Raw genomic sequence first — 115343 nt, 5'->3', positions numbered from 1 at the left:
TAATGTTTCCTTCAACATTATCTAACGCGGCTTTGAGGTTACCTGCTTCATGAATGTGCGATTTTAATATATCAGGGTCATTACAACTTGGAGATAATGGTGAAACAATCCCTTTATAGGTTGATACGGCTCTTCTAGATTTAATAGCGTCTATCGCTATTACAAAATAATCTTGAACCTCTTTGAAGTGACCATATGACGCTTTAAATGGAATAAGAAAGATGTTCCATATCCTTTTAACACTATTCCCTTCTTTCTTAAACCACCTAACCATTTTTTTACCTAATTTTCAGTTTCAATTTAGCTAGGATAAATCTTCTTATAACATTAACAAAGCACATAGTATTACAGGCTTAGGAGTAAATCTCACTTAAGACTCGACTAACTTTTATCATTATTACTTTACAAATAAATAACTTTTATAGATTTAAAAATTTCCTAACTAGTTTTATGTTTACGAATATCTCTAACCCACGTGACTGAACCATGTGTACGCTTCATTTCAAACAAATCTATGGCTGCAAACAAATCACTTAATTTCTTAAACCCGTAGTTTCTCTGATCAAACGACGCATGGTTAGAGATATGTTTACCAATAGGACCAAGCTGTGCCCAACCGTCATCTTCTTCAGATGCCTCAACAGCCTGGCGCAACATATTCATCAATCGAGTGTCGCTTTTAATACTTGGTTTACGTTTTTGAACAGGCTGCTCAGTTTGTTCTATATCATCAAGATATAAAAACTTGGAACAACTATTGACGAATGCACTTGGTGCTTTTCTTTCACCAAAGCCTATTACAAACTTGCCATCGGCAAGCGCACGCGTAACTAATGGTGTGAAATCACAATCAGAGGAAACTAAGCAAATAGTATCTACATCTTTAGTATAGAGAACATCCATAGCATCAATTACCAAAGCTATGTCTGTTGCATTCTTTCCTTTGGTTAAGTCAAATTGCTGGATTGGTTGAATAGCATACTCGTGAAGCACATCTTCCCACGGTTTAATACATGGGCTTTTCCAGTTTCCATATGCTTTACGGATGTTTACTACGCCATATCGTGCAAGTTCAGACAAGATTACGTCAATTTTTATAGCGGGAGCGTTATCTGCATCAATAAACAATGCAATTTTTTCCTTGTCTTTCAACTCTACGTCCTTTTATCAAATTATCCACTATATATTTATGCCACAAGCAACATTCAATTAAAACTATTTATAATAAAATCAATTGTTTTCATGTTACTGAAGTAGAGTTGAGCAATTCATAACAACACATAAAAAAGTCGATTAAATCCATACCTTCATTAAACTTTCCACACTGTACTTACCGATTTAGCTGCAAATAAATTGCATTGGTATCCCGTTGCAATTTTCAGAATGCTACGATTCTGACGCAATCGTTGAGATAAGATTTGAGGTATTGTAGAGAGTAAAAAAACTCAATGAAACAAGACGTTTTCTTTAAATCTAGAATGGCGGAGAGGGAGGGATAAACTTAAATACATTCCTGTATTTACCCGCTTCGCGGTTCAAATTATTCCCGATAATTTGTCGAACCCAAATCGAGGGCCTCACCCTCCAGACATAATTCGGGCATAAAAAAACGCCTGAGCATAAACTCAAGCGTTTTCTTTAAATCTAGAATGGCGGAGAGGGAGGGATTCGAACCCTCGATAGGGGTTAACCTATACACGAGTTCCAGTCGTGCGCCTTCAGCCACTCAGCCACCTCTCCGCATTACACTGCCTTGCAATGTGTGGCGTATCTTATGCAAAGCCTTGATTGTAAGCAAGTACTTTTTAGAACACTGATTATGAGCGGCTAAAATTACAACACATTAAGTATTGTTTGTTGTTGCCAACTTTAACGATGCAGAAAAATCTAGCATACGATTAAGCGAACGTAGCGCGCCTTCACGAAGCTCCATATCCACAAACACTTCTTTACCGCTTGCATCAAGCAATGCTTCTTCAATCGCTTTTAGGCCATTCATCGCCATCCAAGGACAGTGCGCACAGCTACGACATGTTGCACCTTCACCTTGAGTTGGTGCTTCAAAAAATTCTTTTTCAGGGCACAATTGCTGCATTTTATAAAAAATGCCGCGATCTGTTGCCACGATGAACTTTTGATTGTCCATCTCTTGTGCTGCTTTGATTAACTGGCTCGTTGACCCTACCGCATCAGCTAAATCAACAATTTCAGCAGGTGACTCTGGGTGCACTAATACCGCTGCATCAGGGTGCAGGGCTTTCATATCTTTTAGCGCTTTTGTCTTGAATTCATCGTGAACGATACATGCGCCATTCCACATGATCATATCTGCGCCAGTTTGCTTTTGAATATACGAGCCTAAGTGTTTATCAGGGCCCCAAATAATCTTGTCGCCTTGCTCGTCAAGGTGTTCAACAATTTCAAGTGCACAGCTTGAGGTAACAATCCAATCTGCGCGAGCTTTAACTGCCGTTGAAGTATTTGCATACACCACCACTTTGCGATCTGGGTGCTGATCGCAAAACGCTGAGAACTCATCAATTGGACAACCAACATCCAGTGAACACGTTGCTTCTAGCGTTGGCATCACAACTGTTTTTTCTGGCGTTAAGATTTTGGCTGTCTCGCCCATAAAGCGCACACCTGCAACCACAATAGTTTTTGCTGGGTGTTTACTACCAAAACGCGCCATTTCTAACGAGTCTGCAACACAACCACCGGTTTCTTCAGCCAGGGCTTGAATTTCAGGATCGGTATAATAGTGTGCCACTAATACCGCATCTTTCTCTTTTAGAAGTGATTTAATACGTTCTTTATACGCCTGCTTTTCATCGTTTGATAAAGGGGCTGGCTTGGGAGGAAAAATATAATCCTCAGGCATAATTTGTTCAGCTAAGCTCATATTCTCGACCGTGAACTGCTACAGGAAATTGGCGCGCATTATACTGAAAATGGCAACTGAATGACAGTTTTGTGATTGATAAAATAACGCGATGAATATAATTAAGAAATATAAATAAGATATGAATGGTGGGTCATGATGGACTCGAACCATCGACCAATGGATTAAAAGTCCACTGCTCTACCAACTGAGCTAATGACCCGCTCATAGAATGCGCATTGCATATAGAAAGGTCTTTGAATGGTGGGTCATGATGGACTCGAACCATCGACCAATGGATTAAAAGTCCACTGCTCTACCAACTGAGCTAATGACCCGCTCAAAGAGAAGGCTTAGAAAATGGTGGGTCATGATGGACTCGAACCATCGACCAATGGATTAAAAGTCCACTGCTCTACCAACTGAGCTAATGACCCGCTCTAAGCAAGTGCATTTCGAATGGTGGGTCATGATGGACTCGAACCATCGACCAATGGATTAAAAGTCCACTGCTCTACCAACTGAGCTAATGACCCGCTCAATTCCCATAAGGGAAATACTCGAAGTGCAAAAATCTGAATGGTGGGTCATGATGGACTCGAACCATCGACCAATGGATTAAAAGTCCACTGCTCTACCAACTGAGCTAATGACCCAATCAGATTTTTTGCGCAGCGTTTTTGTCTTTCGTAACAAGCGGCTGCGGGCGCTTATAATACTTATTTAAAAAATGAGTGCAACCTAAAATTACGGTTTTTTTAAGTTTTATGACTCAGTTGGCTAATTTTATACCAACAAATTAAGATTAGCCTAAAAAGTGATAATGTTTTCACTTTTCGTTTACAAACAAGTGGTGTTGCGAGTCTTAATTAAGACTCGCTAATTTTTCAACAGCCAACTTCGCAGGGGTTGAATCAGGGTATTGTGCCACTAAATCATTTAAGATTTTTTTCGCACGTACTGTTTCACCTTCTTTTAAATAGGTGTTTGCAAGTTTAAGCATGGCATCTGAACGCTTATTTGAGTCAGGGAAACCATTCACTAAACTTTCAAAGTGCGTAAGTGCACCTTTGCTGTCATTTTTAATTGTCAGTAACTGACCTAACCAATAATGTGCATTAGGCACATAAACTGAATCAGGATAGTTTGTTAAAAATGCTTTGAACTCAGGGATCGCATCATCATAGCGTTTATCTTGCATAATGAGTTGTACAGCGCGATCGTAAGCATCATTCTCAGACAAGTTACTGCTCATTGTGCCAGAGCTAACATCTGAAGGTGTGTCTGCTACTTGTGTCGGTGCGCTATAACTCGATACGCGCGTTTCAATTTCTTGATACAGCTCACGCTGACGTTGCAGCACTTTTTCCAATTGGTAGCCTTGCTCTTCGGTAACACCGCGTAGCTGGCTTACTTCATCTTGTAGTGATTCCAATTGCTGCTGCAATTGAAGAAATTGTACGTTTCGATTTGCAACCATGCGCTCTAAAGTTTGTAAACGCGTTTCAAGTGCTGTCGATGACATGCTTGAACTTGCGCCTACCTCAGAAACAGGAGCGGGAGCAGCCAGTAACTGACTGCTCCCGCTAAGAAACATGGTTGCCAAAATAACTTTCGGCTTAATCATATTATCTTCTATATTAGTATACTAAAACTGCGCGACGGTTTTTCGCGAAAGCATCTTCAGTACGTGTTTTAACCATTGGCTTTTCTTCACCGTAGCTAACTACTGAGATTTGGCTTTCCGCAACACCTAGGCTTTGTAGGTATTTAGATACAGCTTCACCACGACGCTCACCTAGTGCAATGTTGTACTCAGGAGTACCGCGCTCATCAGCGTGACCTTCTACAAGTACTTTAACACTTGGGTTCTTAACTAAGAAATCAGCGTGTGCTTGAAGTAACTCAACGTAATCACTACGAACTGTTGATTTATCAAAACCAAAGTAGATGATTTGCTCTTGACGAAGCGCTTCATATTTTTCTGCAAGAATTTCTTCTGGCGTCTTTTCTTTAGCAACAGTTTCAACTTGTACTGTTTCTTCTTGACCTTGGTTGCTTTGATTCGCAGATGTATCTTCTTCAACAGTTGAAGATGAGCTACAAGCAGCTAACGTCATTACAGGCACTGCAATGAGTAGGCTTTTTAGTAGTTTGTTAAGTTGCATTGAGTTGATTCCTTTTTTAAAAGTCTAACCTGTAATCTTTACAAAAATGGCGACCACGCGGGTGCCTTAACTTCACCTTCCGCTACCGGTAGGCGAGCTTTAAACCGTCCATCCATTGATACCAATGCAAGGACCTGTTTATTATTATGTAACGTACTATAGATAATCATTGAGCCATTTGGCGCAATGCTTGGTGATTCATCTAAGCGAGTACGTGTTAACACACTGAAGTCACCTGATTTTAATTCTTTTTTAGCAATATGGTATCGACCTAAGGTACGATTTACCATCACCAAGCTATTACCATCAGGCGTGATTGAACCCGCTAAATTCATATCACCGTCAAAAGTAAGTCTTCTTTTCTTACCAGTTGCTAAATTTACGCTATAAATCTGAGCATTACCAGCCCTTTCCGACGTAAAAATGATTTCTTTACCGTTTGGATGCCAGCTTGGCTCAGTGTCGATACTTCTGTGTCTTGTAATGCGGCGTGCTTTCTTACTTTTCAAGTCCATTACGTAGATTTCAGTCGCACCGTTTTTGTCTTTAGACAGCACCATTGCTAGCTTATTACCGTCAGGCGAAAATCGTGGTGCACCATTGATGCCCTTGAAGGTTGTTAAGCGCTCGCGTTTACCGGTGTAAATATCTTGAATATAAATCTGGCTCTGGCGATTTTCGAATGTTACGTACGCCAGCTTTGTGCCATCTGGTGACCACGTTGGCGACATTAGCGGCTCTTTCGAACGTAATAGCGTTTGCTCGTTGTAACCGTCGTAATCTGCAATCACTAATTGATATGGACGATCTTCGTTTTCACGTACAATTACATACGCAATTTTAGTTAAAAACGCACCGCGTTCACCAGTAAGTGCTTCGTACACCACGTCGCTAATTCGGTGACCGTAACGGCGGAAACTATCGCTGCCAATTACGGTTTGACGCGCATCTAAAATATGATCTTCCGAATTAACTAAACGACCTTTACTTAAAATCTTTGTATCGCCACCCGTAATTTGGCCGCGAATAACATCAATTAGTTGATAGCTCACTAAGTAACGGTCGCCCATTTGTTCGGTAATGCTACCAACTAAAATGGCTTCAACACCTTCAGAAACCCACGCGCTGTAATCTACTTCTAAATCCGTTGTTGGCTGCTGCGGCATATTAGCCGGCGCCACTGGATTAAAACGACCACTGCGACGTAAGTCGGCAGCAATCACGTCTGTAATATTGCTTGGCGCGATACCATTTCCGCTATATTTAAATGGCACGATACCAATCGGGCGTGCTGAATCGACACCTTCGGTAATTACAATTTCAAGAGCGGCGTTCGCTGCTGTACTCACTAATAGCACAACCAACAAAGCCCATTTTTGTAATGCGCTAATCATGTTATCCCTTAAATATCTGGTTTAATGGTTAAGTTAATATTTTTAAGTTTTTCGAAAACCGCTTTGTCTTTTGACACTGGTAATGTATCAGCTCTGCGTACCGCACGAATACTGGCTTCACACACTTGTTTATCGCCACTTAGTGCTTCAACCTGTGTTACTAAACCGTTAAACGCAAGGCGCAAGTTAAGACGACATTGCTTGCCTTTCATGCTGTCTTCCAACAATAAGTTTTGCTGGATTTTAGCGATAATAAGCGCGGTGTATTTTTCTACTTCAGAAAGTACTTGTGCTTGCTTAGCACGACTGCGCGCTGCAGCTTCCGCGGCAAGTTGCTCTTGCATCATTTTTTCAGCGAGTGCTTTTTGACGCGCAGCTTCGGCATCGGCCTTACGTTTAGCCTCCGCTTTTTTCAGTCTTTCCTCTTCTGCTTTGCGTTTTTTCGCAAGCGCTTCGGCTTTCTTCTTCGCTTCTGCCGCTTTTTTCTGTTCAGCTTGCTGCTTTTTCTTCGCTTCTCGCGCTGCGGCTTCCGCTTTTTTCTTTTCTCTTTCTTTACGCACGCGCTCTTTTTCAAGCTTGGCGATACGTCTTGCCTCTTCTTCACGCTTCTTTTTAGCGTTTGCAGCACGACGTTCTATGTCACGAATGCGTTTTGCCTCAGCGGCCTTTTTATCTGCTTCTTGCTTTTTGAGCTCGTTAATGCGCTTTTCTACAGCTTTATTATCAACCGACACGGCCTCAACGGCTTTTTGCTCTGGCTTAACGGGAGCGTTTAAGGTGACTTCCATTACTTGTGGTGTTGATGGCTGTAACCAGTTGCCAATAACAAGCGCGACAATAATGCCAATATGCAAAGCTGATGATTTTACCAGAGCAGATTTAAAGTCGTTTTTCATAATTACTGCTCAAAAGACTCCGTCATTAATCCCACCGACGGTACGCCTGCTTTTTTTAGAAAATCCATTAGCAGTAACACTTCTTGGTAAGTTACCTTGCCATCGCCTTTTAACATTACTGGGGTTTTGGGGTCTTTATCCAACGCCAATTTAACTTGAGCAGCAATATCAACTGCTTCCATTGGCGCTTCAGGATCAATACCAATACTGGCATAGTAATTACCATCAGCATCGATTGATACCACAATTGGCGGTGTTTCCGTTGCTTCAACAAGCTCCGATTGTTCCATCTGTGGTAAATCAACCTTAACACCGTGGGTGATTACGGCCGCTGTCGCCATAAAAATAATAAGCAAAACCAACATAACGTCTATATAAGGTACTACGTTGATTTCGGCGACCGGACGACGTTTTTTACGTTGGTACATTAGTTTGCTTCCACTTTTGCCACAGCTTGGCGATGAAGAATATTAGAAAACTCTTCCATAAAGTTGCCGTAAGACGATTCAACTTTTTCTACTGTGTGTGAAAAACGGTTAAACGCGATAACAGCAGGAATTGCAGCAAATAAACCCATTGCAGTTGCAATCAACGCTTCTGCGATACCAGGCGCTACCATTTGTAAAGTTGCCTGTTTTACTGAGCCAAGTGCGATAAATGCGGTCATAATCCCCCAAACCGTTCCAAACAGACCAATGTATGGGCTAATTGAACCAACCGTTGCAAGGAATGATAGGCTTGATTCTAATTTTTCCACTTCACGAGACAGCGTTACGCGCATTGCGCGGTGCGTGCCATCTAAAATAGAACCTGGTGATGCATGATTGTTTTTTGCAAGGCGTGCGTATTCTTTAAAACCAGAAGTGAACATTGCCTCTAGGCCATCAAGTTCATTACGGGCAGACAGTTCCGCATACAATTTACTTAAATCGACACCCGACCAAAATTTGTCTTCAAACTTTTTAGCATTCGTTTTTGCCGCTGTTAGCGCTTTTCGACGTTGAATGATCATAGCCCAAGAAAAAATAGACATTAATACCAAAGTCAACATCACAAGTTGCACCAAAAAGCTCGCTTTAAATATTAAGTCAATAATTGAAATTTCGGTGGCCACTGCTCACTCCTGAAATGATTGATAGTCAAGGGTTAGTTCGTTTAGTGCTTGGAAAGTTCCCTTGTTAGTATGAGATTTAGTTTAACCATACTAATACCTGCATACAATGGCTAGACACTAAGAATCGCATCAACTGAACAAAAAAAACACACAAATTAACTTTATGATACTAAATGATGATTTTATAACGCACTAAACATTCAAAAACATAACGTTTATTCACTAAATATGAATAAATACTCAAAACTTTAAATATAAGAATCACCAAAACAATAAAACTTATAGAACAAATTTTACGCTTTAATAATTTTTCCTTTAAATACAATGGTGTAATTATTAACAATTAATTAACTGATGGTTATATGCACAACCAAAAACATCATCGCATTAGTTTTTTTTATATCAAAAAATAATTTTTCTAGTTTGATGAAAACCACACTAATCCGTAATATAGCACCTGTAAACACGAGGACATGCACACACACTGTGCTAACCCTAGTTTCATATACACAGTGATTACTGATTTGTCATTGTGTAGCATTTTTTTAAATGCGTTCCCTGGATTACTTCCTTCAACTTGTTGTTTGCCCGCTCCCTAGCGGGCTTTTTTTTTGCCTAAAATTTAGAACAACTCCACTATAAATACGCTCAGATATAGATAACAAATCGACTTCTAACCCACATTTTTGCTAACTGCTATCGTTAATTGATTGGCAATAGACCGCGTTTACATAAAAGACTCTTTTACAAGTGTTACCTGTTGCAAAGCAAAAGTTACATAACAAAAAAGGCCGCTAAGCGACCTTTTTCAATAACTAATCCAAACTAACGTTACTTGTATTACGCGTCTTTTATTGGAAAGCCAAAATGTTTATAGGCAAACTCTTGGGCAATACGCCCTCTTGGCGTACGCTGAATAAATCCTTGCTGTATCAAATATGGCTCAATCACATCTTCGATTGTTTCGCGCTCTTCTCCTATTGCCGCAGCAATATTATCAAGGCCAACAGGGCCGCCCATAAACTTCTCAATAAGGCAGAGTAAATATTTGCGGTCCATATAATCAAAGCCGCTTTTATCAACATCTACCATATCAAGTGCGCTGCCAGCAACTTCAGCTGTAACCACACCATCGGCTTTAACTTCTGCATAATCCCGAACACGGCGTAATAATCGGTTGGCAATACGTGGGGTACCACGGGCACGACGCGCCACTTCAACCGCGCCTTCGTCTTCCATTTCAAGGGATAAGAAATCCGCAGAGCGACTAACGATGTGTGATAAATCTTCAACTGAATAAAACTCTAAACGCTGAACAATACCAAAACGATCTCTAAGTGGCGAAGTAAGGGAACCTGCACGGGTTGTTGCACCCACTAATGTAAACGGCGGCAAATCTAATTTAATAGAACGTGCAGCCGGTCCTTCACCTATCATAATATCAAGCTGGTAATCTTCCATTGCTGGGTAAAGAATTTCTTCAACATGTGGGCTTAAACGGTGAATTTCATCAATGAAAAGCACATCGTTTTCTTCTAAGTTGGTTAGCATAGCCGCAAGATCGCCGGCTTTTTCAAGTACCGGGCCTGATGTTGTTTTAATATTCACATTCAGCTCGTTAGCAACAATATTCGCTAACGTAGTTTTACCTAAACCCGGCGGGCCAAAAATAAGCAAGTGGTCAAGTGCTTCTTCACGAGAGCGCGCCGCTTCAATAAAAATTTCCATCTGCTCTTTTACATGGGGTTGACCACGGTAATCAGACAACAGCTTTGGACGTATCGCTCTATCGATAACGTCCTCATTTCCTTTTTTCTCGGGCTCTATTAATCTATCTGCTTCAATCATCTTACATCATTGCCTTTAACGCTTCTTTAATTAGCGCTTCGCTTGATAAGCCACTGCCTTTAATTGCTTTAACGGCTTTTTCTGCTTGATTTGCTTTATAACCGAGTGCCATTAACGCTGCTATTGCATCATCTTGTGCACACCCTTTAACGGTTGGATCTTCCTGCATTTCCAATATTGCACCATCGGTATAAGGAGTAAAGAGATCCATCCCCCAATCTTTCAGCCTGTCTTTCATTTCAAGCACTAAACGCTCAGCTGTCTTTTTACCTACACCAGGCAATTTAACAAGACTAGTTGCATCTTCATTATGTACACAGGCAACAAATTGCTCGGCAGACATACCGGATAAAATTGCCAAACCTAACTTAGGCCCTACACCATTGGCTTTTAATAATTCACGAAATAGTGCGCGTTCCGTTTTATTGTTAAAACCAAACAATAATTGTGCATCTTCTCTTACCACAAAATGGGTGTAAACAACCGCTTCTTCACCTTCTTTCGGCAAGTTGTAAAAACAGGTCATTGGCATATTCACTTCATAGCCAACACCACTCACTTCAATTAAGATTTCCGGTGGCTGTTTTTCTACTAATGTTCCGCGTAATCGCCCTATCATCGTCTTAATCGTCCTCTTACTGTTTTACTCGCTTGCCCTGAAAGCTTGATTAAATGTTGTTGTGAATGGCCATGACAAATGGCGATCGCCAACGCATCGGCGGCATCTGCTTGTGGTGTGCCTGGCAGTTTTAAAAAACTCTTTACCATATGTTGTACTTGCGATTTATCAGCACCACCTGTGCCAACAACGGCCTGCTTAACTTGCCTTGCAGAATATTCAAACACCTCAAGTGACTGAAGCGAAGCCGCTACCATGGCAGCGCCACGGGCTTGGCCAAGTTTTAAAGCAGAATCGGGATTTCGCGCCATAAATACTTGTTCTATCGCAAAGCTATCTGGCTGATATTGTTCAATTAGCTGCGTCACACCTTGAAAAATTATTTTAAGGCGCTCGGCCATTGGCTTTTCGCCCATTTTAATACAGCCGCTACCTAAGTATTCAAACTTCATACCTTGCTGTTTAATTAAACCATAGCCCGTAAAGCGAGAGCCAGGGTCGATGCCAAGTATTATTGCCAATGCGCACCTTTTGCGATGTTTTCTTGTGATAACTAATAATGACTAATAACTGTATGGATTACCAGTAATAGTTTTTAAACTGCGCACAGTTGCACAAAATTTAACTTATTTTGCGCTATATGCTTTGCGCCAAAGCCACTCTATTGGACCTGACTTGAAAAGTTTTAAATAGAAAAACGCAAATACCAGCTGAAAAACTGAGAACATTAAACACAAGTAGATATAGTCTAAACGCGTTGCACTATGCACAAATTCAGGTGAAAAGTAGCGAAAGAAGAGCGCAAAGACAATTGATTGCAAAATATAAAGCGTAAATGCCATACGTCCCGCAGGCGCAAAAATACTGTTTAATACGGTAAGCTTTTCATTTAGCTTAATAAAAACATGGCAATACATTAACGCACACACTAGTCCTGAAAATGTGGCAATGGACATAGTGAGCTCTACCAAGTGAACATAATTAACTCGCAATAGCGCATCGATGCTCGATATGGTTATCACCACCAATAAAGATGCAAGCAATTGCTTTGTTGATAAACCCGTATTGAAAAAATCGGCGCGATATAGATAAACACCAAACAGGACTATGCCTGCAGTAATCCAAATAAAACACACCCAGCTAAATACAAACATAATAATGGTAAACACAATTTGTTGAATTAATTGCTCGCCATAGCCTGATTGCCAGGTGTTAATAATTTCGAAGTATTCATCGCTATCGCGGTAGATGGGTTCGTTTGGGATTAACGCAAACAGTAATATTAATGAAAAGCCAATAGCAAAATAAGTTTTTGCTTTTTTTAAGAGCACTTCTTGGCTACTGCCTATTTCGCGATAAACAATCAACCCTGCTAGTGCGTAGTTAACCAAAATATCGCCAGAAAAAATAAACACGCTATGGATAAAGCCAAAAATAAGAAGCCAATTTAAACGCGACTTTAACAACGAAAAGGCATCGTCTTGACCATGCTTATCATACAAAATAGCTAAGCCTACACCGAACAATAAACAAAATAAGGCCCTAAAACGGCCATCAATAAAAAAGGCATTTATCACCTCAATCACATTATCGCTAAGCGGTGTAACTTGAAGCGGCACGTAACCTAATTCAAAAACGCTATGATAGTAAATATTCATAAACAGAATACCCAACACAGCAAAACCTCTCAGTACATCAAGCGTTTTAATACGTGGCATACATACAACCTACATTCGAGAAAACTAAAAACGCAGCCATAGTGAGCGTCAAGTAACTGTTGGTAAAGTTTTAAATGATAAACGGCGAGATTAAAGGATAACAATCACACACTCATAGCAATTCGTATTAAAACAATAATACGTAGTGATGTGCGAACTTCTCATATTTCCAATGGCGCGATGGAAACACCCTATGTTACCTGAACGCGGGTTAACAAACTTATTCGCCATTTGAAATCTATTAGCTTTAATAAAGGTGATTTATTCGCTCGGTTCAATTATTAGAGCAAGATAAAAAGCCGCTAATATGACATTTTTGTGGCAAGAATTAAAAACTGATCCTAGCATTATTGATAGTTAAATATCGTACTAAATTACGAGCAATTCTACTGATGAATAAGGAGTGTTCATGTCTATCAAACGATCATTTTTGTCACTATCGGCGTTAATTATTTTAGCGATGGCAGTAATGGCGAGTCTTATTTGGTATTCAACAAATCAAATGGCAGAACTCGGAAGCGAACTAGCGCTAAGTAAAGAGTTGAGCAACAACATGTTGATGTTGCGACGTCATGAAAAAGACTTTTTACTGCGTAAAAACGAAAAGTATGTTGATAAGTTTAATCAGCGCATTGTGTTAATTAAGCAAAATATCCATGCATTACACAACGCACTCGATACCATTCCATCGTTAAAGCTACAACTTAGCGATACTCACGATTTAATCGAGCAATACGAAACTCAGTTTCTTACCTTAGTGGCACTCGACAAGCGCATTGGTTTAACAAAAGATCAAGGATTGCGACAGGCATTCAATTTAGCCGAAACGCAATTAAAAGAAGCGGTGCTAACAACGGGCGACACCAATGCAATAAGCTCAATGGTACGGCTCGTACTACTTGAAAATGACTTTCAATCATCGTTAGATATTGCAGCCAAAAATCAAGCGCAAGAAAAACTAAGCACGGTCAAAACCTATCTCACTACTTATGACACCGTAAGCGCCACAGCCACCCTTGCAAACTTTGAAAATGCCGCAGCAAACCTTGCGGATGCGTTAAAACAGCGAGGTTTATCAGAAGAAGAAGGATTACGCGGTGCATTACGAGGCAGCATTCACCAAGTAGAATCAACGCTCAACCAATTAACAACGGGCATTAACGCTGAAATTTCCGACACATTGCAAGTCAGTAAAAAACAAGGCGCAATGGTGTCTGGACTTATCACAGTGGTTATTTCAATTATTTTATTGTGGCAAACCTATCGCATTATTCATCGCCTACACAGTGCCAATGAAAAAATGGCAGATATTAGCCACGGCAATGGCGATTTGACCCAACACATTGAGCTAGACGGTGAAGATGAATTGTCAGAGTTTACCGATAGCATTAACGAGTTTATTGATACCACAGCAGAAATAGTACGTGAAATTAAACATAAAGGTGAAGCCGTAGAAAAAGGCGCACACCACTCTGCCGAGTTAAGTTTACGTTCGCAAACCGCAATTGAAGATCAAAAAAATAATACGCTCGCAGTCAAACAAGCGGTGTCAGAACTGGTTAAAGCCGTTGAGCTCATTGCCCAAAGCAGTGTTGACGTAGAGGCAAGTGTAGAGCAAGCGGAACAAGATATGCGTGAAGGCACTGATGTAATGAGCCAAACACACACCAATATGGGATTGTTAAAGTCACAAGTAGAGTCCACCAGCGAGATTATGAGTGAATTAACCCTATCAAGTCGTGAAATAGAAGGGGTAACGAGCGTGATAAGTGATATCACTGAGCAAACCAACTTGCTCGCACTTAATGCCGCAATTGAAGCTGCACGTGCCGGCGAAACAGGCCGAGGATTTGCCGTTGTTGCCGATGAAGTGAGAACGCTTGCCAAACGCACACAGCAATCAACAGTAGAAATCGGAAAAATGATTAAAACATTGCAAGATCTAGTGGTTCGTTCTGAACAGGCAATGGAACAAAGTTTAAGTCTCACCAGTGAAATGAACGACTCTCTTGATACTGCGAGAGAAAGTATGGATCGCAATAAACAATCGCTCGATGCCATTCGGGATCGCGTTATTCAAATTGCAGGTGCCACACAAGAACAAATGTACACAGTGAAGGAAGTAGAAAGTGCCACTGAAAATATCTCTGTTTCGGCTGAACAATTGTTTATTGATTCATGCGAAAACAGTCAAAATTGTCATGCACTTGAAACCGATGCGCAAAATATGAAGCAAGATGTCGCGCGTTTTACCGTTTAGTTTCCCTTTGCAAGCAAACAAAAAAGGCGCACGTTAACGTGCGCCTTTTTTTAGATTTGGTAACGATTACTCGTCAGCCGCCTCAACCACAGATACACCTAGTTCAACCAGTGCATCTGGGTTTGCAACGCTTGGAGCGTTTGTTAATAAACATGATGCTTGCGTTGTTTTCGGGAACGCAATTACGTCACGGATATTTTCTGTGCCACATAGCAACATTACTAAACGGTCTAAACCAAATGCTAAACCTGCATGTGGTGGTGTACCGTACTTAAGTGCATCAAGTAAGAAGCCAAACTTGTCTTCTTGCTCTTGCGCTTCAATACCTAAGATGCGGAATGCCGCTTGTTGCATATCATTGTTATGAATACGAACAGAACCACCACCTACTTCGTAGCCATTAAGTACCATATCGTATGCATCTGAAATCGCTGCTGCTGGGTTTGCTTCTAGTTCAGCCGCAGAAACGTCTTTTGGTGCAGTAAACGGATGGTGAACCGCGTGCAGTGTACCTTCATCGTCTTCTTCAAACATTGGGAAATCAACAACCCAAAGTGGTGCCCACTTAGTTAGGTCAGTAATTTCAAGATCTAAACCAATTTTCAGACGAAGCGCGCCCATTGCTTCGTTAACAACATTGCGCTTGTCAGCACCAAATAAAATGATGTCGCCTGTTTGCGCATTAGTGCGCTCTAGTAATTGGCTGATCACCTCTTCATTTAAGAATTTAGCAATTGGTGATTGTACGCCTTCAACGCCAGCTGCAAGGTCGTTCACCTTCATCCATGCTAAGCCTTTCGCACCGTAAATGCCGATGAACTTAGTGTATTCATCAATTTGCTTACGTGAAAGCGATGCGCCACCTGGCACAGTAAGTACCGCTACGCGACCTTTTTCATCGTTAGCAGGACCTGAGAAAACTTTAAACTCAACGTCTTTAACTAAATCCGCAACATCAACTAATTCCATTGGGTTACGTAGATCTGGCTTATCTGAACCAAAACGGCGCATTGCATCTGCGTACGACATGGTTGGGAATGTACCTAGGTCAACGTTTAGTAGCTCTTGCCACATATCTTTGATCAGCTTTTCAGTCATTGCGCGCACTTCGTCAGAGCTCATAAATGACGTTTCTAAATCGATTTGAGTGAATTCAGGCTGACGGTCAGCACGTAAGTCTTCATCGCGGAAACACTTAACAATTTGATAGTAACGGTCAAAACCCGACATCATTAATAACTGTTTGAACAGCTGTGGTGACTGAGGTAATGCGTAAAAACTACCATTGTGTACACGGCTTGGTACTAAATAGTCACGTGCACCTTCAGGAGTCGCTTTAGTAAGTACAGGCGTTTCAATATCTAAGAAACCGTTATCGTCTAAGAAACGACGAACAAATGACGACGCTTTAGCACGTAACTTAATGCGCTCACTCATTTCAATACGACGAAGATCTAAATAGCGATACTTCAAACGCATTTCTTCAGAGTTTTGCTGATTAAAATCAAGTGGTAATGGCTCAGAACGGTTAATGATCTCTAACCCTTTACCTAAAATTTCAACTTCACCTGTCGCCATATCTTTGTTGATTTGGCTTTCTGGGCGAGCACGTACAATACCCGTTACTTTTACACAAAACTCGTTACGTAACTGGTTAGCGGTATCCATTAAGCCTTCAACGTCTGGATCAAATACCACTTGCACTAACCCTTCGCGGTCGCGTAAGTCGATAAAGATTAAGCCACCTAGGTCACGGCGTTTATTGATCCAACCACACAGTTCGACCGTTTGTTCTACGTTTGATTTATTTACTTGTCCGCAATATATAGAGCGCATATCTATCCTGTCCGTAAAAGACTTATCAATTTTTCGAGCACATAATCGGCTCGAAATTAGTCATCACTAAAAAATAAACGCCAATTATACTTAAGCGCTTTAAAATTGCGAGTGTAGAGAGTAAATTCCGTCTTTGATAAACTACAAAAATTGCTCATCAAATAATTTTCTAAATGCTGTATTTAGGTTGCCCACAGTGGTCCAGTAATCACTGGAAAGGTCGAGTGTTCACAAGCCACTGTAAAAATAGTGAAATGCTTACGCAATATGCTCAAATTTTTAATACTGTTGAGGGCAATACCAGCTTTTACGCCGACCCTACGCCAACAGCAATTAATAACTGGTATCAAAGCACTGGTGATGAATTTCGCTTTACCTTTAAAATACCGAAACGTATTTCGCATCAAATGGCGCTAGAAGGTATAAATCAAGACCTCAAAGATTGGCTCACCTTATTTGAACCCTTACTGCCAAAAATAGGTTCTGTAATGCTGCAATTGCCCAAATCATGTTCGCCCGCTTACATGCCACGAATTGAGCAATTTATTCAAATTTGGCCAAAGCACGTTCCATTATCCATTGAAGTAAGACACCTTGGCTTTTTCCAAAAAGACGACAATGAAAAGCGTTTTAATCAGCTACTCATGCGTCACAATGTTGACCGCATTATAATGGATACCCGAGCACTCTTTTCTGAGTCAGCAAATACAGATGCGATTATTGATGCGCAAAATAAAAAACCACGTGTGCCTGTCAATGTTATCGCAACCGGAGAAAAGCCGATTATACGTTTTGTTGGTTGTTCGACATTAAAAAATAACCATTCCTTTTATGCGCCTTGGGTCAAAAAAATAAAACAATGGCAAAGTGAAGGTAAAACACCGTATGTATTTTTTCATACTGCCGACAACCACGACTCAGCCCAACTTGCCCGTCAATTTTGCCAAGATGGTGGCTTTAACCACAATGTGTTAGCGCCTTTTCCTGCGCAAACAGAAGCAAAACAAAACGACTTATTTTAGGTATTTATGTCAGCAATCGATAAAACCTCACCGTACATGAATTACTTTAACGGTTACCCTGAGCCAATAAGAGCCCAGGTTAACACCATGATAAGCTCAGGAAAGTTAATACAATACTTTAAGAAAAAATACCCAAGCGGCCATCAATATAATTCTGAAAAAGCGCTTTATGAATATGCCAATACACTAAAACAACAGTTTTTGAAAAATGCCGCAAAGTTGGACTCGGTAAAGTATGAAAAGCGAAAAGACTTGGTGCTCAATGCACTTGGTACGCACACCTTTAAACGACACGCACACGGTAAAAAGCTTAAAGCTCAGCACCATATTGCGGTGGCAAATCAATTAAAATATGCGCCTTTAGAGGTTTTGAAAGCGTTAGTCGTTCATGAACTCGCGCATTTTAAAGAAAAAGACCATAACAAAAGCTTTTACAACTTATGCTGCCACATGCAAGCAAACTATTTTGAATGTGAATTGGATCTGCGCTTATTTATGGTGTTGTGTGAAAAAGGAGAGAATTTTTACTCTCCTTAACAGGGATGCTTCAAAAATTATTTAAAGCTAGCGATTTGGTCGCGCACAGCATTTACCGTTTTGTGCGCGTATGATTGGCCTGTTACGCCATACGGGTAACTACCAAGGCTCCAATTTGGGTTAGAAAAATAGTCGTACTGTGTTGCACTACCAAACACATGCGGATACGCCATAATTGAGGCAAATACATTTTGTACGCCATGACCCATGCCATCAACATATACGCCACCACGCGTATCACCTTGCTTACGTGAGTGCGCTAATCCCATATTGTGGCCAAGTTCATGAACAAAGGTCGTGGCACCACAATCTACCGCTGTAATGCTATACATTAGATCACTTGACGAATTGTATAAGCGACCGTTGCTGCCTTGACCAACCCACGCAATACCGCATGAAATTAAACCCGAATTATCACCAACGGCTTGACTAGTACCCAGTAATGCAACCATATCTGCACGTGTTTGATTACGGTAATTCTGAATGCTTGAACTATTTGTTAATGAACGTAGCATACCTTCTGTTGGCTGTGCGCTGACATTACCAATACTTGAAGAGCCTACTAAGCGTAACGTAATGTTATTGCTATTTTGGCTATACACCTGATTTGAAAACGAGATTAACTGGTTGATTTTGGTGTTAATATTCCCCGTTTTACGCGCTGCTTCATCTGTGTATAACACTGCAATATCAATTGTTGCTGCATAAGCGTTAGACGCAAGTAAGGCTGCCGCTACTGCAGCCGATTTAACCATTTTCTTCATTTTGATTTCCCTTTTAGATTGGCTTATTTGCCATTATCGACCACCGAAATGGGGTCACGATTATGTGATGACGTGTGGTCATCACTATCACCTTGGTTTGGCATATGCTCAACGTGATTTTTATAAAGATCACGTTTAGCGGCTATCCAACCATGCTGATTTTTAGATTCAAATGCATAGTTACCCGACGGTACTGTAAATTGGCCGTAAAGCGCGTCACTGCCAACCGTCAGCACGGTATTATGAAAACGCCCATCGCCTCCCACCACTAAGGCATGAACACTTTTATCCCCATTGGGAAAAACCGTTACCTTAGTGACTTCCGCTGAAAATTCTTCAGCCGTTTGTGGTATTGCCATATCAAACGTATTGCCCTCTTCAAGCGCCCGTAACGCGTCGAGATCAAATTCAACATAGTGCTCACCGTTTAAATCCGAAGGAATAAGCCCTGCATCGGCTAAATAATGTTTTGCCTCTGGCGACGATTTGATGATATTGCTGTAATGACTTTTTGCTTGCTCAGAATTATCGGCCCCTTGTGGCTTTGCTGGCTGAACTGTGATTTCTATTTCATCCGTGGTAACGTCTTTTCCTGCCCCTAAAGTGCCAGCGGCGAGCACTAATTCGCTTGGCTGTTCTGTGGCAACAACCACAGACTCAACTTGCTGAGCAGACTGCGTGTGCTCATCAGATATTCCGTATAAATAGGCAGCACCCACAACTAGAGACACAAGGATTAAAATCACGACTTTAATTTTCATAACTTACTTTTACATTTATCTATTTTGGGTACAAAATATTAAAGAAATGACCAATAAACAACCACCTGTTAACAGTTGTTTACTAAGTTTATTATGAGGAACAATGATTTAGCTGCAGATACAAAAAAGGCCTCACAAATGAGGCCTTAATAAACTGATAACAGGTTTTACAAACCAAGGTCTGCCATAAAGTCGTCATCAATATCATCGTTTGCCGATGATTTTACTTCCGCTTTTTTTGTTGGCTTTGCTTTTTCGTTGGCAATAATATCGTCTGGATCAACGGCTTCAGCAATATCAAAATCATGCAGTTTGATAAACTCGGTTTTATCCATTGCGAGTTCTAGGTAAAAGATATTTTGATCTTCTGTGGTAAACGTGACGCGGCGTGCTTGCGGTCTATCCATGGTGGTATCAACAGAGATTTGAACTTGTTTATTAATTGCCATCATTTTTGGCTGGTTCTGCGTAATGGATGTATGTAATTGCTCACGTACCTTGTTGGTAAAATCACCAACAACTTGGTTCATAAGTTCACCAAGTACATTTGATACGTCGTCTGATAAGTGGCTCTTAGCAATCTCACTCTCAGGCATGCCCATATTACGCATATAGTCGCCATAAATTTCCATCGCAGCTTGCGCGGTGAAGTTTTTCACAACCAGACCAGTAAAGCCACCGTCAAACAGCACAAAGCAGCCGATATCGGGGCGCATACAGGTGCGTGTTATTTTCTGCACCATGGCAGAATAGGCGATTTTATTGTTGGTTGCCGCCGACAACACTTCGGTTACGGATTTACACAAGGTCGCTAAAATATCTTCGGTACTAATTGTATTATTTTTTCTCATTCTTACTCTGCCTCAAACTGCAACTATATTGAGTATAGACAGCAAACTACACCTAATTAACAAAAGAGAAAACTAAATTTTACTAAAAACATCAAAATTTTAATTAATGATTGTGTGAAGGCACTGACTAATGACAAGAAAAAACGTAAAATATGCCGATTAAAAGCTTGAGAGATCACGCAAGTGAGTAAAGACAATATTTACGCAAACCAACAAGCGGTTAAAGATTTTACCTTTGATGAACGCGTTGTTGAGGTATTTCCAGACATGATCCAGCGCTCTGTGCCTGGCTACGCAACCATTGTAAGCACAATGGGCAAGCTTGCGGGACAATATGCGCAAAACAATTCCAATTTATATGATTTAGGCAGCTCGCTTGGCGCGGTAACGCTGAGCATGCGCCGTAATATCGATAAACAAAACTGCCAAATTATCGCGGTTGATAATTCTGCGGCAATGGTTGAGCGCTGCAAGCTTCACCTTGAGGGCTTCCGTTCAGATGTGCCTGTCACAGTTGAATTAGCCGATATCTACGAAATTGAAATAAGCAATGCATCTGTGGTGGCGCTCAACTTTACGTTGCAGTTTATTCCGCAGCCGCAGCGTTTTGCCTTGTTAGAAAAAATCTACCAAGGCTTAAAACCCGGTGGTGTGTTACTACTGAGTGAAAAAATTAAAGGTGAAAATACCTTAGTGGATGATTTGCTGATTGACCTTCACCACGATTTTAAACGTGCCAACGGTTACTCAGAGCTTGAAATAAGTCAAAAACGCAGCGCAATTGAAAATGTAATGCGCCCAGAAACACTCAATGCACATTTTGAGCGCCTATCAGAGATTGGCTTTCAACATACCCAAGTGTGGTATCAGTGTTTTAACTTCTGCTCAATGATTGCAATTAAATAATAGGTTTAGAAATGAATAACTGGTTTACTGACTTTTACGCAGCAATTGCAAAATCACCATTAAGTCATTGGTTAGAAACACTGCCAGCGCAGCTCAGCCACTGGCAACGCGAAGCGCAACATGGCGATTGGCCTAAATGGGAAAAAGTACTTAAAAATTTACCTGAGTCAAATACCAAGCACATTAATATTCAAGATAAAGTTGAGTTTGGCGACGCGTCGGAGCTAAGTGAAGGGCATACAAAACAGCTTGAGCATTTGCTAAAGCGCATGATGCCTTGGCGTAAAGGCCCCTTTACCATTCATGGCTTACATATTGATACTGAATGGCGCAGCGATTGGAAATGGGATCGTTTATTACCACATATTTCAGATCTTTCTAAACGCACTGTACTCGATATTGGTTGTGGCTCGGGTTATCACTTATGGCGTATGCGCGGCGCAGGTGCTGAGTTTGTTGTGGGTATTGACCCATCAGATCTGTTTTTAAGCCAATTCCAAGCGATTAAACACTTTAATCCAGACCCAAATGTACATCTTTTACCGTTAGGCGTAGAGCAATTACCTGAACTAAAAGCGTTTGATACGGTATTTTCGATGGGTGTGTTATATCACCGTCGCTCACCGATTGATTTCTTATCACAACTGAAAGCACAGTTACGCCCAGGCGGTGAGTTAGTGCTTGAAACCTTAGTGGTTGAAGGGGACGTTAATACCGTACTAATGCCAACTGACCGCTACGCAAAAATGCGTAATGTTTGGTACATCCCTAGCACCGCTGCATTAACCTTGTGGTTAGAGCGCGTTGGTTTTAAAAATGTACGTGTGGTTGACAATGACCAAACGTCACTTGAAGAACAGCGTAAAACCGATTGGATGACCACAGAGTCACTGGCGGATTTTCTTGATCCAAACGATGTAAATAAAACCATCGAGGGCTACCCTGCTCCGCTTCGTGCCATCTTAATTGCCGAAGCCTAAGCGTCTTCACACTCTAAGTTACTCTCAAGCAAGCGATTATTTGTTTGCTTGAGAACCACACCCTACACTTCTTTAAACTTCTTGGACAAATGTCCTCATCCAGTTGCAATAAATGTGGTAGCAACGCACGAAATCAGGTAAAATGCGCGCAATTTTTTATGCAACCCACATGCAACCGTTAAGGAATTTCCGTGAGCGAACAGAAACAATCTTTAAGCTATAAAGATGCAGGCGTAGATATCGACGCTGGTAACGCATTAGTTGAACGTATCAAAGGCGTAGTTAAAAAAACTCGTCGTCCAGAAGTAATGGGCGGCATTGGTGGTTTTGGCGCACTTTGTGAACTACCAACTGGCTACAAAGAACCAGTACTTGTTGCAGGTACCGACGGTGTTGGTACTAAATTACGTTTAGCAATTGACCTTAAAAAGCACGATACCGTTGGTATCGACTTAGTTGCTATGTGTGTGAACGATTTAATCGTTCAAGGTGCTGAGCCACTATTTTTCTTAGATTACTACGCAACTGGTAAACTAGACGTTGATGTTGCTGCTGACGTAGTAACGGGCATTGGTAAAGGTTGTGAGCTTTCTGGCTGTGCACTTATCGGTGGTGAAACTGCTGAAATGCCTGGCATGTACGAAGGTGACGACTACGATATGGCTGGTTTCTGTACCGGTGTTGTTGAGAAATCAAAAATCATCGACGGCACTAAAGTAGCAGAAGGCGACCAACTAATCGCGCTTGCATCAAGCGGTCCACACTCAAACGGTTATTCATTAATCCGTAAAGTACTTGAAGTGTCTGGTGCTGATACAAATGCTGAGTTTGAAGGCAAAACATTAGGCGAACACCTAATGGAACCAACACGTATTTACGTTAAATCAATTTTAGAACTTCTAAAAGATGTTGACGTTCACGCGCTATCACACATCACAGGCGGTGGTTTCTGGGAAAACATTCCACGTGTATTACCTGAGTCTGCAAAAGCAGTGGTTAAAGGTGATAGCTGGCAATGGCCTGCTGTTTTCAACTGGTTACAAGAAAACGGTAACATTGAAACACACGAAATGTACCGTACGTTTAACTGTGGTGTTGGTATGATTTTAGTCGTGCCTGCAGATAAACTTGAGCAAAGCTTAGAAATCTTAAAGGCACAAGGCGAAGATGCATGGCACATTGGTGAAATCCAAGCTGCTAGCCAAGGCGAAGAGCAAGTAGAAATTATCTAATGACTAGCAAAATTGTCGTTTTAATTTCTGGTAGCGGCTCGAATCTTCAAGCCATTATTGATGCGGTAAAAGCGGGTCAAATTAATGGTGAAATCTGTGCGGTTATTTCTAACCGCCCAGATGCTTATGGCCTTACCCGCGCTGAAAATGCCGGCATCGAAACGCTTGTGCTTGACCATAAAGCATTTGATAGCCGTGAAGACTATGATGCAGCGTTAATGGATAAAATTGACGCTTTTAGTCCAGATCTAGTTGTATTAGCTGGTTTTATGCGTATCCTAACTCCAAGCTTAGTGCAAAATTATTTAGGAAGAATGTTGAACATTCATCCGTCTTTGTTGCCTAAGTACCAGGGTCTGAATACCCACCAAAGAGCATTGGACGCAAAAGACAAAGAGCATGGAGTTAGCGTACACTTCGTTACCGAAGAGTTAGACGGCGGTCCTGTTGTTTTGCAGGCCAAAGTTGCTATTGAGTCGGACGATACAGCGCAAACGTTAGCCCAACGTGTTCACCAACAAGAGCACATTATTTATCCTTTGGTGGTTCAGTGGTTCTGTGAAAAACGACTAACAATGGAAACAGATAATGCAGTTCTTGATGGCCAAGTTCTTCCAAAGCAAGGCGCTACAATCTAAATTTCTTATGGGTGCGGTACTTACCAGCGCCCTTTTCTCGCCATTTATTTCGGCAACACCAACACAACTTCATTCATATCAAGCTGAATACGATATTCTACGCCAAGGTGAACGTCATGGCAGCGCATTTCGCCGCCTAAATGTGTCTGAGCAAGGCTGTGAGTTAAGTTATAAAAGCGATATCAAATGGATGATTTTCAATGATAAACGCTCCGAACACGCCGAGTTTTATTGTGCGAATGGTGATATAAAGCCATTAAGCTACGTGATGGAACGTACCGGAACGGGCCCAGATCGCAAGTACACATTAAATTTCAATCACGACAAAAAGCAAGTGATGTCGAATCGCTCAAAGTACCCGCTTGAAATTAACTGGGAAACTGGCGTGCAAGATTTAATGACTTATCAAGCGAAAATGCGCTTGGATTTAATGGCAGGGAAAAAAGTATTTGATTACCCTATCGTCGATAAAAAGGGGAAAGCTCGCCACTATAAGTTTGAAATATTAGGCACAGAAACCATTACACTGCCTTATGGTAATGTCGAAACAATCAAAGCTAAACGCGTTTACAACAGCGATAAACGCCAAGCCTTAGCATGGTTTGCGCCAAGCATGGATTACCTGTTAGTACGCATGTGGAAAGGTGAAAAAGGCGTTGAGCAATTTGATGTGCAACTAAAGAGTTACGAAGTAATAAAATAACTTAAATCAATTTAATACTGTAAAAAGCAGCGACCATTCGCTGCTTTTTTAATTCATTTATTTCGATTAAAAAACGACGCAGTGAATAACGTGTGTTCATCGACAAAATGAGAATCAATAGAGACTATACTGGCACGCCTAGCTTAAATAATACAAACTCACCACCGCTCATTTTGTGCCACGATTCATTATTGGTAAGTGGCCTGGTTGCGATAACCGTTACGATGTCATTTGGTGTGGTTTCTGTTTTAAAATCAACAATCATATCTGCATCAATTAAACGCGCTTCGCCAAACGGTGCTTTACGCGTGATCCAATGTAAATTGTTCGAGCACACCGCTAATACGTATACACCATCACTGAGTAGCATGTTAAACACGCCTTTTTGTTGCAACTGAATTGCTAATTTTGCTGCATAACGAAAAACCGGTTTCATATCACTTGGCTTCTTCGGGTATTTTTTACGAATTTCATCTAAAATCCAGCAAAACGCCAACTCACTGTCAGTATTGCCCACAGGTTTGTAAAAGTCAGGCTTTAAATCTTGATAATTCGAAAGTTGTCCGTTGTGCGCATAAGTGATCTCTCTGCCCCATAACTCCCGCGTAAACGGATGCGTATTTTCAAGACACACACGACCGCGATTGCCCTGACGAATATGACTTATTACCGAACAACTTTTAATTGGGTAGGCTTTTACTAATTTGGCAATCTCAGACGTGCAACTAGGTTCAGAATCTTTAAAAGTACGACAGCCCTTACCTTCATAAAAAGTAATGCCCCAACCATCTTTATGCGGCCCTGTATTACCGCCACGCTCTAATAAACCTGAAAAGCTAAAACAAATATCCGTTGGCACATTCGCTGACATGCCGAGCAATTCACACATTGCACAACCCCATAATAAATTTAGTTAATTCTAACCATAATCTAAACTGAGTTAAAGTAATCTAAAGGCTATCTATTAGAGATTATCGAGTACTTTTTGTTGTTGTTTTGCGCGCATTTCAAGTTGCTTTTTTGCAAACTCTGCATCTGTTTTAAGTGTACTAACGCGCTCGAGATAACTTTTATCGGTATCATTTTTTTTGCGCGTTTGATTACCTGGCAACTGTGTCTCGGGCCATTCAACTTTTTCGGCAGGTAGCACCGTAAGCTCAGGTAGTTCGGCTTGCTTAGCGCCTTCTATCGGCATATCTGAATAATGTGTAACGCCTTTTTTATCAACCCACATATACACATCCACCTGCTTTTCCTGCGTAGTGCTGATGTTTGGCAATTCAATATCATTTGGAATAATTGTTTTAACACGCTTTACTGAATCCAGTAGATCATTTACAGAAAATACAGTTTCACCGTTTGGTAGTTTAATAACAAACAGCCCAATAATTGCGATTGCTAATAGCGTAAATACATAATAACTAAATCGTTTCATCTTCAAGCTCTCGGTATTCAAGCATTGCTTTATTATCAAGAAATAAAAACCCACCCCACGTAAACAAACTCGTGACCAAAGCAATTAATACTGTTGACGCTTCTCTTGGCAGTGAAAGTAGAACAAAGTATGCAGGTATAGATAACAAACAAAATACTGAAACTTCGCTAATTTTTAATATTTTTGAGAGAAACCAAATGGCGGCCGCTGAAATTACCGCGCCAAACAACATACCAAATGCATAAGACATCAAACCATTTGCGTGCATATAATTTCCTAATGGCAAATCAGTATAGCCAAGAACAAAAGCCACTATTAGCAAAATACTTGCGATACCAATAAATAAGCCAAGTGCATATTTAATTGAAATGAACGCTGATGAATTAATCTTGTCATGGATGACCGAAAGCATGTTAATTCCTTTTAAACACAAATAGATAAGTTTACTGACAAAATACTAACAATTATTTTATGAAAGCCATAGCTATTTCATGTGGTTAGCTATAATTAATAGACTGCTTGAGTGCACATTTGTACGCTCAAAAAACCAATAATTTGTCTTGAATCTCTTGTACTGAAAAGCTAATCTTAAAGAGAATCTGGTCAGACCTCTTACAAGGATAATAACTATGACTGCTTTATTCGTACTCGGCTTGCTTGGTTGCTTAGCGATTGCTAGCTACCACAGAGCAAACTGGCATACCCATTTAACCGTTGCCGCTGCGGTATTGGTGATTGGCTCATTTATGGGCGCTTTCGCTATGATCAGCTGGCTAATTTTCTTAGCAATTGCAATTCCATTGTCGGTGACAAGCATCCGTCGCCAATACATTGTTGAGCCTATTTTCAAAGCATTTAAAAAAGTGACGCCAAGCATGAGCGACACAGAAAAATCAGCGATTGATGCAGGTACAACATGGTGGGAAGCAGACCTATTTTGCGGTAACCCAAACTGGAAAAAAATGCACCAGTACCCAGTTCCGCGTTTAACTGCCGAAGAACAGGCATTTATCGATGGCCCCGTAGAAGAAGTGTGCGCCATGTTAGATGACTGGGAAGCAACCCATGAACTAACCGACTTACCGCAAGATGTTTGGCAGTATCTAAAAGATAATAAATTCTTTGCCATGATCATCAAAAAGCAATATGGCGGTCTAGAATTCTCTGCATTTGCACAATCGTGTGTGCTGCAAAAACTAACTTCTAAATCAACGCTATTATCGTCTATCGTTGGTGTACCTAATTCATTAGGTCCAGGTGAACTATTACAACACTATGGAACTAAAGAACAAAAAGACCACTACTTACCAGGTCTTGCTAAAGGCGATGAAATTCCATGTTTTGCACTTACTTCACCAGAAGCAGGTTCTGACGCGAGCTCAATCCCTGATTTTGGTATTGTGTGTAAAGGTGAATGGAACGGTGAAGAAGTGTTAGGTATGCGCCTAACGTGGAACAAGCGTTATATTACACTCGCGCCAGTTGCAACTGTGCTTGGTCTTGCATTTAAACTACGTGACCCTGATGGATTACTAGGTGATAAAGAAGATTTAGGCATCACTTGTGCCCTTATTCCGACAAACACACCTGGCGTTAAAATTGGTCGCCGTCACTTTCCGCTTAATGTACCGTTCCAAAATGGTCCGACGCAAGGTGAAGAGGTATTTGTACCAATTGATTACATCATCGGTGGCGCAAAAATGGCTGGTCAAGGCTGGCGTATGCTGGTTGAGTGTTTATCAGTTGGTCGTGCAATTACACTACCTTCAAACTCAGCAGGTGGTATTAAAGCGCTAGCAATCGCAAGTGGTGCGTACAGCCGTATTCGTCGTCAGTTCCGTTTACCAATTGGTAAAATGGAAGGTATCGAAGAGCCATTAGCAAAACTTGGTGGTTATGCTTACAGCTCAGATGCTGCAGTTTCTATGTCTACAGGTGCAGTTGACCTTGGTGAAAAACCATCAGTAATCTCTGCTATTTTAAAATATCACCTTACAGAGCAAATGCGTGATTCAACCAAACACGCTATGGATATTCACGGCGGTAAAGGCATTTGTTTAGGTCCAAATAACTACCTAGGTCGTGGTTATCAAGGTGCGCCAATTGCCATTACTGTAGAAGGTGCGAACATCCTAACGCGTAATATGATTATCTATGGTCAAGGCGCGATTCGTTGTCATCCGTTTGTGTTATCTGAGCTCGAAGCATGTAACATTGAAGACAAAGAAGCAGCACTTGCGCAGTTTGATAAGTCACTTATGGGCCACATTGGCTTTACCATTTCGAACTTTGCACGTACTGTTTGGCTTGCCCTAACAGGCGCACGCTTTACTAAAACACCATACGATGATGAAACAGCATTGTTTTACCGTACTGCAACACGTTACAGTGCATCCCTTGCGCTAATGTCTGATATTTGTATGGCCGTTTTTGGTGGCTCACTGAAGCGTAAAGAGCGTATTTCAGCACGTTTAGGTGACTTACTAAGCTACCTATATCTAGTGTCAGCAACACTTAAGCGTTACAACGATGAAGGTCGCCGTAAAGAAGACTTCGCACTTGTTCAGTGGAGCTGTCAAGACCACTTATACCTTTGCCAACGCGCACTTGCTGATCTTATCAACAACATGCCATTTGCACCGCTTCGTGGTTTCTTAAAGCTAGTACTGTTCCCTTGGGGTCGTCCAATTCGCAAACCAACCGACGAATTAGAGCAAAAAGTAGCACGTTTACTGCAGACGCCAAGCGAAACGCGCGACCGTTTAGCACATAATATTTATGTTACTAACGAGCCATTAAACTTAATTGGTCGCCAAGAGCAAACGCTAAAAGACATTCTTGCTGTTGAACCTATCTTCGACAAAGTATGTCGTGCTAAAGGCGATAAGCTGCCATTCTTTGCCCTTGATAAAGTGGCAGAGATGGGACTTGAACTCGGTGCAATTACAAGTGATGAAGCTGAGCAATTAAAAGCCGCTGAAGTTGGCCGTTTACAAGTTATCAATGTAGATGATTTTGACCCTGCAGATTTACTGGCAGGCAAAGCAGCCCACTCTGTAAAAAAGGTAAAAGCTGCTTAAGCATTGCTTAACAATTTGATTGTGTTATAAAAAGCCAGCATTAGCTGGCTTTTTTATGCCCTACTGAAAATAAGAATGAAAGGAATCAGAGTGAAAAAAATTGTATTCATAATAGCTTCTGTTTTAGCTTTATGTATTTTTTATATTTTATTTGGCGCTAACCTAGCGCAACCCGAATCTTCAATACAGATAGTGTCGAAAAGTAAAACAAACACTGAAAATAGATTCTTTCAAAATAATGATCAGAATGTTTCCCAATTACCCAAGAAAGAATTAATAAGTTCCCACACTGAAGCTAAAACAGAATCTCATACAAAAGATCATAAGATTGCCACATGTGACAAAGAGCCTAACTTCGATATCTATAGTTATTTTGCAACAAAGCACAAGTCAGAGGTTAATATCTTCGATGAAAATTATTTCAGCAAGTTTCTTAAAGATAATGCTGTCACATTAGAAAGTAAAACCACTGAAGCGCTCTATTCTTTAGCTATGAATTCAGATTTAATCAGTTCGTTACTTTCTTTATTTCAAGATTTTCCCGATAACAAACTGATTGCTTATCACGTGTTAGTTGCGTGCAAAAAACAAAAATGTGATGAAAAACTTATTACGAACGCACTTTATACTGACAGACATAATGGTGCGAGCTGGCTTGCATACGCGAATCTAATTCACAATGAAACTTCGCCTGAAGACACAATTGATGCATTCATAAATGCAGCTAACGCACCAACTTACACAGAATATTGGTCAGAAAGCTTTACCTTAGTTGAAGAAACCCTTAATCAATTAGGAATTAATACTGATTACTCTCCTATGCTAGCTATATCTATTTCTTCAGCATTCCCCCTTCCTAGTTTTCAGGTGATTAATAAAATTTGTCAGGATGCACAGTCAAACGACATAAAATTAATTGATGCCTGTATTAATCTAGGTAAACAACTTGAGCAAAGCCAAAGTACACTTATTTCTGCTGCAATTGGCATCGGTTTGCAAAGAAATATCTATGAAAAATTAGGTGATGAAAATGCACTTAGTTTTTTAAAAGAAAAGTCGCAAGAGTTTAATTTACAGCTTCAGCAAGGAGCCAAAGCTTCACAACTAGTATTACGAAATAAACAACAAGCTCTTGCCTATTTTGAACATTTAAAAAATAGCAGTGAAGTCGAAACAAATACCTATATTATCCACCAAGCAATAGCGCTTAGTAATCAACCACACTTAGATCCTTGTGAAATTAACTGGTGATTGAATCTAGCTTCCATTTCAAAATCTTATGCTTGTGTGACGAAAGCTCTTAATACACCCAATAGTTAATCGTTATCATTAAGCCATTAATAACAAACCAACCAAGGGCATAATGGCTTGGTTTATACTTAGCAACCGAAATTGTTAACGCCCCAGCGACGGCAAAAATAATTAAGCTTTGTAAACTCACTACAATCAATTGCAAGCTCATTAAGCCAACCACTGCCAAGCTCATAGGCACAACATATTGGCCATAAACCAACGTATTTGCATTGCGTAAACTGTTTAACCACAATTTGTACTGCAATACGCATTCGTTTTGATTAAGTTGCTGACTTGAAGCAATATAAACGATAAACGGCGATATAAAACAATGAACAAAAAAGCCTAAATCTGGCCGTTGTAAATTAAGTACATTTGCACACACCCATAAGGCAAGTAACATTAATACACGCCACCAAATTTCGGCAAAAGCATGGCTATGATAGCGAACCCAAAAACCGAGGTTAAACTTCGTCAGCCGTTTGAAAGCTAAGCTATTTGGCCAAAACGCAACGCCAACCAACAGTGCAATATAACTGGTTAACAACGAAAGCAAGCTTAAATCAAATAGCACTGGCAACAGAATGACCGTAATTACATATAACTTTATTCGTGTAGGTTTGAGGGTGGCAACAAATCCACTGCCGAGCACACAAATGCAAAACAATACAAAATGAAGGCCTTGTTGCCATTTGCTCAAGTCTAACGATAACAACAAAGGCACACTCAGTAAAAATACCAAATTACCGGCTAAAGCTAACGTGTAATCACATAGCACACGCATTCCTTTGCTGGCAAATGAGCGTTGATAAAGGCGGTGTTTTACATCAAGCGCACCTTTACTCAATGCGACACTGAGTTCACTTTGCATAACGATTAATGCAACCGATAATAAAATACTTAATGTTGGGTCTTGCGTCATAACTTTGCCAAGCGCAAGGTAAATGAGCAGAATAAGTGCAGGAAAAGCGGTATACATAAATAGCGCTAAAATAACGCCTAATTGCTTTAATTGACCCAATTGTTCAGCAATGTAATGATGAAAAGCCGCAATGCGATATTCGAAAAATGAAAAATTACGCACTTATCAACGCCTGTACTTCAAATCCAGATTGTAAAAATGGCTCAGGCTCATGACTTGTTAAAATAACTTGGCCTTGAAACTTGTCAATACACGCTAGCAGCACAGGCACACTTTTGTGCTCAAGTGCCGCAGTGGGCTCATCCAATAGCAACACCGAGGCTTTACGCATAAACGCATTTATCAGTTGAAGCTTTTTAAGGTTACCACTTGAAAGGTTAATCACTTTAGTGTGTAAAAAGTCATTAAAGCCAAAGCGCTTAACCAAGCTTTCAAGATTGTCACACTCTTGATGCATAAGCGTTAAATCTAATACTTGTTTAGCCGTTAAAAACTCTGGAAAGATAATTTTATCACTCGCTAAAGCGACATTCGTTTGTAAAAAACGGGCATTGGCGCTTTGCTGTTGCAGTAAAATCTCGCCTTGTTGAAATGATTCCAACCCTGCAAGCATGGCTAATAGGGTTGATTTACCAAGGCCATTTGGTCCGGTAATTAAGACACGCTGAGAAGTAAATTGGCAGGTATAATCTGAAAACACAACTTTATCAAAATAAAGTTTGGTTAAACTGCGTATTTGAAACAAACGACCTTCCCTTTCATCTTGAATGCGTTTTGGTGTGCACATTTTGCTTATTTATGCACTTATAGTCAAAGACTTATGATTGGCTATACTATAAACTACCAGCAAATATCGCAGTAATCAGGGGCAATACACCAATGAAAAACCATGGCTTTACACTTATTGAACTGATCATTGTGATTGTTATTTTAGGCCTACTTGCAGTCGTTGCAGCACCTAAATTCTTAAACTTGCAGCAAGCGTCACGCATTAGTGTGTTAGAAGCAACAGCAGCTTCAATGAAAGCCACCGCAGAGCAAGTTCGCGCGAAAGCGTTAGTACAAGATGTTAAAAATGGGAATGTTCAGCTCGATGAGCTTGGCATTAGTGTACTGGTCTATAACGGCTATGTTGAAGGCTACTGGAATGGCGCTTGGCGTTACATTTTAAATATTGGCAAAGAAATTCCCTTTACATCCGCAAGCGCTGTATGCACGGCAAATAGTTTATGCGGCGTGGGTAGGCAACAAACTGCACCTGGCTTTCCTCTTGCTACAAACGGTGCACAAGGGCTTATTTTAATTTGGCCACAAGGATTACGTCTTAGTGACGAATGCTATGCTTTTTATTACAACCAAGAAGATGGCACAACGCCAAACACAGGGGTTGTCACAACTGGATGTTAGAAGCCAACAATTTGTTGGCTTACAGTAAGAAAGTCAGTTTTTTTCGTTGCCGAAGCACTGTTTTAAACTAAACAGCATACCTTTTTTCAAACCATCGACATACAAACTCGTGCGCAGCGTGCCCTCTGCATTTTCACCTCGCATAATACCACCAGCGGTATACTTAAAAAGTGCATCATTGCCTTTTACCTTTTGGCATAGCTCACGTTCTTTCACTTGGTAGCCGACAGCAAATCCCCAAGGCCACATTGCTGCCATCAACCCGACAACAATTGCCCCTGATATAAAAACCTTTTTCATTACTTTCTTTCCAAAAAATTTTGCCATAGCGTAAACGTGGAAAACTGAATATTGGATTAATTAATCACAAAAAATAGTGCGTTATAAGTTAGGGCAATAATAAATTTATCTCACACACGGTGTTGATAATAGGGCTAAAAAATAAAAGTGATAATGGAAAAGCTAGAACTTACAGAGTGAAATTACTAAGAGTATTAATGGTGAAATAGGTTTTTGACTTAGATAAAGAAAATCAGGAGCAAAGCGTAAAGCTTATAATGAAAATTTATTAGGGGAATATAAAATGGCGGAGTGGACGGGACTCGAACCCGCGACCCCCGGCGTGACAGGCCGGTATTCTAACCAACTGAACTACCACTCCGCATCGGGGAGAAATTTGCTAATGGCGGAGTGGACGGGACTCGAACCCGCGACCCCCGGCGTGACAGGCCGGTATTCTAACCAACTGAACTACCACTCCGCTGAGCAAATTTTTAAATGATATAAGATGGCGGAGTGGACGGGACTCGAACCCGCGACCCCCGGCGTGACAGGCCGGTATTCTAACCAACTGAACTACCACTCCGCAGCGTATATCATTTTAAATTGTTTTATTCCTAATGGCGGAGTGGACGGGACTCGAACCCGCGACCCCCGGCGTGACAGGCCGGTATTCTAACCAACTGAACTACCACTCCGCGAAGGAATAATGGCTACTCTTTAAATTAATGGCGGAGTGGACGGGACTCGAACCCGCGACCCCCGGCGTGACAGGCCGGTATTCTAACCAACTGAACTACCACTCCTAAAGAGTAACGTTTGAAATAATTGGCGGAGTGGACGGGACTCGAACCCGCGACCCCCGGCGTGACAGGCCGGTATTCTAACCAACTGAACTACCACTCCGCGTCATTTCAAACCTGTCATGACTCACTTTTGATTTGACTCTCAGTGCTCCTTGACAGCGGCGTGAATAATACGAATCACCCCTTTAAGAGTCAATAGTTTTTTTGCTTTTTTCTCGCTTTTTTACTCATCTGGCAACGAAAGGTTCAAAATTTCATCTGAACTGTCTGATTTCTGCTCAGAACCCGCTACTTTTTGTTCTTCTTGATCTTTTTTGTTTTTCTTCAATTTACTCATCAAGCCACCTAATAACGGTTTTTTCTGAATAAATACACGGATCACAATAAAGCCAATTAAGATAATAAGCACATTACCCACCACAGCCCAGATGATAATTTGCTCAACATCGAGTTCTGGCTCTGGTGGCAGTTCCGGTTCTTGGTTTATTTCCGGTAAAATGGGTGCAGGTTGTTCTGGTACAGCTTCAATCGGTTTATCAATTTCAAACTCTTGCTTATCGATTTTAGCAACAAATTCACGCCCATTTATATTGCTACCAAATAAGGTAAGTTCGACTTCATAAACACCCCAGTCATAATTAACGAGCTTTAATTCTCGTACCGCTTTATCTTGCGTCTCAAGATTAAAGGCTTGCGTCTCGCCATTAGGGTAATAAATTGTACCTTGATAAATGAGTGATTCGGGCTGTACTTTTTCGGTATTCACATTAAGCGTAAGCTGATGGTGCTCTTCGCCCTCACCCGCTTCGCTAAATTCAAAGGTAATAGGAGCGTTTTCGATAATAATGGGATCTTTTACCAAACTGCGTCTTAATATTGGCGTTCGTACTTCGTATTCAGGCTGCCATTCACCAGAGGCAAAATTAAGCGCAAACTCACCGGTAAATACACCATCGCCCGGTCTTTCATCATAGCCTTTGCCATCATCCAATAGTTCTGCAATAGGCACCGGCTTTGCGCCAAAATTAAGGTAATCCTTATTGTTCGTGCTAACAAAATCGACATTTAACGTCACTAAATCACGAAACAACCCTTCTTCAATAGGTTTGCCGCCATTTGTTAAGCGACCCGTTACTTTAATGGTTTCGCCTTTAAATAATAGTGGTGGCAGCGGATCTACATGTAATTCAATATCACTTAAGATCATTAATTTACTGTCGGGTAGGATTTTTCCGATGGCTTGCCATGGACCTGGCATTGGCTTTTTAATTTTTATAATGTCGTAGGTTTCGTCATCAAACCATTCAATATTCATATCACCCAGCGAGGTAGTCGCATAAATTTTACTACCATCGGGTCTGACAAGAATGACTGCTGGTGTACCTTTTTGTCGAAAGAAGAGTAACGTGATTTCATCAACTTGATAGTCGATGCGAAAACGGTTGTCGAAAATCTTAAGTTCATTTTGTTCGCTATTGCGTTGAATTACGTCTAATTCAGTCTGCTGCGCAAAGCTATTCGAAATCAAAAATAAACTAAAAAACCCTAACAACCATTTTTTCATTATGCGTCCTCAGTAAGCCAAAGGCAGTGGCCACCTTTATCATTAACTAAATTTAAGCGCTCTAAGTGTGCCGCTTGTTCTTCGTTATCGGCAAATACGACGTTTAGTCGAGGTCTATCTGGCGAAAGTCGGCGAATACCTTTACTGTTATCACCACTTTGCCCTTCTTTATTGGCAAGGTTAAGGCTTACTTGACCACCCGTCATGCCTAAATACACATCAGCCAATATCTCTGAATCGAGTAAAGCGCCGTGCAGTGTACGTTTTGAGTTATCTATATCGTAGCGGCGACATAAGGCGTCGAGGTTATTTTTTTGCCCCGGGTGTAAATCACGCGCCATCGCAAGGGTATCAAGTACTTGGCAAACGTCGTGGGTTTTGGGGTAATTTTGTCTAAGCAGCGCAAATTCATGATCCATAAAGCCAACGTCGAACGCTGCATTATGAATGACCAGCTCACCGCCTTTGATATAATCTAAAAACTCTGCCGCGACATCGCGAAACTTAGGTTTGCCCGCAAGAAAGTCGCGTGTAATACCGTGTACAAAGATCGCCTCGTCTTCAATATCTCGCTCTGGATCAATGTAAACGTGAAAGTTATTTCCGGTGAGCCTACGGTTTACTAATTCAACACAGCCGATTTCAATAATGCGGTGCCCTTGCTTAGGGTCGATACCCGTTGTTTCAGTATCCAGTACTATTTGCCTGTGAGCCATATCGCCAAATCACAAATTTTGTTATGTTAATAACTTCATTCTACATAATTTAAAGGCAAACTGTGCAAAAAAACGTAGAGATTTTTACTGATGGTTCATGTCTGGGCAACCCAGGTCCAGGTGGCTATGGCACCCTACTTCGCTACAAAGGTCATGAAAAAGAGTTGAGTCAAGGTTATACCTTAACTACAAATAATCGCATGGAACTGCTCGCAGCGATTATTGGCTTAGAGTCATTAAAAGAGCCCTGTCAGGTTATTCTCACTACTGATAGTCAATATGTGAAGCAAGGTATTGAATCTTGGCTTGCCAACTGGAAAAAGCGCGGCTGGAAAACCGCCAGCAAGCAAGATGTAAAAAACAAAGATCTGTGGCAACGCCTTGATGCTGCCAATTCAAAGCACCACGTTGAGTGGCGCTGGGTGAAAGGCCATGCGGGTCACGCGGAAAATGAACGCGTTGACGACTTAGCCAGAGAGGCCGCAGAAAGTAGCGACTTGCTTGAAGATACTGGATTCGTAGCGCAAAGCTAGATCTCTTTATTACTCTATGATATATCTTATTCCATATTTGATATATCCAGTTTTTGCTAGTATGAATGTAACCATTGAAAGTTTCTTTCACAAACAATCTTCAACCATCAGTTATGTGGTATTTGATAACCGTAGCTTAAAAGCCATGGTTATCGATGCCGCTGTTGATTTTGATATTGCTTCAGGCAACGTCGGCTACCAGTTTGCTGATTCGATTATTCATTATATTGATAGCCACCACTTAGATGTTGATTGGATTTTAGAAACACACGCCCATGCAGATCATGTATCTGCCGCGCAATACCTTAAGCAAAAACTCGGTGCTAAAGTGGCAACAGGCAAGCACATTACGCAAGTACAGCAGCATTTTAATAAGGTATTTAACTTCGATATTCCAACGGATGGTAGTCAATTTTGCCATTTATTCGACGATGGCGAAGTATTTTATTTAGGTGAAGAAGCGGTTACCGTGATGTTTACACCGGGACACACGCCCGACAGCGTTACCTATATTGTCGATGGCAGTGCATTTGTTGGTGATACGTTGTTTATGCCAGATAGCGGCACGGCCCGTTGCGATTTCCCAGGCGGTGATGCCAGCCAATTGTATCATTCAATTCAACGCATTTTTGAGCTTGGTAACGATACCCACTTATATATGTGCCATGATTATCAACCAAATGGTCGCGAAGTAAGTGTTGTTACCAGTGTTGAGGCGCAAAAACAATATAATGTGCACTTAAAGCACGGCATTACGCAACACGATTATGTGAAAACCCGCGAATCGCGAGATGCCGATTTAGCGGTACCCAAATTGATTCACCCTTCAATTCAAGTAAATATCAATGCGGGGCACTTTCCCGAAGCCGAAGCGAATGGCACCACTTACTTAAAAATACCGCTAACGTTTAACTAGATTCACGTTTTGAGCTAATAGAAGCATTTCGAGGAGTGCTTCTGAGCCCTACACCTCTTACCGCTGGATTAAATTGCGGACGAGCATGCCATTTTGGTTTAATCGGCGTTAATGGCGCAACACGTTTTCTTGCCACAATCACGTATACACTACCCGTCGGTTTTAAATAATGTTGGCAAAACGATTGCCACGCTGCAAAACGCGATAGCCGCTTACCGCGAGCAAGCGATGAGTAAATCGCTCGTTCTTCAAATACCACTTCGAACCCTAATAAATGTAACCAGTCTTTTACTCGTGCTGGGGTAAAAAAGCGCCCACTCCACGGTAACTTTTGCTTGGCAAAAGGCAGTATGCGCGCCAAGCCACAAAAGCTAAATGGATTAAACCCGCTAAGCACTAAGTAGCCGCCAGGCATTAATACTCTATGCACTTCTCGTAAGCAGTGGTGTGGGTCGGTTAAATACTCCAAGCCATGACTTAATATGCAGCCATCGACTGTTTGTTCAGAAAAAGGTAATTCATCAATGTGCGCTCTTACTCCGGCTTTACTCGAGTTTGCGACATTTACTTGGTGTTTAATAACACACGCAGAGGTATCTAACTCAGCGCTCAGCTCACCTATTTTGAGCAAGTGATAGCCAAAAATTCGGTTTAACCACGGCGTGAAGATTTGCTCGATTTCTTGTTTTAAGTATTCGCCATGGGGAAAATCATACCAAGAATGGGGTTGAATGGTATTTTGTAAACTTAGCGCTGGTTTCAAGTCTTTGCCTCGTTATAATGAGAGATAGTCTACAGAGTAAACATAACAGAGCAAGTGAATTTGGTACAAGTAATTCCCATTCCCGCGTTTAACGACAATTACATTTGGGCATTGGTTAATCAAGACAGTAAACAGCTTTATGTGGTTGACCCAGGTGACGCGGAACCCGTTTTAGCGTTCTGCCGCGAGCACTCATTGTCGCTAACAGGTATCTTAATTACCCATCATCATTGGGATCACACTAATGGGGTTGAAAAGCTGGTTAAGAAGTTTAGTGGTTTACCCGTTTATGGCCCGAGCAACAGCCCTTTTGACGGTATTACCCATAAACTTGAAGATGACGCTGTTATAACACTGGATGAATTACAACTAACATTAGCAATTATGCATGTGCCAGGACATACCCTTGATCATATTGCCTATTATAATGAAAACATGATTTTTTGTGGCGATACACTTTTTAATGGTGGATGTGGTCGATTATTTGAAGGCACGCCAACACAAATGCTCACATCGCTTTTACGTATAGCAGCCCTGCCCGATTCAACACAGGTTTATTGCACCCATGAATATACGCGTGCCAACCTAGATTTTGCTGCATATATCGAGCCAGACAATCATACGCTTGCTGCCTATCGCGATGAACTTGCCAAACATAGTGATATTTCCTTGCCTACCACAATAGAAGAGCAAAAGGCGATAAACCCATTTTTACGCACACATGAACATAATGTAAGAACTAGTGTGTTAGCTAAAAATTCAGTTACCGAAATAAACGATGTCAGTGTTTTTACCGCCTTAAGGGAACTAAAGGACAATTATTAAATCTATTTATCAATTAATGATAAAAATAAATGAAATTGGCAATTTTTAGCCAAGATCGGTATTATTCGGCGTTCCGTTTTAACTCGGTATTTTGTATTAATGACTTATAAGCAAATAATTGCCCTAAGCGCCAGTGTGTGGCTTGTGGGCTGTCAAACGACAAATCAATCTCAATCAGAAAATACGGCAGAGCCAAACTATAAAGTTGCCAGCTCACAAGACGTATATGATGCATTAACAGTGCTTGCACTTGCAGAAGAAGAGCAAGAAGTCATTGAACAAATCCCTGAATTTGACGATGTGTGGCAACGTATTCGCTATCAGCTTTCGATTCCTGTGCCGCAAAATCGCGCCGTAGTTGCCGAGCGTAACTACTACGCAAAGCACCAAAAATATTTAGATCGTATCGCCACACGTGGTACTCCCTACCTTCACTATATTGTGGAAGAGGTAGAAAAGCGTCAGATCCCTATTGAAATTGCGCTATTGCCTATTGTTGAAAGCGCATTTGACCCATTTGGCTATTCGCACCGCAGTGCTTCTGGTATTTGGCAGTTTATGCCAGCCACAGGAGAGCGTTTCGGTCTAAAGCAGAATTGGTGGTACGACGGTCGTCGCGATATTACCGAGTCTACTCGCGCTGCACTTGAGTATTTAACGTATTTACACAAAACACTTGATGGTGATTGGCTAAATGCAATCGCTGCATATAACTCAGGTGAAGGTCGAGTATTACGTGCGATTAAAAAGAACCGTAAAAAGCAGTTACCAACTGATTTTTGGTCGCTTGATTTACCGCGAGAAACAACCCAATACGTGCCTAAACTGCTAGCGCTATCAGACTTACTTGCGCGCTCAGACGAGTTTAAAGTAACGTGGAAAAAAATAGATAATAAGCCTGCTGTTGAGTTGGTTAATACTGGCGGTCAGATTGACTTAGCAAAAGCCGCTGAAATGGCCGACATTCCAGTGACTGAAATGTATAAGTTAAACCCCGCATTTAACCGTTGGGCAACCGATCCAACCGGTCCGCATAAGCTACTTGTACCAGCAGATAAAGCTTATGGCTTCAAAGCACAACTTGCCAAAATGGATGCTAAAGACCGCATTCGTTGGCAGCAATACACAGTAAAATCAGGTGATAGCCTATCAAAAATCGCCAAGCAATTTGATACCAGCACGACTAGCATCAAAACGCTAAACAAGTTGAGTAACAACACTATTCGCGTTGGTCAACAGCTGTTTGTGCCATTAAGTAATGGCCAAATAGACAATAACTTATTAAGCGGTCCAATGCGTATTGCAGCTAACAACAAAGCAAACCGCAAAACTACGCATACCGTCGTTAGTGGCGATAGTCTGTGGAAAATTGGTCGTAAATATAAAGTATCAACCAAAGACTTAATGAAGTGGAATAACTTACGCAAAAATGCGACCTTGCGTCTTGGCCAGCAGTTAACGGTTTATCAAAAAACCAGTTCAACCTTAGCGGGTAATGTGACTGAACGCACCATCACCTATAAAGTGCGCAAAGGTGATTCGTTAGCGCGCATTGCGGGTTTGTATAAAGTGTCAGTATCGGACATTATGAAATGGAATAGCATTGCCAAGAATGAATACATTCAACCTGGACAAAAGCTAAAACTAAAAGTGGATGTAAAAACAGGGTAACACTGAGCAAACATATTAAAAAAGGCGCTATTTAGCGCCTTTTTTGTGCCGTACGTTAACTAATGAAAGTTAAGCAATACCAATATACTTATGCACTTGCACCGATAAGCGCCAGTTTTTAGCCTTACATACTTCAATTGCTAAGCGCGTCGCCTTTGCCTTTTGACTAATAGGCTGTAAATAAACGAGTTCTGGTGTATGCCCTGCTTCAGCAAACAGCTCTTCTAACTCTTCAACATGGCGCATCATTGCGACTGGATGTTTAATCTCGTTAGCACGTTGCATGGCGCTTTTTAGTACTTTATAGCCACCACGCATATTAATTTTTGGTGACACCGTTACCCACGTTGTTGCTGGCGCTAAAATGTCAAATGTGCCGCTGGTTTCAATTTGCGTAGAAAACCCGTTTTCATGAAGTAAGTCACAAAGCGGGTTTAAGTCGTACATGCATGGCTCACCACCAGTGATCACAATATGCTTTGCTTGATATTGCTTGTCGCGAATTAGCGCAAGAATTTGTTCTGCGGTACAATTAGCAAAATAATCCGAGTCAGCTTTCTTTTCAACTGTGTCAGAAAGATCAACTAAATAAGTATCGTCCGTATGCCATGTTTGCTTAGTGTCGCACCAAGCACATCCCACAGGACACCCTTGCAAGCGAATAAATATAGATGGGCAACCTGTGTAACTTGCCTCACCTTGAATGGTTTCGAATACTTCGTTAATTTTGTACAACGTACGCCTCTAATTACTGCTAGATTTGTCTTCAAGGTCACGAAGGTGTAGACTATCGCGCCCGCAAAAACCGCTATTATAGCTAAAGTGAGAGAAATATGTCGCAAAAAGTTGTTGTAATTTACTCTGGTGGAATGGATTCATATACCGTTTTAAATAAAGCCATTCGCCAAGGTTATGAAGTGTATGCACTTTCGTTTGATTACGGCCAGCGTCATGTTAAAGAATTAAAAGTTGCAGCAGACGTATGTGCGGAATTAAACATTTCTCATAAAGTTGTTGATATCTCAGCAATCAACCAATTAATTGGTGGCTCATCGCTGACTGACGATATTGACGTACCGGAAGGTCACTACGAAGAAGAAAGCATGAAATCAACTGTGGTACCAAACCGCAATATGATTTTATTATCACTTGCTGTTGGCTATGCAGTTTCACTTAAAGCCAACAAGGTATTTTACGGCGCTCACTCAGGCGACCATGCAATTTATCCAGACTGCCGCCCTGAATTCGTACAAAAAATGGATGATGTGTGCCGCATCGCTAACTACGAAGAAATTGAAATAGTTAGCCCATACTTAAATAATACTAAAATTGAGATTTTAACCGACGGTTTAAATATGGGCCTCGATTACAGTAAGACATGGACTTGCTACAACGGTCGAGAAAAAGCCTGCGGTAAATGCGGCGCTTGCCAAGAGCGTTTAGAAGCGTTTGAGCTAAACCAGGCAAGCGATCCGCTACCATATGAAGCAAATTAACTAATACCTGTTAGTTAACGCACATTAAAAGCACCAAATGGTGCTTTTTTGTTTTGCTCTGTCCATTCGCAAAACTCTTTTTTATTGCTGCTATGCACCTTAAAAACTAAAGCCATATTTGTACTCTACGCCAAAGTTACACCCTTTTGCGATAAGCCATTCTAATTTGTTTACAATCCCCTCTTTTTAAGCACCCAAATTACGAATAAACTATTGGCCTTTCCCACAACTGGATTTATTTATGCCTAAGACATTGAAAGTACCTCATACGCTGGTTTTGCTACTAGCGATGATGTTTGTCGCTTATCTTGCTACTTGGATTGTACCCCAAGGCTTTTTTGATACCGTAGAAACAGCAAATGGCCGCCAAGCCGTTGTTCCTGGCACTTATCAAGTTGCCACTGAAAGTCATTACCTTACCCCTTGGGACTTTCTAACGGCAATTCCACGGGCATTTGCCGCTGCACAGGATGTTATCTTTTTTGTGTTAATTGTGGGTGGTGTACTCGCAATTGCACGTGCTACAGGCACAGTAGATGCATTAATTGGCCGTTTATTAGAAAAACATGGCGATAAGCCGCAAAAACTCATTTTTGCCGTAGTCTTTTGTTTTGCTCTTGCCTCAAGTGCAATTGGCACAGCGGGCGAATACATTCCATTTGTACTTATTTTAGTGGCATTATGTAAAGCCATGCGCCTTGATGCGATGACGGCGGTCGGTATGATTGTTGCCGGCTATGGCATCGGTTATGGCGTATCTGCGTTTAATCCGTTTACTGTATTAATCGCCCAACAGATTGCAGAAGTTCCTGTGTATTCGGGCTTATGGCTACGTTTAGCGATTTTCGTGCCGTTCGTTTTACTTGGTTTTCATCATGTTTGGTCATACACCAAACAAGTACAAGTGGATCCATCTCGCTCGTTAATGGCAGGCATTCCTTGCCCATTAGAAGGCAAAGAAACCCATGACTATCCAAAACTTAATCGTCGCCACCAATTGGTACTACTTAGCTTTATCGCAACATTAGTAATTGCCGTTTGGGGTATTGCCACAAAAGGCTGGTACTTATATGAACTTGGCGGCTTATTTGTTGCTTGGGGCCTAGTTATCACTGTATTAGGTAAACTTGATGCGAATACCGCTGCTAACAAATTTATTGAAGGTACCTCTGATTTAGTAACCACTGCAATTTTAATCGGTGTTGCACGCGGTATCGCACTCATTTTAGACGACGGTAAAATTCTGCACAGCCTAGTGTACGGTATGAGTTTACCGCTTTCTTATGTGAGCGCAGAAATATCAGCTGTTGGTATGCTTGTTATTCAAACTCTGCTAAATACCTTTATTCCATCGGGTTCAGGTCAAGCGTACGTTACTATGCCGCTAATGGCACCGCTTGGTGATTTAGTTGGTGTACCACGCCAAGTTGCGGTACTTGCGTATCAATTTGGCGATGGCTTCTCAAATATGATTATTCCAACTAATGCGGTATTAATGGGGATCATCGGTATGGCCGGTGTACCTTATGGTCAGTGGTTTAAGTTCTGCTTACCGTTATTGGTGAAACTAATGATTGCAGCCTCTGTAGTACTAATCGCTGCCACTTTCTTTGGTTATGGTTTAGATGTGCAACCACAGATTGCAGGGGTTGAGAGCCAAGTTACAGCAAATAGCTGATTCTATTACAAGCGCAAAAAAGCCACCGAATACGGTGGCTTTTTATTGACTCATATTTACAACTTTTACTAATTCGCATCAACAGCAACATTCTTTATGAGTAAGCAACCAGCTCCACGTTTAATAAAGTTTAAATTCAACGCTGTTGCGTTCTTACTCTTTAATATTATTAGTCAAATGCGCTTGCGAACATAATCAAATCGGTTACCGCAATCACTATGTCCTTGAAAATAATTAAATAATGGCTAACAAACGCTAGTAAATATGTGTATTGATAAATTTAATCCAGTACCCGTTTTATAACTGTTAGTATTTCAGCTTTAGTTGAAGGTTTTACGATATACCCAGCTAAGCCATGGCTCGCCCATTTTTTTACTATTTCTTTGTTTTTATTGCCTGATAGTGCAATTACCGGTGTTTTTTTGTTCTTGCCAACTTGTCGCATATGTTTCGTTGTTTTGAGACCATTTAAATGCGGCATAAACAAATCCATTAAAATAAGGTCATAACGATCAGTCTTTATTTTTTTTACAGCATTCAGTCCATCATCTACTTGATGAATTATAAAACCTTCTTTAGACAAAACGTCGCTAATCATTTCGCGATAAATATGGTTGTCTTCTACAACTAATATGCGCTTTTCATCTTGTTCATTAATATCAAACTGTTCCAAGGCTTGTGCTGGATTATTATTTTGCGTTACTTCCGCACTTTGTAGGTTTGCATGTGCTGACATCATTTTAGCCAACATAGTCGTTAAATTGTCTGATATCACCGATTCAAGTGAAGACAGTAATGGTTGTAAATGTTCAGTTTGGATCTTGTCTAAAAGTAGTTGCTTTAACTCTCCTTGCTCTTCTTTGCTAACTTCATTCTTTATTCGTTCTACTTCCAACTTACTCGTATCGAGTTTATCAAGAACATTTTTTTTATAACTTAGCCCTAACTCTATTAGTTCATTTAAGTCGCTATCTTGGTTTTTAACCACACTTACAAGCTCATCATAAAATGTTTGTTCAACCTCACAACGAGTGAGTCCTTCGAATACGATCAACTTTAGCCGAAAGCGCTCATAAAGCGGTTGATGAGTGAAGTAACTATTAAACAAATTCCTTAAACAGCAACCAAATGCAAGTATCGACTCTTTATTGTTACACAACAGTACGCTGTAGTGGTTTTCATTTAAAACTTGGCTTTTAATCATCAACGTGTACAAAGTGATATTTTCTTTAACCGTTGCAAGCGCGAATAGAACCACTTTTGGCTTAAGCTGATTTATCGTTTCAATGACTGCATCGTCTTTCACAATACATCGAAAGCTATCAAATTGTTCTCTTATGATTTCATTTACACCGTGAACTTCCTCTTCACAATGGGTGATCAATACAATGTCAGGATGCCGGTTTGCGAGTCTTCCTTCAGATGTCACTGTCATTTCCGTATTTCTCCAGCTAATGTTTTGAGCTCAGATTTGAGTTTTAGAATCAACTCCTTTAAAGCGGGTTTGTCTTTTTTCAAGGCGAAAGCTTCTATGGTGGCAAGATAATGACCGGTTTTTTCAGCACCAATAGCGTTTGCTGACGTTTTTAAGAAATGTGCATGTTCTTTTAGATTTTCAAATTGATTTTGATTGTATGCCCCTGCGAGTTTCTTGAAATACTCATTCGCCTGACCCAAAAAGTCTATTTGGAATTGCTTAATCTTTGCTAAGTCATTACCAATTAACTCAATCATCACAGAAGAATTTAAAGTTACTAATTCACTTTCTGGTTCATCCATACCATTTCTCCACAATCGTTTGAATGTCCTTCAATTTAACGGGTTTACTCAAAAAGTCATCCATACCAATAGACTTGCAATACGCCACATCATCATTCATTGTTGCGCCAGTCACAGCAATTATTGGCACCGCCTTTACACCTAATTGTGTTTCTTCCATACGAATCAGTTTAGTCATCTCGTATCCATCTACATCAGGCATATGACAGTCAGTTAAAATTAACTTATATCTATTTTTCTTCCAAGATTGATAACCGCGCTCACCGTTGTCTGCAATATCACACTCGAGCCCGATTGCCTGAAGTTGCTTTCGTAACAGCTTTTGATTGAATGGATTATCTTCTACAAGCAGGATATCGTGATTTACATCTGATACTAATGGCGCATCAAAAGTCTCGATTTCAAGGTCTAACTCATCGTCAATTTCGTCATCGTCTATCGATTCAAATAAAACTTGTTTTAGCGCATATGACGTCATTGGTTGAGTTGTATGTATTAATAAATGCGGGGCGGCGGCTTCAAGTGAATTTCGATTATTTTCGGATGTATATATAAAGAACCGTACGAATTTAGGCAATTGCTGTATCAGCGTACTGAAAAGCCTCGTATTGCTTACTATGAAAATTGTGTTAATGTTTGTCATAACATTTGCAAACTGAGACTGCTCTTCAATGAGTATCTGATTACATAATGTTACTGTGCTATTGAGTAATTTTTGAAAATATTGCTCTTCATACGTGCCAACCCCAATACTAACAAGCTGCATCAGCGTACATGGTTTGGTAACTTCTGTATTTGTGTCAACCCAAAACGGTATCTTTAATTTAAACTCAGACCCTAATCCAAACTCGCTTGAAACATTAATCTCTCCCCCCATTAAATCAATCAATTTGCCGCAAATTGATAACCCTAGACCGGTGCCGCCAAATTGTCGGGTTGTTGACTTTTCAGCTTGTGTAAAAGGCGTAAACAATTTATCGATCACATCGTCTTTGATTCCAATTCCTGAGTCGGTAACTGAAATAATACACTCAACTTGATATTCATTTATCGTGTTGTAACTCACATCAACGTTGATGAAGTTCTCTTTCTTTGCATTATTACCAGTAAATTTAATTGCATTGCCAACTAAATTTAAGAGGATTTGCCTTAATCGATTATCATCTCCCAAGAAATGATTTTTCGGCAGTGAAGATTCAAAAACGCTTAAACGAATATTTTTCTCTTTTGCCTTAGCGGCGAAGGTTATGATTACTTGATGAATGACCTCTGTAACATCAAACAATTCGTGATCAATCTCTAGTTTTCCAGCTTCAATTTTGTTGATATCTAAAACATCATTCAATATAGCAATTAAATTGTTTGCAGATATTGATGCTGTTTTGACAAGATCTAAACATTCATGGTTTAGTCTCGCATTTTCTAATAAATCTAACGAACCGATAATACCATTCAGTGGCGTTCTAAGTTCATGACTCATCATCGCAAGAAAATTAGATTTAATTTCGCTGGCACGCTGAGCTTTGTCTAACGCTATATTTAAGTCTTTAGTTCGGCGTTCAACCCGCTCTTCTAGATCAGCATTTAGTTGTTGTAAATCCAATTGCGCTTTATAAAATTTTGTCTGATCTATGCATACACCATCAATGCGATAGCTTTCACCATGTACATCTTTTCCAACCCGTCCTTGTGCAAATATATAAACAAGCTCTCCATTATGAAGAACGCTACGATACGTGCTAATGAATTCTTCACCTGTACGCAAACTATTCTCTAAGTCATTGACTACCTTATCTTTATCATCAGGGTGTAAACAATTAATCCACTTTTCTAGGTTACCTATATCTTCAGAATTCATTTTGAAAATATCATTAGCCTGGCTATCCCATTGCCAACGCCATACATGATTATCTAATATGCCATTCCACGTACCAATTTTGCCTGCTTCAATCGCTAATTGTTTACTTTCATTCGCCTCATTTAAGGCGATTACCATTTCTTTTTCGTACGAACTATCTACAATTGTTCCTACAATACTTCTAATTTGATCATTGTTTATATATTCCCCTTTTAATGAAAACCATTTCTCTTCACGTGTGTTAGATCTAAATTCAAACTGTAGTGGGATCTGAAAGTGCAAATGATTTTCAAAAAATAAAGGGAATAACTCTTTGTCGTCAGCGTGAACTAACTGTAGAAGGTCTTTAAGGGAGACAATCGAGTCTAAAGGGATTTCTAAAAGCCTTTTGAAGGTTTTAGTGCAGTTAAACTCTTTTGTTTCATGGTCGTAACACCATACACCAATATCAGATGAATTAAGTGCTTGCTCAACAAAATCCATATCACTGTTAGCCAGTGGGTCGCTAGAGATATCAACAAACACGAAGACATACCCATTAGGCACTTCACAGCACGTAAATTCCAATACTGTACTGCCGAAAGTAACAATACTACGATATTCTTTCGCCTCAATTTGACTAAAAAACAGCCTTAGATTCTGACCTAAAATTGAATCTTGAGATGCCGACAATAAACTCTCAACAAGCTTGTTTACCTCGGTTATTCTTAAATCAACATCAGTGCGAATGTAGTATTTATTTGAAACCATCTATTTCCCTTAGTAGTAAACAAAACGATCGGCAAATCGGGCCCTAAAGGGCCGCACATTGTTTTATTAACATATTTACTATAGCAATGATTTAAAATTATTCTTGTCGTGCAGATGTATAGATTTGATATTGGTGGCGTTTTTAGAAATGAAAAACAAAAAACCCAAGCCTTGGCTTGGGTTTTAAATATTTGGTGCGGATGGAGGGACTTGAACCCTCACGTGATTGCTCACACAGCGACCTCAACGCTGCCTGTCTACCAATTCCAGCACATCCGCGAAGATGTTATTTATTAGTTTGGAACGTCGTTGCTTTTGTCTTGTGAAGCAGGTACGTCTTTATCTTTTGGTTCAGCAACAACTGTCGTTGCAGCAGGAGCGTCTGATGATAAATCTGACCACTCGTCAGTTTGTTTAATCTGACCTGCTGTTAAGTTACCTAACACAATGCTTAAAATAAAAAACACTGTTGCTAACGTGGTTGTTGTTTTTGTCATAAAGTTACCAGCACCGCTTGAACCGAAAACGGTTCCAGACGCACCAGCACCAAATGATGAACCCATATCAGCACCTTTTCCTTGCTGGATTAATACAAATCCAATTAAAGCAAGTGCGACGATAAGATAAACTACTAATAAAATTTCGTACATTGTTAGCCATTTCCTTTTGCGCTATTACAGATGGTTGCAAAGCTATTAGCTTTAAGGCTTGCTCCGCCTATTAGCCCACCATCAATATCTGGTTGCGCAAATAATTGTTCGCTATTATTCTCGTTAACACTACCGCCGTAAAGCAGTTGTATTTTTGCAGCTAACTCGCTGTTAAGTTCAGCCAGCTTGCTACGGATAAATTTGTGCACAGCTTGTGCTTGTTCAGGCGATGCAGTTTTACCTGTGCCTATTGCCCAAACGGGCTCGTATGCTATCACACTATTAGCAAGTGCATCTACACCTAATTTGCTAATAATCGCATCAATTTGCTGCCAAACAACTTGTTCGGTCAATTCTTGTTCACGTTCTTGTTCACTTTCACCAACACATAGGATTGGTGTTAGGTTATTTTCTTGTGCTTTGGCAAATTTAGCAGCAACTGTTTCGTTACTTTCACCGTAAATAGCACGTCTTTCTGAGTGACCAACCAAGGTGTAATTTGCACCAAGTGCGTGAATCAATTGGGCGTCAACTTCGCCAGTAAATGCACCAGCATTATTTTCTGACACTGTTTGTGCGCCTGCTTTCAAACCTGCATCAAGTGCTGATTTAATTAAAGGGAATGGCGGGAAAACTAAAATATCAACGTCAGAGGTATCAATTTTCGTGATTACTTCGGCAAGTTCAGATACAAGCTCAAGTGAGCCATTCATTTTCCAGTTGCCTGCAACCATAGGTTTGCGATGTGCCATTGCTTACTCCAATTTAGAAAGCGAGCAGGATGTTATCCTGACTCGCTAAAAGTTACAAGAAGTTATTGTGCGTTTTCGAGTTGTTTGCTTATAGATTCAACAACATCAGCAATTTTCTTTGAGAAATCGAAGACTTGCTTCTCTTTTTCTGCTTCAACCATAACGCGGATCACAGGCTCTGTGCCTGACTTACGAATAAGTACACGACCTTTGTCACCCAGTTGCTGTTCTACTTCAGCAATCACAGATTTCACATCGTTGCTTGCAAGCGGCTCAGTGCCTTTTGCATAACGCACGTTAATCATATTCATTGGGTACTTTGTAAAGCCCTGACCTAAATCTTCAAGAGTTTGATTGCTCTCAACCATGGCAGCAAGCACTTGTAGGCTAGATATAATACCGTCACCCGTTGAGATGCGGTCAAGATTTAGAATGTGGCCCGAGCTTTCGCCACCAATTTTCCAGCCTTTTTGCTTTAATAGCTCTAGCACATAGCGATCGCCCACTTTTGAGCGTTCAAATTCAACGCCGAGTGACTTAAGCGCATTTTCAAGGCCCATGTTAGACATTACAGTACCAACGACACCGCCGCCAAGTTCACCTTTCTCGAACGCGTATTTCGCAATGATATAAACAATGTCATCACCGTCAAATACACGGCCTTTATGGTCAACCATCATCACGCGATCACCATCACCATCGTAGGCAATACCTACGTCTGCTTTTACTTCAAGCACTTTTTGGATCATGGTATCAACATGGGTTGCGCCGCATTTTGCGTTGATATTTAAACCATTTGGCTCACACGCTACTTTAATCACTTCAGCGCCAAGTTCACGCATAACATCGGGTGCAATGTGATACGTTGCACCATTGGCACAATCAACCACAATACGTAAACCTTCAAGCGATAAAGCGCTTGGGAACTGGCTTTTACAGTATTCGATATAACGTCCTGCCGCAGTATCAAGGCGCTTTGCTTTACCGAGCGATTCTGAAGAAACACACGTCATTTCTTCATCCATCATGGCTTCGATTTCAAGCTCTAACGCATCATCTAGCTTAGTGCCTTGTGATGAGAAAAACTTAATGCCATTGTCTTGATAAGGGTTGTGAGAGGCACTAATAACAATACCTGCTTCACCGCGGAACGTTTGTGTTAAATACGCGATTGCAGGCGTTGGCATTGGGCCTAATAAAATAACATCAATACCAGCCGCTACTAAACCGGCTTCAAGCGATGTTTCAAGAAGATAGCCCGAAATACGTGTATCTTTACCAATAATCACTTTTTTAGTGCCCGCTTTAGACAGCACTTTTCCTGCCGCCCAGCCAAGCTTTAATGCAAATTCAGGGGTGATTGGGAACTGCCCTACTTCACCACGTACACCGTCGGTGCCGAAATATTTTCTATTGCTCATTTGTAATTCCTTGTTCACAGGCCTGCCATACATTAAGTGCATCGGCGGTTTCTGTAACATCGTGTACTCGAATAATCTTAGCGCCCTTTTGCGCGGCGATAAGCGCGCCCGCAACTGAGCCAGCTAAACGCTGATCTACATCGCGCCCTAATAAATTACCAATCATCGACTTGCGCGATAAGCCCGCAAGTACTTCACACCCCATCATTTTAAACTCGTCTATGTATTTTAAAATATAGTAGTTATGTGCAAGGGTTTTACCAAAACCAAAGCCGGGATCGAGAATGATTTTATCGCGCGATATACCTGCAGCTTCGCAAGCAGCTATGCGCTCAACAAAGAACTGTTTAATATCATTTATCACATCATCGTAATGAGGATTTGATTGCATAGTACGCGGTTGCCCTTGCATATGCATTAAGCATACCGGCACGCCTAACTCAGCCGTTGTCTCCAAGGCATTGGGTTCTTGCAGTGCACGAACATCGTTAATAATATCAGCACCCGCATTCACCGCCTGACGCATTACTTCTGCTTTGCTGGTATCGATAGAAATAATACAATCTGATTTTTTGCGGATCGCCTCTATAACTGGAATAACGCGCGCAAGCTCTTCTTCTAATGCAACATCAGGTGCACCAGGACGCGTTGATTCGCCACCAATATCAATAATGGTCGCGCCATTTTCAAGCATCGCCAGAGCAGAAATGACAGCGCTGTCGATTTGTTGATGACTGCCGCCATCAGAAAAAGAGTCTGGGGTAAGGTTAAGTATTCCCATTATATGGGTTTGGCTTAGGTCAAGTACCTTGCCGTTTGGTAAATTGATAGTAGACATAGAAATGTAGATTTAAAAAAACCCCGAATTGCTCGGGGTTTTTAGGGTTGTTAGTTTACCGATGGTTGGTCGGTGTCATCAAGTTTATTTTCAGGTTTTTTCTCTGTATCAACCTGTTTTTCTGCTTGAGGTTCTTTATCGCCAGTAGCTGTTGCGCCAGCACTTGGCTTGTCATCGTCTTTACGATCATGTGCATCTCGTGGTGGGCGCACTTCGCGACGCGCCATTAGGTCATCAATTTGCGCAGCATCAATCGTTTCATACTTCATTAGCGCATCTTTCATTGCGTGAAGGATATCCATATTTTCTTTTAGAATATCTTCAGCGCGTTGATAGTTGCGATCTGAGAAGTCACGTACTTCCGCATCAATAAGCTTAGCCGTTTCACCAGACATACTCTTGTTCTGCGTTTGACTACGACCCATGAAAACTTCGCCTTGATCTTCTGAATAAAGAAGCGGACCTAGTTTTTCACTTAAACCCCATTGCGTAACCATTTTGTGTGCAATATCAGTTGCACGTTCAATATCGTTACTCGCACCTGTGGTCACTTTATCTGCGCCATAGATGAGTTCTTCAGCAATACGGCCACCGTAAAGGCTTGAAATCATCGACTCTAAATGTTGCTTAGAATGACTTACACGGTCTTGCTCTGGTAAATACATAGTTACACCAAGTGCACGACCACGCGGGATAATTGATACCTTATAAACAGGATCATGCTCAGGCACTAAACGCCCAACAATAGCGTGACCAGCTTCGTGGTATGCCGTCATTTCTTTTTCTTGCTCGCTCATAACCATTGATTTGCGCTCTGCGCCCATCATGATTTTATCTTTTGCAGCGTCAAACTCGGCCATGCTAACAACACGCTTATTACCGCGCGCAGCAAAAAGAGCAGCTTCATTCACTAAGTTAGCAAGATCAGCACCAGAGAAGCCCGGTGTACCACGTGCAATTAGTGCTGGCTCTACATTGTCTGCCAGAGGCACTTTGCGCATGTGTACTTTAAGAATTTGTTCACGACCGCGGATATCAGGTAAACCTACAACTACTTGACGGTCAAAACGACCTGGACGAAGTAACGCTGGGTCTAGTACATCTGGACGGTTAGTTGCAGCAATTACAATAATACCTTCGTTACCTTCAAAGCCATCCATTTCAACAAGCATTTGGTTAAGTGTTTGCTCACGCTCATCATGACCACCACCAAGACCTGCACCACGCTGACGACCTACCGCATCAATTTCATCGATGAAGATGATACAAGGCGCAGCTTTCTTAGCTTGTTCAAACATGTCACGCACACGCGATGCACCAACACCAACGAACATTTCTACGAAGTCAGAACCTGAAATTGTAAAGAATGGTACTTTTGCTTCACCTGCAACCGCTTTTGCAAGTAGCGTTTTACCTGTACCTGGAGGACCTACCATTAGTACGCCCTTCGGAATGCTACCACCCAACTTTTGGAATTTTGATGGGTCACGTAAGAAATCTACTAACTCAGTAACGTCTTCTTTTGCTTCATCACAACCAGCTACATCGGCAAATGTCGTTTTAACTTGGTCTTCGCTCATTAAGCGTGCTTTGCTCTTACCAAATGACATGGCACCTTTGCCGCCACCGCCTTGCATTTGACGCATGAAGAATATCCAAACACCAATAAGCAGTAACATTGGGAACCAAGAAATGAAGATTGTTGCCAGTAATGACTGCTCTTCCGGTTCTACACCTTCAACAATTGCACCGCTTTTGATCAGCTCGTCAACAATGTACTGATCGTGCATAGGGATAACAGTTTTAAACTGTTCACCATTTAATTTTGTGCCATATACGATGCCTGCTGTGCGATCAAACTTCGCTTCGCGCACTTGCTGTGCACGGGCATCCTTTACAAACTGCGAATATGCGAGCTGGCGGTTAGCGCCTTCGCCTGGATTGAAACTCTGGAATACCGACATTAAAACTACGGCGATTACCAACCAGAGAATTAAATTTTTAGCCATATCACTCAAGGCATTAACCTCTTGTCTTATCTAACATTGAAAAAAATCTTTAACTTTAAATACTGTACTACAGTTTGTAACCTGTCGCTACTATATAAACTTCACGAGAGCGCGCACGCGACGAATCTGGTTTGCGAATTTTAACGGTCTTAAAACTATTACGTAGGTCTTTAACAAATTGATCAAATCCCTCTCCTTGGAACACTTTGACAGCAAAATTGCCGTTTGGTTTTAGTACTTGATGGCACATATCAAATGCAAGTTCGACCAAGTACATGCTACCTGCCTGATCTGTCACGTTATTTCCGCTCATATTAGGCGCCATATCCGACATCACAAGATCAACGTTCTTACCATCAATTCGTGATAACAGTGCATCCAGTACCGCTTCTTCACGAAAGTCACCTTGTAAAAATTCAACGCCAGGTAGGGGATCCATAGGTAAAATGTCACAAGATATTACTGTGCCGTTATCACCAACCTTATCAGCCGCATATTGCGACCAACCACCTGGTGCGGCACCTAAATCCACCACAGTGAGTCCCGGGCGAATTAATTTATCTTTTTTGTCGAGCTCTTCAATTTTGAAGTAAGCGCGCGAGCGATACCCGAGTTTACGGGCTTCATTGGCATATACATCATCAAAATGCTCCTTTAACCAGCGTTTTGAACTTGCCGAATGCTTTTTATTAGCCATTAAATTCTACTCTAGAATTAGTAATATTGGATATATGGCGGTAGAATACCCTTAATTCAAGATTATTTCTGCGAAATTTACTAAATATGAAGTTATCAAACAAACAAAAGCAGTTTTTAAAAGGCGAAGCACACGCGTTAAATCCAGTTGTTCTTTTAGGTGCAAATGGTTTAACAGAAGGTGTGTTACTCGAAATTGAAAACGCACTTGGCATTCACGAACTAATTAAAGTGAAAGTACCAACTAGTGACCGTGAAACTAAAGCGCTTATTTTTGAAGCCATTGTGCGCGAAACGGGTGCTATCAAGCTTCAAACAATTGGTCATATTATTGTGCTTTATAAACAAAGCGAAGATAAGAAAATCCAATTGCCAAAGGGTTAACGGAAAACATATTTTAACCTGTAAAAAAACGCGCTTTAAGCGCGTTTTTTATTGTATTGCTTTAACGTTAAATCAAGAAAATCCGTAGTCAGCTCGTTCAAAATACCGGCTTCGGCATTTATCATCAAACTAAAGCCTAACTCTAACCTTGGAATAACCAACACGTCAGCACGATAGCCTTGCACCCAGCCACTGTGATAATAAATTTTCTCGCCTTTGTAGTCATAAATGCGCCAGCCCAGTCCGTAATGAGCTTGATTTAGATTTTTACGCCAAACTCGACGCCTTAACTCTTTTTTTGTTTTAATTTGTGGTGTACTTTGTAGCGCCAGTGATTCTTTTGATAACACACTTGGGTATTGGCCAAGCTGCGCTTTGAGCCACTGCACCATATCATCTGCACTGGCATTAACGCCCGCTGCAGGACCAACTTTATAGTAATTTGGTTTTATTTTTGTGGTGTACCAACGCTTACGTGCTCTCACGTGCGGATGAGCGTAATTGTCATCTTGCATCATGGCTTGTATACCAAGACTCGCATTTTTCATGTTTAACGGTTTAAACATGAATTCATTAACCCAAGTGCTGTAATCTATCTGCGTGGATTTTTCGATTACATCACCAATCAGGCTAAACATCACATTCTGATAACCATAACAACGCCCCGGAGAACAAATCGGTTCTACTTCTGCAAGCTTGTTTTTAATTTTGTTATAAGGCATGCGTGATTCAATAAGATTGTCGTACGCATTGGGTACAAGGCCACTGCTATGACTTAATAAATGCGACACCCGCAGCTTTTTATCACGACTGTGGAAATGAAAATCCGGCAGATATTTAGTCACCGTATCGTCAAGCTTTAACTGCCCTTCACTGGCGAGCTTTGCAGCCAAAGATCCCGCAAATGTTTTTGATACCGACGCTAAACGAAAGCGTGTACTGGTGGTAATAGGTTTACCGCTAATACGTTTGGTTTTGCCATAGCCGTAGGCAAACTCCCCCGCATCTACTTTTACAACTGACAGTGCAGCACCTGGGATCCCTTTTTTTCTTAATTTAGATACCATGGTGTTCTTGTAACCTTTAACAAAACGGTCAAAATCAACCTGTTCGCTTGCGTTATCAAGACTATCCGCAACTGAAAAACAACTAAAACTCAAAAATGTTGAGAAAAACAAAAACCGCATATATATCGCTATTCTCGGAATAAATACGCACATAGTTTAACAAGCCAATAACAAGGATGCAGGCAAAACTTTTAAATATTTTGTTTGTCCAAGCTGAACAACTACATTTTTTTACATGTGAACTACACATTTATACATATAATACGTATTTTATTAAACAGCATTTAGCCACAGATCAGTACAACTATAATTATTACAATGAACAAAATTACAATTTCACTTCTTATTTTGAGCACCTTGCTTGCGACGCCCTGCCTTGCTAGTAATAGGCTTTATGCAGACAACACACTCGAGGCAAGTGATGGATTCACGTGGGATTGGAGTTTTGGTGCTGGCTACTATGTCGATAAACACTATTTACAAGGTGTGGACTATCAAGATGGTTTTGAATTAAACATCAATGTTGCCATCAACTACGACAAATTTTATTTTGATGTGGATAACTCGCAGCTTACAGGTGGCTTGACGATTGGTTATAACCTCGTTGATAAGTATGACTGGAGTCTCGATTTATTCGCGATTAACGCCCATGAAGGTTTTGATGAAACTGGCACTTTTTACGACGACGATTTAGTATCTCAACTTCGCGGCGTGAAAGAACGCGAAGATGATTTTAATGCGGGCCTTCGCCTTACCCGTAAAGAAAAAACTCACCAGTTATCGTTAGAAATTCTCCACGACATCTCAGGTGCACATAAAAGTCTTTGGGCAAGTGGTTTTATTAGTACGATTCAAGATTATCGCAATTGGGAATTTCGTGTTGGCTCAGGCCTAAATATTTATTCATCGGATTTCACTGGTTATTATTTTGGCGTAGATGCCAACGAAGCAATCGCGGGATTTAGACCACAGTACAACCCAAGTGCCGCGTACAGCCTGACCTTTGAAATTCACGCCGAATACCCAATTAACGAAGATTGGGTGTTTCTTGGTGGCTGGTTATCCTCTTGGTATTCAAAGGAAATTAGCAACAGTCCATTAATCTCTAACAGCTTACGACACAAAGCTAAGGTTGGTATACGCTATGTATTTTAACCTTAAATTTGTCCTTATTAAGCTCAAGCTTATTGCGTTATTTTTGTTCGCAAGCATGTCTTTTGCCAATGCCGAAAAGAACGTCAATTTGCCACTATCGCACCCTGAACTGGCCATTTTCCCTGAAAAATGTGTGGCATTGCGTCAAGGAAAACACTGTTACACCAAATTAAAGTTCCAGTGGCATGCGCCGGTCAGAGGTGATTACTGTATTCGCACAGTAAGTGATAAAAAACTGATTCGCTGCTGGTATAGCAGTACCTTTGGTGAATTAGACAGTGAGTTTAACTCGCCAGAAGCTATGCAATACGAATTAGTTGAAATTAGCTCAGGGCAAATAAGCGAGCCCGTAGAAATGAAAGTAAATTGGGTATATACCAATAAGCGAAAGAAACGTCGGTGGAGACTGTTTTAATGGATATAGCAAAAAAAATACTATTAGTTGAAGATGACACATCTCTTGCACAATGGGTAAGTGAGTACTTAATTGAGCAAGGTTTTGACGTTGTTTTGTGTCATCGTGGTGACGAAGCTGTGCAGGCAGTAAAAAAACATAACCCCGATTTAGTATTACTTGATTTAATGCTGCCAGGTAAAGATGGCATGAGTGTATGTCGCGATTTACGTATTTTCTATCATCAACCAATTATTATGATGACCGCTAAAGGTGATGAAATTGATGAAGTACTTGGCTTGGAAGTTGGCGCAAGTGATTATGTCATAAAACCTGTGCGTCCACGTGTATTGCTTGCGCGTATCAATGCAGTAATGCGTGAAAAACAAGGGAGCTCGGATACCAATTCTGATGAGATCAGCATTGGCAGTTTACAAATCGACACTTTGTCACGCGACGTATTTTTAGATGGTACTAAACTCGCCCTTTCAAATGCCGAATATTCCTTATTATTTTACTTGGCATCAAATGCGGATCAAATTCTCGACCGCGATAGCGTGTTTTTAGCGACCAAAGGCAGAGAATACGACGGTTTAGATCGCAGCGTTGATGTGCTTATTTCTGCACTTCGTAAGAAAATTGGCGACGACCCACAAAGCCCAAATAAAATAAAAACCATTTGGGGTAAAGGTTATTTGTTTGTAAGCCAAGCTTGGTAGTTAATGAAAAAGCTTTATATTAGCCTGATCACCGGCGCACTGATTTCATCATTTATTCTTGGTTGGTTGATTGATTCATTAAGTGCGCCTCCGAGTAATCACGATAATTTTAAAGTTGAAAAGCAAATACTTGCAGGCGTGGTTGCTGAAATAAGCCATCACCCTAAAAGCGGACATGAAGCCTTTTTAAAACGCTTCACCCAAGCGAGTCAATTTAGCTTGAGTTACCACAGCAATAGCGAGCTTGCATTGCCCCGCGAACTGCACGGAGAATTACTGGTACCCGGCGGTATTACCCTAGAAGACGAATTAGGCTTTTACTTGATTCAAACAAGTGCAGCATTAGCCGATAGCCATATTCAGTTGCGTGTTGAAAAGCCGCCAATGCCAACTAATCGTACCGATCTCTTTTTAACCGTTGGTTTTTATCTGGGCATTTGCATTTTTATGTGGTGGTGGCTCGCGCCGCTTACCAAACGATTAAGTTTGCTAAATAAGGCCACCGCACAATTTGCCAATGGCAACCTCGATGCGCGTATCAACTTAACCGGGCTAAGCTATATTCGCGAGCTAGAAACCAGTTACAATCGCATGGCCGACCAAATTCAGCAGCTGATTGAAGAAAACCAATTACTCGCATCCAGTATGTCGCATGATATCCGCACTCCCCTTGCGTGTTTACGGTTTGGCTTAGATGCCGCGATAGATACCAAAGATCCAACTAAAATTCAGCATTACCTTGAACGCATGGAAAACGACTTAGATCAAATGGAATCCATGCTCAATAGCTATTTAGAGTACGCGACCCTTGAGCAAAAATCGTATCAAATATCGCCTACTGCCATCACCAGCACTGAGCTATTTGATAACTGTTTTTATCAAGTTGAACCTAAACTCAACGCGCAATCTATCAAACTTGAAATAAAATCAGACACCCAGCAGCTTTATGTGGATCCGCACTGGTTAGCCCGCGCCATTGTTAATTTACTAAGTAACGCCGCTGACTTTGCAAAAACCACCATTACGATTAGCACCACGCAAACCCACGCTGACACGTTTATTGAAATTGAAGACGATGGCCCGGGCATTGATGAAGCAAACCTAGATAACGTGTTAAAGCCATTCTTCCAGCAAGAAAATCACCGCAACCGCGCGGCCAAAAACTATGGCCTTGGGCTTGCTATCGTCGCAAAAGTCATCGCTTGGCATTTCGGCGATATTAAAGTATCTCGCTCCAAAGAACTCGGCGGTGCAAAATTTACTTTACGCTTGCCACATCGCTGCCATTTAAAGAACAAGACCAGTTCATGGTAGCCCGCTCGCCCTTTAACAAATTACGCAACTATTACATTTAACAATTTAGCGAATTTGATTGTTTACATTTTTTTAATCTTATTGATCTAAATCAAGCGAACTCACTCTATTAATTTATTTCAATTTACAGTAGATTGGGCGGCAAACTAATAACGAGAAAAATATATGAGTGCTTCACGTGGAGAGTTTTCCTCTCGACTAGGATTTATCATGGCAGCAGCAGGTAGTGCTGTTGGTCTTGGCAATATTTGGGGCTTCCCAACACAAACGGCAACTAATGGTGGTGCAGCGTTTGTATTAATGTATTTAATTTTAGCGTTTTGCCTAGCATACCCTGCATTTATGGCTGAAATTCTAATTGGGCGATACGGCCAAGCGAATGCCGTAACCTCTCTTGAAAAACTTTCTCGTACGCAAACACAAAAACGCTTCGCATTTATTGTCGGCTTTGGCGGCATTGTCTGTGCAGCGCTTATTTTAAGCTTTTACGGTATTTTAGCCGGTTGGATGACATCTTACGCCATAGAGGCAGGTGCAACCATCGTCGGTGCCACCAGCGTTGCAGAGTGGGCCGTTAGCGACAGCGTGGCACGCAATATTTTCTTCTGTGCAATTTTTATGTTTTTAACCGTGATTATTATTCGTAATGGTGTAGAAGATGGCATAGAGAAATGGTCTAAGCGTTTGATGCCTGCAATGATTGCTCTGCTTATCTTACTGATCATCTATGTATTAACCTTAGATGGAGCAGACAAAGGATTAGAAGCTTACCTTAACCCGGATATTTCAAGAGTACTTGATCCTGACTTACTAATTAGCGCACTTGGCCAAGCTTTCTTTTCACTATCATTGGGTACTAGTGTAATGGTGATCTATGGTTCATATATTTCGAAAAAAGAAAATATGGTTACCATCGGCGCTCAAGTAACATTTATTGACGTATCGATTGCGTTTTTAGCAGGCCTTTTAGTCATTCCAGCAATGTACGTCGCGTTGGAACAAGGCGTGCAAATTTTTGCTGAGGATGGCTCACTGCTCGCAGGCCCAACCCTTGTATTCCAAGTCTTACCAAGTTTATTTGATTCTATGGGCCAACTGGGTGTGTTTGTTGGCTTGGCATTCTTTATCCTGATGTCGATTGCCGCACTTACGTCGTCAATATCAATGTTAGAAGGCCCTGTATCTTATCTTGTTGAGCGCCATAATATTGAGCGTAAAACTGCGACTACATGGACTGGTATTGGTATTTTAGCAATCAGCTTTGTGATTATTTTTAACATCGGTACGATGCTCGACTTTGTGGCAACATTGGCGACAGAATATGGTCAACCAATTATCGCAATGTTCTGCTGTATTTTCGCAGGATGGATTTGGCAACGAAATTCACTTGTTGAAGAAATTAAACAAGGTAATGAAGACGTTGAATCAGGCGTGTTCTGGAAAATCTGGCCATGGTACACAAAATTTGTGTGTCCGCTCGCTATTGCGGCGGTATTTATTCATTCATTTACCTAACCAGCTGAAGACTTAAACAGATAAACAAAAAGCCGATGTGTATTCATCGGCTTTTTAGTTTTAGGCTCTTAGCAATTTTTTTACGAAACCGCTTTCATATGAATATGCGGAATACCATCTTCGAGGTATTCTTGCCCGTCTACTTGAAAGCCAAGTTCAGTGTAAAACTCAGTTAAATAACACTGCGCTGATATTTCAATCCCTTGCTCAGGCCAATGTGAAATACAAATATCTTTGGCAAGCGACACAATAGCATGTGCAAGCCCTTTACCTCGCGCCTCTTTTTTAACGAGCACTCGACCAATCGCCGCGCTGTTCTCATAGTTAATCTTTGGCGCTAAACAACGCGCATAGGCGACAACGTCATTATCGTCATAACCAATAATATGCTGGGTTTGCGGCTCGCAATCTAACCCATCAAGCTCTTCATACGGGCAGTTTTGTTCAACCACAAAGACATCAACGCGCAACTTTAAAATGGCGTAGAGTTCTGCCGTTGTGAGTTCATTAAATGTTTTACTATAAAATTTTGTCATTATGCACCCAATAAAAAAGGGGCCTAAGCCCCTTAGATAATTATCTTCGCTTAGCTGAAAATATGTTCTAGCTGATCGCAAATTTGGCTAAGGTTGACCTGATCATGCTCAATGGTCAAATCAGCGTAACCATCTGAGCCAAACATTCGATCTACTTCAATTAACACATGAGTTTTCAATGCCTCAGGCACAAATGACAACTCAACTTCCTTCGGACCAAACACTTTTAGGCCTGCAGGCTTGTACTCAAGCTCTTGATAACACCCTGATGTGGAATTGAAATTAGAAGTACGTAAATAGCCTTTTTCAACATCACTTTTAACCAATTTATAGCCCAATTTTTCCATTGCTAGCATAAAGGTTTTTACCGCTTCATTTGGGTATACATAAACCGGATCTCGGTCGGTTGCGTCGAGCGCAAAATCAATATTTAAACCAGTCGCTATCCAAACTACGCTTTGATTAATGCCCTGTGATATTTCAGTAATTGGCGTTTCTGAGTGCAAGCGTGCTTCAAATGGAATACGTAATTCTTCACCTGGCTGCAATGTTCGTTGATCGACAATCGACCATTTATCTAACACATGATCTGCAAAATACTCGCCTTCGTCTGACTCTACTTTAACCTTAGTCATTAAGGCTAACTCTAATCCTGAAATATCTTGCTCTACATCGCCTGCTGTTATGATAACTTCTGCTGAAAATTTTTGCCCTGGCAGTAAATGCTCAGTATGTAGCACGGTATCCACTTTTGCCGCACCAATACCGATAGATGCGAGAACTTTTTTGAACATATAACTCACCTTGTTCTTTATACTTATACTGCATATTAACCATAAAAATATTAATTTGTCAGTTAAAAGTTATACTTGTTAAAAGTTGATTACATTTTAGTTTAGATTGCATCTTTGATTGGCTTGCGCTGAGCGTATTTCGTAGCACAGCAGGGTGTTTTTAGATAGACTAAGAAAAGCCTTACTATTTAACTGATAATTATAAAATACTCTATGGAATTATTGTTTTACGCAACAGCCTTTATTTGCGGCTTCATTATTTTACAGTTTAAATTACCACCGCTGATCGGCTTCTTATGTGCCGGTTTTGTGCTTAATCTTGCGGGGTATCAAAGTACCGAGTTGCTTGAAACAATGGCTAATCTAGGTGTCACCTTACTGCTATTTAGCATTGGCCTAAAATTAAAGATTGGCAATCTAATAAAAGCCCAAGTTTGGGGGCCTGCAACCTTACATATTGTATTATGTAGCGTGTTGTTTTGGGCGGCTTTACTGGGGCTCAGCTGGTTAAAACTGCCTCTATTTTCTGAGTTATCGAGTCAATCCGCGGCGATTTTGGCGTTTGCACTAAGCTTTTCATCCACCGTTTTCGCGGTAAAAGTACTTGAAGAACGCGGTGAAATGGCCAGCTTACACGGTAAAGTCGCCATCGGTATTTTAGTAATGCAAGACATCTTTGCTGTTGTTTTCTTAGCGATTAGTACAGGTAAACTGCCAAACTATTGGGCAATCGCATTGGTACTTGCCTTGCCACTTATTAGACCCGTATTTTACTGGATGCTTGCGCGTTCAAAGCACGGTGAAGTGCTCCCCCTATTTGGTTTCTTCTTTGCGTTAGTGGTTGGCTATCACGCATTTGAATTTGCGGGCTTAAAAGGTGATTTAGGCGCACTGATTATTGGTATGATCTTAGCGCCACATAAAAAGGCAAGCGAACTCTCTAAGGCACTATTAAGCTTTAAAGATCTCTTCTTAGTCGGATTCTTTTTAACGATTGGCCTGAATGCCGAGCTCACGCTCAATGCACTCTTAGTTGCCGCAGTTTTAATTATTGTGTTACCCCTTAAAGTGCTACTTTATTACCTATTTACTAACGCTTTCCACTTGCGTGCGCGTACTTCCCTACTCGGTGCATTTTCATTATCAAATTACAGTGAATTTGGCTTGATTGTCTGTGCGCTAGCCGTATCGAGTGGCTGGTTAACGGGCGAATGGCTCGCGGTACTTGCAATTGCGGTATCCATAACCTTTATTATTGCGTCACCGCTTAATAACAAATCAAACGAGCTTTACGTAAAATATGAGAATTTCTTACTGCGCTTTGAATCGAGCAAACGCTTAGCCGAAGAAATGCCGGTTAACTTAAACAAAGCGAAAATCTTGATCTTTGGTATGGGCCGTGTTGGCACTGGTGCCTATGAAACAATTGCGCAAAGCTACCCTGAATCGGTCGCCGGTGTAGATATTAACCCTGACACAGTAGAAAAGCATATCAAGCGCGATCGATTTGCCATTTTAGCCGATGCCACCGATCCCGATTTTTGGAACCGCATTAACCACTCAGACGTAGAAATGGTAATGTTAGCCATGCCAAAACACGCGCAAAACCTGTACGCCCTTGAGCAGCTAAAAGCGTCGGGCTTCTCTGGTCAAGTTACCGCAATCGCCAACTATCGCGACCAACAAAAAGAGCTAGAAGATATGGGTGTTCATTCAACCTTTAACTTTTACTTAGAAGCTGGTAGCGGTTTTGCCGAACACGTAAAAGAAAAGGTGTTTTCTAAAGCGAGCTAGCATAAACCACTTAGCACGATTACGTTCATTTACATTTTTGTAACACTTTTGACGTTATTCAGAGTAATATTTACCTATCCATTACTCTGAATGACGTGACTATGCAGCAACATCCTAAAAAAACCGCATTATCACCCGAAATGCGTGATTTTATCAGCAATGAACTTAAACACCTTGATTCAGACTTAGCCAAGCGCACATTTTATTTTTTACTGCTTGATAAATACGCGGTGCCAAAAACCCATGCCCTGCGCCATAACCCGCAACATCATTTACCTGTAAATCAACTCGATAATTTATTGCGAGAAAAAGGGTTCACTCCCTCAAAACCAGTCAAAATTAATTGCCATTAAGGTATACTAGCTGAGACTTTCACAATCTCACTTTATTTATGCTCGCAGATAAACACGCTTTATTGGAAGCAATCAATCAGCCTATGCCGTTTGGTAAATATGCCGGCTGCCCACTGCTAAAATTACCTGAACCTTACCTTGTTTGGTTTAAACAAAAAGGCTTCCCTGAGGGAAAGCTTGGACAGCAACTTGCGTTAATTTATGAAGTGAAACGTAATGGCCTTGAAAAAGTGTTAATGCCATTACTTAATTAATATTCAAGGAACACACTGTGACTCAACTTTCTCAGTTATCACCACAGCCACTGTGGCAAATTTTCGAAAAAATATGCAGCATTCCACACCCGAGCAAACACGAGCAAAAAATTTCTGCGTGGATCCAACAATTCGCTACCGAGCTTGGTCTTGATGTTAAAGAAGACAAAGTAGGCAACCTAATTATTAAAAAACCTGCAACAATCGGTATGGAAAATCGCAAAGGTGTGATTTTACAAGCGCATATGGACATGGTGCCGCAAAAAAATAATGATAAAGAGCACGACTTTATCAACGACCCAATTGAAGCTTATGTAGATGGTGAATGGGTAACAGCAAATGGCACAACATTAGGTGCAGATAACGGCATTGGCCTTTCGGCAAGCCTTGCTGTTTTAGCCAGCAAAGATATCCAACATGGTCCGCTTGAAGTATTAGTTACCATAGACGAAGAAGCCGGTATGACAGGTGCTTTCGGCCTTGAAGCAGGTTGGCTAGAAGGCGATATTTTACTAAACACTGACTCAGAAGATGAAGGCGAAGTTTACATGGGCTGCGCAGGCGGTATTGATGTAAACATTGAGCTGCCAATCGAATGGGAAGCGACAGATACAACTAAATCAGCTATTAACGTATCACTTAACGGTTTAAAAGGCGGTCATTCGGGTGTTGATATTCACTTAGGTCGCGCAAACGCAAATAAACTATTAGTGCGTGCATTAAGTTTATTAGATATCGACTTTGCCATTGCCAACTTACAAGGCGGCTCACTGAGAAACGCAATTCCACGCGAAGCAGAAGTAACGCTAGTAATCGATGACCAAGATAAAGACACACTAGCTAATGCACTTAAAAATATCAATTCACTGTTTTTAGCAGAATTAAGTAAAGTTGAGCCAAATATTTTGCTATCGGTTGCTGATGCGCCATTACCCGAAAAACAACTTGCTAAAGTATCGCAGTCAGCGGTAATCAATAGTATAAATGGTTGTGTGAACGGCGTTATTCGCATGAGTGACACCATCGACGGCATCGTTGAAACATCGACCAATTTAGGTGTTGTTTTAACAAACGAAAACGCTGTTAGCGTAAAATGTCTGGTTCGCTCACTAATCGATTCTGCCCGCACTAATACGCAAAATATGATTGCATCAACATTTGCCCTTGTAGGTGCGAGCGTTACTTTCACAGGTGCGTACCCTGGCTGGGAGCCAAAAGACGATTCTGAAATTAAAGATATTTTACGTGAAACCTATCAAGGTATGTTTGGCACATTACCTAAAATTATGGTGATCCATGCTGGACTTGAATGTGGCTTGTTTAAGGATGCTTACCCACATTGGGATATGGTGTCGTTTGGACCGACGATTCGCTTTCCGCATTCGCCAGATGAAAAAGTGAAAATCGATACAGTTGAGCCGTTTTTCAACCTACTCGTTGAAGTACTAGGTAATATTCCGAATAAAAACTAAATTTCGTCTACGCGTTATAAAAAACCGAGCCTTAGATGCTCGGTTTTTTGTCATTGGTGACCTTGTCTTTATTCGGCACTATTTTATTTATGCCTTTTTTAGCACTTAGCTTTAATGATTTTGCAGACTCTAAAAACGGTTTACTATAAATCGCAAATAACGAATCATGGCCGCAATCATACTGCCCTACACCAATGGAAATCTTGCCAACTTCTGATGCTTTAATGAGGGTACCTGTCATACGGTCCCAAATAGCCAGTGCGGAACCCAAGTTCGTATCAAAGTGTTTGGGGTTATCACTGTGATGGATTTGATGTTGTGCAGGGCTAATAAAAACGCCTTCCAACTTATCGCCCCACGACAACCAAATATGTGAGTGGCGTAAATTTGCGCCAAAAACATTAAACAAAAACACAAACACATTGGCACCTAACACATCAAACATACTAATTGCATCGGCAAATAAATAGTAGCCTATACCCACTGCGGTTCCTTGTACGATTGCCATACGGCACGCGTATAAATAACTCTCCACAGGGTGAGAACGGTAAATGGTAAATGGCGTAAGTACTTTTGCGCTGTGATGTACTTTATGAAATTCCCATAAAAACGGTATTTTATGCAGAGCGTAGTGCAGTAAAAAACGCGTTAAGTCATCAATAATAAAAAGTAGAAAAGTGAAAATAGTGATTACTTGCCACTTGGCCAATGCCAACGGCTCTGTGCGACCGAACAGCCATTCTAAAGCGTCACTTAGCGCAATTGCTATCGGTGCCATTGTTAATACAATAGGGCCGAACATTAAGGCTTTGATCAGTTTATTAACTACCCACAAAGCATAATCTTGCTTGGCACTTTTTGCTAACCAAACTGATTTTGGGAATAAGAATTTAAAAAAGCCTAACGTTGTACGCTGTTTTGTTGCAGCAAAATACACCGGCAGCGCTAACGCCACCGCACTTAACAAATAAAGGTAAAAAATACGTTTATTCGCATCGCTAAAATAACGCGGTAGTTCGCTTAAACTTGTTGAAAATATCTCTAACACAGCAGTTCCTACAAAAAAGGGGCCGATAGCCCCTTATTCGCAATGCCAAAGCTTAAAACTGGTATTTGTAACCAATTACAAACTGTCTTGGCTTATTTGGTCTTGCGCCATACGGGCGGCGACTAATAATGTACGCTTCATCAGTTAGGTTATCAACCTTGCCGTAAATGCGGCCATATTGACCAAGATCATACGATGCGGATACATCTACAATAACGCTCGACTCGGTTTTAAAGCCCGATAACGTAACATTATCACCTGCGGCTTCATCCATTTCGCTTACGTATTTAACGATTAAATTGGTTTCCCAATTATTCGCCGCTAAACCGATTTCAAAGTTCAATTGATGTTCAGGTAAATACTGTACTGAGTCGCCATCCGAAATATCCCCCCACTGTTCAAAATCTGATTCAAAGCTTTCTAAAAACTCAGATTTGGTATAGGTATAAGTGAAGCTATATGGCATATCAAATTGTGTACTAATTGGATAGCTTTGACGTAACTGTGCTTCCAAGCCATACACATTCACTTCGCCACCGTTAAACTCGCGGTCAAGGTCGCCTTGTGTACCACAACTTGACTGTGAGCAGCTTTCTTTTAAGTTGCTGTAGTCATTAAAAAAGCTAACTAGTTCGATGTTAGTTGCGCCGTCGTTAAAACGACCACCAAACTCATAGTTAATGCTTTTCTCAACTTTAACATCAGATGCCTGTTGCGGACTGCTTGGCACAAAACCTTGATGCACACCAAATAACACGCCTGCGTTTTCTGTCACTTGATAAAAACCGCTCACGCCAGGTAGCCAAATTTGAGTTGATTTACGTTGCCAATCGTCTTTGTCCACAAGGTCGGTGTAGTACATATCCATATCTTCGCCACGAACACCCGCAGACACCGTTAAGTTGCCAAGTTTTACCGTGTCTTCAATATAAACTGAAAGCGCCTCAGTATTTTCGATATTGGTTGTAGTAAATACTTTATCACCAGCTGTTTTTTCAGCGTAACCATCAAGCATCTGATAGTTTTCACTAAAGTGTTTACGCTCAATTTCATCTTCATGATAACGCACGCCGAATGCTAACTTATGATCTAAACCACCAAGTGAAAATTCGTAGTCGGCATCAATTTGAATACCCTGTGAATAGTATTCGCGGTCATTGGTACCCATAACTAAGAACATTGATGTTTCACCATCTAGCACTGAGTTTTGCTCACCAGTTATAACAGCATATTCTCGTTCATGTAATTCTGGGTTTGTCATAATTGCCGACAAACTTGCACTTGAACTTGTTAAGCTACCTAATTTTCGCCAAGCACGCTCGTAGTCGTTGCGATAAACACGCGTTGTTGCAGAGAAAACATCGTTTGAGAGATTATGGGTAAACATAATTTGCGTATGCTCAGTGTCCATATTCGCAGGTTGAGAAGCCGCGTAGCGACGATACGGATTTGCATTAAAGTCCGCATCCGTTAACCCTAGGTAAGTTTCATCTGAGTTTTCATCTGCGTAAGAAAGCTTAAGTTCAAAACTTTGGTCGAACGCTTGTCCGTCTAACAAATATTTAGTTTTAACGAGTAAATCATTCTTTTTAAAGCCTGAATCACCACCGTTATCGATTTCCTTAAAACCATCCGCTTGTAAACGAACACCTTCAACTAGTACACCCAAATTTTTGGCTACTTCAGTACCAAAATATCCGTGCGCTTTTTGATAGCCATCGGTGCCCGTTGCTAGATCCAAACCACCGGTCATTTCAAATGGTACTTGGCGCGTAACCATATTAAGCGTACCTGCAACCGTTTGCGGGCCGTGCTTAATTGCCGCAGGGCCTTTAAACACTTCTACTGCGGTCATTCGCGTAGTGACTGGAAAATAGTATGCCGCCGGCGCTGAGTATGGCGCCGGGCCAATTAAGACACCGTCTTCTAAAATAGTTACTTTTTTACTACGCTCAGGTGTAACACCACGAAAGCCAATATTTGGACGCAGGCCATAACCGTCTTCTTCACGAATATTTACGCCCGGTACTTTGGCTAAAATACGGTGAATATCATCGTATTCATATTTTTCGAGTTCTACTTCTGAAACAAGGGTTGCTGAACCAGACTCTGTACGCAGTTTGTCACCGTGACTAATAATGGTGATGTGCTCGATATCGTTTGCTTTGTTATCTTTTGCAACAACGGACGTTGCACAGCTTGCAATTGCTAATGCTAAAAGTGTTTTTTTCATAATAAAGCTCTAATCATTATCGCCGGCTGAAGATTTAGGTAATTCAAGCGCAAGTTTGTTAATAAAATCATGTTTTAACTGATCGGTCACATCTTTTACTTTTGCGTGAGACGTTTCTACTTTGTCTTTTTCATCAATCAGTGCTTGTTGCAGCGAACCATTAATCGCATCTAATGCGGCATTTGATTGCTCAAGGCCAGTTAACATTGTGTCTTTAACGTCAGTGCCCTCTTCTTCTACAAGAAAATCATCAAAACCAGTGGTGTTATCTTGCACTATACCATTGCCAGTAAAGAGTTTTTCAAACGCAGCAAGGTTTGCTTTGATATTAGCAAGCGATTGCGCCGCTATCGGTGACTCAACATCTTGAGGACATGCTTCTAAACCACACGAGTTACTTTCATAACCCAGCGGTAGTGCTAATTTTTGATCTTTTAGTTCTTCAGTAAGATAGAAAAGTGCATCGGAAATTACATTAACCGCCGCATGTACGCTATCAAAACTGCTGCCAACTTCACCGGCATTTTTTAACTTCATTGCGTAGCCATTGTCACCATTCCATTTATCAAGTAACACTTGGCTGTTATCAACTAAATCGCTGGCGACTTCAACAGCGAACTCACAGCGCGCGATACGACGTTCGCTATCACTGCGGTTATTCCAATCAGCAAGCGCATCATTCGCAATCGAACAGCTGTGATTTAGTTGCTCGGTGAACAGTAAATGTTCAAGGCTTACTAGACCACGACGCGTTGCGGTACGCTGTTTAATATCGTAAGGACGCGATGCATTTTTATTAATCACGCCGTCTTCAAAATACACGGTATCTTGATCTACGCCACATAAGCTTTTAGCAGGCCAAGAGTAAATTAGATTGCGCAGTTCGCCTTCATTTTCTAATAGCGGCCCCATTTGCATCAGCTCTGCATGTTGCCAAAGTGCCGTTGTATCGCGCCAGCTAGTTTGCGCCGATGCTAATGCAGCTAAACGTTGCTGTTCAGTTGCATCACCTGCCATCGCTGCTTTTTCAACTGCACAATAGCTTTCAATGTTTTGTTTGTTTGCATTCGCTTGTTGATTAAACGAGGTAAATGTTGGCGTGATCACATTATCGACTAAGTTTGCCACTAACGCTTTTTCATCAAACGTTGTGCCGCCACCATTCCCTGGCTCGCTTGTACCGCCACCAAAATTTGGTCCCTGTGTACTTGAGGTATCTTCCGAACACGCTGCCAACGTCAATACTAATGATGTTGCCAATGCTATCGGTTTAAGTTTTGCGGATATCAACATAAAATTATCCTAAAATCTCGAATTATAAATACAGCAAAAGGTTAGTAACCGAAATTACTAACCTTTTATATCAATTTAAAACGTTTTTTAAATTACCAGTTTTCTGAGTTCGCGTCTTCAAAATCAAACGCATCATCTAAAATATCGCGCGCTGCAATTAATTGTGCTTTGTACTGTGCAAATGCATCTGCATCAGCAAGTACTGGCATGTCGCCGAATAAGTCATGCATTTCCACAAATTTTGCTTCGCCTACCGTATCTTTTTTCGGGTTTAGTTCATGATTTGCAAACGGTGAATATGGGTTGAATTGGAAGTTCAGTGCGAAACCTTTCATTTCACCCCAATGCTTAGCGTAATCCGCAAATTCAGCTGATGTGTATTCGCCGTCTTCAATGTTTTCAATATCAGCAATTACATCGTTAATGTAATGAACAACTGTCGCAGCAATTGCTTTTTCCCACGCATTTACGGCTTGGAAAACATGCTCGCGGAATTTTGCTTGATCGTCAGCTGAGAACTCACTTAGGTCCGAACCATGGTTATCGGTAATCATTTTACGACCAGCAATAAAGTGAAGCATTGCCTGCGTTGTTAAGTCAGTTGTAACTGTTGCGCCAAGGTCACGTTTTGCTGCATTTGAAGAGTTGCCCCACACAAACTCTGACGCTAGGTCGATTACACCATCACCATTAATATCATTTTTACCTTGGAAGTCTTCGCGACCGCCTTTTTTAGCAATCTCGCTGTCAGAGTATTCTAGATAGTTACGCGCCGCACCGAAGTAACCAAAGCCTTCATCAAATTGGTGCTCAAGAGCTGTGTATTTTGCTGACTCTTTCTGCGCTACTTTATTGTCTGTCTCAAGACCTTCACCAAGGTAGTCATCAGCACCTTGTGAGAACATTAGCGCACCTAAGGTATGCTTTTGAACCAGTTGAACTAAATCCAAGCCTTCTGGTGTGATATATGCTTTTGAAATAGCAACACCATTTGCATCTACTAGCGCTTCACCCGCGTTCACTTTTTCAATTTGAGCAATGAATAAATCAAAGTAATGCTCAACTAAACCTTCAGGCGTTGCTGCGCGTGTACCAAAATCATTCCAGCCTTTAAACGTGCCAGCTACTAACCAATCCTGATACATTTTGCTTGCATCATTACCTGCAATTTTGCCACTTAATTCTTTGCCTGAGCTTGAAATTTCAGCAAATGACTTTTGCTTATAAGCTGATAAATCTGAGCCTAGGTGAGAAATAGAAGAATCTGCAACAGCCGCGTAGTCGCCCCAAAGTGCATCTAACTTAGCTCTTACATCAGCAGCCATAATGCCATTAGTCTCAATGTACTCAACTGTCATTAAACCCATGTAATATTTAATTTCTGCCGAGAGTGCATGACGCGCAGTTTGACCTGTGTAAGAAACTGAAGAACCCTCACCTAGTTTTGAATTAAATTCATAGGTATTTACGCCGGCGACCGCATCAACATCAGCTACGTTAAGCGTTAAGTCTTTTGTAAAAGTTAAACCGCCTGCATCAGTTACAGTTACAGTTACAGTAATTTCTGTTTCTTGTTCAAAGTTAACCGCTAAATGATTTTTAACTTTAAGTTCGCCATCAACAATTTCAAAACGTTCGTCTGATACAGTGAAGGTTAGACCTGATGTTGCATCATCTGTTGCAGTTAGTGCACCAATAGCCGCGCCAAGTGTATCTTCAGCAATTGAAGATGCTGAGATTTGGATATCAGTTGGAGCTTGGTTTACAGGAGTTACAGGATCTTTTTTGCTATCGCTACCACCACAGCCAGTTAAGCCAAGAGATACAGCAAGCACAGCTGATGCTAACGCAGATTTACGAAAATTAATCATTATGTGACCTATAAAGTATAATTTTTATTAATGAAGATTTATAAACTAACGCTATTATAAACTTCAAAACCAATGAGAATCAATCTCATTTAGTTTATTTTAATGTTTTGTTTACAAAAATTCAGCATAGCAGGTTTATGCTGCATTAGTTTAGCAGAGATCAAATTAAGGTTTTTTAGGTAACGCAATTACAAAACATGCGCCTTTTAACGGGCCACTTTCAAGATAGCATTCACCTTCGTGCCAGTTTATGATTTTTTGCACGATTGCTAACCCTAAGCCAAATCCTTTGATTTTTTTATTGCGGCTTTTATCTAAACGGGTAAATGGTTTAAATACGTTTTCCCACTCGGATTGTTCAATGCCAGGACCATCATCAGCCACTTTAATAAAAATAGTATTTGAGGTTTGCGTCAAGGTAACGATTACTTGCTGCTCTGCGTATTTCAGCGCATTACCAATAAAGTTCTGAATTGCGCGGCCAATGAAGTGTGGGTCGGCGTTTAATTGAATGGCTGTGTTTGCTTCAATTTTGATAGCAGTTGAGTGGTTAAAGCCAAGCTTTTGCACAAAGTGTTGTGTTTGCGCGACTACATCGTACAACTCAATATTAAGTTGCGGTTTTTCTCGTTCTAATTTTGCAAACTCCAGCATTTCACTCACTAGCGACTCTAGCTCTTGAATGTCGGACTGCATACCGTCAAAGTACGGCTTACTTTTATCATCGCCTTGTGTTTGTTCCAGCATCGCAATCGCAAATTTAAGCCGTGCTAATGGCGTTCTAAACTCGTGAGATACAGACGAGGTAAGTTCGCGCTGACTGTCCAATAAGTGTTTTATACGCGCTTTCATCGCCATTAATGTTTGTTTTATTGGCAATAAAGCAGATTTGTCGTCACCGCTGATTTGTAAATCTTCCGGCGCGCTTATATTGTGACATGCTTTTTCCAACTGATTAAAATCACGCCATAGCCAATAACTCCAGGCCGCAACGGGTAAACCAATAACCAACAACATAATGAAAAATGGCCATACCGAGTCGTAACTATTAACATCAAAACGATACGGACCAATTTTCAGTAATTCTTTATCATTTACCCGCAAATACCAGATTACTTGCTGCGGACCGTCAAATACTGGTACTGCTAGCCCTTGCTTTAAATCGGCGCTTTGTTCTGGCAAAAATGCAACAAGATCAGACGAAATCACTTCGTTTTGATAAATATCTTTGAGTTTAGTAATGCCATTAGCGGTTTTTGCTAGTTGGGAGAGAGATTCTGTGACTTGCGGCGCAAGCGGTAGCGCATCTATGCCATTGGGTTCAGGCCATAGTTTCTCGAGCGCACCGCTAAGAATAAAAATAGAGATGATAATATAGGCGTATAAGCTAACAAATAACTTGCCCATCTAAATTCCTTGCAGCTTGTGATTATCCCCAAGCATCTGATACGAACAAGTAGCCTTGTCCCCATACGGTTTTAATGCGATAGGGTTTATCACTATTATCGCCAAGTTTTTTACGTAGTCGAGACACACGTACATCTACGGTTCTGTCTAAGCCATCGTACTCACGGCCAATCATTTTCTCGTGCACAAAGTCACGGCTAAGTACTTCGCCTGCGCTGTTTGACAGTAACCACAGTAATTCAAATTCGTGCGAGGTTAAGCTCACTTCTTCACCAAGCAACTTAACAATACGGCTGTTTTTATCAATAGTAAGCGTACCAAAACGCAGTTCTTCACTACTTTTTTCTACTGCTCCACGACGCAGTAGCGCAGAGATACGTGCTAATAAAACTCTTGGTTCAGCTGGTTTAATGACATAGTCGTCGGCGCCCAGCTCAAGACCAATCACTTGATCAAAATCTTCGCCTTTTGCGGTCAACATTAAAATGGGCAACTGGTAGCGATCGCGTACTTCACGACACACGCTAAAACCGTCTTTACCTGGCAGCATGACATCCAAAATCATTAAATCAGGCATATTAGCTTCAAGTGCCGCCATCACTTCAGAACCATCACTTAACACATCAACCGTCATACCGTTGTGTTCTAAATAATCTTTGGTCAGTTGTTGTAAGGCAATATCGTCTTCCACTAATAAAATATGCGCCATCTTTGTCTCCTAGAAAAAGCTCCAAGGGGTGCGTAATCGCCTACGCTGCGACTTGGTATTGCTGCTTTGAACTTTGATTTTCGCACTGGCGATTTGTTTGCCAGTTTTCCGATTGACCAAGGAGTATACAGTGCCAAACTGAACGTCAGCTTTATAACTAAAACGCCCTTCAGTGGCATTTTGCCAACATTTTAAAGGGGTTTGATCGCGTAAAATGCAAACATCCTCTGCTTTTTTTATCTGCCATTCAAAGTTAACATCAACCTGACACACATCATCACTGTTTTGCACCATGCACACCGCAGGAGCTAACTGAAAATGCGCTTTTTGCTCTGCAGCAACGCCCGCACTGTTAAATACGCACAATATAAAAAACAGACAGCATCTAAAAAACATGGGTCATCCCAGTAAATACTGTCACGCTTTGATTACTCGAAAATAAAGGACTATCACTAAGCGAACCATAATAGTGGTATTTTACTTTTGCTAACAAACCAAAATGTTGATTAATTTGCCTATGCCAACTTAGTTCTACGTGAGGCAACCAGGCAGCATTTTGCTGAAACGTAATGCCAACCTGATCGTCGGCTTGAATACCATAATAATAATCTGCGAGTTTGTGAGATAAATAATCAAGCCCCAAACGCACACTCAATAATCCAGATTGTGTTTGCCAGCCTTTACTTAAGCTTAATGCAACGCGCTGACCTTTGTGTACATTAGAAATATCGTGCAATACACTGGCTGAAAAGCGCCAAGTATCGGCAATATACTGATAATTCACACCACCATCTAATGCCCACTTAGGGCTATTTATTTCTGAAATAGAGATCCGTTCCGAATTTGCAGGTTCCGTGAATGCGTTTCGAGCAATAAATACATTGGCGGGGTGCCATGTCACAAAAAAGCGATTTTCTGGATTGAACTCGGAGATAAGATTAAATACATGCCGGTTATGTTCAGATAAGGTAAAACCAAGTTGACCGTTATCAAAGTAAGCACGTTCACCATAGTATGCAATATCGGGGATCACAATTAACGGTAAATTATCACCATCATTGAGTGGATTTGTAATTGTGCCAAAACCTAATGCTACACCAAGTCTTAATTGACTTAGCTCAATTGCATTTTCGCTTTGCTGAGCACAACTTCCCCAACTAAAAAACAATATAATTATGCAAACTATATGCTTCAATATTTAAAATTCTCCGAGAAATTACGCGCACTTTACCAATCCGAACAAATCCTGCAACAAAAATTACAATTACTTACAAGCTTCGCCGAAAAATATACAAATATTCACCCATTTTCATTAGAGATAAAAGCGTTTTGTTTAAAAATAAATCACTAGTCTTTAGTTAGTGTTACTTAAGCAGCTGCCAAATTGCATTCATAATAGGTTGCTGTAAGTGCGCCTTTTTAGTGACCAAGCCAACATCAAATGCAGGTACCGGATCCGGCATCGACAAAATCTGTACCTTGTCTTTTATTGGACTATTATCGACAACAACTTTTGGAATAAGTGCCACACCAAAACCTAAACTCACCATAGAAACGGCCGCCTCATTACCTGCTACTTTGGAGTAAATTAACGGATTAATACCATTTTTCTGCCACCAGTCTGCCAAGCGCTTACGACTTAACCCTTGGTCCGGCACGATAAAAGGTAATTTTTGCCAAGGTATATCTACTCGCTCACTAATTGCATCATTGATTACGGTGCCTAAAGGTCCATCATCATTTGGCGCTATAAATACTAAGGGAGACGAGCCAAGTGAGAAAAACGCAAGGCTGTCGTGCAGCTTATCGGGCCTTGCCGCAATAGCCATATCCTCAAAGCCTTTCATTACCCGCTCAATGGCTAGTGCTGGGTCACCTGTATTTAATTTTACTTCAATGTGTGGATGCGCCAGTCTTACTTTTTTGAGCAAGTCATACAAAAAGCTATACGTTGCGGTAACAGAGCTGAATAACTTCACTTCACCCGATAGCGCCTCCCCTGCTTCATTGAGCGATGCGCGAAACATTTGCCATTCGCCAATCGTGGCTCTGGCATAACGGACAAATGCTTCACCTTGCTTAGTTAACGACACACTGCGCTTATTGCGATTAAAAAGAATAGCTCCAACTTCGTCTTCTAGTTGTTTTATATTGCGGCTAAGCGTTGGCGCGCTGACATTCGCCAGTTCACTCGCTTTTGCAAAGTGCAATTGCTCTGCCAGCACCAAAAATAATTGCAGACGTTTGATATCCATTGAAAAACTTATATTTCATTTTTTGTAATACAATAGTTCAAATATATCATTTTACGCAATTAAAAATTTCTTTTATGGTTAAATCAATGCTGCAAAAGGCAGCGATTTTTTTATTTAGGAATGAGACATGGCAACGAATTATTTTAACAGTTTACCGTTACGCGAGCAGCTTGCGCAGCTTGCTCAATGTGAGTTTATGCACCCATCTGAATTTGTCGATGGTGTGGATGCGTTAGTCGGTAAAAAATTGGTTGTAGTTGGCTGTGGCGCACAAGGACTTAACCAAGGCTTAAACTTACGCGATTCCGGTCTTGATGTATCTTACGCATTGCGCGAATCAGCGATTGCTGAAAAACGCCAATCTTACCTTAACGCCACCGATAATGGTTTTGTTGTAGGCACATACGAAGAACTTATCCCAGATGCTGACTTAGTACTTAACTTAACGCCTGACAAACAACATACCAGCGTAGTAGAAGCAGTAATGCCACTAATGAAGCATGGTGCAACACTTGCTTACTCGCATGGCTTCAATATTGTTGAAGAAGGTATGCAAGTACGTGATGACATTACCGTAATTATGGTTGCACCTAAGTGTCCAGGTACTGAAGTACGCGAAGAATATAAGCGTGGCTTTGGTGTACCAACGCTTATCGCAGTGCACCCTGAAAATGATCCAGAAGGTAAAGGTTTAGCGCAAGCTAAAGCTTATGCTGCAGGTACCGGTGGTCATCGTGCAGGTGTGTTACTTTCGTCATTTGTTGCGGAAGTAAAATCAGATCTTATGGGCGAACAAACTATTTTATGTGGCATGCTGCAAACAGGTTCACTACTGTGTTTCGATAAAATGGTTGAGCAAGGTATTGATGCGGCATACGCTTCAAAGTTACTGCAATATGGCTGGGAAGTGATCACTGAAGCACTCAAGTACGGTGGTGTAACTAACATGTTAGATCGCCTATCAAACCCTGCAAAAATCAAAGCGTTTGACTTATCTGAAGAGCTAAAAGTAATTATGCGTCCGCTTTATAACAAGCATATGGACGACATTATGAGTGGTGAATTTTCATCAGGTATGATGGCTGACTGGGCGGAAGATGACGCTAAATTACTAGGCTGGCGCAAAGAAACTGGCGAAACGGCCTTTGAAAAGCAAGCAAATACCAGTGATGAAATCACTGAGCAAGAGTTCTTTGATAAAGGCATTCTAATGGTTGCTATGGTGAAAGCAGGTGTTGAACTTGCCTTTGAAACCATGACAGCTGCAGGCATTAAAGATGAATCAGCATACTATGAGTCACTGCATGAAACACCGTTAATTGCCAATACAATTGCGCGTAAGAAACTCTATGAAATGAATGCAACCATTTCAGACACAGCAGAATACGGTTGTTACTTATATAACCATGCCTGCTTACCATTATTAAAAGACTTTATGACCACAGTTAACACAGACGTAATCGGTAAAGGACTATCTCCAACCGATAATCGCGTAGAGAATGCACGTCTGATTGAAGTAAACAAAGCGCTTCGCACACACCCAGTAGAGGTGATTGGTGAAACACTGCGTGGTTATATGTCAGCAATGAAACCAATTATTTAAGGTAAACCCTGAGTAAACTGCCCGCTTTAGCGGGCTTTTTTTTGCCTTATTTCTGGGTTAATGTAGCGCAAACAAATAAAGGGGCCAATCAAATGGAACATGCACAATCTGGTATCTTCGATGACAATAATAGGCATAGCTACTTTTTAGAATATGTCATTACCAACCGAGATGCAGAAACCATTAACGTACTAAAAAATGCATTAAAAAATATTAGCGACAACCTCAACTGTAGTTCAGTTATCGCATTTGGCAGACGCCTTTGGCAACATTTAGACAACCAAGCTGAAGCGCTTGACTTTACTGATTTTGCAACGCTTTCAGGGCCGTTTGGTCACACTGCGCCCGCCACCCAACACGATTTATTAATTTGGTTGCACGGTGATGATTTGGATGGTGTGTTTGACGCGATGCAATTATGCCAATCACAGTTAAACGGCGTCGCTATCTTAGCGCTTGAGTGCCCAGGGTTTCGATACAAAGATAATCGTGATCTCACCGGCTTTGTCGATGGCAGTGCAAATCCAAAAGATTTAGCAGCAAAAGCAGAAGCAGCACTACTGCCAACGTCACATTCTCATCAGCAAGGCAGCTTTGTTTTAACGCAAAAATGGGTGCATGACCTGAGTGAATTTGAAAAACTGCCCGTTACCGTCCAAGAAAAAATAGTGGGTCGCACAAAACCAGATTCCATCGAACTTGAAGGCGATGATATGCCAAAAAATTCGCATGTATCGCGTACCGACGTGAAAGTAGATAATGTGGCCATGAAACTCTATCGCCGCAGTGTGCCATTTGGAAACGCAAACGAAAAAGGCCTCTACTTTTTAGGCTTTGCCTGTGAACAACAACGCTTTCAAATTCAACTCGAACGCATGTTTGGCCTAACCCAAGATGGTATTTATGACAAACTAATCGATTACTCAAAAGCAGTTAACAGCGCATATTGGTTTGCCCCGTCACAAACACAATTAACACAGATTGTGACGACATAAGCTGTAACAATTTAAACAAGCAAATTGCGCATATTTTATCTATCTTTAACATTAAGTATGGTGTTCAAAGAGGTTCAATATGCGCATCTTGATTTGCTTAATTTCAGTATTAGTTTTGGCGGCATGTAACAGCACACCAAAAGCCATTTCACCGCCAAATCAACTTATCAACGACACGCAATTTACGCGTATTCCTGTTGAAACAAAAAAAGACGTCTTCAGTTTATCTGACAATACCAAAGCCCTTATCGAACAAGCCGTGTCACGCGATATTGATAAACGTGTTGTAACCCGCTCACTGGTTGAATACATTTTCAGCCCACAAAACCAAAGCTTAGACTACCTATCGGGTGCAACCCTTACTGCAGAAGATACATTCAACAACAATAATGCCAATTGCCTCTCGCTGTCGATTATGGCCTACAGCATGTCTAAACACCTTGGCTTGGCGTCGCGTTTTCAGCAAGTGTATATTCCTGAATACTGGGCAAGCGAAAATGGCTACAGCTTGCTAACTGGGCACGTTAATTTACGTATTTTGCGTCCAAGTGCCAGTGATGTTGCGCTTACCTCAACCATTTACGATACCACAGGTGATCTCATCATCGATTTCAACCCTAGTAGTTTGCGTCACAAATTTCGTTCTAAAATTATTAGTGAAGACGTAACCTTAGCGATGTTTTACAACAATAAAGGGGCTGCCGCGATGATTAATGGCGAACACCACCTCGCCTATTCGTATTTTAGTGCAGCAATCGAAAGTGCTCCCAACTACGGCTCTACCTACGGCAATTTAGGCGTGCTTTATCGCATTAATAATCAATTTGATAAGGCAGAACTTGCCTACAACCACGCGCTTTCTCTCGATAATGATAACAATACTGCCAAGGGTAATTTAGCTCGCTTATATGAACTAACAGGACGTAGCCTTGAGGCCCAAAATATTCGGATTGCACTTGAACGAAAACGCAGCAAAAACCCCTATTATGCGATTGCTAAAGGCAACGAAGCGCTTTATCAAAATGACTACCGAACCGCTATCAGCTTTTTTAAAAGAGCGATTAAACTCGACCGCGAAATTCACGAAAGTCACTTTGGCTTGGCCAAGGCATACTTTATGATTGGCGATATCGACAAAGCGCTCAGCGAGTTACAACAAGCCGAAAAGCATGCTTATTTTGACAGCGAAAAACGCCGTTATCGAGGAAAAATAATGTCGTTAAGTGCGCAGTTATTGAGATGATACACGCACTTTTCTTCGCTTTATCACTGAGTGTAACAACGCAAGATACACTTAAGGCCCATAGTCATTTACAAATACTCAGCCATGACCAACTTGCGGGGCGAAAAACAGGCACGCTGCACGCCAGCATCGCAGCCGACTATATTGCAAAACAATTTCAAAATGCGGGACTCTCCCCCGTATTTACCAATTACAAAGTGCCGTTTCGCTACAGCAGTGGCTTTTTTGGTGAAAAAGAAGCACACAATGTGCTTGCAGCCAGCGAACAAATTGCCAACAGGCCAACGGTAGTAATCTCCGCGCACTTTGATCATTTAGGTACCAAAGGACGGCACATTTATAATGGCGCCGACGACAATGCTAGCGGTGTTGCTGCGTTAATTACATTGGCGTCACTCATCGCCAAACAACCCAATAGAAAACTTAACTACCTTTTTCTCGCAACCGATGCAGAAGAGTCTGGCTTATTCGGCGCCCGCGAATTTATCAAGGCTTCACCCATCCCGCTGTCAAATGTACTAATCAATATTAACTTAGATATGCTTGGAGTGAGCAAGCGTAACAAACTACTTGGCCTTTATAATGCGCCATCTAAGGCGTTTATTGAATCACTTCGCACAAACATTTGGCATAAAAACAGCGAGGTAAAATTCACAAGAGGTAATGGCTTTTATAATCGAACAATTAAAAATCAACGCAGACGCATACTTGATGCGGGCGATCACCGCGAATTTCACCGCAAGCGCATTGCTATTTTGTATTTTGGCGTAGGTGAGCATAGCAATTATCATAGCCAACACGACACCTATGAAAATATTGATCATGCTTTTTTTGATGGCAGCTTACATAATATTGCTAAGGTCATTTCTCAATTGGATGCAAACTATCAGTTGCTAAGCAGGCGTTAACCCAGCTGACCTTTTGCTTTTTTGATAATTTTTTGACTTGATACTCTAACTTACTGGCGTCACTTTTGCTGCCCACTTGCCGCTCAAGTAGTAATTTTAACGGCCCCTTACCAATTAACGCTTTTGCTCCTTTGCCTGAACTATGCTGGCAAAAGCGTCGTGCAACATCCGTTGTAATGCCGGTATACCAATGACCATAGCGGGTTTCAACTATGTAAATAAACCAAGTAGACTGTACATGACTTTGTTTGGTGGGACTTTCTAACTGCGACATAAAACAAACACTTGGGAACTTCATTGTAAAATTTAGGTCAAATTTACACTTTTATAACCTGATAGCAAGAGGTATCATGGTGCGATTAGTAGTAAGGATTAAAGTATTCAATGAAATGGTTTAAGTATATTTCGCTGTGCGCAGTGATCGTTTTTACCTCAGGTTGCTCATCTTGGCTATATAGAATGCCAATTCCACAAGGAAACTTTTTAGAGCAAAGCGATATTGATAAGCTACGTGTTGAAATGACACGTGAACAAGTACTCTATGTATTGGGTCAACCAATCGCAAAAGATGCATTTGATGAGAGCAATTGGTATTACTTATATCAATTTAACCCAGGCAGAGACAGCGAAGTGCGCAAAGAGCTTGTGGTCGAATTTGAAGGCGACAAACTAAAAGCGTTACGCGGTGATTATGAAACACCAGAAACATTTAATACACCGCTTGAGCAATAAGTTAACACTTAATCTGACTTCAGATTAACGTAAAAAAAGTCATGCAATTGCATGACTTTTTTGTTTTTATGATTGGCGACGTCCTGAACGCCCACCCGTAATCTTGTTTGCCCTGCCCTCATCTTTCGCTTTTTCTGCGCGGCGTCTGCGCGCTTCTTTCGGATCGGCAATTAATGGACGATAAATTTCGATTCGGTCACCGTCTTTTACGATTTGATGCAACTTACAGGTACGATTCCAAATACCTACCGCAAGCTTTGTTAAATCAATTTCAGGACATTTCTCTAAAATGCCGCATTGCCCAATAACCTGTTCAACGCTTAAGTCGTCCTCAGTATTAAACGTCACCGCTGTTGCGCTGTCAGGCAGTGCGTAAACTATTTCTATCGATTTCATTTATTTGTAAACCTGCTTCGCGCGCTGAGTAAATGCTTTTACCATATTATTTGCCACTTCATTAAATACTTTGCCAAATGCAAGTTCGACTAGCTTGTTGGTAAATTCAAAATTGAGTTCTAAGCTCACTTTACAAGCATGATCATCAAGCGCTGTAAACTTCCAACCACCCGCCAAGGTTTTAAACGGGCCATCAATCAGGCGCATATCAATCGCTTGACCCGCTTTTAATGTATTTTCCGTTGAAAACCATTTACGCATGCCAGCTTTCGAGATTTCTACTGATGCAGACATACACAACTCATTTTGGTTATGTACTTTCGCACCAGAGCAATTTGGCAAAAATTCAGGATATTTAGAAACATCATTAACTAAATCATACATTTGCTGCGCACTAAACATCACGAGCGCAGATCGACTAATTTGCGGCATATTCTCTCCAGATTTAACAACGCGAATTCTATCAAGGTTTGACGCAGAAACAAAAAATAACCCGTGGAATGGCAAAAAATAGTGTAAAACCATAGCGGATAAGTATAATGGCGGCATTATGGCAAAACACAAAAAACCAAAAGCACAAAGCAATACCATCGCGCTAAATAAAAAAGCGCGACACGAGTATTTGCTGCAAGATAAATTTGAAGCTGGTATGGAATTACAAGGCTGGGAAGTGAAAAGTATTCGCGCCGGCAAAGTAAATATTACCGAAACCTTTATTCAAGTTAAAAACGGCGAAGCTTACTTACATGCAAGCCAAATTACGCCTTTAATTCAAGCGTCTACACATGTTGTGTGCGATCCAATGCGGCCACGAAAACTGCTGCTCAATAAACGTGAAATCGATCGTTTAGTGGGTGCAGTAGAACGCGACGGTTTTTCTTTAATCGCCACTGCTATGTATTGGAAAAAATGCTGGGTTAAACTTGAATTCTGCCTTGCTAAAGGTAAGAAGCTGCACGATAAGCGTGCCGACAGTAAAGATAAAGACTGGGCTCGAGAAAAAGAACGAATGATGAAACATTCAGCACGTTAAGCTCCCAGTAAATTATAAAAAAAACCACGCCTCTGCGTGGTTTTTTTATGCCAATTAAAACCAACCTATATTGCCTCACACCCTAAACACCTCTAGATAAGATCCCTCGTCAAACTAAATCTTTTTACAAACAAAGTTACACTTTAGTTTTAGGGACAAAAGTTACCTTATTGTTAATTTATGATTAACATGTTATTAATTTAAAAGGTTGATTCACGTTATGAATTTACCGTTTAATTTATAATAATCAAACAAGGAATGGTCCATGAAACGCGCTACAAAGTTTAAGCTTAACTCCTTAACCTCCGTTATTTCTGCGTCACTACTGTTTTCAGCCTATACAGTTAATGCTGAACAAGAAAAGCAAGTCGAACGCATAGAGATCACTGGCTCTCATATTAAACGCACCGACCTTGAAGGCCCTTCACCCGTAACAAGTTTATCAGCTGATGATATTGCCAAAACAGGCGTTACCGACTTAATTGGCTTATTCGCAAAACTACCAATTTCTGGCCAAGGAACATTTTCAACGCAAGCCAACAGCAGTGACGATACCGCAAATGGCGGCTCGAGTGTGTCATTACGGGGTTTAGGTGCTGACTCTACATTAATTTTAGTAAATGGCCGCCGCGTGTCGGTAAGCCCATTTGCAAAAGGCATTGATACCGCATTTGTTGATATTAACAATATCCCAATCGCCGCAATCAAACGTGTTGATATCCTAAAAGATGGCGCATCTGCTACTTATGGTTCTGATGCGATTGCTGGTGTAATTAACGTTATCTTACGGGATGACATCGACGGTGTAGAAATTAGCGCAAAATATGGCGATACCGCAGATGGCGGTGGTGAAGAAACAAATGTTTCAGTGGTTTTTGGTAACACCACAGATAACAGCTCTCACACCTTTATACTTGATTATTTTAATCGCGAAGAAGTACTTTACGCAGACCGTAATTATAGCGCAACAGCCAATCAACGAGCACGCACGGGCGATGTTTACGCTACTGATTTTCGCTCTTCATCAGGTTTTCCTGGCACTATCGCACTAAAGTCTGATCCCACTAATCGTATGCCAGACACCTTTGGCAATGACGTTTGTGCACCAGAAGATATTATTGGCAATTTATGCGGCTATGACTATGCACCTTATATGACCATGTTCCCGCAAAATGAGCGCTTTAGCTTCAATTACTCAGGTCGTTACAATGTAAATGATACTTTCCGTGTATTCACAGAGCTTAACGGTCAAAATTCAAAAACCATGATCCGTGGTGCTGGCAGTCCAAGCTTTAATGAATTGTTTATGGATGGTGACAACATCAACCATCCATTTGCCAATATGCCTGACCATGAATTCCATGGCCAAGATTTAACGATGCGTCGCCGCATGGTTGATATTGGCAACCGCGAAAAGCGTGTTGATGCAGATTATTACCGTGCAATCTTAGGGTTTGAGGGTGAATGGGGAGATTGGGGCTATGAAGCTGCCTATTCTTACATTAAAAGTCAGTCGGTCGAGCGCGGTGTAGACGGTTTCCCTAATAAAGTGCGCTTACAAGAAGCGATTGATTCAGGCGCATACGACCCATTTGAACCATCATCAAATGGCCAACAGGTGCTAGATTATATTGAAACCACTACCACACGTATCGGTAAATCAACCAATAAGACATTCGACTTTAAAGTAAATGGTCCATTAGCAGAATTACCTGCAGGTGAACTGATGCTGGCTGTGGGTGCTGAATATCGTGAAGAATCGATTAGCGATAACCCAGACGATCAATATTTACGTGGTCAAATTTTTGGTACCGAAGCGACACAAGCAAACGGCACGCGTGACAATAGTTCGTTGTTTGCAGAAGTTGCCGTGCCGGTTATTGATGACTTAGAGGTGCAACTGGCGGTCCGTTATGAGGACTACAGTGATTTTGGTGATACCACTAATCCAAAGTTGTCTTTTTCTTGGCGCGCGATAGATAACCTACTTGTGCGCGGCTCTTGGGGTACGGCATTTAGAGCACCATCGCTACACCAACTTGGCCTTGGCCGCACTGATGAATCCCCTACCTTGGTTGATGACTATCGTTGTAACTTGGTTGGTCTTGGCTGCGACCCATTCGAATATACCGCAGTTTTTGAAGGTAACCCGGATTTAGGTCCTGAAGAATCTGAAAGTTACAACCTTGGTGTAGTGTACAATATTACCGATGATTTAAGCGTATCAGTTGATTACTATAGCTATGATATTGAAGATATTATCGATTCAGATACTCAGTTTATATTTAGTACACAAGGCGGTAACCCAGACGTTGTAGAACGTATACCAACTGGCATTCCTAACGACCCTGGTGAAGTCGTTGTTATTTACGATACTTTCCAAAATATTGGTGACTTAACCACGTCAGGTCTTGATATCGATGTAAAATATAACTTACCAACAGAAATCGGCGACTTTAAATTCTCTTATGTGATGAATTACATGCTGGAATATGAAGATAAGCGCCCTGATGGAAATGGTGGTCAGCGTGTCGATACTGAAGCTGGTGACTTTGAGCAACCTGAGCTGCGCTTCACCTTGAGTGCAGATTACGCGATAAATGATTTTACAACATCACTTGCGCTTAACTTTGTTGATTCATTTAAGCAAGATGATTCCGTCCGCGTGCAAACAGCAAGAGATGCTCAAGGTAACAAAATCGAAAATCAAACGGTTACATTATCTGATGTCGATGAATTTATCACGGTTGATGCAACCTTTAACTACCATGGTATTGAAAATACAACACTCACATTAGGTATTACTAACCTATTTAACGAAGAGCCGCCATTTACCTATGATGAGTTTATGGGTTTTGCGACCAATGTGCACAGTGGCCAAGGCCGTTTTATGTATTTACAAGCAAACTATAAGTTCTAAGCACTAAAGCAAAAAAGCCCCGAAAGGGGCTTTTTTACTCTTTGGGTTAGTTAAGTTTTAGATTAACTAGGGCACACATCTAAAAATTTTCATTTAACACTAAACATGGTCACGTTGCTTTTTGCACTCAAGCATTTCTTTCCAATGTACAATTTCTTCATGTAGCTTTGGCGCTTCGCCATCAAAACCTGCTGCGTCTAACATTTCTTCAACGCTTACAATACCACCTTTTTTCTTAAATACACCTCGGACATAAGCAACAGCATGTAAGCCACGCTCTGATTTGAACGTTTGCTTAATATAAAAATACTTATGATCCCAGCCAACTAATTGTGTTGCCACAGTGAATATTTGCAGAGGTTTAATGTCTTTAATGTAGGTAATTGCTGTGGCATTTACAATTGGAAACCAACGACGCTTCATTACCACTGAAAATAACCCCAAACGCTCAGTCATCCAAGTACGCGCCAAATCCATAAAGGCAAGATAACGCGAATTAGTGAGATGAAGGTTAATATCGCAGTCGCTTGGTAGTGCTCGAAAATCAATTTCAACCTCATCTAACAAAGGTTGATAAAGTTTATTACGCTTTATCCGATAAAAGAGTAACAGTAATCTAAAATATAAATTCATTTGTCTTGAGTGGTCTTACCAGAAAAGTTCATTTTCTCAGGTTTAATAATAAACTCAAGTACAAAAAACAATACTTAAAGGGTTTTATGAAGTCGTATATCTCAATTTTTATACTTATGTGCGTTAGCTTTCAGCTTAAGGCAAGTTTTGATTTACCTGGTAGCGGCACAGTTATTTACCCATCAGGTTTAAAGCAAGAGTTTAGTTTTGGCTTTAAATGGGACAAACAAAATAAATTATTTACCATAGGTAACCAAGAATACCCAATGGATCAAATGCCGGACTCTTATTCGATTGCACTTACTCTGGCAGGAGACGATCAAGCGGTTTTTGTACAGGAGTTTGCCAATGGTTATATATCTGAGTTTGAATGGCGATTAGGACCACATATTATTAAGCTTGAAAAAAAGCGTTTAGAGTACCCGGTGCGTGGCGACTATATTCTATGGATTGATCAATACAACTATTTTTTAAAAAATGGCAACCCCAGCGTCAAAATCGTATTTAATAAAGACGGTATTAACTACATTATTCCAAGTGGCATTACCAAAGACAACGGAAGACGACGTTAGGGCTAGTCACTTAACGTAAACTAGCCCACCTACATACAACCATTACACCTTAATAGTTTTACGGTTAATGCCATACTCGCGTAACTTGTTTGCAATTGCCGTATGGCTTAAGCCTAAACGCTTCGCAAGTTGACGCGAGCTTGGGTAAGCTGGATACAGCTTTCTTAAAAGGGTCGATTCAAAGCGCTTCACCGCTTGGTCTAGCGTACCTTCAAAATCAGACTCAAGATAACCCAAATCATTGGTAAAACTTGGTAGCTGTAGATGCTCGATACTTAAATTCTCATCATCAAGCAGTGAAATAGCACGATATAGAGAATTCTCTAATTGGCGCACATTACCCGGCCACGGATATTGTTGTAAAAACGCGGTAATAGTGTCATCTAATACCGGCGACTTACGCCCTAATTGATGCGAATAACGGCTAATAAAATGCTCGGTTAACGGCACAATATCGGCTTTACGATCTCTTAATGGCGCAAGCTCTAGGCTAAGTACATTAATGCGATAATAAAGATCTTCCCTAAAGCGCCCTTCTTGTACCATACCTGGAATATCTTTTTGTGTTGCCGCTAAAATCCGCACATTAACTTTGACTTCATTTTCACTGCCAACACGTCTAAAAGTGCCGTCTTGTAAAAATCGCAGTAATTTAGTTTGCAGTTGCGCCGACATTTCCCCTACTTCATCAAGAAATACAGTACCGCCGTCGGCTTGTTCTAATACACCGCGGCTTTCAGCATTCGGCAATGCACAGCCAAACAATTCAGGTTCAGCCACATCATCAGGCAAGGATGCACACGATAACGTAACAAATGGTTTATTTGCGCGATTTGACGCATAGTGACACGCTTTCGCTAACAGTTCTTTGCCTGTGCCCGTTTCACCAGTGATTAAAATAGGCGCCTCTAACTGCGCCATTTTACGCGCTTCACGCACTACTTTGCGCATGGCGCTGCTATGAGTATGAATAGTTGCAAAGCTCTCGTTGCCTTGTCGTCTAAAGGCACTTACCTGCTCACCTAAACGGCTTTGCGACTTGATATTAACTACCGCACCGACAAAAATCGTTTCATTTTCAGAGTCAGGCACTGAAATTGGTAAGATATCGGCAATAAAATCTTCACCGTTCACTTCAACACGCGTTGTTTGCGCAAGCACTTCTGTACTTTCTAACCAACGTGTAAAGTTAAACCCTTTCAGTTGGGTATTAATATGCTGGCCAATAACCTCTGTGCTTGATGTATTTAAATCACGGCAAGCTGAGTCGTTACATTGGCGCACAATACCTTTAACATCAATAGAAATAACCCCATCGGGTAGTGCGCTTAGTAAGGTTGCAAGCTCATTATGCTCTCGCTCAGAAGGCAAAAATGCGGTCGTTCTTACATCTTCTACACCTTGAATTAAACGAATTTCAGGCATAATTTTCTGAAACTGTTCAAACTCAATTGGTGGAAAAGAGACATACATCCGACAGTTAACTGAATCAACTTCAATACCTTTTAAGTCAACTTGGTAACTTACTAAAATATTGAGTATTTCCTGCGCGATACCAATTCGGTCCGCACAATGGATCTCTAAGCGCATAATTTCCCCATTACCAGCTTAAGCACAATATTTTGATAATACTGAAAAAACCAAAGATTGGAAGAAAATTTGTAAACATAAATGAACAAAAAAGCTATAACCCATAACTATTCACTCAAATCAAAAAAGGGAGCAAACGCTCCCTATTTTGATTAACCCAATTTCAGGTTATTTAATATCCCGGGTAAACCATCCATTCACCATCATCGAGTTGAATATATGGCTTACCATTAAACATCTGCATTCGCGTACCCGAGTTCTCACCCACCATAGGTGTTTTCGGTAAATCAGCGGCTAACATACCAAGATCTAAGGTGCCGCTAAAGATGTTTTGTCGCGTTGCGCGGGCAATTAGCTCTGAAATAGCCAGATAACTAGACGGCTCAGAAATCACTTTTTGTGCACTATTTGGTTTGGCATTTGGTCCGATAAACTTAACGCCCACTGGAATATCTAGAATTGCTGGACTAGGAATATCACGCATACCTGCAATTTGCATTTTATCGCCCGCCAGTGATGCACCATGCTCTGGTACCATAACCACCATATAGTTACGACCGCTTTGTCCTAAACGCGTAAAGAATTGGTTAAATTGCTTAAATAAGATTTCTGTACGCGTGCCGTAGCTTTTTAAACTGCTGCCAAACTTACTGCGTCCTTCAATCACATTACCATCGTGCAAACTAATGGTGTTGTAGTAAAGTGCCGCACGTGGCTTGTTTGAAGTTAGCCTTGATTTAAGCCACTTATTTAATACCTGACCATCATCGAAAATAGGTGTACCATCAAACGAGCGCTGTGCAATTTTAACACCTTGTAACGACTGCAGTTTTGCATCAACACGCCCTTGGCTTTCCACCATACCAAGGAAATTATCAAAATTACCATTGTGGTTCATAGCAAAGTCGTTATCAAAACCCAGCGACTTTAAGTTCTCAAACAAGTAACACTGCTTATTAGCATCTGAATATAAGCCCTGGTGAGATGTTTGCCCACAGCTTGCTTTTAATAAACGAATACCTGCAGGTCCACTGTACGACGTAGCTGAGCTGAAGTTATCAAACAGTAAATCAAACTGATTAAACAAAGGGTGCTTACTAAGGTTCACTCGCTCTAAATCGTCCCAGCCAAGTGAACACACGTTGAGTAGCACAATATCAAAGTCACCACCTTGGTTAGATGCTGGAAATTCGGTTTTTAAGCGCGCTTGTTGTTGATAAAACGCCGACATTGCTTGTTCGGGGTTTAAGGAGGTGCTTTGTACATTTTGTTGCGTTGCTTGCGCACTATTTTGTACATAAGTTGGCGCGGGTTGCATACTCTCTTGGCTGGCAAAAAATTGTAATGCGCCAATATACAAAATACCCGCGATACTCACCGTGGTAAAACGAACCCAATTTACCAAATAAATATAAACAATGACCAAAACCAGCGCCATGGCGACGAACTGCCACGATAAAAAGCGCGACAACAACTCGATAAGGTATGGCAAACTAAAATCTCTAAGCAGATCACCACTTTCAAGTAAGCGACTAAGCGGTGGCAAATAAGAGTCATAATGCAATAAAAATAATGCGACAAATGCCCCGATAATATGTTTGGCCTTAATCAACAAGGCATGCTTGAGTGGCAGTAAAAGAAACGCAATAAACGCAATATTTTCCAGTACATGCAAATCGATAACATCTGAGAAAAATAAGCCTAGCTTGACTAAAAAATATAAATTCCAAAGCCCTAGTGCGTCATAACGCAACGGATCTTTATCTGGGTGTGCAATGCTCATTGATTATTCTTTTTCCTGCGGCTTATATGGGTGAATCGCTTTATGTTTAAACGTCCACGCTTTGTATAGCTTAGTAACAAAATGCTTAAGCTCTTTTGAAAACTGCGCTATTGCAATACCTATCACAATGCCAAAAATAAACGCTAAAATAATATAAGTTAAGTACATTAATTATTTTCCAGAAGCTTAAGAGGATGTGCTTTACAAGGCTTACGACTTGGAAAGCGGTTTATATCGTGTACAACAGCCGTGCGTCCAGATGTACTCATTGCAAGTGGCACTTGCTCTACCGCTGATTCAAGTAACTGTACGGAGAAATCTTCTAATTCTTTGTTGTCGTCGGCGTGTTTAAGTTCTCGGCAAACTTGTTCTATGTATAAGTCTTGCGAATAAATGCTATGAGCGACAAAGAACTCACTGATTGCTAATCTGAATAATCGCTCAATGGCGTTATCCACATCATTTTCTCGGCAAGCATGCAAATAAAGCAAAACTTGCGATTGATTCGCAGTAAAAATATCACCGTTACGTTTTACAGAAAAAAGACGTAATGCATCAATTGGCTCGACACCTTTAATCAAATCCAGGATCACCAAAACGCCACTAATCCCCGTCGATAAGCTGGCTTCACGTTGCAGTTTCACGGCATCAACAAAGCTACTTGGTGTTAAATACCCTTTTGCTTCCACCCCTTTAGCATGAGCCAGTACTGCTTTGTAATCTTTTGGCAGCGTACGCACAAACTTAACGCCTTGCAAAGCTTGCACCTGCGACATCAAACGTGAAATATCTGTGGTTGTGTGCAAAATTAAATTAACGCCTAAGGTTAAAAATACACACTCATCGTGGTGACGTAACACGCCATCTTTGTTTTTAATTACAATTTTTAGCCAAGGCCCGCAAACATCTCGTAATTCATAGCTAAGTGCAGCAAGTTCCGTCTTTTTAACATCATGGGACGCACACAAAACCACTGTTGCAGCTTTATTTTCGCGAGCATGTTCGGCTACGCTTTGGTTATCGTCGCATATTAAATAATGTGGCGGTAATTTTGTATCGCTAGGCAACAACTCTTTGCTAATAAAAACCTGTTCTAAATTTTGATAAACAGGTTCAACATTCGCTTCATTTTGAACGTTTAGCTCGGCCGATACCGGTTGTTCAAAAAACAACTGATAACTTATCTGGCTTACCACCCCTTTTTCACTGCGCCAAAAATCAAAGTACAAGTTGTGGTTCATTAAATGGCTATTAAGATGGGCAACGCCGTCAATTAATTTGCTGTGAGCTAAAAAAGTGGGCGCCTTTTGTTGCGCTGTTTTGCCCGTAAACAAAAAAATCAGGCTAATATTGTAGCGTTCAGCTATAGATTGCGTTTTATGCAATAGTTTTTTAACTAATTTAGCTTCAAAGTGGTTAGCTAAATCTTCGGAAAAGTGAATAATTAAATGCGCACCGCGAAAGCCAGAATAATAACTTAGCTCTTCAATTGTTTGTGAAATAAACTGCGTGCTGTTTTCGATAAAAAAAGATGTATCTAAGGCAAAAAGTTGCGCTTTTTTAAGTTGCGGCCATTTATCTGATTTAGCAGAAAATCGCTCAGGGTCTTGCGATATTACAAAGCTCTTGCTTTGTTCGTTTATTGAGCTCAAGGCAAGCTCAATACCTGCTTCTTCGCTGTTGGCGAAAAGCGCATAAGTTGCAGCTTTGACAATAAGCCCATGCTCGCTCTGAATACCCAAAAAGTTTAATTTATGCACATTTAACCCACTTTTGCTTTATAAACACATTGATAATACATAACGCAATGCTCTATAAAAGTAATACTTTCTATTTAGGTGAAAATATGATTTTATATACAATCATTTAGCTAAGTCCAGCACGATTGACTAGAAACTGCTAAAATTAAATTTGCATGAGCCGATAACAATTATGGCAAGTTGAATCAAGCTCGCAAAAATCAAGGCCTACAAGGAAAAAACACTTATTTTGTCTCACGAGCTACGTAATAGAGTGTAATAGTTTAGCCCAATCTAACCGACTAATAATATAAAAGTTGTAATTTATGAGGTTAATATTGTGACTAATAAACAAAACGCAGAAACAATAGAAAATGCATATCATGCGCACGATATTTCTAAATTAGAAATGAAAAGCAAGATTGCTGTCGCCGATTACGTTGAAATTACAGAAAAGCAAAAAGAAACGAAAATCATTGCTAAGTATGATCTTTTTAGTGAAATCGAAGAAATTTAATAATTATACGTATTAACAAAGTCCATTTGTATGAATCGAGTATTTTTTAAAGGCTTGAAAGGTGGTACAGGAAGTACATCTATTATTGCCAATATAGCAACACTGTTATCTCAAAGCCATCACGACGTGTTGTGTATTGACCTTGATTCTAAAAATGAGCTGTGTCTGCACCTTGGTCATGAATGGCAAAACCAATCAGGTTGGACAAATAAAATAGCAGACGCAGAATCTAGCTGGGCTGATATCGCATTTATTAATGAAGATAACGTCAAGTATGTGCCCTATGGCTCTGAACTTGCTAATAGTTTTTCGTATAATACGCTGTTAAATCAGTCAAAACGTTTGGATATCGACCGCAACAGTTGGCTGTTGTTTGACGTACCAAGTCATATGTCACTCGATGACTTAGCCCTTGATGACAGCGATATCGTTATCAATGTAGTGACCTGCGATCCTGCGTGTTATAGCCAAATTAAAAAAGGCAGTACACATAATCAGGCTTATTACTTAATTAATCGCTTTAATGCCAGTAACCCGCTTGAACTCGATGTTTACCAAATTTGGCGTTCAAATTTAAAGCAATTAGCACCCTTTTTTATTCATTTTGACAGCGCAGTACCTGAGGCACTTGCAGCTAAAAATGTACTTATTAACACTTCACCGCTCAGTGTAGTAAAAGAAGATTTTCACGCACTCGCAAGCTGGTTAAACAACAAACGCAAGAGTCTGTCGTAACACATATGAATACGTCTAGCCTCGTAAGCCCAAAGCACAATATTGGTAGAGTAAAGTCACGCTATCGCTTCTTTTTTGAAGAAAATAGTTACAGTGTATTTATGTCACTGTTACTTACTGTGGCTTACTTTGTTTTGCATGCCTTTTTTAAATTAGAGCGTATCGATTTTGATAATGCTTTTTATCGTTACTTTCCACAGTTAAAACCGAACCGTTTTCGCCTTGGCGACCCGATCCGCTTTGTGATTCAATTAACCTTTCTTACGCTAGTAAAGTTTAAACGTGATGGTAAACAAGCTGTTGAGAAAGAATCAAAATATTCCATTTTCAAAATTTTGCCGCTATTTATCGACTGGGCAATGCGATTCGATAAATGGTTTACCCTGCGCGTGCGGCAATCACTTAACAAAGAAATCAATGAAAATACCCAAACCGGATTTCAAAAATTAACCTCCGCCGATTTTTGGGAAAAACCTCATATCACTAAAATACTGCTTGCTGCGGTACTTTTTTTATTGGCGATATTTATCACGGTTCCTTTTTCCCTTGAAGCACAAGCGATTTTTATGAGTTTGATCTTATTTATCGCCTACTCATTGCGAGGTATAAAAGGACCATTACCGACTATTGTAATGATAACGTTGTCAATTACGACCTCTACTCGTTACATTTGGTGGCGTGTAAATGAAACGCTGAATTGGGGTGACCCTATAGCCTTGTTTTTAGGATTTGGCTTACTTGCCGCAGAAGCGTATGCCTGGTTTATTCTAATTTTGGGTTTTTTCCAAACCATGCGTCCGTTAAAACGTAAACCGGTTAAGCTTCCTAAGGACACTAGTAGTTGGCCTACCGTTGACGTTTACATTCCAACTTATAACGAGCCTTTAAGCGTTGTAAAACCAACGACTATCTCAGCTTTGGCGCTAGACTGGCCAGAAGATAAGCTAAATGTGTATATTCTTGACGATGGCAAACGAGACGAGTTCAAAGAATTCGCCGCTGAGATTGGTGTTGGCTATATTGTTCGTCCAAACAACTTTCACGCTAAAGCAGGTAACCTCAACCATGCAATGCGTTACACTGATGGTGAGTTAATTGCCATTTTCGACTGTGACCACGTACCTGTACGTTCGTTCTTACAGATGACCATAGGTCAATTTGTCGAAGACTCTAAAATGTGTCTGGTGCAAACACCACACCATTTTTTCTCTGCCGACCCGTTTGAAAAAAACCTCGGTAATTTTGCCCAAACGCCTAATGAAAACATGCTGTTTTACGGTCTAATTCAAGACGGAAACGACTTATGGGATGCGACTTTTTTCTGTGGTTCTTGTGCCGTAATTCGTCGCAGTGCAATTGAAGAAATTGGCGGCTTCGCGTTTGAAACTGTTACAGAAGATGCTCACACAGCACTTAAAATGCAACGTAAAGGCTATCGCACCGCTTACATTAATATTCCACAAGCAGCCGGACTTGCTACTGACAGTTTGTCGACCCATGTGGGTCAGCGTATTCGCTGGGCACGGGGTATGGCGCAGATATTTAGGGTGGATAACCCCTTGCTTGGACGCGGGCTCTCGTTAAGCCAACGTTTTTGTTATTTGAACGCGGCAATGCACTTTTTCTCTGGTATTCCGCGCATCGTGTTTTTAACCGCACCCTTGGCACTCATTTATTTTGATGCCTATATTATTTATGCGCCGTTTTTAGCAATTTTACTGTACGTGGTACCAACCCTAATGCAGGTTAAAATTACCAACTCCCGAATCCAAGGTAAATGGCGTTATTCATTTTGGGGTGAAGTATATGAAGCTGTGCTTGCTTGGTACATTTTAAAGCCTACAACCGTGGCACTTTTTGCGCCCAACAAAGGTAAGTTTAACGTAACCGAAAAAGGTGGTTTAACCGATAAAGATTTCTATGATTGGGAAATCTCAAAACCATACCTTTTTCTTGCAACCATTAACTTGATTGGCTTAGTTGTTGGTGTTTTTCGCATATTTTTTGGCGACCCCGTTCAAATCGGCGTATTGTTAATCAGTATGGCATGGGCACTGTACAACTTTATGATTTTAGGTGCGGCGATTGCAGTTGCGGCAGAAGCAAAACAAGTAAGGCGCTCTCACCGTATTACGGCGAACTTCCCCGCTGCGCTGCGCGATGCGAATGGCAGAACATACAAAGTACGCGTAACCGATTTTAGTGATGTTGGTGTAGGCGTACAGTTACCAGCTGATGATTTAATCAATGTGGAAACTGATGTTGACCTGATAATGTCACGTGGACGCCGACAATTTTCATTTCCGTGTAAAGTGATTAACGCACGTAAAAATCGAGTTGGATTGATTTTAAGTAATCTGACACTAGAACAAGAGAAAAACTATATTGAATCAACCTTTAGTCGCGCTGATGCGTGGCTTGGTTGGCAAGAAAATTTTACGCATGATCTTCCCTCTGAAAGTTTTAAGCATGTAAAACAAACCAGTATTCGTGGTTTTAAAAGCTTAATTCTTCATGCACCAGCGAAAGCAAAGAAATACATAACAAAGATTGGTAATATTTTAATTTTGGTTGGCTCATTTATGCCGCAAAAGCCAAAACTGGGAAATTTAAATTATGAAAGTGCTAACTAAAGTAGCAGGAAGCATATTGGCGCTCAGTTCGCTGTGTAGTATCAATGGCTACGCAACAACAAGCGGCAACAATGCAACAGGCAACTTTGCCCGCAACGCAACTAAAATTGCTGAAAATAAAGAAATATACAAACAAGGTTACCCTGAGGCAGGCCCTCAAAGCACCTTGTCTTATACATTTGAGCAATTAAACCGACCTGATATGCGTTTGCGTGGAGTGCAAGCAAGTCGTACGGTTGACTTTACTAACCGTGTTGATCACATTATTACCGATTTAAGTCTCGACTTTGCATTTACCAGTTCACCTGCATTGATCAAAGAGCTTTCCCATTTAAAGGTGTATTTAAATGAAGAAGTGATGGCGACAATTCCGGTCACCGACGCGAGCCCTGATAAAGTTAACGAAGGCATGCAGCGCCATAGCATTAAGCTTGAGCCTAAATTTGTTGAAGACTTCAACACCCTTAGATTCGAGTTAATTGGCCACTATACGCGTGAATGTGAAGACCCGTTTCATTCCAGTATTTGGGCCGATATTAGTCGTACCAGTCGCATTACCTATACCGAGCAGCAATTACCATTTGAGAGCTTACTTGCTCAGTTCCCAGAACCGTTTTTTGATGAACGTGATTATGCTCAGTTAACACTGCCGTTTGTATTTAACGAAACGCCAGATAACACAACCTTGCACGCTGCAAGTATTTTAAGCTCATGGTTTGGCGCAAAGGCAAACTGGCGTGGTGCAAAATTCCCAGTTAACTACAATGCACTACCAAGTTCACACAGTGTTGTCTTTGCAACCAATGATAATCGCCCTGATTTCTTAGCGGATTACCCAGGTGTTGATGGCCCCGTTGTTGAAGTAATTGCAAACCCAGAGCATCGTTACCAAAAACTCTTGTTGATCTTAGGCCGTAATAGTGATGACTTAAAAGTTGCCGCCGAAGGCCTAGCATTAGGCTTGCCAATGATGACTGGCCGCAGTGCAAAGATTACCAAAGTTGAATATATTGAGCCGCGTAAAGCTTACGACGCACCGCGTTGGATCCGCTCAGATCGCCCGGTTCGTTTTGGCGAATTGGTCGAGTATAAAAATCAACTTCAAGCTGTTGGCTACAGTGCGCCACCAGTAAAACTAGATGTACGTGTTGCGCCCGATTTATTCACTTGGTACACCGACGGTTTACCAATCGAATTAAAATACCGCTATACACCACCTACAGATAAAGGTGTATCACGTCTTAATATGTCGATTAACCAAGAGTATGTGCAAGGTTACAAACTCGACCCGAATGAGTACTCAACGTTAGTCGATGAAGATATTCGTATTCCACTGCTATCGACCGATGATACCGATAAAGAACGTTACTTTACCGTCCCCGGTTTTAAAGTGGATATTAAAAATGATGTAGCCTTTGAGTTCTTATTCTCAACAGAAAAAGAAGGGTTTTGTCAGACTACCGCACCTGAGGGCACCATAGGCGCAATTGATGAAAACTCAACAATTGATGTCTCTGATTATCACCATTATATTGCGATGCCTAATTTGCATGCTTACGCACAAGGTGGTTTTCCATTTACCAAGTTTGCAGATTTAAGCGAAACCTTAATTGTTTTACCTGAATCACCTAACCGTGATGAGGTCGAAACCTTGCTTACTGCAACAGGTCACTTAGGGCAAACAACGGGTTACCCATCACTAAAAGCAACGATCCTCACCGATAACGGTGCAGACATTGATTTTGACGATAAAGATATCTTGCTCATTGGCTCGCAAACAGGTGCAGATAGTTTTGCTCAAAACGAGCATATGTCGGTGCTGATTAATCACTCTCTACGTGAAATAAAGCAAGCAATTTATGAAACTCAGCCGTACAAGTACGCTAAGAGCAATGAAGATGCCTCAACGCACGTTTCACTTGAGAGTTATGGTTCACTTGCAGCCATTGCAGGATTCCAATCGCCGTTTAACGACGAACGCAGTGTAGTATCAATTATGGCGGCAACCAGTAATGATTTGGGGCTTATCAACAACACCTTAATTGATGGCGCTAAATTAATTGAAGTGCAAGGCACTGCAACAATTATCAATCCTTATAAAGTGCATCAATCGCATTTAGGTGAGCGCTACTATGTTGGTTCGTTACCGCTGCACACACTTATTTGGTTCCACTTGTCGGATCATCCACTGTTATTGGCATTTATGACGATTATTACATTACTTATTTTATCTGTTATCTTATGGCGTGTTCTCAATACTTTAGCGCGCAAACGTGTTGGTAATAAGGAAGACTAAATATGAAAAAGTTACTCATTGTATTATTGCTTCTAATGCCAACATTGCTGAAAGCAGAAAACTGTATGGTGTGGCCTGAATGGCAGACCTTTAAAAACAATTTTATCTCAAAAGAAGGTCGCGTAATTGATCTTGGTTCTGAAAAAAACATTACCACCAGTGAAGGTCAATCTTATGGTTTATTCTTCGCACTCGTGGCGAACGATAAAGAAACCTTTGATAAGTTACTTAATTGGACCGAGCGTCACCTTGCTGAAGGTGATTTAAGCGCACGTTTACCTGCATGGCTTTGGGGCCGTAAAACGCCATCAAGTTATGGTATTTTAGATTCTAATCCTGCGTCTGATTCTGATTTATGGATAGCCTACGCGCTTGCAGAGGCGAGCCGTTTATGGAATGAACGTCGTTATGCGGTACTTGCTGCGGTAATGGCAAAGCGCATTTTAAAAGAAGAAACCGAGTTTTTGCCAGGACTAGGATTAACCCTATTACCTGCCCCTTATGGCTTTGAAGTTGGCGAACAAACATGGCGTTTAAACCCAAGTTATTTGCCACCGTTTATTTTCCAGCGATTTGTTGAGCTCTATCCAAGTCAACCATGGCAAGAAGTACTAAATTCATCATTGGTAGTGCTTTCAGAAAGTGCGCCAAAAGGCTTTAGCCCTGACTGGGTGTTATACAATCCCAAAAAAGGCTTCCACTTCACTAAAAGGCACAATGATGAAGGTAACTTCAATGCTATTCGCAGTTATTTATGGGTAGGTTTGTTAGCTGATGATGTTAGTTACAAAGAGCAGCTGTTGTTTAAGTTTGACCCAATGGCGCGAAAAGTAAGTGCCAATCGCGCAGTACCACTCAACACCTATGCTAAAACAGGACGTACTGCAAAAACTGGCCCTCTGGGCTTTCAAGCAGCGATTCTACCTTTTATGAAATCATTTGGTGATCGCGTAACGGCAAGTATGATTAATCAAAAGATCAACGCCAACATAGACTATGAGCTGCGAAATAATTATTACAGCAGTGTACTCACATTGTTTGGCACCGCCGCAACCAATGCACGTTTTGAGTTTTTAAATGACGGTTCGTTAGTGCCGGCATGGAGCACCGAATGCAACTAAGAGCGGCAGCATTATTAGTAAGCTGTTTACTTGGGTCACAACTGCACGCCAGTGAAGGCCTTGATGCTCAGCCTATTAGTTGGCTTTTAGAACAAGTTGAACTCGGCGAGGCACAACAAAAACCACAACTGGTGATTGATAGTCTCGCCCGATTAGAGCAAGTTGAACCTGGCAGCCTCGATATTCGCGCTGCCTGGATCCGCTACTACTTCGAGCAAGGTGAAACAGAAAAAGCCGTTGAAGAGCTCAAAGCATTTAAAAAAGATGAACCGTTTTATCCGTATATTCAACGCTTAGATAGCATTGCGTATATTCACTCACCAGAAGGTAAAGAAAAACTGCAAGCTGTGCGCTTATTAGCACGCGCAGGTCAATCAAAAGAAGCTGCAAAGCAATTCAAAGCGCTATTTCGCGGCGAAATACCAACGGCAAGACTAAAATTTGAATATGCCAACATACTTTCTGCCGATCCAGATAGTTGGCAACAAGCAAAAAAGTTATTTACTAAGCTGACGCAACGCTACCCTAATACTGCACAGTTTGAAGTAGCCTATGCGCGCCATATCTTAAAACGAAAACCCACTGACAAAAAATCGCTGGCAATATTGCGTAAATACGCAACCCATTCGCAAATGCGCATTGAGGTTGAGCGCGTATGGTTAAATGCGTTAGAAGATATGCCAATTAGCACCTTTACTCGCTCACAATACAGTTACTTTTTTAGCCTCTATCCACAAAGTGATTTAGGTAAATTACAGTACGAAGTATTTAGTGAAAAATTGGTTGCACAACTAAAGCTAGAAGCCGATCCTAACTACCAAGCTTGGCAGCGCGCAAAACGCCATATGGCAAAAGAAAACTACGCACTTGCAGAAAAGCTGTTACGCAAAGCAGCCGCTGGCAGACCAAAAGACGCTGATATAGTGGGCGACCTTGGCCGTAGCTTAATGGCACAAGGCAAACATGCCAATGCCCAACAATATTTTAGCAAGGCCGCCAAACTCGCAGACAGTAGCGATAAATCAATTTGGTTAGGGTTATTAAATACTGCCAAGTTTTGGGGGCTGATCAGCGAAGCAAGATCTGCAATTGATGCCTTAGAGCTGACAAGAGCCGAACAACTGCTAGCCAGTGCATTAAAACTCAAAGAAGACACTAATACCGTACTGATTTATTCATCACAGGTAGCACAGGCCAAAGGTGACACAGCGCAGGCGACAAAATACCTGCAAACCGTATTACGCAGTGACCCTAATAATGGCTATGCCCTGTCTTTATTGCTAAATATTGTAGAACAGCAACAAAGTATTAATGCACTAGAGCGATTTGAATCAAGTTTAACTAAAAAACAACGCGAAACAGTCAGTGCGGAAATAAACGCTGCAAAAACGGCTATTTACCGTGAACAAGCTGAAGAACTGTCTGCGCGAGGCGAACCGAAAGAAGCGATTGCACTGCTTGAAAAAGCAATTAAAACCTCTCCTACAAATGGCTGGCTTTATTATGACTTGGCCTTTGAATGGCGCAAGTTAGGCGATATTGACACCAGTAAGAAAGTCTACAATCAAGCGCTTTGGCGTTTTCCAATGAATCCAGAAATTCGTTATACCCACGCTCTTTACATGCGTTCGCTAGGCGATTTTCGCGCTGGATTACAAAGCTTATCTTATATTCGGGTGAAAGATTACACGCCGCAAATAAAAGAATTAAAAGAAACGTTAGCGCTCGGTGAGCAATTTGAACAAGTCGATGTGTTAATTGAGACCGAACAAAAAGCCTCTGCCCTTGCCCTGTTACAAGACATCGAAAATCAAAATGATTTAAGTAACCTGCAAACAGCACAAATTGCAGCGCAATGGTACAAATTAGGCATGCATAACCGTGCCACCAGCCAGCTCAAAAGCGCGCTAAATAGCGCTCCTAAACTCGATTTCTACTGGTATCAGCTATACAGTGAATGGTTGCTTAGCGCAGACGACGCCGATGATCTCGATTCATGGTTTGCCAATTTGCATATGGCGCCGGCGCAAACCCAAAGTGAAAAGCGCGAAATTGAAAACTTAAAAGTGCGCTACCAAGTAAAAAAACAGCCTGATCGCGAAGAGATTATCTTAACATCTTACCTTAGCAACAACCCATCAAGCATTCCTGCAAATGCACGCTTGCTTGAATTTGCGTTAAATAAAGGTGATTTTGAGCAAGTTGATTTTTTATATGAAAATGCGCACAAATACGGCGAATTAGAATTCGAAACTGAGTATCAAGTTGCCGAAAAAGCCCTATTTAGTAATAAATATGCGTTGGGTGAAAAAGTAGTTAGACACTTAGTGTATCGCGTTCCCGCAGATGAAAACTATAATCAGCGCCGATTAATGGCCCTGTTACTCGATTTTAAAGATCAAGACAATGCGCTCAGATACCAAAAAGATCTACTCGCACTCTCACCAAGCGATGGCGAATTGCTCAATCTTGCAGGCCAAGTAGCAGACAAATTTGGCCAAAGCGAACTTGCAATTGAATACTATCGTCAAGTACTTACAAAACAACGTGTTGATGTTGCCGACAAAAAAGTGCTGCATGACTTAGCACAAGACCAAGAAACCGATACTTGGTATATGCGCTCTGCTCGCTCGGGCATTGCAAAAATTAAAAACCGTACCGATGGGCATATTGCGCTTGCTGGCGACTTTAGCGGTCAAACCAGTACGCAAAATGATCATGAACTGGGCTTAGGTGCAGCGTTATTTGAAGGCTATTTTCCATTTTTAGAGGGTCAGTTATTTGTTAAAGCGGATGCCGTTAGTATCTCTGCCCAACAAACTAACTTTTCAGAACGATTTGCCGCAAGTCGCTACGGCACTGGCGCACTTTGCTATGATACTTGCTCGTTATTTAGCATTACCCCTCGAGACCAAGGTATTGCCTTCGGTGTTGGCTGGCAAAACGAAAACTGGCGTGTGGATATTGGTACCACACCACAAGGCTTCTTAATTTCAAATATCGTAGGTGGCGTGCTCTATCAAAATAGTCTCGGTGACTTCAGCTACGACATTGAAATTGAGCGAAGAGCACTCACTAACAGCGTATTGTCATATGCAGGCCTTGAAGACGTCAATCAAAATGAGATTTGGGGTGGCGTTACCAGCAATGGTATTACCCTTGGCTTGTATCACGATCTTGGCCTCGATTGGGGTTTTTGGGCTACGCTCGATTATCAGTATTATCAAGGCAAAAATGTACTTGATAACGACCGAAAACGTGCGATGACAGGTGCCTACTATCGCTTTATCCAGCAGCCAGACTTTGAACTGTCTGTCGGCACTAACTTGTTGTACTGGGGCTATAAGCACAACCTTTCAGAAGAAACGTACGGCCATGGCGGTTACTACAGCCCACAAAAATACCTTGGTCTGTCAGTGCCTGTTACAGTAGATGGTCGTTTTGAGCAGGACTTAGTTTATCGCCTCAAAGTGAACGGTGGTTATTCGCGTACAACCACAGATGCCATTGAACTTTACCCAAATAACCCTGAACTACAAGCTGTTGCAGAGCTCAAAGCAGTTGAAACGGGCATTGATCCAATATTTGCTGCTGACAAAAGCAGTGGATTTTCATGGGGTATTGAGGGCTTAGTTGAATACCGCGTGCAACCTCAATGGTTAATTGGTGCGAGCTTTAATATCGACCGCGCTGATTTTTACGAACCAAATTATGGTCAAATTTACGTGAAGTATTTGTTTAACCCTGTTTACGGTGAGCTGCCATTAGTACCAAGGCTAATCGTGCCTTACGCTAACTATTAATCACATAATTGAAAAAGGGAGCAAAGCTCCCTTTTTTTATTTGTTAATTACTGACTTTGACTGCGCCAAAGAGCGGCATAACGCCCTTCTTTTTCAAGTAGTTGTTGGTGTGTACCCTCTTCCACCAGCCGCCCTTGCTCTAAATAAAAAATGTGATCCGCATCGGTCACGGTTGAGAGGCGATGAGCAATCATAATCGCAGTATGATGGCGTGCCACTTTTTTGATGGTTCGCATTATGGCTTCTTCGTTATGACTATCAAGTGCTGAAGTTGCTTCATCAAATACCATAATAGGAGAATCTTTCAATAGTGCCCTTGCAATCGCAACGCGCTGTTTTTCACCTCCCGAGAGCTTTAAACCGCGCTCGCCAACATGAGTTTCAAAACCATCGTTAAGCGATTCAACGAAGGTTTTAAGATTCGCTGCTTCACTTGCTGCAATCACTTGCTCTTTCGTTGCCGATAAGTTGCCGTAATGAATATTGTCATAAATACTGGCGTTAAATAACACGGTATCTTGCGGCACCACGGCAATGACTTCGCGCAATGAATCTAATTTAACCTGAGCGATATTCTGCCCGTCAATTTGAATGTTGCCATTGGTTACATCATAAAACCGGCAGAGCAACTTGGTTAGAGTACTTTTTCCAGAGCCACTCGGACCAACAATTGCAACCTTGCTCCCCGCCTTAATATTAAGAGACAGGTTATTTAAAATTGTGCGCTCTTTTGCATAACCAAAGCTGACATTTTCAAATGTAATGGCCCCTTGGTTTACAGCAAGTGACGCACTTTTGCTATTGCGCGACACAGAGGAGTCAACCTTGAGTAAATCAAACATGTTTTCAATATTGGTGAGCGAGCCTTTAATTTCGCGATAGACAAAACCCAAAAAGTTAAGCGGCATAAATATTTGCATCATAAAGGCATTCACTAATACAAAATCCCCCAGGGTCATCGCGTTTGCTTCCACATCAAGCGCAGCAAATAACAGCATTGAGGTCATCGCTGTGGCAATTACAAGGGCCTGACCGCCATTTAAGGCAAACAGTGATAATCGGTTTTTACGGCGTGCTTTTTCCCAAGCCGCAAGTTCAACATCGTACTCTTTAATTTCGTGTTCTTCGTTATTAAAGTATTTTACGGTTTCAAAATTTAACAGGCTATCAACGGCGCGGGTGTTTGAGCGATTATCAGCCATATTTGCTTCGCGAATAAACTTTAATCGCCAATTAGTCACATACACAGTGAACGTAATATAAACCACCACTGAGGCGACAATCACTAGCCCGTATTTAGCGCCATACTTGGTAGTTAAAATACCAATTACCAACATCAGCTCGATTAACGTTGGGCCAATATTGAAAACAAAGAAGCGCATCACAAAACTAATACCCGACACCCCGCGTTCAATATCTCGGGCAAGGCCACCGGTTTTGCGATCTAAATGAAATTTAAGGTCGAGGTGTTGTAAATGGCTAAATACTTTCATGCTAATACGACGCATGGCGCGCTCAGTAACACGGCCAAACAGCATGTCGCGTAATTCTGATAACACCACATTGGCAAGTCGCAGCACACCATAGGCGGCAATTAAACCAACCGTGCCTAATAACACCACATTATTTTGTTGATCTAACGTGTCTACCGTGTATTTCAGTACAAAAGGTAAATAAACACTGGCAAGCTTAGCAAATACTAAGCAACAAAACGCAATAATAATGCGCGTGCGAAATTCTAATAAATAAGGTACAACTTGTTTAAAGACGCGTATATTAAAGCTGTCATTTTCGTTTGGCACAGAAAAACCGCGGCGCATAACTCACTCGTGCTCATTAAGATCAAATATAGGATGTATTATGTATTGGCAAGCAGTTGAACAGCAAATAGAAATCGCATTAAAAACAAAAACGCTCCAGCCACTCACAACGCAAAGCCAATCCTTTTTGGATAATAATATTCACTTCACGGTGCACTTGCGCGTCGCTAAAAAAATCGACAAACCTCATCAAAGCACGCAAAAGACCAACCCGTTTTTACCTCATGAAGAGGCGATGTTTGTAAAAGACTGCCCACCGTCACACAAGCTACTGTTAAATAAGTTCCCGGTATTAAAACCCCATGCCCTGTTGTGTAGTAAAGAATTTGTAGCGCAGCAAAGTCCATTAACGGAATCTGATTTTTCAGCTTGGCTTGAACATTTAAATTCGCCTTATGATGTTGGCTTTTATAATGCAGGCCCTACAGCCGGTGCTAGCCAAGGGCATCGTCATATGCAGTTAATTCGCTTAGCACACAGTGACACCGTTACAGCTATTGCCAAACAACTAGAGGACATCAGTTTTGTGCGATTTGGCCCTCTAAATTTAGCGCTGTGTATCAAGTATTATCAACAAGCGCTCCAACAATTTGCTCTAAATAACAATGATATTGAGACCGGTGCCTACAACCTAATTATACATAAAGACTTATTCTGGTTAGTGCCACGAAAAACCGCGCATATCGAATCAATATTCGCTAACGGACTCAATTTTTGCGGCCATTTTCTAGTAAAAAATGAAGCACATCTATGCTGGTTAAAGGAACACGGTTTTATCGCGTTTTTAAGAGGCCTATGCCAAGACCTGCATAAATAAACGGCAAAAGTGCATACAAACAGGTCAAATCTGTTAGATAAGGGCTTTTGTTTAAAAAACTCTCTAGGTATACTGGCCGGATGCAGTTTGTATTAATAACCTTATTTTACCCCTCGTTCAGTATGTTTATTAACACAAATCTGCTTTCTGGGTAACTGTTACCCAAACATAACTATTGGCCGCCCGTTCAAACCGAAAGGTAGTAACAACAATAATAATATTGGCCACAACAATAATTTGAATTAGGAAGCATACGATGAATTCAGTCCCTAAAGCAGGTGAAATGTTAGGCCACCCGAAAGGCCTATTCCTGCTATTCACTACAGAACTTTGGGAGCGCTTTAGCTACTACGCAATGCGCGCAATCTTAGTACTTTATTTAGTAGACCAAGTATATTCTGAAGGCGGTAACGGTATGGGTTGGACCCAAGCCGATGCACTTTCAATGTATGGTACATTTACCGGTCTTGTTTACCTTACGCCATTAATCGGTGGTTGGTTAGCGGATCAGTACTTAGGCCAACGTAAAGCAATTTATATCGGCGGCTTCTTAATGGCTGCAGGTCAATTTATCTTAGGTACGCCGCACGCGTGGGTACCTGGCATGGAAACGGAAGCGTTCTATGTAGGTTTAGGTCTATTAATTGCTGGTAACGGTTTATTCAAGCCAAATATTTCAACCATGGTTGGTGATTTATATGAAGAAGGTGATAACCGTCGTGATGGCGCATTTACTATCTTCTATATGGGTATCAACGTAGGTGCCGCACTTTCTGGTATCGTAGTAGGTTCAGTTGTTGCACATTATGATGGTAACTACCAAGCAGGCTTCATTTGTGCCGGCATTGGTATGGTCTTCTCACTTATTATTCAATTCTTATTTGCGCAAAAACTACTTGGTAACATAGGTACAATCCCAGCGGCTAAGTTAGAAAAGCAACAACAAACAGAAGTACGTAAAGAGCCATTAACTGCTGTTGAGCGCGACCGTATTAAAGTAATCATGGTATTAGGCCTTTTCACTGTTGTTTTCTGGGCAGGCTTCGAGCAAGCTGGCGGCCTAATGAATATCTTCACTAACGAATACACAGACCGTAACATTGGTAGCTTCGAAGTACCGACTACGTGGTTCCAATCTTTAAATGCGATTTTCATCGTTGTATTTGCTCCGGTAATTGCATCTATCTGGATCCGTCTTGGTAACAAAGAACCTAACTCACCGGTTAAATTTGCACTTGGCCTTATCTTATTAGGTATTGGTTTTGTATTTATGATGGGTGCGGTTATGGAAATGGACGGTGACCCAACAAATAAATCAAGCATGTGGTGGTTAGTAGGTGCATACTTCTTCCATACCATGGGTGAATTATGTTTATCACCAATTGGTTTATCAATGGTAACTAAACTAGCTCCGCTACGTATCGCATCATTAATGATGGGTGCTTGGTTCCTATTTATTGCAATTGCTAACAAAGTTGGTGGTATCGTTGGTTCATTTATTGGCCACGGCGACACGACTAAAGAAGAGCAACTTGCAAATGCAATGTCTATCTTTGGCGGTATCTTTATTACTGCGATTGCTTCAGGTGTTTTACTGTACTTTATGGCAGATAAACTTGTTGATTGGATGCACGGTGCAGAAGATCACCACCACACTGAAGAAGAAGTGTTAGAAGAAGAGCTTGAAGTAACAGCGACTCGTTAATAACGCACTTATTACAAAAAAAGGCCTATAGTTTCTATAGGCCTTTTTTTATGTCATTAAGTGTAATTGAAGCTTAGCCGCCAGATATGGTATTTTTCATCCTCAATTTAATTCTTTTGGGTGATATGTGAAAACTTACAAGCTTTTAAGTTCATTACTAATATGTTTAGCGCTAAGTGCATGTGGTGGTGGCGAAACTGAAAAAGTATATGTTCCAGATCTAGAACAAGGTGGCGTAATCACACCATCGATGAGTTTAAACGCCAGCTTTGATAATGGCAGAATGACGCTGCGTATACCCGCAGGCATTTCAGACAGTGATTTCACCCTAAAAGTTAGCACATCACAAAGCGCGCCTTCAACGCAAACGCAACAGGTAATTTCAAATACCTATACGCTCTCTCCTGAAGACAAAACACTGCTCAACCCAATTGAAATGGAAGTGTTTGTTGATTTAACTGAATATCAACAAGGAAAAGTGTATTTAGCCCGTTTAGAAAATACAACTTGGTATCCGATTACCAGCAGTGTCGGTGCTGCAAGCGTTAAAGCGAATCTTAGTCAACTAGGTCAATATGCGGTGCTTTTTGAGCCAAAGCGCGAATTAGAAATTAGTAAAGTGATTGGCCCCGAGTGTGATGCCAATGCAAATGAGCAAGCGCTGCGCTTTATTCATGTGGCCGATTTACACTCTCGTTTTGGTTATAAAGAACAACTTTTCAGTCGCATAAAAGGCCACTACCAAAATGCCAAATCAGCACAGCCGTATACCTTATTCACTAATGGTGGTGACGACTACGAAAAAGGCACAGTAGCCGAACAAATTTCACAAGGGCTTGCCACGGTCGATGCAATAAAAGCAATGGAGTTTGATGTCCGTGTTGTCGGTAATCACGATTATGCGTGGGGGCCAACACAATTATTAGATTATGCCAATGACGACCATGCCATAGTGCTCGCCAGTAATACGCGCTATGTCGGCAATGACGAAAACGGCTTCGCCGCTGTTGATTTTGCCGCGGTGCAAGTAGGTTGTTTAAAGGTGGGCTTTTTTGGCATGACTTCAGTGCCATGGAACGAACTTGATGAACCCTTACAAACCGCCCCTATTCCAGATTTTATTCCCGACTTTAAAATGAACTGGGACTGGACTTCCGTTGCGCAAGGTATTGTTAATACCTATAGTGAAGATGTTGATTTTATGGTTATGCTTAGCCACATGGGTATAGGTGGCGACACCCGTATTGCCGAAAACATCACTGGCGTTAATTTAGTATTAGGTGGCCATACCCACGGCGGTGAAAGTATTCAGGCACTCGATAACGGTGCGCTGGTTATTCAGCCAAACTTTTTTGCGCAAGGCCTAACGGACTTAACCCTGACGATAAATACCGATTCAAACACCATTACTAACTATGACTACAAAACATATTTAACGAGTAATATCGATGTCGTTGACCAACAAATGGTCGGCACTATTGAGCAGATTATGGGGCGCTACGCGCCTGATACCAATACCGCTATTGCCTTTTCTGAAAATTACCCTAACGAAGCGCAAACCGCCGAAATTTTAGCAAATGCAACATTCTTTACCCACAGTGTCGATGCCGCCTTGTTTGATCCAATTCAAGTACAAAACCGTTGGACTCCGGGCAAACTAACCCAAGAGAAGTTTCACGAGACCTACTATGTTGAAAGACAGCCATCTGACACTCCTGGGTTTAACGCGCTTTATGAAGTCTCCGTTACGGGCAGTGAGCTAAACCAAATGCGTTTAGCGCAGCCAGAATGGGTATTTAAACTGGCAAGTGATAAATCTATCAGCAATGACAAAACCTATCGCGTAGCACTGCAAAAAGGCCCTGCCTATAACGGCAACCTGTTCTTCTCGGGGGTTACGTTACCTACGCCTACAGAATTATCAGAATCTTGGTGGGCGCTTGATCAATATGCCCGCCAGCGAACTAGCCAATGTGTGCATATTGATACCAACCAACCATTAAATAGCTGCCTTGAAGATAACTATGTCACAATTTGGAATTTCAATGATTTAGATGCGCCATTTAAAGCTGATTTTGGCCCGAGTGAACTGAGCTACTTTGATCCACTCAATAAAGATTGGGGGCCGGAACGCAGCCCATTTGTAAGTACCAGCGATGCCAATATTGCAGATCTACCCGATGGCAGCTCTGGCGTACTGGCCTTTGGTCGTCATAGCCCATCGCAAGGCTTGGCATTAAAGCATAATGTGCCCGCTAACGGCGATTTTTACCAAAGCAATAAAGTAGCCGATTACACTTTAGTAATGGATATTATGTGGCCGCAAAGCAGTAGCAATGAATTCCGTGGGCTACTGCAAACAGACCAACTTAACAACGACGATGCGGATCTATTTGTTGACCGAGACACTAATGGCGTAGGTATCACAACCCGTGATAGTGGCTTCTTTGGTAACCTACAACCCAACATCTGGTATCGCGTTGCGATTGTGTTTTATAGCGCGCCTGAAAATGGGGTTTTAAAAGTATTTATTAACGGCGAGTTAGTCGGTGAAAAAGACGAAGGTGAAATTGGTGAACGCTGGGCGCTCAGTAATACCTTGTTACTGCTGACAGACGACACTTATGAAACTGAACCGGGCTATTTAAACGCACTACTTTTTGCTGGGCGTAGCTTCGATGCAGATGAAATAGCCAACCTTGGCGGCCCAAGTAAAACGATGCGGTTTAATCAAAGTACTCGGGCACTCAATCAAAAAGTGGAACGTCACAGTGAAAGCGTTGCCACAATGGCGATTAACCCTTGGTTAAAACAACGTGAAAAGTTCTTTAACAGTAAAAAATAGCAATGATTCTAAAAGGGGCCAACGCCCCTTTTTTTGTGCGTACGCGTCGCTTACTCAAAATTGTAAATAAAACTGCACAAATATGAGCAAAAATCACACGCCATTAACAGTGCTACATTTTAGCCTGTTTTTATCTACTCACCATTCACACCGCAGAAATCAAAATTTTACTCGTGCAAAATAGGCTGTTTTTTATGCACCAATAAATCGCATTAAAAGAAACAGCTAAATATTGCCTTTTTTGTATTTAAAAGTTTACAAAAAGCCACCCCTAGCAAAATCACCTCAGCTCTTTTCCTTTTACAACTTTTGCATAATTATCTAGCCAATTCGTGTTTAAAGAGTTGGCCACTCGAAACGTAATAAGCCATCTCTCACTCTTTAGGGGACAAAAAATGACTCAAGTAAATAACCCACTCGGTTTATTAGGTATCGAATTTACTGAATATGCGACACCAGATGCAGATTATATGGACAAGATCTTTGCAGACTTTGGTTTTTCAAAACTGAAAAAGTTTAAAGGTAAAGACATCACCTACTACAACCAACATGATATTCATTTTTTACTAAACAATGAGCGTGATGGTTTTTCAGCTGAATTTGCTAAATCACACGGCCCTGCAATTTGTTCAATGGGCTGGCGTGTAGCTGATGCACAAAAAGCATTTGATGTTGCTGTTGAGCGTGGTGCAAAGCCTGCGACAGATGCGGCTAATAAAGATTTACCATACCCAGCAATTTACGGTATTGGTGACAGCCTAATTTACTTCATCGACGTATTTGGTGATAAAGGCTCTATCTATGCAAATGACTTTGAAGACCTAGCTAAGCAAAACATTGTTGAAGACAAAGGTTTCCTTCGCATCGACCACCTTACTAACAATGTTTACAAAGGCACTATGGAAACATGGGCGAATTTCTACAAAGACGTATTTGGTTTTGAAGAAGTACGTTACTTCGACATTAAAGGTCAGAAAACGGCACTATTGTCTTACGCACTTAAGTCACCATGTGGCACATTCTCGATTCCAATCAATGAAGGTAAAGACGATAACAACAACCAAATTGATGAATATCTAGATGAATACAATGGCCCAGGTGTTCAACACTTAGCGTTTTTAACCAACGACTTAGTGGGCTCTCTAGATAAGCTAGACCAAACAAATATTGCAACTTTAGATATCGTAGATCATTATTACGACACTATTTTTGACCGTGTTCCTTGGGTTAAAGAAGACAAAGATAAAATCAGAGAGCACCAAATTCTGGTAGATAGCCAAAGCGAAGACTGTTACTTACTGCAAATCTTCACTAAAAACCTATTTGGCCCAATCTTTATCGAAATGATCCAACGTGTTGACGATGGCGGTTTTGGTGAAGGTAACTTCCAAGCATTGTTCGAATCAATCGAGCGTGACCAAGAGCGCCGTGGTGTTATCTAAGTTAAGATAAGCTAACAACATAAAAAGCAGCTTTCGTCTTTTTTGGCCAAGCTGCTTTTGCTATTTCAAGGCTAACATGTTTTCAAACTTGAATTTATTAATTCAATCGCCATATTTAGCCTAAGCCAATAAAAGCAAAAGGAAAGACCATGTCTTTTATCAATGAAACGCACGATATTAATTTAAAAAGCTGGGTAAGCAGCGCAAACGTTGCTGGCAATGACTTCCCAATTCAAAACCTGCCATTTGCTTCTTTCCGTCTTAAAGGATCGTCAGAAGAATTTCGCGGTGGTGTCGCAATCGGTGACCAAGTATTAGATTTAGCCGTAGTTGCAGATGCGGGCATTTTCTCAGGCATTGCTCAAGAAGCTGTAGAAGCAGCTAACGCCCCTGCACTCAACGAATTTATGGGCATGGGTAAGGCATATTGGTCTGCTCTACGTTTAGCGCTTTCAAAAGCACTACGTGAAGGCTCTGAGCAGCAAAGTGCTCTTGAATCTGCACTGGTAGCGCAAGATGACGTTGAATATGCACTTCCATGTCATATTGGCGACTACACCGATTTCTACACATCAATTTACCACGCAACAGCGGTAGGTAGCTTATTCCGCCCTGATAACCCGCTTTTACCTAACTACAAATGGGTGCCAATCGGTTATCACGGCCGCGCATCATCAATTGGCGTATCAGGTCAAAGCTTCCCTCGTCCAAAAGGCCAAACAAAAGCGCCTGATGCAGACGTACCGTCATTTGGTCCTGCAAAACGTATGGACTATGAGCTTGAGCTAGGTATCTACCTTGGTAAAGGCAACGAGTTAGGCGATGCAATTAGCATTCAAGATGCAGAAGATCATGTATTTGGTTTCTGTTTATTTAATGACTGGTCTGCGCGTGACTTACAAGCGTGGGAATATCAGCCGCTAGGACCATTCCTTGCGAAAAACTTCGCATCGACTGTATCACCTTGGATTGTGACTACTGAAGCATTAGCGCCTTACCGTACACAGTGGCACCGTGATGAAAACGATCCACAGCCGCTTGACTACTTAGAGTCTTCACACAACCGTGAAGCAGGCGCATTCGATATTCAGATGGATGTGTTACTTGAATCTGAAAAAATGCGTGCTGACGGCGCTGCACCAAGCAAGCTTTCTGAGTCGAGCTTCAAACACAGTTACTGGACAGTAGCGCAAATGGTGACACACCACACGGTAAATGGCTGTAACTTTATTCCAGGTGACATGCTAGGTTCAGGTACTCAGTCAGGCCCTGAACATGAAGAAGCAGGTTCAATGCTTGAACTATCTCGTGGTGGTAAAGAAAGCATTAAACTTAACAATGGCGAAGAGCGTAAGTTCTTGGAAGATGGCGACAAAGTGATTATGCGTGGTTGGTGTGAAGCCGACGGCTTTAACCGCATTGGCTTTGGCCGCGTTGAAGGCACGGTATTACCTGCCAAGTAACCTCCTGCCCTTTTTAGGTGGCAAGCAAATTGCCACCTAATACTCCTTCTTAAGTCGTATTTCAAAAATTTTTCTGGATTTTTTGCAGTATGTTGGTATCTTGTACCGGTTAACTTGCCTGCTAATTAATAATAATCAAAGGCAGTATATTTAACTACGTCGGTTTT

The 115343-nt window shown here is 41.1% G+C and carries 103 protein-coding genes and 13 tRNA genes (1 of these 116 only partly in view); 46 read left to right on the top strand and 70 right to left on the bottom strand.

Going from position 1 to position 115343, the window contains the following annotated elements; genetic code table 11:
• From PSPO_RS05505 to PSPO_RS05415, 19 genes are all read right to left on the bottom strand, one after another.
• Positions 1 to 274, bottom strand: the 5' end (the start) of a protein-coding gene (locus tag PSPO_RS05505) for a YobI family P-loop NTPase (protein ID WP_010560432.1). Its footprint begins 3593 nt before the window's first position; only the first 274 of its 3867 coding nucleotides appear in the window; it begins with the start codon at positions 272 to 274; its stop codon lies off the left edge, out of view.
• A 164-nt stretch (positions 275 to 438) separates the two neighbouring features.
• Complete coding sequence (locus PSPO_RS05500; RefSeq protein WP_010560433.1) at positions 439 to 1152, bottom strand: NYN domain-containing protein; 714 nt, start codon at positions 1150 to 1152, stop codon at positions 439 to 441.
• Positions 1153 to 1650: 498 nt separating this feature from the next.
• A tRNA-Ser gene (locus PSPO_RS05495) sits at positions 1651 to 1740 on the bottom strand.
• Between the two features lie 103 nt (positions 1741 to 1843).
• Positions 1844 to 2902, bottom strand: a complete 1059-nt coding sequence (gene nadA / locus PSPO_RS05490; RefSeq protein WP_010560434.1) for a quinolinate synthase NadA — start codon at positions 2900 to 2902, stop codon at positions 1844 to 1846.
• Positions 2903 to 3028: 126 nt separating this feature from the next.
• A tRNA-Lys gene (locus PSPO_RS05485) sits at positions 3029 to 3104 on the bottom strand.
• A 39-nt stretch (positions 3105 to 3143) separates the two neighbouring features.
• Positions 3144 to 3219 (bottom strand) — tRNA-Lys (locus PSPO_RS05480).
• A gap of 23 nt (positions 3220 to 3242) precedes the next feature.
• Positions 3243 to 3318: transfer RNA gene (locus PSPO_RS05475), tRNA-Lys, on the bottom strand.
• A 23-nt stretch (positions 3319 to 3341) separates the two neighbouring features.
• Positions 3342 to 3417: transfer RNA gene (locus PSPO_RS05470), tRNA-Lys, on the bottom strand.
• A gap of 44 nt (positions 3418 to 3461) precedes the next feature.
• Positions 3462 to 3537, bottom strand: a tRNA-Lys gene (locus tag PSPO_RS05465).
• Between the two features lie 209 nt (positions 3538 to 3746).
• Entirely contained in the window at positions 3747 to 4505 is a 759-nt protein-coding gene (gene ybgF, locus PSPO_RS05460) for a tol-pal system protein YbgF (protein WP_040642506.1), read from the bottom strand.
• A gap of 16 nt (positions 4506 to 4521) precedes the next feature.
• The gene (gene pal, locus PSPO_RS05455; protein ID WP_010560436.1) at positions 4522 to 5049 is read right to left on the bottom strand and encodes a peptidoglycan-associated lipoprotein Pal; all 528 of its coding nucleotides are present in this window, start codon (positions 5047 to 5049) and stop codon (positions 4522 to 4524) included.
• Positions 5050 to 5087: 38 nt separating this feature from the next.
• Complete coding sequence (gene tolB / locus PSPO_RS05450) at positions 5088 to 6443, bottom strand: Tol-Pal system beta propeller repeat protein TolB (protein ID WP_010560437.1); 1356 nt, start codon at positions 6441 to 6443, stop codon at positions 5088 to 5090.
• Positions 6444 to 6451: 8 nt separating this feature from the next.
• Positions 6452 to 7339 (bottom strand): cell envelope integrity protein TolA, encoded by an 888-nt coding sequence (gene tolA, locus PSPO_RS05445; RefSeq protein WP_010560438.1) that lies wholly within the window; start codon positions 7337 to 7339, stop codon positions 6452 to 6454.
• Between the two features lie 2 nt (positions 7340 to 7341).
• A complete protein-coding gene (gene tolR, locus PSPO_RS05440; RefSeq protein ID WP_010560439.1) occupies positions 7342 to 7767 on the bottom strand; it encodes a protein TolR in 426 nt (141 codons plus the stop codon).
• The gene (gene tolQ / locus PSPO_RS05435; protein WP_010560440.1) at positions 7767 to 8453 is read right to left on the bottom strand and encodes a protein TolQ; all 687 of its coding nucleotides are present in this window, start codon (positions 8451 to 8453) and stop codon (positions 7767 to 7769) included. Before tolQ ends, tolR begins: the two co-directional genes overlap by 1 nt.
• An 840-nt stretch (positions 8454 to 9293) precedes the next feature.
• Positions 9294 to 10301: a Holliday junction branch migration DNA helicase RuvB gene (gene ruvB, locus PSPO_RS05430; protein WP_010560441.1), complete on the bottom strand. Its 1008-nt coding sequence runs from the start codon at positions 10299 to 10301 to the stop codon at positions 9294 to 9296.
• 1 nt (position 10302) lies between these two features.
• The gene (ruvA, locus tag PSPO_RS05425) at positions 10303 to 10920 is read right to left on the bottom strand and encodes a Holliday junction branch migration protein RuvA (protein ID WP_010560442.1); all 618 of its coding nucleotides are present in this window, start codon (positions 10918 to 10920) and stop codon (positions 10303 to 10305) included.
• Complete coding sequence (gene ruvC, locus PSPO_RS05420) at positions 10917 to 11441, bottom strand: crossover junction endodeoxyribonuclease RuvC (RefSeq protein ID WP_010560443.1); 525 nt, start codon at positions 11439 to 11441, stop codon at positions 10917 to 10919. The genes ruvA and ruvC overlap by 4 nt, the downstream gene beginning before the upstream one ends.
• A gap of 105 nt (positions 11442 to 11546) precedes the next feature.
• Entirely contained in the window at positions 11547 to 12638 is a 1092-nt protein-coding gene (locus PSPO_RS05415; protein ID WP_010560444.1) for a DUF418 domain-containing protein, read from the bottom strand.
• Positions 12639 to 13047: 409 nt separating this feature from the next.
• Between PSPO_RS05415 and PSPO_RS05410 the strand changes: the two genes are divergently transcribed.
• Positions 13048 to 14898 carry a methyl-accepting chemotaxis protein gene (locus PSPO_RS05410; protein ID WP_010560445.1) on the top strand — a complete coding sequence of 617 codons (1851 nt, stop codon included), beginning with the start codon at positions 13048 to 13050 and terminating at the stop codon, positions 14896 to 14898.
• A 66-nt stretch (positions 14899 to 14964) separates the two neighbouring features.
• Here PSPO_RS05410 and aspS read toward each other — a convergent pair whose 3' ends face one another.
• Positions 14965 to 16734, bottom strand: coding sequence for an aspartate--tRNA ligase (gene aspS / locus PSPO_RS05405; RefSeq protein WP_010560446.1), 1770 nt, complete (start codon positions 16732 to 16734; stop codon positions 14965 to 14967).
• Positions 16735 to 16907: 173 nt separating this feature from the next.
• Here aspS and PSPO_RS05400 point away from each other — a divergent pair, with 173 nt between their 5' ends.
• Positions 16908 to 17756: a DUF72 domain-containing protein gene (locus tag PSPO_RS05400; RefSeq protein ID WP_040642473.1), complete on the top strand. Its 849-nt coding sequence runs from the start codon at positions 16908 to 16910 to the stop codon at positions 17754 to 17756.
• A 6-nt stretch (positions 17757 to 17762) separates the two neighbouring features.
• Positions 17763 to 18293 (top strand): M48 metallopeptidase family protein, encoded by a 531-nt coding sequence (locus PSPO_RS05395; protein WP_010560448.1) that lies wholly within the window; start codon positions 17763 to 17765, stop codon positions 18291 to 18293.
• A gap of 17 nt (positions 18294 to 18310) precedes the next feature.
• On the opposite strand, the gene PSPO_RS05390 is transcribed toward PSPO_RS05395, so the two are convergent.
• From PSPO_RS05390 to PSPO_RS05380, 3 genes are all read right to left on the bottom strand, one after another.
• Entirely contained in the window at positions 18311 to 19057 is a 747-nt protein-coding gene (locus PSPO_RS05390) for a zinc-dependent metalloprotease family protein (protein ID WP_010560449.1), read from the bottom strand.
• 23 nt (positions 19058 to 19080) lie between these two features.
• On the bottom strand, positions 19081 to 19818 hold the full coding sequence (locus PSPO_RS05385; RefSeq protein ID WP_010560450.1) for a hypothetical protein: 738 nt from the start codon (positions 19816 to 19818) through the stop codon (positions 19081 to 19083).
• A 167-nt stretch (positions 19819 to 19985) separates the two neighbouring features.
• Positions 19986 to 20669 (bottom strand): DUF3334 family protein, encoded by a 684-nt coding sequence (locus PSPO_RS05380; protein ID WP_010560451.1) that lies wholly within the window; start codon positions 20667 to 20669, stop codon positions 19986 to 19988.
• A 183-nt stretch (positions 20670 to 20852) separates the two neighbouring features.
• On the opposite strand from PSPO_RS05380, the gene cmoA reads away from it, so the two are divergent.
• The 5 genes from cmoA (at position 20853) to PSPO_RS05355 (ending at position 25128) form a co-directional block, all read left to right on the top strand.
• Positions 20853 to 21575, top strand: a complete 723-nt coding sequence (cmoA, locus tag PSPO_RS05375; protein WP_010560452.1) for a carboxy-S-adenosyl-L-methionine synthase CmoA — start codon at positions 20853 to 20855, stop codon at positions 21573 to 21575.
• Between the two features lie 11 nt (positions 21576 to 21586).
• On the top strand, positions 21587 to 22555 hold the full coding sequence (gene cmoB / locus PSPO_RS05370) for a tRNA 5-methoxyuridine(34)/uridine 5-oxyacetic acid(34) synthase CmoB (protein WP_010560453.1): 969 nt from the start codon (positions 21587 to 21589) through the stop codon (positions 22553 to 22555).
• 191 nt (positions 22556 to 22746) lie between these two features.
• Complete coding sequence (purM, locus tag PSPO_RS05365) at positions 22747 to 23787, top strand: phosphoribosylformylglycinamidine cyclo-ligase (protein WP_010560454.1); 1041 nt, start codon at positions 22747 to 22749, stop codon at positions 23785 to 23787.
• Positions 23787 to 24425, top strand: coding sequence for a phosphoribosylglycinamide formyltransferase (gene purN / locus PSPO_RS05360; protein WP_010560455.1), 639 nt, complete (start codon positions 23787 to 23789; stop codon positions 24423 to 24425). The genes purM and purN overlap by 1 nt, the downstream gene beginning before the upstream one ends.
• A complete protein-coding gene (locus PSPO_RS05355) occupies positions 24376 to 25128 on the top strand; it encodes a DUF3108 domain-containing protein (protein ID WP_148665228.1) in 753 nt (250 codons plus the stop codon). Before purN ends, PSPO_RS05355 begins: the two co-directional genes overlap by 50 nt.
• Positions 25129 to 25252: 124 nt before the next feature.
• On the opposite strand, the gene PSPO_RS05350 is transcribed toward PSPO_RS05355, so the two are convergent.
• The 3 genes from PSPO_RS05350 to PSPO_RS05340 form a co-directional block, all read right to left on the bottom strand.
• On the bottom strand, positions 25253 to 26017 hold the full coding sequence (locus PSPO_RS05350) for a class II glutamine amidotransferase (RefSeq protein WP_010560457.1): 765 nt from the start codon (positions 26015 to 26017) through the stop codon (positions 25253 to 25255).
• Positions 26018 to 26092: 75 nt separating this feature from the next.
• A complete protein-coding gene (locus tag PSPO_RS05345; protein ID WP_021033070.1) occupies positions 26093 to 26563 on the bottom strand; it encodes a DUF4124 domain-containing protein in 471 nt (156 codons plus the stop codon).
• The gene (locus PSPO_RS05340; protein WP_010560459.1) at positions 26550 to 26975 is read right to left on the bottom strand and encodes a hypothetical protein; all 426 of its coding nucleotides are present in this window, start codon (positions 26973 to 26975) and stop codon (positions 26550 to 26552) included. The genes PSPO_RS05345 and PSPO_RS05340 overlap by 14 nt, the downstream gene beginning before the upstream one ends.
• Positions 26976 to 27192: 217 nt before the next feature.
• Here PSPO_RS05340 and fadE point away from each other — a divergent pair, with 217 nt between their 5' ends.
• Positions 27193 to 29643, top strand: coding sequence for an acyl-CoA dehydrogenase FadE (gene fadE, locus PSPO_RS05335; protein ID WP_010560460.1), 2451 nt, complete (start codon positions 27193 to 27195; stop codon positions 29641 to 29643).
• Between the two features lie 90 nt (positions 29644 to 29733).
• Complete coding sequence (locus tag PSPO_RS05330) at positions 29734 to 30894, top strand: hypothetical protein (RefSeq protein WP_010560461.1); 1161 nt, start codon at positions 29734 to 29736, stop codon at positions 30892 to 30894.
• A gap of 49 nt (positions 30895 to 30943) precedes the next feature.
• Here PSPO_RS05330 and PSPO_RS05325 read toward each other — a convergent pair whose 3' ends face one another.
• The gene (locus PSPO_RS05325; RefSeq protein ID WP_010560462.1) at positions 30944 to 32020 is read right to left on the bottom strand and encodes a DUF6136 family protein; all 1077 of its coding nucleotides are present in this window, start codon (positions 32018 to 32020) and stop codon (positions 30944 to 30946) included.
• Positions 32013 to 32645, bottom strand: coding sequence for an ABC transporter ATP-binding protein (locus PSPO_RS05320; protein WP_010560463.1), 633 nt, complete (start codon positions 32643 to 32645; stop codon positions 32013 to 32015). Before PSPO_RS05320 ends, PSPO_RS05325 begins: the two co-directional genes overlap by 8 nt.
• Before the next feature lie 92 nt (positions 32646 to 32737).
• On the opposite strand from PSPO_RS05320, the gene PSPO_RS21995 reads away from it, so the two are divergent.
• Positions 32738 to 33265, top strand: a complete 528-nt coding sequence (locus tag PSPO_RS21995) for a prepilin-type N-terminal cleavage/methylation domain-containing protein (RefSeq protein ID WP_010560464.1) — start codon at positions 32738 to 32740, stop codon at positions 33263 to 33265.
• Between the two features lie 33 nt (positions 33266 to 33298).
• On the opposite strand, the gene PSPO_RS05310 is transcribed toward PSPO_RS21995, so the two are convergent.
• The 9 genes from PSPO_RS05310 to dnaQ all read right to left on the bottom strand — a co-directional run bounded on the left by PSPO_RS05310 (position 33299) and on the right by dnaQ (position 36630).
• Complete coding sequence (locus PSPO_RS05310) at positions 33299 to 33565, bottom strand: hypothetical protein (RefSeq protein ID WP_010560465.1); 267 nt, start codon at positions 33563 to 33565, stop codon at positions 33299 to 33301.
• A gap of 284 nt (positions 33566 to 33849) precedes the next feature.
• Positions 33850 to 33926: transfer RNA gene (locus PSPO_RS05305), tRNA-Asp, on the bottom strand.
• A 22-nt stretch (positions 33927 to 33948) separates the two neighbouring features.
• Positions 33949 to 34025: transfer RNA gene (locus tag PSPO_RS05300), tRNA-Asp, on the bottom strand.
• Between the two features lie 28 nt (positions 34026 to 34053).
• Positions 34054 to 34130 (bottom strand) — tRNA-Asp (locus PSPO_RS05295).
• Positions 34131 to 34165: 35 nt separating this feature from the next.
• Positions 34166 to 34242, bottom strand: a tRNA-Asp gene (locus PSPO_RS05290).
• A 31-nt stretch (positions 34243 to 34273) separates the two neighbouring features.
• A tRNA-Asp gene (locus PSPO_RS05285) sits at positions 34274 to 34350 on the bottom strand.
• A gap of 23 nt (positions 34351 to 34373) precedes the next feature.
• Positions 34374 to 34450: transfer RNA gene (locus PSPO_RS05280), tRNA-Asp, on the bottom strand.
• Positions 34451 to 34573: 123 nt separating this feature from the next.
• A complete protein-coding gene (locus PSPO_RS05275; RefSeq protein WP_010560466.1) occupies positions 34574 to 35914 on the bottom strand; it encodes a TIGR03503 family protein in 1341 nt (446 codons plus the stop codon).
• Positions 35914 to 36630 carry a DNA polymerase III subunit epsilon gene (gene dnaQ, locus PSPO_RS05270; protein WP_010560467.1) on the bottom strand — a complete coding sequence of 239 codons (717 nt, stop codon included), beginning with the start codon at positions 36628 to 36630 and terminating at the stop codon, positions 35914 to 35916. The genes PSPO_RS05275 and dnaQ overlap by 1 nt, the downstream gene beginning before the upstream one ends.
• A gap of 62 nt (positions 36631 to 36692) precedes the next feature.
• On the opposite strand from dnaQ, the gene rnhA reads away from it, so the two are divergent.
• Positions 36693 to 37163 (top strand): ribonuclease HI, encoded by a 471-nt coding sequence (rnhA, locus tag PSPO_RS05265; RefSeq protein WP_010560468.1) that lies wholly within the window; start codon positions 36693 to 36695, stop codon positions 37161 to 37163.
• A gap of 61 nt (positions 37164 to 37224) precedes the next feature.
• The gene (locus tag PSPO_RS05260) at positions 37225 to 38079 is read left to right on the top strand and encodes an MBL fold metallo-hydrolase (RefSeq protein WP_010560469.1); all 855 of its coding nucleotides are present in this window, start codon (positions 37225 to 37227) and stop codon (positions 38077 to 38079) included.
• Here the strand turns inward: PSPO_RS05260 and PSPO_RS05255 are convergent.
• A complete protein-coding gene (locus tag PSPO_RS05255; protein ID WP_010560470.1) occupies positions 38072 to 38842 on the bottom strand; it encodes a class I SAM-dependent methyltransferase in 771 nt (256 codons plus the stop codon). The genes PSPO_RS05260 and PSPO_RS05255 overlap by 8 nt on opposite strands.
• A gap of 60 nt (positions 38843 to 38902) precedes the next feature.
• On the opposite strand from PSPO_RS05255, the gene gloB reads away from it, so the two are divergent.
• A complete protein-coding gene (gene gloB, locus PSPO_RS05250) occupies positions 38903 to 39667 on the top strand; it encodes a hydroxyacylglutathione hydrolase (protein WP_010560471.1) in 765 nt (254 codons plus the stop codon).
• 99 nt (positions 39668 to 39766) lie between these two features.
• Complete coding sequence (locus PSPO_RS05245) at positions 39767 to 41338, top strand: LysM peptidoglycan-binding domain-containing protein (RefSeq protein ID WP_010560472.1); 1572 nt, start codon at positions 39767 to 39769, stop codon at positions 41336 to 41338.
• Positions 41339 to 41407: 69 nt separating this feature from the next.
• Here the strand turns inward: PSPO_RS05245 and queE are convergent, their stop codons facing one another.
• A complete protein-coding gene (gene queE, locus PSPO_RS05240) occupies positions 41408 to 42073 on the bottom strand; it encodes a 7-carboxy-7-deazaguanine synthase QueE (RefSeq protein WP_010560473.1) in 666 nt (221 codons plus the stop codon).
• 98 nt (positions 42074 to 42171) lie between these two features.
• Between queE and queC the strand changes: the two genes are divergently transcribed.
• Together queC and PSPO_RS05230 are read left to right on the top strand one after the other, a co-directional pair.
• Positions 42172 to 42834: a 7-cyano-7-deazaguanine synthase QueC gene (queC, locus tag PSPO_RS05235; RefSeq protein ID WP_010560474.1), complete on the top strand. Its 663-nt coding sequence runs from the start codon at positions 42172 to 42174 to the stop codon at positions 42832 to 42834.
• A gap of 241 nt (positions 42835 to 43075) precedes the next feature.
• Positions 43076 to 44512: a YfcC family protein gene (locus PSPO_RS05230; RefSeq protein ID WP_010560475.1), complete on the top strand. Its 1437-nt coding sequence runs from the start codon at positions 43076 to 43078 to the stop codon at positions 44510 to 44512.
• 280 nt (positions 44513 to 44792) lie between these two features.
• On the opposite strand, the gene PSPO_RS05225 is transcribed toward PSPO_RS05230, so the two are convergent.
• From PSPO_RS05225 to rlmE, 10 genes are all read right to left on the bottom strand, one after another.
• Positions 44793 to 45947 carry a response regulator gene (locus PSPO_RS05225; protein WP_010560476.1) on the bottom strand — a complete coding sequence of 385 codons (1155 nt, stop codon included), beginning with the start codon at positions 45945 to 45947 and terminating at the stop codon, positions 44793 to 44795.
• Positions 45944 to 46291, bottom strand: a complete 348-nt coding sequence (locus PSPO_RS05220; RefSeq protein WP_010560477.1) for an Hpt domain-containing protein — start codon at positions 46289 to 46291, stop codon at positions 45944 to 45946. The genes PSPO_RS05225 and PSPO_RS05220 overlap by 4 nt, the downstream gene beginning before the upstream one ends.
• A complete protein-coding gene (locus tag PSPO_RS05215) occupies positions 46284 to 48899 on the bottom strand; it encodes an ATP-binding protein (RefSeq protein WP_010560478.1) in 2616 nt (871 codons plus the stop codon). Before PSPO_RS05215 ends, PSPO_RS05220 begins: the two co-directional genes overlap by 8 nt.
• Before the next feature lie 192 nt (positions 48900 to 49091).
• Positions 49092 to 49178, bottom strand: a tRNA-Leu gene (locus tag PSPO_RS05210).
• Positions 49179 to 49192: 14 nt separating this feature from the next.
• Positions 49193 to 49549, bottom strand: coding sequence for a preprotein translocase subunit SecG (gene secG / locus PSPO_RS05205; RefSeq protein WP_010560479.1), 357 nt, complete (start codon positions 49547 to 49549; stop codon positions 49193 to 49195).
• A gap of 2 nt (positions 49550 to 49551) precedes the next feature.
• On the bottom strand, positions 49552 to 50301 hold the full coding sequence (gene tpiA, locus PSPO_RS05200; protein WP_010560480.1) for a triose-phosphate isomerase: 750 nt from the start codon (positions 50299 to 50301) through the stop codon (positions 49552 to 49554).
• A gap of 62 nt (positions 50302 to 50363) precedes the next feature.
• Positions 50364 to 51722: a phosphoglucosamine mutase gene (gene glmM, locus PSPO_RS05195; RefSeq protein WP_010560481.1), complete on the bottom strand. Its 1359-nt coding sequence runs from the start codon at positions 51720 to 51722 to the stop codon at positions 50364 to 50366.
• The gene (gene folP, locus PSPO_RS05190; RefSeq protein WP_010560482.1) at positions 51712 to 52560 is read right to left on the bottom strand and encodes a dihydropteroate synthase; all 849 of its coding nucleotides are present in this window, start codon (positions 52558 to 52560) and stop codon (positions 51712 to 51714) included. Before folP ends, glmM begins: the two co-directional genes overlap by 11 nt.
• 50 nt (positions 52561 to 52610) lie before the next feature.
• A complete protein-coding gene (gene ftsH, locus PSPO_RS05185; RefSeq protein ID WP_010560483.1) occupies positions 52611 to 54569 on the bottom strand; it encodes an ATP-dependent zinc metalloprotease FtsH in 1959 nt (652 codons plus the stop codon).
• A 67-nt stretch (positions 54570 to 54636) separates the two neighbouring features.
• On the bottom strand, positions 54637 to 55266 hold the full coding sequence (rlmE, locus tag PSPO_RS05180; protein WP_010560484.1) for a 23S rRNA (uridine(2552)-2'-O)-methyltransferase RlmE: 630 nt from the start codon (positions 55264 to 55266) through the stop codon (positions 54637 to 54639).
• Between the two features lie 86 nt (positions 55267 to 55352).
• Here rlmE and yhbY point away from each other — a divergent pair, with 86 nt between their 5' ends.
• Positions 55353 to 55649 (top strand): ribosome assembly RNA-binding protein YhbY, encoded by a 297-nt coding sequence (gene yhbY / locus PSPO_RS05175; RefSeq protein WP_010560485.1) that lies wholly within the window; start codon positions 55353 to 55355, stop codon positions 55647 to 55649.
• A 35-nt stretch (positions 55650 to 55684) separates the two neighbouring features.
• On the opposite strand, the gene PSPO_RS05170 is transcribed toward yhbY, so the two are convergent.
• Positions 55685 to 56836 (bottom strand): serine hydrolase domain-containing protein, encoded by a 1152-nt coding sequence (locus PSPO_RS05170; RefSeq protein ID WP_010560486.1) that lies wholly within the window; start codon positions 56834 to 56836, stop codon positions 55685 to 55687.
• Positions 56837 to 57034: 198 nt separating this feature from the next.
• On the opposite strand from PSPO_RS05170, the gene PSPO_RS05165 reads away from it, so the two are divergent.
• The 5 genes from PSPO_RS05165 (at position 57035) to PSPO_RS05145 (ending at position 61813) form a co-directional block, all read left to right on the top strand.
• Complete coding sequence (locus PSPO_RS05165) at positions 57035 to 57871, top strand: MipA/OmpV family protein (RefSeq protein WP_010560487.1); 837 nt, start codon at positions 57035 to 57037, stop codon at positions 57869 to 57871.
• Positions 57861 to 58286 carry a DUF3019 domain-containing protein gene (locus PSPO_RS05160; protein ID WP_010560488.1) on the top strand — a complete coding sequence of 142 codons (426 nt, stop codon included), beginning with the start codon at positions 57861 to 57863 and terminating at the stop codon, positions 58284 to 58286. The genes PSPO_RS05165 and PSPO_RS05160 overlap by 11 nt, the downstream gene beginning before the upstream one ends.
• Positions 58286 to 58984: a response regulator gene (locus tag PSPO_RS05155; RefSeq protein WP_010560489.1), complete on the top strand. Its 699-nt coding sequence runs from the start codon at positions 58286 to 58288 to the stop codon at positions 58982 to 58984. Before PSPO_RS05160 ends, PSPO_RS05155 begins: the two co-directional genes overlap by 1 nt.
• A 3-nt stretch (positions 58985 to 58987) precedes the next feature.
• Positions 58988 to 60298 carry an ATP-binding protein gene (locus tag PSPO_RS05150; RefSeq protein ID WP_010560490.1) on the top strand — a complete coding sequence of 437 codons (1311 nt, stop codon included), beginning with the start codon at positions 58988 to 58990 and terminating at the stop codon, positions 60296 to 60298.
• Positions 60299 to 60463: 165 nt separating this feature from the next.
• Positions 60464 to 61813, top strand: a complete 1350-nt coding sequence (locus tag PSPO_RS05145; protein WP_040642470.1) for a sodium-dependent transporter — start codon at positions 60464 to 60466, stop codon at positions 61811 to 61813.
• Between the two features lie 80 nt (positions 61814 to 61893).
• Here the strand turns inward: PSPO_RS05145 and PSPO_RS05140 are convergent, their stop codons facing one another.
• Both PSPO_RS05140 and PSPO_RS05135 read right to left on the bottom strand, forming a co-directional pair.
• Positions 61894 to 62349, bottom strand: a complete 456-nt coding sequence (locus PSPO_RS05140; protein WP_010560492.1) for a GNAT family N-acetyltransferase — start codon at positions 62347 to 62349, stop codon at positions 61894 to 61896.
• A 50-nt stretch (positions 62350 to 62399) separates the two neighbouring features.
• Positions 62400 to 63143 (bottom strand): sporulation protein, encoded by a 744-nt coding sequence (locus PSPO_RS05135; protein ID WP_010560493.1) that lies wholly within the window; start codon positions 63141 to 63143, stop codon positions 62400 to 62402.
• 213 nt (positions 63144 to 63356) lie between these two features.
• On the opposite strand from PSPO_RS05135, the gene PSPO_RS05130 reads away from it, so the two are divergent.
• The 4 genes from PSPO_RS05130 (at position 63357) to PSPO_RS05115 (ending at position 67016) form a co-directional block, all read left to right on the top strand.
• A complete protein-coding gene (locus PSPO_RS05130; RefSeq protein ID WP_010560494.1) occupies positions 63357 to 64937 on the top strand; it encodes a cation:proton antiporter family protein in 1581 nt (526 codons plus the stop codon).
• A gap of 101 nt (positions 64938 to 65038) precedes the next feature.
• Positions 65039 to 65290 carry a hypothetical protein gene (locus PSPO_RS05125; RefSeq protein ID WP_010560495.1) on the top strand — a complete coding sequence of 84 codons (252 nt, stop codon included), beginning with the start codon at positions 65039 to 65041 and terminating at the stop codon, positions 65288 to 65290.
• 38 nt (positions 65291 to 65328) lie between these two features.
• Positions 65329 to 65544: a DUF3820 family protein gene (locus PSPO_RS05120; RefSeq protein ID WP_010560496.1), complete on the top strand. Its 216-nt coding sequence runs from the start codon at positions 65329 to 65331 to the stop codon at positions 65542 to 65544.
• A gap of 17 nt (positions 65545 to 65561) precedes the next feature.
• Complete coding sequence (locus PSPO_RS05115) at positions 65562 to 67016, top strand: aminoacyl-histidine dipeptidase (protein ID WP_010560497.1); 1455 nt, start codon at positions 65562 to 65564, stop codon at positions 67014 to 67016.
• Positions 67017 to 67047: 31 nt separating this feature from the next.
• On the opposite strand, the gene PSPO_RS05110 is transcribed toward PSPO_RS05115, so the two are convergent.
• The 9 genes from PSPO_RS05110 to ilvY all read right to left on the bottom strand — a co-directional run bounded on the left by PSPO_RS05110 (position 67048) and on the right by ilvY (position 77832).
• Positions 67048 to 68064 (bottom strand): sterol desaturase family protein, encoded by a 1017-nt coding sequence (locus tag PSPO_RS05110; protein ID WP_010560498.1) that lies wholly within the window; start codon positions 68062 to 68064, stop codon positions 67048 to 67050.
• A 52-nt stretch (positions 68065 to 68116) separates the two neighbouring features.
• Positions 68117 to 70297: a TonB-dependent receptor family protein gene (locus tag PSPO_RS05105; protein WP_010560499.1), complete on the bottom strand. Its 2181-nt coding sequence runs from the start codon at positions 70295 to 70297 to the stop codon at positions 68117 to 68119.
• A gap of 9 nt (positions 70298 to 70306) precedes the next feature.
• A complete protein-coding gene (locus PSPO_RS05100) occupies positions 70307 to 71590 on the bottom strand; it encodes an imelysin family protein (RefSeq protein WP_010560500.1) in 1284 nt (427 codons plus the stop codon).
• 92 nt (positions 71591 to 71682) lie between these two features.
• Positions 71683 to 73461, bottom strand: coding sequence for a DUF4856 domain-containing protein (locus PSPO_RS05095; RefSeq protein ID WP_010560501.1), 1779 nt, complete (start codon positions 73459 to 73461; stop codon positions 71683 to 71685).
• A 165-nt stretch (positions 73462 to 73626) separates the two neighbouring features.
• Complete coding sequence (locus tag PSPO_RS05090) at positions 73627 to 74868, bottom strand: ATP-binding protein (protein ID WP_010560502.1); 1242 nt, start codon at positions 74866 to 74868, stop codon at positions 73627 to 73629.
• Positions 74869 to 74890: 22 nt separating this feature from the next.
• Positions 74891 to 75577 carry a response regulator gene (locus PSPO_RS05085; protein ID WP_010560503.1) on the bottom strand — a complete coding sequence of 229 codons (687 nt, stop codon included), beginning with the start codon at positions 75575 to 75577 and terminating at the stop codon, positions 74891 to 74893.
• Positions 75578 to 75586: 9 nt separating this feature from the next.
• Positions 75587 to 75973 (bottom strand): DUF3019 domain-containing protein, encoded by a 387-nt coding sequence (locus PSPO_RS05080; protein ID WP_010560504.1) that lies wholly within the window; start codon positions 75971 to 75973, stop codon positions 75587 to 75589.
• Positions 75963 to 76745 carry a MipA/OmpV family protein gene (locus PSPO_RS05075; protein WP_010560505.1) on the bottom strand — a complete coding sequence of 261 codons (783 nt, stop codon included), beginning with the start codon at positions 76743 to 76745 and terminating at the stop codon, positions 75963 to 75965. Before PSPO_RS05075 ends, PSPO_RS05080 begins: the two co-directional genes overlap by 11 nt.
• Before the next feature lie 196 nt (positions 76746 to 76941).
• On the bottom strand, positions 76942 to 77832 hold the full coding sequence (ilvY, locus tag PSPO_RS05070; protein WP_010560506.1) for an HTH-type transcriptional activator IlvY: 891 nt from the start codon (positions 77830 to 77832) through the stop codon (positions 76942 to 76944).
• A gap of 127 nt (positions 77833 to 77959) precedes the next feature.
• On the opposite strand from ilvY, the gene ilvC reads away from it, so the two are divergent.
• The 4 genes from ilvC (at position 77960) to PSPO_RS05050 (ending at position 82581) form a co-directional block, all read left to right on the top strand.
• Entirely contained in the window at positions 77960 to 79435 is a 1476-nt protein-coding gene (gene ilvC, locus PSPO_RS05065; protein WP_010560507.1) for a ketol-acid reductoisomerase, read from the top strand.
• Between the two features lie 92 nt (positions 79436 to 79527).
• Positions 79528 to 80430, top strand: a complete 903-nt coding sequence (locus PSPO_RS05060; RefSeq protein ID WP_010560508.1) for a Dyp-type peroxidase — start codon at positions 79528 to 79530, stop codon at positions 80428 to 80430.
• Positions 80431 to 80509: 79 nt separating this feature from the next.
• Positions 80510 to 81673 (top strand): tetratricopeptide repeat protein, encoded by a 1164-nt coding sequence (locus tag PSPO_RS05055; protein WP_010560509.1) that lies wholly within the window; start codon positions 80510 to 80512, stop codon positions 81671 to 81673.
• Complete coding sequence (locus tag PSPO_RS05050) at positions 81670 to 82581, top strand: M28 family peptidase (protein ID WP_010560510.1); 912 nt, start codon at positions 81670 to 81672, stop codon at positions 82579 to 82581. Before PSPO_RS05055 ends, PSPO_RS05050 begins: the two co-directional genes overlap by 4 nt.
• Here the strand turns inward: PSPO_RS05050 and PSPO_RS05045 are convergent.
• Positions 82535 to 82855 carry a GIY-YIG nuclease family protein gene (locus tag PSPO_RS05045; RefSeq protein WP_010560511.1) on the bottom strand — a complete coding sequence of 107 codons (321 nt, stop codon included), beginning with the start codon at positions 82853 to 82855 and terminating at the stop codon, positions 82535 to 82537. The genes PSPO_RS05050 and PSPO_RS05045 overlap by 47 nt on opposite strands.
• Positions 82856 to 82965: 110 nt before the next feature.
• Here PSPO_RS05045 and PSPO_RS05040 point away from each other — a divergent pair, with 110 nt between their 5' ends.
• Positions 82966 to 83313, top strand: coding sequence for an outer membrane protein assembly factor BamE (locus tag PSPO_RS05040; protein WP_010560512.1), 348 nt, complete (start codon positions 82966 to 82968; stop codon positions 83311 to 83313).
• Positions 83314 to 83379: 66 nt separating this feature from the next.
• On the opposite strand, the gene PSPO_RS05035 is transcribed toward PSPO_RS05040, so the two are convergent.
• Both PSPO_RS05035 and PSPO_RS05030 read right to left on the bottom strand, forming a co-directional pair.
• Positions 83380 to 83709: an RnfH family protein gene (locus PSPO_RS05035; RefSeq protein WP_010560513.1), complete on the bottom strand. Its 330-nt coding sequence runs from the start codon at positions 83707 to 83709 to the stop codon at positions 83380 to 83382.
• Positions 83710 to 84141 carry an SRPBCC family protein gene (locus tag PSPO_RS05030; RefSeq protein ID WP_010560514.1) on the bottom strand — a complete coding sequence of 144 codons (432 nt, stop codon included), beginning with the start codon at positions 84139 to 84141 and terminating at the stop codon, positions 83710 to 83712.
• 118 nt (positions 84142 to 84259) lie between these two features.
• Here PSPO_RS05030 and smpB point away from each other — a divergent pair, with 118 nt between their 5' ends.
• Complete coding sequence (gene smpB / locus PSPO_RS05025; RefSeq protein WP_010560515.1) at positions 84260 to 84742, top strand: SsrA-binding protein SmpB; 483 nt, start codon at positions 84260 to 84262, stop codon at positions 84740 to 84742.
• A gap of 265 nt (positions 84743 to 85007) precedes the next feature.
• Complete coding sequence (locus PSPO_RS05020; protein ID WP_010560516.1) at positions 85008 to 87662, top strand: TonB-dependent receptor plug domain-containing protein; 2655 nt, start codon at positions 85008 to 85010, stop codon at positions 87660 to 87662.
• Between the two features lie 99 nt (positions 87663 to 87761).
• On the opposite strand, the gene PSPO_RS05015 is transcribed toward PSPO_RS05020, so the two are convergent.
• Positions 87762 to 88295 (bottom strand): thioesterase family protein, encoded by a 534-nt coding sequence (locus tag PSPO_RS05015; RefSeq protein ID WP_021033069.1) that lies wholly within the window; start codon positions 88293 to 88295, stop codon positions 87762 to 87764.
• 86 nt (positions 88296 to 88381) lie between these two features.
• On the opposite strand from PSPO_RS05015, the gene PSPO_RS05010 reads away from it, so the two are divergent.
• Complete coding sequence (locus PSPO_RS05010) at positions 88382 to 88867, top strand: hypothetical protein (protein ID WP_010560518.1); 486 nt, start codon at positions 88382 to 88384, stop codon at positions 88865 to 88867.
• A 42-nt stretch (positions 88868 to 88909) separates the two neighbouring features.
• Here PSPO_RS05010 and tyrR read toward each other — a convergent pair whose 3' ends face one another.
• The 4 genes from tyrR to bcsE all read right to left on the bottom strand — a co-directional run bounded on the left by tyrR (position 88910) and on the right by bcsE (position 94000).
• The gene (tyrR, locus tag PSPO_RS05005) at positions 88910 to 90457 is read right to left on the bottom strand and encodes a transcriptional regulator TyrR (protein WP_010560519.1); all 1548 of its coding nucleotides are present in this window, start codon (positions 90455 to 90457) and stop codon (positions 88910 to 88912) included.
• Between the two features lie 172 nt (positions 90458 to 90629).
• Positions 90630 to 92240, bottom strand: coding sequence for a cellulose biosynthesis protein BcsG (gene bcsG / locus PSPO_RS05000; protein ID WP_010560520.1), 1611 nt, complete (start codon positions 92238 to 92240; stop codon positions 90630 to 90632).
• A 3-nt stretch (positions 92241 to 92243) separates the two neighbouring features.
• Positions 92244 to 92408, bottom strand: coding sequence for a hypothetical protein (locus PSPO_RS21630; RefSeq protein ID WP_158523435.1), 165 nt, complete (start codon positions 92406 to 92408; stop codon positions 92244 to 92246).
• The gene (bcsE, locus tag PSPO_RS04995) at positions 92408 to 94000 is read right to left on the bottom strand and encodes a cellulose biosynthesis protein BcsE (protein WP_010560521.1); all 1593 of its coding nucleotides are present in this window, start codon (positions 93998 to 94000) and stop codon (positions 92408 to 92410) included. The genes PSPO_RS21630 and bcsE overlap by 1 nt, the downstream gene beginning before the upstream one ends.
• Positions 94001 to 94319: 319 nt before the next feature.
• On the opposite strand from bcsE, the gene PSPO_RS21625 reads away from it, so the two are divergent.
• Genes PSPO_RS21625 through PSPO_RS04970 form a run of 6 tightly spaced genes read left to right on the top strand, consistent with a single transcriptional unit; the run spans position 94320 to position 105084 of the window.
• The gene (locus PSPO_RS21625) at positions 94320 to 94496 is read left to right on the top strand and encodes a hypothetical protein (RefSeq protein WP_158523434.1); all 177 of its coding nucleotides are present in this window, start codon (positions 94320 to 94322) and stop codon (positions 94494 to 94496) included.
• 30 nt (positions 94497 to 94526) lie between these two features.
• On the top strand, positions 94527 to 95231 hold the full coding sequence (gene bcsQ, locus PSPO_RS04990; protein WP_010560522.1) for a cellulose biosynthesis protein BcsQ: 705 nt from the start codon (positions 94527 to 94529) through the stop codon (positions 95229 to 95231).
• Positions 95232 to 95236: 5 nt separating this feature from the next.
• On the top strand, positions 95237 to 97864 hold the full coding sequence (gene bcsA, locus PSPO_RS04985; RefSeq protein WP_010560523.1) for a UDP-forming cellulose synthase catalytic subunit: 2628 nt from the start codon (positions 95237 to 95239) through the stop codon (positions 97862 to 97864).
• Complete coding sequence (bcsB, locus tag PSPO_RS04980) at positions 97848 to 100160, top strand: cellulose biosynthesis cyclic di-GMP-binding regulatory protein BcsB (RefSeq protein WP_010560524.1); 2313 nt, start codon at positions 97848 to 97850, stop codon at positions 100158 to 100160. The genes bcsA and bcsB overlap by 17 nt, the downstream gene beginning before the upstream one ends.
• A 2-nt stretch (positions 100161 to 100162) precedes the next feature.
• Positions 100163 to 101281, top strand: a complete 1119-nt coding sequence (gene bcsZ, locus PSPO_RS04975; protein WP_010560525.1) for a cellulose synthase complex periplasmic endoglucanase BcsZ — start codon at positions 100163 to 100165, stop codon at positions 101279 to 101281.
• Positions 101272 to 105084, top strand: a complete 3813-nt coding sequence (locus PSPO_RS04970) for a cellulose synthase subunit BcsC-related outer membrane protein (protein WP_010560526.1) — start codon at positions 101272 to 101274, stop codon at positions 105082 to 105084. The genes bcsZ and PSPO_RS04970 overlap by 10 nt, the downstream gene beginning before the upstream one ends.
• 47 nt (positions 105085 to 105131) lie before the next feature.
• Here PSPO_RS04970 and PSPO_RS04965 read toward each other — a convergent pair whose 3' ends face one another.
• Entirely contained in the window at positions 105132 to 106904 is a 1773-nt protein-coding gene (locus PSPO_RS04965) for an ABCB family ABC transporter ATP-binding protein/permease (RefSeq protein WP_010560527.1), read from the bottom strand.
• A 40-nt stretch (positions 106905 to 106944) separates the two neighbouring features.
• On the opposite strand from PSPO_RS04965, the gene PSPO_RS04960 reads away from it, so the two are divergent.
• The 5 genes from PSPO_RS04960 (at position 106945) to fahA (ending at position 115176) form a co-directional block, all read left to right on the top strand.
• Positions 106945 to 107721: an ATP adenylyltransferase family protein gene (locus tag PSPO_RS04960; protein ID WP_010560528.1), complete on the top strand. Its 777-nt coding sequence runs from the start codon at positions 106945 to 106947 to the stop codon at positions 107719 to 107721.
• A gap of 256 nt (positions 107722 to 107977) precedes the next feature.
• Positions 107978 to 109426 carry a peptide MFS transporter gene (locus PSPO_RS04955; protein ID WP_010560529.1) on the top strand — a complete coding sequence of 483 codons (1449 nt, stop codon included), beginning with the start codon at positions 107978 to 107980 and terminating at the stop codon, positions 109424 to 109426.
• 127 nt (positions 109427 to 109553) lie between these two features.
• Complete coding sequence (locus tag PSPO_RS04950; RefSeq protein WP_010560530.1) at positions 109554 to 112271, top strand: metallophosphoesterase; 2718 nt, start codon at positions 109554 to 109556, stop codon at positions 112269 to 112271.
• 395 nt (positions 112272 to 112666) lie between these two features.
• The gene (gene hppD, locus PSPO_RS04945; RefSeq protein WP_010560531.1) at positions 112667 to 113713 is read left to right on the top strand and encodes a 4-hydroxyphenylpyruvate dioxygenase; all 1047 of its coding nucleotides are present in this window, start codon (positions 112667 to 112669) and stop codon (positions 113711 to 113713) included.
• A gap of 149 nt (positions 113714 to 113862) precedes the next feature.
• A complete protein-coding gene (fahA, locus tag PSPO_RS04940) occupies positions 113863 to 115176 on the top strand; it encodes a fumarylacetoacetase (RefSeq protein WP_010560532.1) in 1314 nt (437 codons plus the stop codon).
• The last annotated feature ends 167 nt before the right edge of the window (positions 115177 to 115343 follow it).

The organism is Pseudoalteromonas spongiae UST010723-006 (genome assembly GCF_000238255.3).
GTDB classification, from domain to species: Bacteria; Pseudomonadota; Gammaproteobacteria; order Enterobacterales; family Alteromonadaceae; genus Pseudoalteromonas; species Pseudoalteromonas spongiae.
Note: the sequence above shows the minus strand (reverse complement) of the source record. Positions and strands in the feature narration are given on the sequence as shown.

Coding starts and splice junctions, on each gene's coding strand:
- PSPO_RS05010 (WP_010560518.1), top strand. CDS start 88,382: ATGAAGTCGTATATCTCAATTTTTATACTTATGTGCGTTAGCTTTCAG.
- PSPO_RS05275 (WP_010560466.1), bottom strand. CDS start 35,914: ATGAAAAAATGGTTGTTAGGGTTTTTTAGTTTATTTTTGATTTCGAAT.
- tpiA (WP_010560480.1), bottom strand. CDS start 50,301: ATGGCACATCGCAAACCTATGGTTGCAGGCAACTGGAAAATGAATGGC.
- PSPO_RS05170 (WP_010560486.1), bottom strand. CDS start 56,836: ATGCGGTTTTTGTTTTTCTCAACATTTTTGAGTTTTAGTTGTTTTTCA.
- bcsQ (WP_010560522.1), top strand. CDS start 94,527: ATGAATCGAGTATTTTTTAAAGGCTTGAAAGGTGGTACAGGAAGTACA.
- ilvY (WP_010560506.1), bottom strand. CDS start 77,832: ATGGATATCAAACGTCTGCAATTATTTTTGGTGCTGGCAGAGCAATTG.
- PSPO_RS05060 (WP_010560508.1), top strand. CDS start 79,528: ATGGAACATGCACAATCTGGTATCTTCGATGACAATAATAGGCATAGC.
- PSPO_RS05230 (WP_010560475.1), top strand. CDS start 43,076: ATGCCTAAGACATTGAAAGTACCTCATACGCTGGTTTTGCTACTAGCG.
- PSPO_RS04955 (WP_010560529.1), top strand. CDS start 107,978: ATGAATTCAGTCCCTAAAGCAGGTGAAATGTTAGGCCACCCGAAAGGC.
- PSPO_RS05310 (WP_010560465.1), bottom strand. CDS start 33,565: ATGAAAAAGGTTTTTATATCAGGGGCAATTGTTGTCGGGTTGATGGCA.
- ilvC (WP_010560507.1), top strand. CDS start 77,960: ATGGCAACGAATTATTTTAACAGTTTACCGTTACGCGAGCAGCTTGCG.
- secG (WP_010560479.1), bottom strand. CDS start 49,549: ATGTACGAAATTTTATTAGTAGTTTATCTTATCGTCGCACTTGCTTTA.
- ruvB (WP_010560441.1), bottom strand. CDS start 10,301: ATGATTGAAGCAGATAGATTAATAGAGCCCGAGAAAAAAGGAAATGAG.
- tolR (WP_010560439.1), bottom strand. CDS start 7,767: ATGTACCAACGTAAAAAACGTCGTCCGGTCGCCGAAATCAACGTAGTA.
- PSPO_RS05220 (WP_010560477.1), bottom strand. CDS start 46,291: ATGGATGAACCAGAAAGTGAATTAGTAACTTTAAATTCTTCTGTGATG.
- PSPO_RS05130 (WP_010560494.1), top strand. CDS start 63,357: ATGGAATTATTGTTTTACGCAACAGCCTTTATTTGCGGCTTCATTATT.
- bcsZ (WP_010560525.1), top strand. CDS start 100,163: ATGAAAAAGTTACTCATTGTATTATTGCTTCTAATGCCAACATTGCTG.
- PSPO_RS05350 (WP_010560457.1), bottom strand. CDS start 26,017: ATGTGTGAATTGCTCGGCATGTCAGCGAATGTGCCAACGGATATTTGT.
- PSPO_RS21630 (WP_158523435.1), bottom strand. CDS start 92,408: ATGTACTTAACTTATATTATTTTAGCGTTTATTTTTGGCATTGTGATA.
- PSPO_RS04960 (WP_010560528.1), top strand. CDS start 106,945: ATGTATTGGCAAGCAGTTGAACAGCAAATAGAAATCGCATTAAAAACA.
- PSPO_RS05145 (WP_040642470.1), top strand. CDS start 60,464: ATGAGTGCTTCACGTGGAGAGTTTTCCTCTCGACTAGGATTTATCATG.
- hppD (WP_010560531.1), top strand. CDS start 112,667: ATGACTCAAGTAAATAACCCACTCGGTTTATTAGGTATCGAATTTACT.
- PSPO_RS05135 (WP_010560493.1), bottom strand. CDS start 63,143: ATGTTCAAAAAAGTTCTCGCATCTATCGGTATTGGTGCGGCAAAAGTG.
- PSPO_RS04965 (WP_010560527.1), bottom strand. CDS start 106,904: ATGCGCCGCGGTTTTTCTGTGCCAAACGAAAATGACAGCTTTAATATA.
- PSPO_RS05035 (WP_010560513.1), bottom strand. CDS start 83,709: ATGAAATCGATAGAAATAGTTTACGCACTGCCTGACAGCGCAACAGCG.
- glmM (WP_010560481.1), bottom strand. CDS start 51,722: ATGAGCAATAGAAAATATTTCGGCACCGACGGTGTACGTGGTGAAGTA.
- bcsG (WP_010560520.1), bottom strand. CDS start 92,240: ATGAGCATTGCACACCCAGATAAAGATCCGTTGCGTTATGACGCACTA.
- pal (WP_010560436.1), bottom strand. CDS start 5,049: ATGCAACTTAACAAACTACTAAAAAGCCTACTCATTGCAGTGCCTGTA.
- PSPO_RS05125 (WP_010560495.1), top strand. CDS start 65,039: ATGCAGCAACATCCTAAAAAAACCGCATTATCACCCGAAATGCGTGAT.
- smpB (WP_010560515.1), top strand. CDS start 84,260: ATGGCAAAACACAAAAAACCAAAAGCACAAAGCAATACCATCGCGCTA.
- PSPO_RS05020 (WP_010560516.1), top strand. CDS start 85,008: ATGAAACGCGCTACAAAGTTTAAGCTTAACTCCTTAACCTCCGTTATT.
- PSPO_RS05385 (WP_010560450.1), bottom strand. CDS start 19,818: ATGAAAATTAAAGTCGTGATTTTAATCCTTGTGTCTCTAGTTGTGGGT.
- PSPO_RS05040 (WP_010560512.1), top strand. CDS start 82,966: ATGAAATGGTTTAAGTATATTTCGCTGTGCGCAGTGATCGTTTTTACC.
- PSPO_RS05340 (WP_010560459.1), bottom strand. CDS start 26,975: ATGCTTTCGGTCATCCATGACAAGATTAATTCATCAGCGTTCATTTCA.
- tolA (WP_010560438.1), bottom strand. CDS start 7,339: ATGAAAAACGACTTTAAATCTGCTCTGGTAAAATCATCAGCTTTGCAT.
- PSPO_RS05105 (WP_010560499.1), bottom strand. CDS start 70,297: ATGAAAAAAACACTTTTAGCATTAGCAATTGCAAGCTGTGCAACGTCC.
- fahA (WP_010560532.1), top strand. CDS start 113,863: ATGTCTTTTATCAATGAAACGCACGATATTAATTTAAAAAGCTGGGTA.
- PSPO_RS05045 (WP_010560511.1), bottom strand. CDS start 82,855: ATGTCGCAGTTAGAAAGTCCCACCAAACAAAGTCATGTACAGTCTACT.
- PSPO_RS05410 (WP_010560445.1), top strand. CDS start 13,048: ATGTCTATCAAACGATCATTTTTGTCACTATCGGCGTTAATTATTTTA.
- PSPO_RS05320 (WP_010560463.1), bottom strand. CDS start 32,645: ATGTGCACACCAAAACGCATTCAAGATGAAAGGGAAGGTCGTTTGTTT.
- PSPO_RS05355 (WP_148665228.1), top strand. CDS start 24,376: ATGCAGTTCTTGATGGCCAAGTTCTTCCAAAGCAAGGCGCTACAATCT.
- tolB (WP_010560437.1), bottom strand. CDS start 6,443: ATGATTAGCGCATTACAAAAATGGGCTTTGTTGGTTGTGCTATTAGTG.
- dnaQ (WP_010560467.1), bottom strand. CDS start 36,630: ATGGCTCACAGGCAAATAGTACTGGATACTGAAACAACGGGTATCGAC.
- PSPO_RS05100 (WP_010560500.1), bottom strand. CDS start 71,590: ATGTTGATATCCGCAAAACTTAAACCGATAGCATTGGCAACATCATTA.
- fadE (WP_010560460.1), top strand. CDS start 27,193: ATGACTGCTTTATTCGTACTCGGCTTGCTTGGTTGCTTAGCGATTGCT.
- bcsA (WP_010560523.1), top strand. CDS start 95,237: ATGAATACGTCTAGCCTCGTAAGCCCAAAGCACAATATTGGTAGAGTA.
- PSPO_RS05015 (WP_021033069.1), bottom strand. CDS start 88,295: ATGAATTTATATTTTAGATTACTGTTACTCTTTTATCGGATAAAGCGT.
- ftsH (WP_010560483.1), bottom strand. CDS start 54,569: ATGGCTAAAAATTTAATTCTCTGGTTGGTAATCGCCGTAGTTTTAATG.
- cmoB (WP_010560453.1), top strand. CDS start 21,587: ATGAATAACTGGTTTACTGACTTTTACGCAGCAATTGCAAAATCACCA.
- PSPO_RS05165 (WP_010560487.1), top strand. CDS start 57,035: ATGAACAAAATTACAATTTCACTTCTTATTTTGAGCACCTTGCTTGCG.
- PSPO_RS05395 (WP_010560448.1), top strand. CDS start 17,763: ATGTCAGCAATCGATAAAACCTCACCGTACATGAATTACTTTAACGGT.
- PSPO_RS05225 (WP_010560476.1), bottom strand. CDS start 45,947: ATGACAGTGACATCTGAAGGAAGACTCGCAAACCGGCATCCTGACATT.
- PSPO_RS05090 (WP_010560502.1), bottom strand. CDS start 74,868: ATGGGCAAGTTATTTGTTAGCTTATACGCCTATATTATCATCTCTATT.
- rlmE (WP_010560484.1), bottom strand. CDS start 55,266: ATGGCTAATAAAAAGCATTCGGCAAGTTCAAAACGCTGGTTAAAGGAG.
- purN (WP_010560455.1), top strand. CDS start 23,787: ATGACTAGCAAAATTGTCGTTTTAATTTCTGGTAGCGGCTCGAATCTT.
- PSPO_RS05415 (WP_010560444.1), bottom strand. CDS start 12,638: ATGCCACGTATTAAAACGCTTGATGTACTGAGAGGTTTTGCTGTGTTG.
- PSPO_RS05080 (WP_010560504.1), bottom strand. CDS start 75,973: ATGTTTTTTAGATGCTGTCTGTTTTTTATATTGTGCGTATTTAACAGT.
- PSPO_RS05245 (WP_010560472.1), top strand. CDS start 39,767: ATGACTTATAAGCAAATAATTGCCCTAAGCGCCAGTGTGTGGCTTGTG.
- PSPO_RS05380 (WP_010560451.1), bottom strand. CDS start 20,669: ATGAGAAAAAATAATACAATTAGTACCGAAGATATTTTAGCGACCTTG.
- PSPO_RS05150 (WP_010560490.1), top strand. CDS start 58,988: ATGAAAAAGCTTTATATTAGCCTGATCACCGGCGCACTGATTTCATCA.
- PSPO_RS05345 (WP_021033070.1), bottom strand. CDS start 26,563: ATGAAACGATTTAGTTATTATGTATTTACGCTATTAGCAATCGCAATT.
- bcsB (WP_010560524.1), top strand. CDS start 97,848: ATGAAAGTGCTAACTAAAGTAGCAGGAAGCATATTGGCGCTCAGTTCG.
- PSPO_RS05085 (WP_010560503.1), bottom strand. CDS start 75,577: ATGGCGCATATTTTATTAGTGGAAGACGATATTGCCTTACAACAACTG.
- nadA (WP_010560434.1), bottom strand. CDS start 2,902: ATGAGCTTAGCTGAACAAATTATGCCTGAGGATTATATTTTTCCTCCC.
- PSPO_RS05030 (WP_010560514.1), bottom strand. CDS start 84,141: ATGCCGCAAATTAGTCGATCTGCGCTCGTGATGTTTAGTGCGCAGCAA.
- folP (WP_010560482.1), bottom strand. CDS start 52,560: ATGTCTACTATCAATTTACCAAACGGCAAGGTACTTGACCTAAGCCAA.
- PSPO_RS05400 (WP_040642473.1), top strand. CDS start 16,908: ATGCTGTATTTAGGTTGCCCACAGTGGTCCAGTAATCACTGGAAAGGT.
- tyrR (WP_010560519.1), bottom strand. CDS start 90,457: ATGCGCTTAGAGATCCATTGTGCGGACCGAATTGGTATCGCGCAGGAA.
- PSPO_RS05390 (WP_010560449.1), bottom strand. CDS start 19,057: ATGAAGAAAATGGTTAAATCGGCTGCAGTAGCGGCAGCCTTACTTGCG.
- queC (WP_010560474.1), top strand. CDS start 42,172: ATGTCGCAAAAAGTTGTTGTAATTTACTCTGGTGGAATGGATTCATAT.
- PSPO_RS21995 (WP_010560464.1), top strand. CDS start 32,738: ATGAAAAACCATGGCTTTACACTTATTGAACTGATCATTGTGATTGTT.
- PSPO_RS05050 (WP_010560510.1), top strand. CDS start 81,670: ATGATACACGCACTTTTCTTCGCTTTATCACTGAGTGTAACAACGCAA.
- PSPO_RS05055 (WP_010560509.1), top strand. CDS start 80,510: ATGCGCATCTTGATTTGCTTAATTTCAGTATTAGTTTTGGCGGCATGT.
- PSPO_RS05120 (WP_010560496.1), top strand. CDS start 65,329: ATGCTCGCAGATAAACACGCTTTATTGGAAGCAATCAATCAGCCTATG.
- PSPO_RS05260 (WP_010560469.1), top strand. CDS start 37,225: ATGAATGTAACCATTGAAAGTTTCTTTCACAAACAATCTTCAACCATC.
- PSPO_RS04970 (WP_010560526.1), top strand. CDS start 101,272: ATGCAACTAAGAGCGGCAGCATTATTAGTAAGCTGTTTACTTGGGTCA.
- aspS (WP_010560446.1), bottom strand. CDS start 16,734: ATGCGCTCTATATATTGCGGACAAGTAAATAAATCAAACGTAGAACAA.
- yhbY (WP_010560485.1), top strand. CDS start 55,353: ATGAAGTTATCAAACAAACAAAAGCAGTTTTTAAAAGGCGAAGCACAC.
- PSPO_RS05140 (WP_010560492.1), bottom strand. CDS start 62,349: ATGACAAAATTTTATAGTAAAACATTTAATGAACTCACAACGGCAGAA.
- PSPO_RS05160 (WP_010560488.1), top strand. CDS start 57,861: ATGTATTTTAACCTTAAATTTGTCCTTATTAAGCTCAAGCTTATTGCG.
- PSPO_RS05095 (WP_010560501.1), bottom strand. CDS start 73,461: ATGATTAATTTTCGTAAATCTGCGTTAGCATCAGCTGTGCTTGCTGTA.
- PSPO_RS05215 (WP_010560478.1), bottom strand. CDS start 48,899: ATGGTTTCAAATAAATACTACATTCGCACTGATGTTGATTTAAGAATA.
- PSPO_RS05155 (WP_010560489.1), top strand. CDS start 58,286: ATGGATATAGCAAAAAAAATACTATTAGTTGAAGATGACACATCTCTT.
- ruvA (WP_010560442.1), bottom strand. CDS start 10,920: ATGATAGGGCGATTACGCGGAACATTAGTAGAAAAACAGCCACCGGAA.